The sequence below is a fragment of the Enterobacter sp. IF2SW-B1 genome (genome assembly GCF_001743375.1).
Lineage (GTDB): Bacteria > Pseudomonadota > Gammaproteobacteria > Enterobacterales > Enterobacteriaceae > Enterobacter > Enterobacter bugandensis.
Map to the genome: position 1 here is coordinate 57,672 of NZ_MJAA01000001.1, position 113,425 is coordinate 171,096.

A 113,425-nucleotide genomic window follows, 5' to 3' on the forward strand; every position below is an offset into this window, starting at 1 on the left:
GCACTCATTCTACGAACGGCATGTGCTGAAGGTGGAAAGAAGGCTTTTCAGGCAGCTCTTGGAATTGATACTGGCTGTTTTATCTGGGGCGCACTTGTTGCGCTGGGACTGGGAGCGCTGCTGGCGGTGTCAGAGCTCGCTTATACCATGCTGAAAATTTGTGGTGCGACTTACCTTTGCTGGCTGGGTTTGCAACTGCTGAGGCGGTCACGTTCATCTTTCAATCACGGCGATGGCGTTAATCCTTCAGCGGGGAACTGGTTTATAAAAGGAATGCTGGGAAATGTACTCAATCCTAAAATGGGTATTTTCTATGTCTCTTTTTTACCTCAATTCATACCTGCCGGACATTCCCCCTTTGTATGGACTTTTATACTTGTCAGCATTCATGTCGCAATAGGGACAATGTGGTCAGTCACGCTCATTTTATCCACGCACTTTGCATCAGCCATACTGAAGAAAAGCAGTGTTGTCAGGGGAATGGACAGAGCTACAGGAGGATTGTTTTTGTGCTTTGCGGCTAAACTTGCACTCAGCACAAGATAACCTGATTAACGCTAACACAGCTCAGAACGTCCGCTGTGGTCACATAACTGACGTTATGAACGGTGCCCTGTGAAGCTTTTGAAATCAAACCGATAATACGAAGGCGGCTGTCCCGTGACACGGCGGAACATCGTGGCGAAAGATGATGCATTGTCGTATCCGAGAGTGAGTGCCACTTCATTCACCGGTTTACCTGTTATCAGCAACGTCAGTGCACTGACGACACAGGCTCGCTGTCGCCATGCAGAAAATGACATGCCGGTTTGCCGTAAGAAAAGTCGACGAAAGGTACTGGCGCTCATAAAAAGCGTACTGGCCCAGCGCTCAGCAGGGTCATGGATTGAGGGGTTGAGTAAAAACGCCTGACAAAGAGCCAGCAGAGCCGGATGTTGTGGCAGCGGAATATCGAATTCGCGAACCGGCATTTCCGCCAGTTCCAGTAACAGCAGATTTACCAGCGCACGGTCGCGTGCGCTGTCATACATCAGCGGCAAATCCACGGCATCAAGCAACAACTGACGTAACAATGGCGATACGCTGATCACCTTACAGTGTCGATACTTAATCGATCCCGTCACACATGTTGGTTCAATATATAAGCTACGCGTGGTCACACCTACAAACCGGACAGCGTGAGGGGTTTCGGGTGGGATCCATACTGCATGTTGTGGGGGAACAACCCACTCTCCGTTACAGGTTGAGACGTACATGAGACCCGTTGCGCCATACAGCAGCTGCGCGCGGCGATGTTGGTGTTGTGGCAGTATAAATCCCTGCGCATAGTCATTGCCTAACGCCACCACTTCACGATCGAGCTTATCGACATCTTCAATTTTTACGTTGCGCACACCGGTCTCCGTCTGAACGATTTACAAAGGTAATTGAGCGCTGCGCAAATGGGAAGCAGGATGCTACCGGTATAAGCTGCTCGCTCATTTTCAGGTCGGGGATATTCTCTTGAACGATATCGCAATTATTGCACTGGCAGGCTTTACTACCGGTATCACCACGGTGCTCTTTGGTTTTGGGGGCGGTTTTGTCGTGGTGCCATTTGTTTATCAACTGATGCTGCGGCAGTCTGAGCTGGCAGGAAACGCCATGCATATCGCGGTTGCTACCTCAACGGCGGTGATGATTTTTAACGCGGGCTGGGTCAGCTACCGAAACTGGCGCGCCGGCAAACTTTCAGCGCAGACATTGTTCCCATTATTATGGTTTATCGCCATCGGGGCTGTCGTGGGTTCCTGTCTAGCGGGAGTCTTCAGCGAGAATATTGTTCGCGCACTGTTCATTCTTTATATGCTGGTAACCATTGGCGATTGTTTGTTGCGCAAAGGTTTTTTTAGCTGCAGTTCCCCGCGTCGCTTGTCACTTTCTGTGGTAACGGGCGGCGGAGTGATCATCGGCATGATAGCCGCATTGCTGGGCGTGGGTGGCAGCGTGATGACAGTGCCATTATTACGGCGACACGGCTATGCGATGGGTGAATGTATTAGCGCTTCTAACCCGCTTTCTCTGCCTGTCGCGCTGTGTGGTGCCGTGACGTATGCGTTCATTGGTTGGCAAAATATTCCGGTGAGCGGATTTCTCGGTTTTATCAGCCTGAAAATTTTAGGCCTGTTGGTACTGACGGGCTGGGCTGGAATAGTTTTTAGCCGTCGGGTTATACCTGCTTTACCTGACATATGGCACGCACGAATCTATGTAATACTGCTGTGCCTGGTGCTACTGGCGATGCTGCTCCAGTAAACCCATCCATCGCGGCGACTACTGGGCTACCTGTACCAACGTCCGCTCCTGGCACAGAGCGGACATAATGAATTTCGGCTATACCCGGCAAATGGAAGGCTCTGGCGACAAAAACACTCACCTTCCCAGTGCCGCAACAATTGCCCCCTCCATTTTCTCTGGCGTCGTCATCGGTGCAAAACGCTTGAGCGGCTTACCGTCGCGTCCGATCAGAAACTTAGTAAAGTTCCACTTGATCCGCCCACCCAGCACGCCAGGCAATTCGTTTTTCAGATAACGAAAAATCGGGTGTGCTGCGGAGCCATTGACCTCAACTTTCCCGAACATGGGAAAACTGACGCCGTAGTTAATGTAACAGGTCTTTGAGATTTCATCGGCGTCGCCGGGTTCCTGCTTACCGAACTGGTTGCAGGGGAAGCCCAGCACCACTAACCCTTGTTCGGCGTATTTCTTGTATAGCGCTTCGAGACCCGCATACTGGGGCGTAAAGCCGCACTGGCTGGCGGTATTGACGACCAACACCACCTTCCCCGCATAGTCGGCCATTGAGATAAGACTGCCATCCAGGCGGGTGGCGGTAAGCTGATGAAAGCGTGTCATGCTGAAATCCTCAAAGCAGGCCGAAAAGCTGCTATGACCACCCACGCGGCGGCCTCCGTACAGAAAGTTTACATTCAAACAGGCTATTTGTGATACATTCCCGCCGCGCCAATGACCACCACACTCGCTATCAGGTATGCAGAACATCACAAAAAAAATTCGCTGGCTTCTGCTTGCTATCCCATTCCTCAGCGGTTGTGGCACGCTCTCGCAAATGTCCTCCCCGGAAGGTACCCAGGAACTCCTCACCCATGAATCGCTGGATGGCGACGTTGACAGCGTGGTGCGTCACTACATGGCGCAAAAGTCGGTTCCAGGAATGACGGTCGCGGTAATCCATAATCACGGCTCACCTCAGTTTTACACCTGGGGCGTAACCGATGCGGTCAACCGCTACCCGGTCAGGCCCGATACCCTGTTTGCGCTCGGCTCGCTCAGCAAAGGGATCACGGCGGAAGTGGTGGCCTGTCTGGTGAGTGAGGGGCAACTGAACTGGAACGACAGCCTGGCGACATTGCTACCGCCGGGAACGCCGCTAAGTAAGGATGCACAAAAAATCACCCTGCTGGAGCTGGTAACCCACACCTCCGGCCTTCCGCGCCAGAATATGGACGTTTCGATGCTAGGAAAATTCATCCGCTACTTAGGCACGGGTGATAATTTCTACGGTGAACTGGACAGCGATAATGTGCTGCGTTATCTGGCGAACTGGCGCGCGCCGAGAGATAAAACGCCGCAATACTCCAATACCGGCTACGCCCTGATTGGCTATATCCTGAAGCACAAAACCGGCGAAGATATTCAGAGTTTAGCGTCACGCTATATTTTCCGTCCGCTGCACATGGTTAACAGCAGCTTTACGCCCCAGAAGCTCAAAGGATACCCCCAGCGGGCGCTCGGCCACGCGGGCGATCAGCCAAAATTCATCCCGCGCGGGCAGCTGACGCCAGACTGGCATTTTTCCAACAACATGGTGGCGGCGGCAAGCCTGTACAGTAACGCCGAAGATCTGGCGGCCTATGCCCGCTATCACGTCTCTACGACCCACAATCCCTTGCTGGACAGCGTCTTTGACGAAGTCAGAAATACTGATATTCAACGCCCCGACGGGGTGCAGGGCATTGCCTGGACCACCGACTTTATTGGTCTGGAAAAAATCACCTATCAGGTCGGCTATATCGGCGGCTACTCCAGCTTCATCGGCTATGACAAAGAGAAAGGCAATGCGGTGGTGGTGCTGCAAAATATCTTTAACTGGAGCAACTATATTGGCATCGCGCTACTGATGGATATGGCGAAAAAAGACGGCCTTACCCCTACATCGCCGACTTCGGCCTTAAGTTCTCGTCAAACGCCAGCCGTTTCCGGTCAGGCTCAGCCTCGCGCAGCGGCTCAACCTGGTGCATAGTTAGCTTGCAGCGCTCCACCAGCACCTGATACTCCCGCGTGCCCTGCCGCTTCCACGCCATTTCCTGCTCGCTCAGCTCGCGAATCGCTTTGGCCGGGCTGCCGATAATCAAGTGGTTGGCAGGCATCTCCGCTTTCGCCTTCACGAACGCCGCCGCGCCGACGATGCTGTTTTCACCGATCACTGCCCCGTCCATCACCACCGCGTTCATACCCACCAGCGCGTTGCGGCGGATGATGCAGCCGTGCAGGATGGCGCTGTGGCCGATATGCCCCTCCTCCTCCACCACCGTGTCCTGCTCCGGGAAACCGTGCATCACGCAATTATCCTGAATGTTCGCGCCATCTTTCACCACGATACGGCCAAAATCACCGCGCAGGCTGGCATTAGGGCCAACATAAACGCCTTTACCCAGAATTACGTCGCCAATCAGCACCGCCGTTGGGTGAATATAGCTCTCGTCAGGTACCACCGGCGTCAGACCGTCAATTTGATAAACTGGCATCTTCACTCCTTATGCGCTTGTAAGACCACCAAAGCGTTGATAGTAGAGCGTGCCGGGCACGGGCAGTTCGCCCACGGAGGTTTCGCCCTTCTCGCTGACAAACGCCAGCGCCCCCGGCGCGACACGCTGATAGATATTAATGCAGAGCTGTCGGGCGCTTTGCCCCGCCCAGTGCGCGGGCAGTAACTCTTCCGGCAGCAGCGGGTCTTTCAGCACCACGCGGCGATAAAAGTGAATCAGCAGCAGCTGGATCTGGAAGCAGCGCTCCGGCGTCAGCTCCTCCGGCGCGGCTTCCTTCAGCAGCGGCAGCAGCGGGCGGAACGAGTTGATAAACGACTCGTACATCGCGTTTTGCTCGGTTAACTGCCAGCACTCTTCCACCCGCGAACGCAGCGCGGCACGGGAGAGCGCCAGCGGCGAGTGGGCTTCGAAGAAAATCACGTTTTCCGCCACGCCGGCATCGTGAAGCAGGGACTGCACGTCCGCCAGATGCTGCGACGGCGAGGCCATCAGGCTCGGTGCCAGCGTGCCAAATCCTTGCCAGATGAGCTGTTTTTTCACATCCGCGAGCGTAGTTTTATCCAGCCCTTCGGAAAGCAGCAGCAGCCATTTGCCGTCCCAGGCGGGCAGCTCTGCGCGATAAATCTTATTCTCCGCGCGACGCGTCAGCCGCAGCCCCTTATCGCTCAGGCGGTAAAAGCTGCGTCGCCCGATGCGGGAGACGTCCAGCCAGCCCTCTTTGTTGAGGCGAAACAGCGCGGTGCGCACGAAGCGCTCGCCAAATCCCATGCCTTCCAGTAAGGCGGCCAGGCTGCCGAGCCAAATCTCGCCGCCGCGGTGGGAAAGCGCGTCACCGTATAACGAGGAGATAAGCGACGTTCCGCTGACGGGAACCGAGCTGACCGCGTGCTGGATAAAGGCGTCGAGTTTATTCATGTGATTCATTCTGTTGTTATTTTTGTCCTGGATGAATCATAGCATAAGCCCCTCACCCTGGCCCTCTCCCCAAAGGGGAGAGGGCCAGGTGTTTTAACCGTTGGCCGCAACTTTACGCAGATCAAACACCCGGCAGGCTTTTCCCTCCGAGCGCGGGATGCTGCCGCAGTTCACAATCATCACGTCGGTGGAAATCCCGACCATCGACTTTATGCGGTGGCGCAGCTGGTGGCACACCTGGCAACGCTGCTCGTGCGTCAGCGTTAAGCTGCTCTCTTTCAGCTCCACCTTCACGGAAAGTGAATCAAGATGCCCACGACGGTTCACCTCCAGCTGATAGTGCGGAGAAAGGTGTTCGAACTTCACGATCTCCTCTTCCAGCTGCGACGGGAAAACGTTGACGCCGCGGATGATCAGCATATCGTCGCTGCGGCCGCCGATCCGGTCCATACGGCGCATACTGCGCGCGGTTGCCGGCAGCAGACGCGTCAGGTCGCGGGTGCGGTAGCGGATCACCGGCAGCGCCTCTTTGGTCAGCGTGGTGAACAGCAGTTCGCCCTGCTGGCCGTCATCCAGCGGCGTGCCGTCGTTCGGGTTGACGATCTCCGGGTAGAAATGATCTTCCCAGATGGTTGGGCCGTCGGCGGTTTCGATACACTCCATCGCCACGCCCGGCCCCATCACCTCGGAGAGGCCATAAATATCCAGCGCCGTAATGCCTAAGCGTTTTTCGATTTCGCGACGCATGGCCTGTGTCCACGGCTCCGCGCCGAAAACGCCCACGCGCAGGGAGCAGGTGCTGGCGTCGCCGCCCATCTGGCGCTCCAGCTCCTCAATCAGGTTGAGGCAGTAGGACGGTGTCACCATGATCATGTCCGGCTGGAAATCACGGATCAGCTGCGCCTGTTTCTCTGTCTGGCCGCCGGACATCGGGATCACCGTCGCCCCCAAACGCTCGGCACCGTAGTGCGCGCCCAGCCCGCCGGTAAACAGGCCATAGCCATAGGCCACGTGAATTTTGTCCTTCGCGCTGCCGCCCGCCGCGCGTAGGGAGCGCGCCACCAGGTTGGCCCAGTTGTCGATGTCGCCCTGCGTGTAGCCGACAACCGTCGGCTTGCCGGTGGTGCCGGATGACGCGTGAATACGCACCACCTGCTCCATCGGCACGGCAAAGGTATCAAACGGGTAGTTATCCCGCAGGTCCTGCTTGGTGGTGCACGGGAATTTGCGGATATCCGCCAGCTCGTTGAAATCGTCAGGGTGAACGCCCGCGGCGTCAAACTTGCGTTTGTACATCGGCACGTTGTTATAGGCGTGGTGCAGCGTCCATTTCAGACGCGCGGTCTGCAGCGCCTGCAGTTCGTCAAGGGAGGCCGTTTCAATCGGATCAAGCTTTGTTGTATTTGTCATTGTAGGGTACTCACATTGTTTTTATGCTCAAACACGCTCAAGGATCATGGCAATGCCCTGACCCACACCGATGCACATCGTACACAGCGCGTAGCGCCCGCCGCGTCGGTGCAGTTCATTACTCGCGGCCAGCGCCAGTCTGGCGCCGCTCATCCCCAGCGGGTGACCAATCGCTATCGCGCCACCGTTCGGGTTGACGTGCGCGGCATCATCCGGCAATCCCAGCTGACGCAGCACGCCCAGCGCCTGCGCGGCGAAAGCTTCGTTGAGCTCGATCACGTCCATCTCGTTAATGCTGAGTCCGGCGCGCTCCAGCACCTTGCGCGTGGCCGGTACCGGGCCGAGTCCCATCAGACGTGGCTCCACGCCTGCCGTCGCCATCGCCACGATCCGCGTGCGCGGGACCAGCCCCTGCGCCAGCGCCATCTGCTCGCTGGCGACGATCAGCGCCGCTGCGCCGTCGTTGACGCCGGAGGCATTTCCCGCCGTGACCACCCCGTTCCTGCGGAACGGCGTTTTTAGCCCGGCAAGCTGCTCAAGCGTGGTGTCCGCGCGGGGATGTTCATCCTCGCTGAACTCGTTGACCGCCCCTTTTTTCCCCGGCACCTGCACCGACACAATCTCCTGCGCCAGAATGCCATTCTGCTGCGCCTGCGCGGTACGCTGCTGGCTGCGCAGCGCGAACGCGTCCTGATCGGCACGGCTGATATTTAACAATTCCGCTACATTCTCTGCCGTTTCCGGCATGCTGTCAGTTCCGAATTGCTGATGCATGAGCGGATTCACAAATCGCCAGCCGATGGTGGTATCAAAGATCTCCGCCTGTCGCTGGAACGCGGCGGTGGCTTTGCCCATCACAAACGGCGCGCGGGACATGGACTCTACGCCGCCCGCAATCAGCAGGTCCCCGTCGCCCGCCTTAATGGCGCGTGCGGCAAAACCAATCGCGTCCAGCCCCGACCCGCACAGGCGGTTAATGGTGGTTCCGGACACCGTCTGCGGCAGCCCGGCCAGCAGCGACGACATACGCGCCACGTTGCGGTTATCTTCACCCGCCTGGTTCGCGCAGCCGAAGATCACGTCGTCAATCCGCTCCAGATCAAGCTGCGGATAGCGTGCCAGCAACGCGCGCAGCGGCACGGCGCCGAGATCGTCAGTCCGAACGGCGGAAAGCGCCCCGCCGTAGCGCCCCACCGGGGTTCGAACGCCATCACAAATAAATGCGTCACGCATCAGGCCTCTCCTGTCACATTGCCGCCGATGCGGTGAGATTTTCCGCGAAAAAGGGCGACGGTTTTCTGTTGCTGGTTCTGAATTTCAATGTCGTACACGCCGGTCAGCCTGCCCTGATGCTTCACCCGCGCGGTGGCGGTGAGCGTGTCCCCGGCAAAGCCCGGACGCAGAAAATCAATTGAGCAGCCGGAGGCCACCGCCGCCAGCCCCTGACTGTTGCAGGCGTAGGCAAAGGCGGTGTCTGCCAGCGAAAACAGCTGTCCGCCGTGGCAGGTTTGGTGGCCGTTGAGCATCTGCGGGGTGATGGTCATGGACACCACCGCGTAGCCGTCGTCCATATCGACAATGTCCATCCCCATCGCCTGCGCGCAGGCGTCCCGTTCGTACATGGCGCGGGCGTTGTGCCAGGCGTTATGACTCATAGCTACTCTCCAGAAGCGCGCGCTGGCGCAGCAGGGAACAGGGGCGATAGCGTTCTTCGCCGTAATGACGCTGCAGGTTCTCCAGCAGCGTCAGCAGGCGCTGCCAGCCCAGGCGCTCGCCCCAGGCGATCGGCCCGCTCGGGTAATTCACGCCCAGGCGCATGGCGGTATCGATGTCCTTCTCGCTGGCGACCCCTTTTTGCAGAGCATCCAGCGCTTCGTTGGCAATCATCGCCACCGTGCGCCAGACCAGCAGGCCGGGATAATCGGCAATCTGCACCACCCGAAGCCCCTGCTGCTGCAGGTAGCGTATGGCCTTTTGCGTCGCGGTATGCGGGTTGCTGGCGGCTGCGGCGATGATCGCGACGTCGCGCTCGATGCGGTCTACTACAACCACCGGCCCGTTGAGCCGCAGCGCCAGCGCCTGCGCGGTTTCGCCCTGCGTTTCAATCAGGTACACATCATCAATTTCCGTGACACCGTCACGTCTTTTTTCCACGCGCATCGGGCTGTAGCTGTCGTTCACGGTATCAGCCCAGCGCACCCCGGGCCTGTCGCCCTGCCAGTCATAAACGCCCTTCCCGCTTTTTTTGCCCAGCCTGCCAGCCAGTACCAGCTCCTGCTGCACCAGCGAGGGCAGAAAACGACGCTCCTGCCAGAAGGCGTTAAATACCGAGCAGGTCACCGCGAAGTTAACGTCCTGACCAATCATGTCGGTCAGCTCCAGCGGCCCCATCGGGAAGCCGCCGCCTTCGCGCAGGGCGGCGTCAATCACCTCCGGCGCGGCCACCTGCTCCTCCAGCGCGCGCCAGGCCTCGGAATAGAACGGACGCGCGACGCGGTTGACGATGAACCCCGGCGTTGACTGGCAGCGCACGGGCTGCTTACCCCAGTTCAGCGCCAGCTCGCACAGCGCGTCGGCCACTTCCGTGGAGGTCGCCAGCCCGCTCACCACCTCCACCAGCTTCATAACCGGCGCCGGGTTGAAGAAGTGCAGCCCGGCGACGCGCTCCGGATGGTGGATGTCCGCAGCAATCGCCGTGACGGAGATCGAAGAGGTATTGCTGGTCAGCACCGTCTGCGGCGGGCAGATTTCCGCCAGCTGCGAAAACAGCGCCTTTTTAACCTCCAGCCGTTCCGAGGCCGCTTCAATCACCAGTTCGGCCGCGGAGAGCGCGTCGATATCCGTGACGGGAAGCAGCCGGGCGAGGATCTGGCTCCCGGCATCGGCGGAGAGTTTTCCGCGCGTCACCCGGGAGGCCAGACGCTGGCGGATCCCCTCGATAGCGCGGGATATCGCATCGCTGGAAATATCGTAGAGCAGCACCTGATGCCCGTGGCTGGCCGCCACTTCTGCAATCCCCGCGCCCATCGTGCCGCTGCCAATCACGGCGACAGTCCGTATGTTGAGCATCTTATTTCCCCGTAAAGTTAGGCGCGCGCTTCGCGAGGAAAGCGCTGACGCCCTCGCGGTAGTCGTCGCTGCGACCGGCCAGACGCTGATAGTCGCGCTCCAGGTCAAGCTGCGCGTCGAGGGTGTTGGTTTCCGCAGCATTGATCGCCTGCTTGATCAGGCCCAGGCCGAAGGTCGGCTGCGAGGCAAAGTGCAGCGCCATCTGCTGCGCCGTGGCGGAGAGCTGGTCGTCGTCCACCACCTGCCAGATCATCCCCCACGCCTGCGCCTGCTCGGCGCTGAGTTTGTCCCCGAGCAGCGCCAGCCCCATGGCGCGGGCGCGTCCGGCCACGCGCGGCAGCAGCCAGGTGCCGCCGCAGTCCGGCACCAGGCCGAGCTTGCTAAAGGCCATCACGAAGTTGGCCGACCGGGCGGCAATCACCATGTCACAGCCGAGCGCCAGCGTAGCTCCCGCGCCAGCCGCCACCCCGTTAACCGCGCAGATGACCGGCTTCGGCAGCTTTGCCAGGCGGCGCACCAGCGGGTTGTAGAAGGTTTCGACAGACATTCCCAGATCCGGCGCCGGGCCGTTGGGGTCGACGTTACGGTCGTTCAGATCCTGACCGGCGCAGAACCCGCGTCCTGCCCCGGTGATCAGCAGGCAGCGGATGGCATCATCGCGTTCGGCCTGCTTCAGGCACTCGGCAAGCTGCTGGTGCATCACGTCGTTAAAGCTGTTCAGACGCTCCGGACGGTTCAGCGTAATGGTCATTACGCCCTGTTCTACGTGACTGAGAATAAATTCCACAATTAGCGTCCTTTAAAGTCGGGGGTGCGTTTTTGTAAGAAGGCGTCGATGCCTTCCCGGCGGTCTTCGGTGGCGGCAAGCAGCGTAAACAGCTGGCGCTCCTGCGCGAGCCCGGCCTGCAGCGGCACCTCCTGGGACTGGCGCAGCGCCTGCTTCGCCGCCTGCAGCGCCAGCGGAGAGTGGCGCGCCATCAGCGCCGCCTGCTTCAGGGCGTACTCCAGTGTCAGAGACGCCGGGAAGAGATCGCTCACCAGCCCGGCGCCCAGCGCCTGCTCTGCGGTAATGCTCTCGCCGGTCAGCACCATTTTGCTGGCAAGGGATTTACCGACGCTGCGGATAAGACGCTGGGTGCCGCCCGCGCCGGGCATGATGCCCAGCGTGATTTCCGGCAGGCCGAAACGGGCGTTATCGCCAGCAATGATCACGTCGCACAGCAGCGCCAGCTCGCAGCCTGCGCCCAGCGCGAAGCCGTTCACGGCGGCAATCAGCGGTTTGTTAAACGCGTTAATGCGCGCCCACAGCTGCGGACGGATATCGTTCAGTGTGGCGGGCAGGTCTTTCTCCGCCATTTCGTTGAGATCGGCCCCGGCGGCAAAGCAGCGCTCGCTGCCGTAAATCACGCAGACGGCGATATCGTCATCCACGGCGGCAGCCTCAAGCTGTTCCGCAAGCTGCGCCAGCAGCGCATTGTTAAGGGCATTGCGCGCCGCCGGACGGTTCAGCGTCAGCTGCAGCACGCGGTCATGACGGGTAACAATCAGCTCGCTCATGCCATCCCCTTCGCGTCAAAGTCGACAATCACGTCGGCGGTTAACGGCAGCGACTGACAGCTCAGTACATACCCGGCGGCCAGCTCGTCCGGCTCCAGGCTGTAGTTGGTTGCCATGTCCACCTTGCCGCGCAGCACTTTGCATTTGCAGGTGGCGCAGACGCCGCCCTTGCAGGCATACGGCAGATCCGCTCCCTGACGCAGGGCAGCATCAAGAATGCTTTCGTCGTCCGCCGTCAGGGTGATTTCACGGTCGCGCCCGTCCTGGCGCACGGTCACTTTTTGACCTTCCGCCTGCACGTGCACCGCGCGCTTAACGGTGATTCCGGAGGTGTTAAAGCGCTCAAGGTGAATGGATTTTTCCGGCATCCCCAGCGCTTTCAGCGTCGCTTCGGCGTCGTCCATCATCGCCGACGGGCCGCAGATAAAGGCCTCGTCGTACTGGCAGAAGTTGATCAGGGTTTTCGCCAGCGCCTGCAGCTTTTCCCCGTCGATGCGGCCAAAGAGCAGGTCGCTGTCCAGCCGCTCCTGGCTGAAGATGGAGACCAGCTGCAGCCGCTGCGGGTATTTGTCCTTCAGGTCCGCCAGCGCCTGGCGGAACATCATGCTCTGGCTGCTGCGGTTGCCGTAGATCAGGGTGAAATGGCTGTTGGATTCGATCGAAAGCGTGGCGGAGATAATCGCCAGCATCGGGGTGATCCCGGAGCCTGCGGCAATTGCCAGGTAGTGGCCTTCACGTTCAGGCTGCGGCTGGTAGCCAAACTGCCCTTGAGGAACCATCACCTCCAGCGCCATGCCCGCTTTGATCTCATCCCGGGCATAGCGGGAAAAGCGCCCACCGTCGATGGCTTTGACCGCCACGCTGATCTCACCCGACGCGGTGCTGCGGCAGATGGAGTAGCAGCGGCGCAGCTCGTCTTCGCCCAGCGTCGTTTTCAGGGTCAGGTGCTGGCCGGGGCGGAAGCGGTAGGCCTCCTGCAACGCCTGCGGCACCGCGAAGGTGATGGTTACCGCGTCGCGGGTTTCGGGTTCCACTTTTGCCACTGTTAATGAATGAAACGTTGTCATGGCAGCCTCAAATACATTTGAAATAGTCGAAGGGCTCGCGGCAGGTATTGCAGCGGTAGAGCGCTTTGCAGGCCGTCGAACCGAATTCACTGATAAGGGAGGTGTCGGTGCTGGCGCAGCGCGGGCAGCTCACCTCTGCCGGGGCGTGCGCGTGGCAGCTATGCCCCACGGGTGGGCTGATGCCGTACGCCCGAAGGCGTTCGCGCGCGTCGGCGGTCATCCAGTCGGTGGTCCAGGCGGGTTCAAGCTCGAGCACGATGTGCACGGGGGTGAAGCCGTGCGCGGTCATCGCCTCGCGGATCGCCCCCAGCAGGTGTTCCGTTGCCGGGCAGCCCGAGTAGGTTGGCGTGAAGCCAATCACCCAGCCTTCCCCCTGCGCCTTCACGCTGCGCACCATGCCTAAATCGGTGATGGTTAACACCGGCACTTCCGGATCGGGGATCTGGCTTAACAGCGCCCAGATCTGCGGAATTTGCGCAGGCGCGATGTCGACGAGGCGTTGCATAGCGTTCTCCTTTACCACTGCTGACCGGGATACGCGCGCTGGAGATACTGCATTTCCGCCAGCATCGGACCCAGATGTTCGGTATGAAGCCCCTTCTTGCCCCCGGTGCGGTACGCCACCTCTGCGGGAACCTGCAGACAGGATTCTTTCAGACCAGCAAACACTTCGCTTTCCCACGGCTGGCGCAGGGTTCGCGGATCCACCGCCACGCCGGCGTCAATCAGCTCAAGCTCGACCTCATCAGCGTCAAACAGCTCCGCCGTAAACCGCCACAGGCTGTCGATGGCCTGCTGCATTTTTTGCGCGGAGGTTTCGGTCCCGTCGCCCAGCCGCACCAGCCAGCCGCGGCTAAAGCGCAGGTGGTAGCGCGCCTCTTTGATCGCTTTGGCGGCGATGGCAGCAAGCTGGCCGTCGCTGCTCTGAGTCAGGCGTTCGTACAGCGCCACGTTCCAGGCATCCATCAGGTACTGGCGTGCAATCGTGTCGGCGAAGCTGCCGTTCGGCTGCTCCACCAGCAGGACGTTGCGGAACTGGCGCTCGTCGCGGCCAAACGCCAGCGTGTCTTCATCGCCCTGGCCTTCTAATTCCGCGGCATAGGTCAGGAAATTGCGCGCCTGCCCCAGCAGATCGAGGCCGATATTGGCGAGCGCGAGGTCGATTTCCAGCTCCGGCGCGTGGCCGCACCAGGCGCCGAGACGCTGGGAGAGCACCAGACCGTTGTCGCCCAGACGCAGGGCATAGGCAGTCACTGAGTTCATTCTTTGCCTCACATATGCTCGATGCCGTCAGGGATGGTGTAGAACGTCGGATGGCGGTAAACCTTGCTTTCCGCCGGGTCGAAGAACTCGCCGCTCTCTTCTGGCTGGGAGGCTACAATTTCACTCGCCTTCACCACCCAGATAGAACAGCCTTCGCTGCGGCGGGTGTAGGCATCACGGGCATTTTCCAGCGCCATGCGATCGTCGGCGGCATGCAGGCTGCCCACATGACGGTGGGATAACCCTTGTTTGCTGCGTACGAACACTTCGTACAGCGGCCAGTAGACATTGCTCATGGTTATTTCCTCTTATGCGGCCTGACGGGTACGTTGTTTTTCGGCGTGCGCCAGCGCGGCTTCCCGCACCCACGCCCCGTCGTCCCAGGCTTTGCGTTTCGCGGCCAGACGTTCGTGGTTACAGATGCCGCGCCCGTTAATGACCTCGTCAAACTCTTGCCAGTCGATCTCGCCGAAGCGGTAGTGACCGCTCTCTTCATCGAAACGCAGGTCCGGATCCGGCACTGTCATGCCGAGCATCTCCACCTGCGGAACCGTGTTGTCGACAAAGCGCTGGCGCAGCTCGTCGTTGCCGAAGCGTTTGATTTTCCAGGCCAGGCTGCGGGCGCTGTTCGGCGAGTTGTCGTCGTTCGGCCCGAACATCATCAGCGCCGGCCACCAGAAGCGGTTGATGGCGTCCTGCAGCATCTGACGCTGGGCCTCACTGCCCTGCGCCAGCACCATGCAGGCTTCAAAACCCTGACGCTGGTGGAAGCTCTCTTCTTTACAGATTTTCACCATCGCCCGTGCATACGGGCCGTAGGAGGTTCGGCACAGCGCCACTTGGTTGACGATGGCCGCGCCGTCCACCAGCCAGCCGATCACGCCGATATCGGCCCAGCTCAGGGTCGGATAGTTGAAGATGGAGGAGTATTTCATCTTGCCGTCGAGCATCTTCTGGTAGATGTCTTCCCGCGCGCAGCACAGCGTTTCCGCCGCGCTGTAGAGGTAAAGCCCGTGTCCGGCTTCGTCCTGCACTTTCGCCAGCAGGATCGCTTTTCGGCGCAGCGTCGGCGCGCGGGCTATCCAGTTCCCTTCCGGGAGCATGCCGACAATTTCGGAGTGCGCGTGCTGACCAATCTGGCGGATCAGCGTTTTACGGTAGGCTTCCGGCATCCAGTCCTGAGGCTCAATCGCCGTCTCCTGCGCTATGCGCTGCTCAAACCGTTGTTCTTGCGTCACGTCATCACCTTTATGATTCGTTAGTTTTCAAATTAAAGCGAAATGTTGAATCACTTTGTTTTTAAAAGTTACACAAAGGTTAAATATAACCCCAAGAATTGTTTCCCGTTTTTGTGATACTGCTCGCAAGGCTTTTACGCCAGGCCTTTTGCAAAGCGCCATTACGCGACGCGATTCGTCCAGCCAGATCACAACGTTAACAATTCATTAAAAACACAGCTTGATTTTTATGATTCGCGATCAAACTATTAATAGTGAAATCACGAAACATTTGGAGATAAGCGATGCAGCAGTTAGCCAGCTTCTTGTCCGGTACCTGGCAGTCTGGCCGGGGCCGCGAACGCGCGATTCATCACGCCATCAGCGGCGAAGCACTCTGGGAAGTGACCAGCGAAGGGCTGGACATGGCGGCCGCCCGTCGCTATGCCATTGAGCATGGGGGCGAGGCATTGCGCGCCATGACCTTTATTGAACGTGCCGCCATGCTGAAAGCGGTGGCGAAACACCTGCTCGGCGAAAAAGAGGCGTTTTATGCCCTGTCCGCCCAGACGGGCGCGACGAAGGCGGACAGCTGGGTCGATATTGAAGGCGGCATCGGCACCCTCTTCACTTACGCCAGCCTGGGCAGCCGTGAGCTGCCGGACGACACGCTGTGGCCGGAAGATGAGCTAATCCCCCTGTCGAAAGAAGGCGGCTTTGCGGCGCGCCACGTTCTGACCTCGAAATCCGGCGTAGCGGTACACATCAACGCCTTCAACTTCCCCTGCTGGGGAATGCTGGAAAAACTCGCGCCGACCTGGCTTGCCGGGATGCCCGCCATCATCAAGCCCGCCACCGCTACCGCGCAGGTGACGCAGGCGATGGTCAAATCCATCGTGGACAGCGGACTGGTGCCGGACGGCGCCATCAGCCTGATTTGCGGCGGCGCGGGCGATCTGCTCGACCAGCTCGACAGCCAGGACGTGGTGACCTTTACCGGCTCCGCCAGCACCGGGCAAAGCCTGCGCGTGCACCCGAATATTGTGGCGAATTCGATTCCGTTCACCATGGAAGCCGACTCCCTGAACTGCTGCGTGTTGGGTGAAGACGTCACGCCGGAGCAGCCGGAGTTTGCCCTGTTCATTCGGGAGGTGGTCCGCGAAATGACCGCCAAGGCCGGGCAGAAATGTACCGCCATTCGCCGGATTATCGTCCCGCAAAGCCAGGTTGATGCCGTCAGCCAGGCGCTGATTGCCCGTCTGGAAAAGGTGGTGATGGGCGACCCGGCGCAGGAAGGGGTGAAGATGGGAGCGCTGGTCAACGCTGAACAGCGCGCAGACGTGCAGGAGAAAGTGGATCGGCTGGTCGCCGCAGGCTGCCAGATCCGTCTGGGCGGCAAAGCGGATTTGCAGGCCGCGGGGGCGTTCTTCCCGCCGACCCTGCTGTTCTGCCCGCAGCCGGATGAAACCCCGGCGGTGCACGATACTGAAGCCTTCGGCCCGGTCGCCACCCTGATGCCGTATCGCAGTGCAGAGCACGCCATGCAGCTTGCCCGCGCGGGCGGCGGCAGCCTGGCGGGGACGCTTGTCACCGCAGATCTGAACATTGCCCGCCAATTTATTGCCGGCGCGGCATGCGCCCACGGGCGTATTCAGATCCTTAACGAAGAATCATCAAAAGAGTCTACCGGCCACGGCTCCCCGCTTCCTCAGCTAATGCACGGCGGCCCTGGCCGCGCGGGCGGCGGCGAAGAGCTGGGCGGCCTGCGCGCGGTGAAACACTACCTGCAGCGCACAGCGATTCAGGGCAGCCCGACGATGCTGGCCGCCATCGGCAAGCAGTGGGTGCGTGGCGCAGCGGTGCAGGAAGATCGCGTCCATCCGTTCCGTAAATACTTTGAGGAACTGCAGCCGGGCGACAGCCTGCTGACGCCGCGCCGCACGCTGACGGAGGCGGACATCGTCAATTTTGCCTGCCTGAGCGGGGATCACTTTTATGCCCATATGGATAAGATCGGAGCGGCAGAGTCGATCTTTGGCGAGCGCGTGGTTCACGGCTACTTCCTGATCTCCGCCGCGGCGGGACTGTTCGTTGATGCAGGCGTCGGGCCGGTGATTGCCAACTACGGCATGGAAAACCTGCGCTTTATCGAGCCGGTCAAGCCGGGCGACACCATCCAGGTGCGTCTGACCTGCAAGCGCAAAACGCTGAAGAAACAGCGTACCGCCGAGGAAAAACCGACCGGCGTGGTGGAATGGGCGGTAGAGATTTTCAACCAGCACCAGCAGGCCGTGGCGCTCTACTCCATTCTGACGCTGGTGGCGCGCCAGCGTGGTGATTTCAGCTAACGTTCGCCCTCATCCTGCCCCTCTCCCCAACGGGGAGAGGAGATTGCTCTGCACGACCTGTGATTTATCTCAGCGCCTTTTTTAACCTGGCAAGACCAACAAATAACCTGGCAGATGCAGGCAAACGCTTTTCTCAGGCGCCTGTCAGGATAAGGCTGTCACAACACAATAAACCCTAAAAACACAACAAAATGAGGTCTACGATGGGAAGCAATTCTTCTTTTTCTGCCCGTAGAACGGCACTGGCCATGGCCGTTGCGCTCTGTTGCGCCTGGCAATCCCCTGCTTTCGCCCACGGCAGCGAGGCGCATATGGTCCCGATGGACAAAACACTGCAGGATTTTGGCGCGGACGTTCAGTGGGATGATTACGCACAGATGTTCACCATTGCGAAAGACGGCGCCTTCGTGAAGGTCAAACCGGGCGCAAAGACGGCCATCGTCAACGGTCACCCCCTCAAGCTTGAAGTGCCGGTAGTGATGAAGGACAAAAAAGCCTTTATCTCAGAGACCTTCATCAACGATGTTTTCCAGTCTGGTCTTGACCAGACCTTCCAGGTTGAAAAACGTCCTCACCCGCTAAACGCGCTGACGGCGGACGAAATTAAGCAGGCTGTCGGGATTGTGAAAGCCTCTGCGGATTTTAAACCCAATACCCGCTTTACCCAGATCGCCCTTGCGGAACCAGAGAAAGCCAAAGTGTGGGACTTTGTGCTCAACGGTACGGCAGTGGACGCCCCTCGCCAGGCAAAGATCGTCATGCTCGACGGCAAGCACGTTATCGAAAGCGTAGTGGACCTGAAGGATAAAAAAATCCTGCGCTGGGAGCCGGTGAAGGACGCGCACGGCATGGTGCTGCTGGATGATTTCACCGCGGTTCAGCAGATCATTAACGAGAGCCCGGAGTTTGCCGAGGTGCTTAAAAAACACGGCATCGCCGACCCGAAAAAAGTGATCACCACGCCGCTTACCGTCGGCTACTTCGACGGTAAAGACGGCCTGAAGCAGGAAGACCGCCTGCTTAAGGTGGTGAGCTATCTGGACGTCGGCGACGGCAACTACTGGGCGCACCCGATCGAGAACCTCGTGGCCGTGGTCGATCTTGAGCAGAAAAAAATTCAGAAGATTGAAGAAGGTGCCGTTGTGCCGGTTCCGATGACGCCACGCCCCTATGACGGCCGCGACCGTGTCGAGACACCGAAAAAGCCGCTCGACATCATTGAGCCGGAAGGCAAGAACTACACCATTACCGGCGACATGGTGCACTGGCAGAACTGGGATTTCCACCTGAGCCTGGATTCCCGCGTCGGCCCGATGATTTCGACCGTCACTTACAACGACAACGGGAAAAAGCGTCAGGTGATGTATCAGGGATCGCTCGGCGGCATGATTGTCCCGTACGGCGATCCGGACGTGGGCTGGTACTTCAAGGCCTATCTCGACTCCGGCGACTACGGCATGGGCACCCTGACCTCGCCGCTGGTGCGCGGTAAAGACGTGCCGTCCAACGCCGTGATGCTCAACGAAACCATCCCGGACTACACCGGCACGCCGATGGAGATCCCGCGCGCGATCGCCATTTTCGAACGCTACGCGGGGCCAGAATATAAACATCAGGAGATGGGCAAGCCGAACGTCAGCGCCGAACGCCGCGAGCTGGTGGTGCGCTGGGTGAGTACCGTGGGCAACTACGATTACATCTTCGACTGGGTGTTCCACGAAAACGGCACCATCGGCATTGACGCCGGTGCAACGGGTATCGAGGCGGTGAAAGGCGTGCAGGCGAAAACCATGCATGACGCCACCGCCAAAGACGACACAAAGTACGGCACGCTGATCGATCATAATATCGTGGGCACCACGCACCAGCACATCTATAACTTCCGTCTTGATATGGACCTGGACGGCATCAACAACAAGCTGGTGGCGATGGATCCGGAGGTGAAGCCGAATACCGCCGGCGGCCCGCGCACCAGCACCATGCAGGTGAACCAGTATGACATTGATACCGAACAGCAGGCGGCGCAGAAGTTTGACCCGGGCACCATCCGACTGCTGAGCAACACCAGCAAGGAGAACCGCATGGGCAACCCGGTCTCGTACCAGATTATCCCTTACGCGGGCGGTACCCATCCGGTGGCGACAGGCGCGAAATTTGCGCCGGACGAGTGGATCTACCATCGTCTGAGCTTTATGGATAAACAGCTGTGGGTGACGCGTTACCACCCGGACGAGCTGTATCCGGAAGGGAAATTCCCTAACCGCTCCATCCACGATACGGGTCTGGGCCAGTACAGCAAGGATAACGAGTCGCTCAACGACCAGGACGACGTGGTGTGGATGACCACCGGTACCACCCACGTCGCACGCGCGGAAGAGTGGCCGATCATGCCGACGGAATGGGTGCATACCCTGCTTAAACCGTGGAACTTCTTCGATGAGACGCCAACGCTCGGGAAGAAAAAAGACGAAAAATAACCACCCGCCGGGCAATTGCCCGGTTTTTTTTGCCCTGGCGTTTGATGATCGTCCTGGCTTGCTTATAGTTACTGATATATCACCTGCATGATTTTTCCCCCGGACGGGAAAGGGCTTTATGGAAAAAAGAAAAAAACCGACGCTGGAACGAGCAACCTGGCCGACGCGCCACGCCATGGTCATGCACGGGCTGGCGATGAACCTGCCCTGGCTGGCTTTCGTCAACATCAGCTTCGCCGTGATGATTCTGCTGCGCCATGTTCTGCTTAACGCCAGCGATCCCCTTTATCCCCACTTGCCGCATATGATGAAAATGGTCGACGCTTCGATGCTCGGCATTATTATCCTCTCGGCTGCACTGATCCTTATGGGCTGGCGGCGCATCGCCGGTATCAGCGTAGTGCTGTGTATCTGTAGTGCTATCTGGTCGATATCATGCTTCTGGTTTATCACCGATTTACTGCTGCCCCACGTCTGGCCGCTGTGCGTTATTTTATTACTCGCAGGGTTAACGGCCCTCTACTTTTACCCTGTGGGGTTGCTCGCCTTCGTGCTCCCGCTCTGGATAACCTTGCCGATTGCAAGCTGGGTACTGAATGATGGCCTTAATCTTCACTTCGTTATCATCTGGAGCGTCTTTTCGCTGATCCTGATCTGCGGGCGATTCATCCTCTTAAGCTGGTTTGACGAGGCCTGGCGACGTAACCAGCAAAACCAGCTGCTGATCTCACGACTGGATGCGCTGGCGCATCAGGATCCGTTAACCACAACCGCCAACCGCCGGAAGATGGAGGTGGTGCTGGAGAACGCGGTTGAGCAGAAGAAACCGTTCTCGCTGATTATGCTGGATATTGACTATTTCAAACGCTACAACGACACCTACGGTCACCAGGCGGGTGACGAATGTCTGACGCGGGTGGCGCGGGTGCTGAAGCAGTCGGTGCGCACACCTGAGGATGTGGTGTCACGCTACGGTGGCGAAGAGTTTCTGGTGATTCTGTTTAATTGCCCTGAAGCCATCGCGGAAAAGGTCGCCCTGCGTATTAAGGACGGCCTGCGCGCGGAGTCCATACCGCACGGCTCCTCAACCGTCAGTGACCACGTCACCGTGAGCATGGGCATTGCGAGCATGGCGGAGGGATTAGCCGGCACCGAGATCATTGCCCGCGCCGACGCGGCGCTGTACCGGGCGAAAGAGGCCGGGCGGGATCGGGTATGCCGCTGAGAACGACGGCTATTCCTTATGCCGCTCGGCGATCCACTTACGGTATTGCCCGGGCGACATTCCTGTCACGCCAGAGAATGCGCGTCTGAATGCCGTATCGTCAGCGTAACCGCAAGCCTCGGCAATCTGCCCTATCACGTTTCCCGGCTGCTCCAGGAGCCGCATCGCCTTTTCAATACGCATGCGCGTCAAAAAGTTTTTAGGGCTTTCATTCATCTCTTCCGCCATTTTTCGATGCAGGGTACGGGTGGTCATATTCAGCGCCCGCGCAAGCTGCTCCACGGTAATCGCCGGATTTTCATACCGGACGATGTGCTCCGCTTTCATAATCATCGGGTGTACTGAGTTTAAAAAACCAGCCGGCGCGTAAACCTGCTGAGACAACGGCTGGCTGTCAGCCACGGCCATATCGGCCGTCAGGCGCGCCAGCTTCTGCCCCGCGTGCAGACGAATGATGTGCAGCGCCACGTCAACCCACGAGAGCGGGCCTCCGGAAGTGATAATCCGCGCGTCCTGCACCAGCGCCTTCCCCCAGACCGGTTTGCTGAGTGGATAACGCTGGCGGAAAGTGTGGTAAAGCCACCAGGTCGTCGTGCATGTCCGGCCATTTAGCACCCCCGCTTCGGCGAGAACCAGCCCGCCGGCACAGGCTCCCGCCAGCAACGCCCCCTGACTATGCTGGCCCCGCAGCCATTCGCCAGCCTCGTGGACCGCCGCTGGCGAGACTGGGCGCTTTTGCTCGTCAAGCTTCATCCCGCTGACAATCACGAGATCGAAGGTTCCGCCGGTTGTAAAACTCCCGTCGGCGTCAATCAGCCGGCCCTGTGCGTCCGGAACCGGCGTCCCCTCCGCGGTGATGATGGCCGCTTCAAAAGGAGAAATGCCCTCGCCGTCCGGCTGCTGGGCAATCACCTCGTTGGCCAGCCAGAACATATCGCAGAGCCCAGCCACGGCGGATTTCATGCTGCCGGGTAACGCTAAAATGCCAATTTTCATGATTCAGGTCTGAGCAGAATGTCTGATTTCGTATGATAACCGTCATTTCGGACACTACAAGCGTCATTACACCTCTCGTTACACTGTGCCTCACCGTCCCTCAGGAAATTACGTCACACCTATGAAACCGACACGCTTGCCCGTTCTTCTTACTTTGCTGTGCCTGGCCGCATCGCAGCCAGTGCAGGCGCGGATTAATAACATCATCCTCGTGCACGGAGCCTTTACCGATGGTTCCGTCTGGCAGGCGGTAATCGGCCGCTTGCAGTCCCGGGGCTACCACGTCACGGCAGTTCAGAACCCCCTGACTTCGCTGGCAGATGACGTCGCCGCCACGGAGCGCGTCATCGATCGCCAACAAGGGGATGTCGTCCTTGTCGGGCACTCTTGGGCCGGCGCGGCGATCGCCCAAGCGGGCAATAACCCGAAGGTGAAGAAGCTGGTTTTCCTTTCCGCCCTTGCCCCCGATAGCGGAGAATCGGTCGCCTCTCTTCTGACCCGTCTTAACGCGCCGATGGCGGACATGCGCCCGGATAAGCAGGGATTCATCTGGCTGGACGATCCCGTGGCTTATCAGCGCGTTATGGCCAATGACCTGCCTCTCAGACGCGTAAAAGTACTTACGGCGACCCAGCAGCCTATCGCGGCGAGCGCCTTTAGCGAGAAGATTGAGCACGCCGCCTGGCGTGAAAAACCCTCATGGTATTTGCTGACCGAAGACGATCGCGCCCTCTCTCCCGGCGTCCAGCAGCAGCTTGCCGGTGCCATGAACGCCACCGTCATGCGGATAAAGAGTAGCCATATGTCGATGATTTCCCACCCGGACGCCGTCAGCCAGCTTATCGAACAAGCAACCCAGCCCAACGTAAAGGAAACCAAAAAATGAAGATCCTGCATATAGATTCAAGCATTAACGGCGAGTTCTCACTTTCACGTCAGCTGACGGCAGAGGTGGTCCGCCAGCTCGCGTCAGACAAGGTGGTCTATCGCGACGTCGTTAAGGCGCCCGTTGCCCATCTCACCGGCGCCGTTGCCGCCGGCTTCCGGACGCTGCGGATAGCCACGGACGCGACGGCGCAAGACGTCCGCGAACGCCAGCTGTCCGGGGAGCTGGTGAACGAATTTCTCGACAGCGACATTATCGTAATAGGCGCGCCTATGTATAACTTCTCCGTTTCAACGCAGCTTAAAGCCTGGTTAGATCGGCTGGCCCAGCCGGGAAAAACATTCAGCTATACCCCAACGGGCCCGGTGGGACATGCGACCGGCAAGAGGATTATCGTCGTTTCTACTCGCGGCGGGATCTATCACGGTACGCCAATCGCAGACATGGATTTTCAGGAGCGATACCTGCAGAAGTTTTTTGGCTTTCTGGGCATCGACAGAGTGGAATTCGTGCGTGCTGAAGGGGCGACGCGCGGTGAGGAGATCCGCGCTAAAGGCGTTGCGCAGGCGTTTGACGCAATTCCGTCCGTCATCGCCGCCTCGCTGAAATAGTCATCGGGTGAAAGCATGCCGGGTAAGCGTGGCCGCCACCCGGCTTTTTTTAGTACCGCACGCAAACCGACTTGGTTTCGCACCAGCCGTCCAGCCAGTCCGGGCCAAAATCACGTCCTGTACCGGACTGCTTCATCCCGCCGAACGGCAGGTTGGCGTCAATCAGCGTATGGCTGTTCACCCACACGGTGCCCGCCTGCAGCCGATCGGTGTACTCCAGCGCCTTGCTGATATTCTGCGTCCAGACGCTGGCCGTCAGGCCATATTCGGTGTCGTTTGCCAGCTGGAGCGCCTCTTCTCCGTCGGATACTCGCACCAGGTTGACCACCGGACCAAACACCTCTTCTCGGGTTAACCGCAGCGCGGCATCCGGGTTCACCACCAGCGTAGGCGACACGTAATAGCCTTTGCCCTCCGGGCCGCGATTACCGACGATCAGCTCCGCGTTGCGCGACGTCGCTTCGTCGAGGAAGGTCTGCACCTTATCGCAGTGGGCGCGCGACACCAGCGGGTTGATAAACGCCTCCGGCGACATGCCCGGCCCGACGCTCAGGGATTTCACCGCCTGTTCGAACCCGCTCACCAGCGTGTCAAACAGCGGCGCTTCAATGTAGATGCGTGAGCTCGCCGCGCACACCTGCCCCTGGTTCAGGAAGCTGCCGGTCATTAATCCTTCTATCACCCATGCGGGGTCCGCATCCTTGAGTACAATTGCCGGGTTTTTCCCGCCCAGCTCCAGGGTCACTCCGGTTAGCGTGTCCGCCGCCGCACGGGCAATCTGCTTACCCGTTGCCGTTGAGCCGGTAAAGCTCACCTTCGCAATATGCGGGTGCGAGGTCAGCGCTGCGCCACACACCGCGCCGCTGCCGGTTACTACGTTGAACACCCCGTCCGGGATGCCCGCTTCGCTGGCCAGCTCCGCCACGCGCAGCATGGTCAGCGGCGTGGTTTCAGACGGCTTAATGACAATTGAGCAGCCCGCGGCCAGCGCAGGCATCACTTTCCACATCCCGATCATCAGCGGGAAGTTCCAGGGCACAATCCCGGCCACCACACCAACCGGCTCCTTACGCGTCCACGCCTGGTAGCGCGCACCCTGCGGCAGCGGGATGGAAAGATCGAGGGTTTTGCCCGCAATTTTGGTGGTCAGCCCGGCGGTATAGCGCATCCAGTTGAGGGTGCAGCCCACTTCAAAAGCCCGGGAGATGTTAATTGATTTGCCCTGCTCCAGCGTTTCAAGCTGGGCCAGCTCCTCGCCGTGCTGTTCGACCAGATCGGCGAAATGGAGCAGGATCCGCTCGCGCTCCGCCGGTAATTTTCCGGCCCAGCTGCGGGCGACAAACGCGCGCCAGCCGGACATAACGGCCCGGTCAACGTCATCGACGCTGGCATCGGCGGTCGAGGCAATCACCTCGCCCGTGGCCGGGTTGTAGACGTTCAGCCGTTTTTCGCTGTCCGACGCGGCCTGACGCCCTTCAATCCACAGGCCGTGGTGTCGGTCTAAAAACTGCTGCACGGCAGGCAGAATAGCCACCGGTGATTCAGACATAGGATACTCCTTCGTTATTCTTCGCAGGGTGTTCATCCAGTCTAAGAGGGGTTTTGCATTCTCGCTTTTGTCTCTGTGACATTCGCTTTGCCACCTGTGACAGGTGCCGCAAATCGCGATAATCGCCGCTTATATAGCTGTTACCGGTGAGTGTTCTTTCCTATAGTCAGCCTCATAGCTCTGACAAAATGCAACACAAATGCAACAATGCGAAAACGTTGACGGTGCAGCGAGAGAAACGATGGCGTGTGCAAGCGAGCAGGAACAGTATCAGCAGTGGCTGGCGCAGATTAACCAGGTTTGCGGGCGTTTTAACGCCCAGCCCACCGAAGGCAAATTCTTCGGCGAGCTGGAAACCAGCTATGCGCGCAGCCTGAAGCTCAGTACCGTCACCGCCGGCGGCGTCAACCTGTTCCGCTCCCGACGGGAGATCGCACAGAGTAATGATGCCTGGTTCTACACCGTGTTCCAGCTTGAAGGCAGCGCGCAAATTGAGCAGGACGAGCGTCGCGCGGTGCTCAGAACCGGGGATATCACGCTGATTGACGCCTCTCGTCCCTGCTCGATCAACTGGCTGGAAAAGTCCCGCCAGATTTCGCTGCTGGTTCCCCGTCAGATTATCGAGCAGCAGTGCCGCTTTCAGGAGGTAAGCTGCGCGCTCGCCCTTTCCCGCAACTTACCCACGGTCCAGCTGAGCCATCGCCTGCTGATGGAAAGTATGAACAACCGCGACCTGAGTGACCGGGAGAGTGAAGCGGCGCTTGAGGCGATGGTCTGCCTGCTGCGCCCTGCGTTCCAGCAGCGCGACGTGATTCAGCCGCGCAAGGAGCGCCAGTTCCAGCACGTTGTGGCGCTGATTGACAACCATATTCAGTCTGAATCGCTGCGTCCGGAATGGATTGCCGCCGAGAGCGGAATGTCCGTACGCAGCCTCTACCGCATGTTTGCCGAGAAGGGGCTGGTGGTAGCGCAGTACATTAAAAACCGTCGTCTGGATCTCTGCGCGCAGGAATTGCAGTCAACCGGCGACGATGAAAAGCTGGCGGGCATTGGCTACAGCTGGGGATTCACCGACCATAGCCACTTTTCAACGGCCTTTAAGCAGCGTTTTGGCGTCTCGCCGGGTGAATACCGCAAGCGCTACCGCTAGCTATTTTTTCAGCCACTTACCGTTAATGCCCTTCACGTACTCGCCCGGCTGCGCGCGGGCCACCAGCTTTTGCCCCGCCATTTTCGCCACTTCATCAACCGGCAAATTATTGCTGTCGGCCAGCTTCTGATAGCTCTCCGTGCGCGCTGCGTTAATGCGATTCACCAGCTCCAGCGTTTCGGCATCCTGTTGGATCGGAGCAAGATAGCCGCTCAGGGTTTCCCCCACGCGCCCCTGCGCGCGGGCATCGTTTAAGGTCAGCGCAGCCGCCTGCACGTTTATACTCAGGGCCAGTAAAATCAACGCTAATCGTTTCATGGCATCCTCAGAACAGATCGCTGCGCGATTTCAGCAGGGCTTCAACGTCTTTATCGACCTTGATGTGGATCTCGTGTTCGATTTTGACATTCATATTGATGGTAATCGGCTCCTTTGGCGCAGCGACTTCAATGCGCGGCGTACAGCCGGTCAGTAGCGCGGCAACGGTGAGCGCACCAGCCATCTTTTTCATTGTTGTTCCTCACTTTCCTTGCCAGTCGAACTGCGGAGACCGGGAATCGCCGCGTGTTGCTCAAACCAGGTTTGCAGGTTGTCGCCAAAACGCAGGCTGCGCCACAGGGTAAAGACATTCTCGCCATGGGTGTAGTTCAGATTGACGGAGCTGCTTTTGCCGTCCACGCGGCTGGTCCCCTTGATGGTCGCCTGCATGGTTAATTCACCCAGGTTATCTAAATTGATTCTCGTCCACGACTGCGAAATTTCCATGTAGCGGAGCCAGTTAATCGCTGCGCCCGCGACCATATTATCCTTCACGATGGCGTCTGCCGTATCTTTGTCGATGCGCAGCGTCATTGGCCCCGGGTTGGTCAGCCAGCCATCTTTAATGATCCATTTTTCATTGTCCAGCCAGAACGGCAGCGCCCCGCTCACCGGGCCCGACAGGGTAAACTGCTTCGGGTTGACGGCGCTGATCAGCTCGCTTGAGGAGATATTGTCCACGCGCAGCAGGGCCGGATCGTGCTGCGGCATCCGAAGTTGCTGCATGGTGATCTTCCCGCCGAGCGTTTCTACCTTAACGTTGGTGAGCAGCAGCGGGTTGTCCTCCGTCCAGGGGTAATTCCCCTGCAGGTCCGCGGTAATGTTGCGCGCGGTCACCAGGTTTTCCACTTCGCCAATGCGCAACGTGACCGGGCCGCGCGTGCCCAGGGACCAGGTCCCCTCGCTGAAGCGGAACGGCAGCACAAAATCGACGCCGTTGATCTGGTTGTCCGGCATCCAGGCGCTGCCGGATTTCAGCACGCCGTGTCCGCCCGCCTCAAAGCCCTGATCGGGGGCCGCCGAGAAGGCAACCTGCGCATAGAGTTCTCCATCACGCAGCGTCATTTTCCAGTCCGGCGGGACCAGCGGCTGGAAGACGGTGAGCGACTGTTTCGGCCACCAGGCCTGCCCGCGAAGGCGCACGCCATCCCAGCGTCCATTCACCTGTACCGGGCCGATGTTGTCCGCATGGAGGTCGCCCTTAAACTGAAAAACAGTCGGGTCGGTACCGTCGACGCTGAAGGTCAGGACCGAGGGCGGCAATACGCTGCCGCCGGAGAACCGGGTTTGCCCGGCATTCAGCGACAGCGCGCCGCTGAATGCGGGTTTTTCGGCATCGCGCAGCCAGCGTACAGGCCGATCCAGCACCAGACGCGGCTTGCTGACCTCCATGGTGCCGTACTGGAGCTTGTCAAAACCGGTGGAGAGCGCCGTTAGCTCAATAAGGTTGTCGCGCCACTCGCCTTTCCCGGCGACATCCCAGCGGGCATGCATCGGCGTAAAGCCGCCTTTTCCCCAGTAGCGCCACTGCCACAGGCCGTTATCAGGTAAAAAGTCGTTGGCCTGACCGTCCAGGTGGAGTTCAAAACCGCCCATCTCGTTTTCATGGGCACGCAGAATAGCCTGCAGACGCCCGTCCACGCCCTTCTGGGTGAGCTTCACGCCCGCCAGCGGCCAGCGGATTTCATCGATATCGAGTGAGTCAATAATGCGCCCGCGCGAGCGGAGCAGCGCGCCGGGCTCAAAAGCAAGCTGCGGTTCATACAGGCTGCCGGTCAGTGTGGCGGGCAATTTGGCGTAAAGAATGAGATCGTTTTGCTTCGCCTCGCCGCTCAGATGCAGCGGCATGTTGCTGTTTTCCATGCTGAGCCTGCCGGGCCCAATGTTCAGTACCGCGTTACCTTTACCCGCATCGCCTTGCGTCAACACGTTCAGTCGTCCGGTCAGGGTGGCTTTCTCCAGCCCCTGCTGCCAGTTGTCGGCACGAAGGGACACCCGCCCGCTCAGCGGCATACCCGAAAGATCCCAGTTCCAGCGCCCGTCGCTGATGTTCAGCTGTTCCGCCGTGATCTGCCACGGCAGATCGAGAAGCGGATCGGGGTTATCCCGCGCCATCACCACCAGCTGTCCCTGATTGTCTTCCCAGTCGAGATCGGCATCGACCAGAGACGTTAACTGTGGCACGTTAAAGGTCGCGACCGCATGGCCTTTCACCGGCACGCCGTCCGGCACCAGCGGCAAAGTGAACTCGCCCACCAGCTTAATCGGCTGCGCCTGGTCAGGGAGCTGAACATCGAACTGGCTGACCGAGAGCGTCTGGCCGCGAAGCGTGCCTTTGATGCTGACCTGTTCGCCTCGGTAAGCGATCTCCTGGCTGGAGGGCGTCAGTGACGCATTGAGCTCGCCCTGCCACTGCTGCCAGGGCGAGAGCGTCAGACGGTGAATGGTGAGCCAGGTATTGGGCAACACAGCCTGCCATTGTGCCAGCGTTTTGGGGGCGACCGTTGAGGGCGCAGACTGGGGAATTTTGCTCAGGCAGACGGTGTTAAGATCCAGCGCGCCGATATCCAGTTTCCAGCGGCTAGGATGTGACAGCGTCACGTTATCGATGCGGGCAATTTCGCAGTCTTCCACCAGATAGCGAAGATCGGGGATCACCAGCGCGTGGCGAGTCAGTTTTGGGCTTTCTTCGAAAGCAATGCGCGTTCCGACGGGGAGCCAGATCCCGGCGAGCGTCGGCACCCACTGGGCGAGCGTCATCAGCAGCGTCAGCGGCACCAAAATCAACAGCAGTAAAACCGCAATGGCGGCTTTGTATTTACCCTTCATGGGCAGTTAATGTCCTGATTTTTCGAAAGAATTAAGCCGGCAATGCCGAATATTGTCGCATGTTTAGCCAGTCAGTTGTAGAGAATGCCATTTTTAAGGATAGATGCTCTAGAATAATTGATAGAACTTATTGAATTCAATAATATTTTAGAAATTGTAAGATAATTTTAATCATGCTAACGTGAATGCAAAATCACTGGAGAAAGTCTTATGAAACTCGCGGTATATAGCACAAAGCAGTACGACAAAAAGTATCTGCAACATGTTAACGAAGCTTACGGGTTTGAGCTTGAATTTTTCGACTTTCTGCTGTCCGAAAAAACCGCCAAAACGGCGCACGGCTGTGAAGGCGTCTGCATTTTTGTTAACGATGACGGCAGTCGTCCGGTGCTGGAAGAGTTGAAAAAGCAGGGAGTGAAGTATATCGCCCTGCGCTGCGCCGGCTTCAACAACGTGGATCTCGACGCGGCAAAAGAGCTGGGTCTGAAGGTGGTTCGCGTCCCGGCGTACTCCCCGGAAGCGGTAGCAGAACATGCGATTGGCATGATGATGTCGCTCAACCGTCGTATTCACCGCGCTTATCAGCGCACCCGTGACGCCAACTTCTCGCTGGAAGGGCTGACCGGCTTTACCATGTACGGCAAAACCGCGGGCGTGATCGGCACCGGTAAAATTGGCGTGGCTGCCCTGCGCATTCTGAAAGGCTTCGGCATGCGTCTGCTGGCATTCGATCCGTACCCAAGCGCCGCAGCGTTGGATCTGGGCGTGGAGTACGTCGACCTGCCGACGCTGTTCTCGCAGTCCGACGTGATCTCCTTGCACTGCCCGCTGACGCCGGAAAACTACCACCTGCTTAACCAGGCGGCGTTTGACCAGATGAAAGACGGCGTGATGATCATCAACACCAGCCGCGGCGGTCTGGTTGACTCTCAGGCTGCTATCGAAGCGCTGAAAACCCAGAAAATTGGCGCGCTGGGGATGGACGTGTATGAGAACGAGCGCGATCTGTTCTTTGAAGACAAGTCCAACGATGTGATCCAGGACGACGTGTTCCGCCGTCTGTCTGCCTGCCATAACGTCCTGTTTACCGGCCACCAGGCGTTTTTGACTGCCGAAGCGCTGATCAGCATTTCGGAAACCACGCTGGGGAATCTTCAGCAGTTAGAAAAGGGTGAACCGTGCCCTAACGAACTGGCTTAAATGCTACGCCGGGTGGGGCTAAGCTTCATCCGGCGCGTTTGTTTCCCAGCTTCGGTGAGCAACGCGCCACCAGAGCAGGACGGCGGCCAGCGCAATCGCGCTCAGGACACTGAATGCCGTCGCAAACGAGTAATGACCGGCGATCGTGCCGGTTAACGCCGGGCTCATGGCTGCCCCCACTCCCTGCATCAGCATCACCACACTCTGCCCGGCATTTACGTGCCCGCTTCCGCGCAGCAGCACCACAATAAACGACGGTACGACGACACCCAGGATCCCGGCGGCGAGACCGTCGAGAATTTGTACCGGGATCATCATTAACGGTGCGTCGGTCGATGCCGCCAGCGCCGCGCGCACCGGCATAACCAGCAGCGCCAGCATAATCAAGCGCCAGTAGCCGTAGCGTTCTATTCGGCCTGCAACCCAGATGGCAACGGGGATCATCACCGCCTGCGAGATGATGACGGTGCCTGCCGCGTACAGGCCAGGATTGATCGAGGCGGGTGCCGCGGCCACCCTCATGCTCAGCATCGGCAGCAGTGCGGCATTCGCAAGGTGGAACAGCAGCAGCGTCAGCCCGGTCACAAACAGCGCCCGGTTTTTAATCAGCACCGCGAAGCCGGGGACAGGAACGCTACCTGAGGATGAAAGCCCTCGCGCCGCATCGTTATCAATGTCCCCGTTGCGGATGGCAAGCAGCGCGCAGAGCGTCAGCAGCGTCGTGCAGGTCATCAGCAGGAAAATCCCCCCGACGCCCCAGTACCAGGCAATGCCGCCTGCTACCACTGCGGTGACAAAATTACCGCCGTGATTGAACGCCTCATTTTTGCCCATCTGCGCGCTGAACCCGCGCTGGCCGGTCAGGCCCAGCGTAATCCCGGCGATGAGCGGCCCGACAAACGCCGCGCAGATGCCGGTGACCATTTGTGAGACGGCAACAACGCTGGTCTGCTGGCTAAACCAGAGCAGCAGCGTGCTCAGGGTGATCAAAGTGCAGAGCAGCGCCAGCACGGCGCGTTTGTTCCGCGAAGTGTCAGTAATTACCCCCGCCGGGAGCGTAGCCAGCAATCCCGCCAGCCCACCGGCAGTCATCAGGATGCCGATATCATCGGGGCTCCAGTGGCGTTCTGTCAGAAAGATACCGAGAAAAGGGCCAAGGCCATCACGGACATCCGCAATGAAAAAACTTGTCAGGCATAACGCCCGCAGCGAACGAAGAGACATACTTCCTGCCTGTAAATTATCCGGCTCGCGTTTCGCGATGACCCGCGTCCAGACGCTCGTACAATAAAGTTTAAAATGTAGCGTAGCGCTGCTTATTGAAAATCAGATGACGGCCCAAAAGACCGGATTAGCCAGGGAGGCTACGCGTCACACCAGCCTCCGACGAGCTGTAGCAAAATGTGAATAGCCGCCGGGAACATCAACAGGAAGAGTAAAACTGTCACCACAGCAATCGCCATCAGAAACTCCTTTTAAATTTTCGTTTTACGAAATCGTAGTCAGTATTTTTAATTTGTCACTGACGCTCGGCTAATTTCTTCATTATTCACGGGGACGCCCCTTTTTATTAGCGCCCCCGTTGCTGGTTTGATTAAAATTCGCGTTTAAAACGCCGGAGCTTTACCTTTTGATTATGCTTTTGCTGCTCAAATAGCAAAGTTTTCCGTCATCTGCTTCAGTGCCCTGGACTGCTCGGTCAGCGACTGCGATGCCGCTGCGGACTGCTCAACGAGCGCCGCATTACCCTGCGTCACGGCATCCATCTGGGTGACAGCAGCGCTGATTTGCATGATGCCCTGCATTTGCTCAACCGAGGCCATTGAAAGACTGTCCATAGTTTCAGCAAGCGTAGCCACGTTGCTCGCAGCCCGCAAAATCGTCTCTGCCGTTCTGGATGCCACCGACACACCGTTATCGACATCCTCAACGGCATGCTCAATCAGCGCCCCAATTTCTTTGGACGCCGTTGCGCTGCGCTGAGCGAGATTTCTGACTTCCGTCGCCACCACGGCGAAGCCACGACCATGCTCACCGGCACGTGCAGCCTCGACCGCCGCATTCAGCGCCAGAATATTAGTCTGGAAAGCAATCCCTTCTATAACGCTGGTGATTTCCTTTATCTTCAGGGCGTTAGCCGAGATATTCTGCATCGTTTCGCTCATTTCGCCCACGGCAGACTCACCTTCACGTGCCAGTGCTTCCGTCTTTCTTGCTGACGTTGCCGTATGCTCCGCGACCTCGGTATTGTTCCGAACGGTCATCGTCAGCTGTTCCATGCTGGCGGCAGTCTGCTGCAACGCCGCCGCCTGCTCCTCGGTACGAGACGATAACTCCATATTGCCCTGCTCGATCTCACCGGCAGCCAGATCCACCGACGTCGCGGCCTCTTTGATTTCAGTGACAAGGGTTTTCAACTGGGTCTGCATGTTGTCCAGAGCCGCAAGCAGCGTGCCGGTTTCATCCATCCGGGTAATACGTATGGTTGAGGTGAGATCGCCGGCGGCAATGGTGTTCGCCGTATTCACGGCCTGCTTTAGCGGTCGGAGAATACTGCGCGACAGCAAAATGCCCGTCAGCAGCGCGGTGACAACCGCCGCAATCATTCCCAGGATTATCATCATGCGCGTACGGAAGCGTTCTTCAGCCAGTCGGGTTTGACGTTCAGCCATAATGCGGTACTCGTCGTTCAGCGCTTGCTGAATAACGCCCCGCATGGCGTCCATTTGCTCTTTTCCGGTATTACGCTCCAGGCTACTGATGAACGCATCCATATCTTCGCCCCCGCGGGATACACTCTCTCTTCGCTGGATTAACGGCAGCGCAAATGATCTTTTCCATTCTTCTTCAAGCCTGGAGAGGGTGGTTAATTTTTGCTGCTGCGACGGGTTATCACGCGTAAGCCCTGCAATTTCGTCAACTTTGCTTTTAAACCTCTCATCCCCTTGCGTGAAGGGTTGAAGAACGTCCTGATTACCGGTGAGCGCAAAACCGCGAATGCCGGTTTCCATGTTGATCAGGTTTTCGGTTACGGAGCGAAGGTTATCGACCACTTTATAGCTATGAACGTTGAGCTTGCTGACGGCAGTCACTCTGTCAAAGCTCAAATAGAGCAGCCCGCAGACGACGGACATTAAAACCACAATTGCGCCAAATGCTATGGTAAGCCGGGTGCCGATGTTGAGATTTTTAAACATGACTCTTCCTTAATAATTAGCATAGGTTCATCTTCTGAAGATGAATTTTAATAACGGCTTATTTTTTGTGGTTAATGGAAATGGGTTTCCACCACGACCACACCCATGCTAATCGGCAGAGAAAATTAATACTTTAGACTGGGATAAAAATATTATAATCATCTTTTTGCGATGATTCTTATATGCAATAAACGGCCATGCTTCAGTCAGCATAAATAATTAAATAAACTTGCGAGCATTATAAATTTGAGATTGGTAAAAGCGCCTAAATTTAAGCACATTTAATATAAATATATATCAAACCGTTAACAAATGTAAATTTTAGCTCTTTTTTTGACCATTTTCGGGCTTTCAGACCTTAAAAAAAAACCGGGCGCGGGGCCCGGTTATCTTCTTAGCTAAAAGTGACTTTATGCGCTCAACCCGCGATTCTCCAGCATCGGTTCAATCTTCGGATCGTGTCCGCGCCAGTTTCGATAAAGTTCGGCTAAATCAGCGCTGTTGCCGCGAGACAAAATCGCCTCACGGAATTTCTGCCCGTTTTCACGCGTCAATCCACCCTGTTCGACAAACCACTGATAGCCATCGTCCGCCAGCATTTGCGTCCACAGGTAGGCGTAGTACCCCGCCGCGTAGCCGCCGCCAAAAATATGGGCAAAGTAGCTGCTGCGGTAGCGCGGCGGTACAGCGGGCAGATCCAGCCCCTCTTTTTTCAACGCCGCGGCTTCGAATTCTTCAACGCTCGACACGGCCTCGCTGATGCCGTGCCAGTTCATGTCCAGCAGCGCCGCACTCAGCAGCTCCGTCATGTCATAACCCTTGTTGAAATGGGTCGCGTTGAGCATGCTTTCCCGCAGCGCGTCCGGCATGGGGTCACCGGTTTCGTAATGACGGGCATAGTGGCTAAACACCTGAGGATGGCTGGCCCAGTACTCATTGATTTGCGACGGGAATTCAACGGAATCACGCGGCGTATTGGTACCGGACAGCGTGGCGAAGCGCTGGCTGGCAAACAGACCGTGCAGGGTATGGCCAAACTCGTGGAACAGGGTTATCACGTCATCCCAGGAGAGAAGCGCGACGCCGCCGTTACCCGGCTTTTGGTAGTTGCAGACGTTGTAGATCACCGGGTGGGCAGCAAGCTCAAAGGACTGCTCGATGAAATTGCCCATCCAGGCCCCGCCCTGCTTGGAATCGCGGGCGAAGAAGTCGCCGTAAAACAGCGCCATGCCCTCACCGGTGTGGTCAAAAATTTCCCATACGCGGACGTCAGGGTGATAAACCGGAATGTCGAAACGCTCCACAAAACGAATGCCAAACAGCTGGCTGGCCGCCCAGAATACACCGTCCTGCAATACGGTATTGAGCGCAAAATAGGGTCGAATCTGCGATTCATCGAGGGCGTATTTCGCCTGGCGTACGCGCTCGGCATAAAAGGCCCAGTCCCAGGCCTGCACGCTGAAGCCACCCTGCTCGTCGTCGATGACCTTCTGAATATCGGCCTGCTCGCGTTCCGCGCGGGCGCGGGCGGCAGGCACAATGCCGCGCATAAATTCCAGCGCGGCGGCCGGGGTTTTCGCCATCTGGTCGGCGATGCTCCAGCTGGCGTAATCCTCAAAGCCGAGCAGACGGGCCTGGCGCGCCCGCAGCGCCGTAAGGCGCAGGATCAGCGTGCGGGTGTCGTTTTCATCCCATTTCTGGGTGCGCGTCCAGCCGGCGTTGAACAGGTTTTCGCGCGTCTGCCGATTGCGCAGCGCGGCTAGCGCAGGCTGCTGTGTCGTATTCAGGAGCGGGATCAGCCAGCGGTCGTTAAGCCCTTTTTCCGCGGCGGCCTGCGCCGCGGCGGCAATCTCTTCGGCGCTAAGGCCTTCAAGCTGGTGCGCGTAATCCACCACCAGCCCGCCCGCGTTGTTAGCGGCCAGCAGGCGCTGGTTAAACTGGCTGGTCAGGGACGCGGCCTCGGTATTCAGCGCCTTCAGCTCGGCTTTTTCCGCTTCATTCAGGCGCGCGCCGGCCAGAATAAAGCGCTGGTACGTCTCCTCGACCAGCCGACGGGATTCGGCATCCAGCGCGGCGCGGTCCTGCCAGACGCTCTCGACGCGGGCGAAAAGGGTGTCGTTCAGCCAGATGTCGTTCGCCAGCGCGGCAAGTTCGGTGGAGAGCTGCTCCTCCAGTTCCTGCAGGTACGCATTGGTGTGCGCGGAGGTCATGGCGAAGAAAACGCTGCTGACGCGCGCAAGCATGACGCCGCTTTTCTCCAGCGCCAGCACGGTGTTAGTGAAGTCTGGCGCAGCGGTGTGAGAGACTATCGCCTCTATGTCCGCCCGCTTCTGGCGAAGCGCTTCATCGAAGGCCGGACGATAATGCTCGTCTTTGATGGTATCAAAATGGGGAGCCTGGTAAGGCAGCAGGCTGATGTAAAAAAAGGGGTTGGTGGCCGTCATCTTTCACTCCTCCGAACGAATATCTTCCCAGAGTAGGCCAGGCCGCCATCGCCTGCAACGCCGTCATACAAATGTTGCCTTAACGCACCCTCTGCGGGCGTGCTATGTTAGTACCACACAAAAAGCGTTGAGGAACAGTGAGATGATTATTTTAGTTACCGGGGCAACGGCAGGTTTTGGTGAAAGCATCACGCGTCGCTTCGTCGCCAACGGGCATAAGGTGATTGCAACGGGCCGTCGTCAGGAGCGCCTGCAGGAGCTGAAGGACGATTTAGGTGACAGCATCCTGACCGCGCAGCTGGACGTGCGTAACCGTGCGGCCATTGAAGAGATGATTGCCAGCCTGCCGGCAGAGTGGCGCGCCATCGACGTGCTGGTCAACAACGCCGGTCTGGCGCTGGGCATGGAGCCTGCCCACAAAGCCAGCGCTGAAGACTGGGAAAACATGATCGACACCAACAACAAAGGGCTGGTCTACATGACCCGCGCGGTGCTGCCGGGCATGGTCGAGCGCAACCGCGGCCACATTATCAACATCGGTTCTACCGCCGGGAGCTGGCCTTACGCGGGCGGTAATGTCTACGGCGCGACCAAAGCGTTTGTGCGCCAGTTCAGCCTGAACCTGCGCACCGACCTGCACGGCACCGCCATTCGCGTCACCGATATTGAGCCGGGGCTGGTAGGCGGCACCGAATTCTCCAACGTGCGCTTCAAGGGTGATGACGCGAAAGCGGATAAAACCTACGAAAACGCCAACGCCCTGACGCCGGAAGACGTCACCGAAACGGTCTGGTGGGTCGCGACGCTGCCAAAACACGTCAACATCAATACCGTGGAAATGATGCCGGTCAGCCAGAGTTTTGCCGGACTTAGCGTCCATCGTGGCTAAATAAGCCCTTCCCGGCCCGCGGGCCGGGTCTGTTTCGGGTCATAAAAGAATGGTAGTATGTACGGGCTAACTCTCTGAGAAATGACAACTCATGGCCGCTGAATCGCAACTCAATCCCACCCAGCCCGTAAACCAGCAAATCTATCGCATTTTGCGACGTGATATTGTCCATTGCCTGATCCCACCGGGAACGCCGCTTTCTGAAAAAGAGGTCTCCGTGCGTTTTGACGTGTCCCGTCAGCCGGTGCGTGAAGCGTTTATTAAGCTTGCGGAGAACGGCCTGATTCAGATCCGCCCGCAGCGCGGCAGCTACGTGAACAAAATTTCACTCTCACAGGTGCGCAACGGCTGTTTCGTACGCCAGGCAATTGAATGCGCGGTGGTGCGCCGTGCCGCGACGCTAATTAATGACAACCAGTGTTACCTGCTGGAGCAAAACCTGCATCAGCAGCGCATTGCGATTGACCGTAAACAGCTCAACGATTTCTTCCAGCTTGATGATGAGTTTCACCAGAAGCTGGCGCAAATTGCAGACTGCCAGCTGGCCTGGGATACCATTGAGAACATCAAGGCCACCATTGACCGGGTGCGCTACATGAGCCTCGATCACGTCTCCCCGCCGGAAATGCTGCTCCGCCAGCATCACGATATTTTCAGCGCGCTGGAAAAACGCGACCCGGACGGCGTGGAAAAAGCGATGACCCTGCATCTGCAGGAGATAGGCGAATCCGTGCAGCTTATTCGTCAGGAAAATAGCGAGTGGTTTAGCGAAGAGTGATATTTGCCGCCCTTTTCGCGGGCGGCACCGTAATTAGCGAACGACTAACACCGGAATTGTGGCGTAGCGCAGAATAGATTCCGCATTTGACCCCAGCAGATGGGTGGTGATGCCCGGATTTTTTGACCCGATGACAATCACGTCATATTCCCCTTCTTTGCTCAGCTTGATAATTTCATCGCGGACGCTGCCAAAACGAACCAGAGTGTGAATATTCTCCGGGGAGATATCGAACAGTCGTTTTAACTCGTTCATTTTCTTCCCGGATTCTACGCTCATATACTCTTCAAACTTTTTAATGTCGGCGTTGAATCCGCGCAGCAGAGACCGGCTGCTGGCAGGCAGAATATTGACCAGGGTAATCGACGCGCCCTCGGCCTTTGCGAGGTTAGCCGCGTGGCGAACCGCTTTGTCGCTTAAATCCATTTCAAACACGTCAACAGGCATCAAAATCTTCTTATACATAAGCCTGACTCCTTATTCCGATGAAGGGTTATTTCCTGCAACCAGAATGGCATCGGGAATATAAACCAATCCTCAACGCTTCCCCGTAGAAACTATCAATAAGTGAAAATAACGGTCTGCTTTGTAAATTGCCGTCGTGAAGCGTCAACGCCCCATGTAATAAAGAAAAAAGTGTGAGTTTGATCAAAAACAAAAACATGACTGGCAGACAGGCGTATTTATAGTGCCCCGTGAACGGCAAAACCTGAAATAGCGCCGTAACGGAAAGTTTAGAGAGGAGAAAATACCATGATGACATACGACCGTAACCGCAATGCAATCACCACCGGCAGCCGCGTCATGATTAGCGGCACCGGCAAAACAGGCGTGATTAAGGCGATCCACAGCGACGGGCTGGATGCCGCGCAGGTGCGCCGTGGCAAAACGGTGGAAGTGGAAGGATGCGAAGGTAAGTTCGAACCAATTGAACTGATTCGTCTGGGTATGCACTAAATTGTGCGCCAACATGCCGCCGCGAACGGCGGCATGTGTTGAATTACAGGTGCGACACGTACTCCGCCACCGTGGTCTTTGCCCCCTTCTGCAGCAGCGTCTGATACGCGCTCATCACGGCATCTGTGAAGGCTTTTTCTCGCGGCAACTCTTTCCCAAAAATGGCCTCAATGCCGAGCAGCGCGTTAACCCGGTTTTCCCCTTCGGCACTTCCCTTCACCGCCGCCTGAATCACCGCCAGCTGCGGATCGCTCACGTCGATGGCGTTCCCCTGCTCGTCCACACCGCCGACATAGCGCATCCACCCAGCCACGCCCAGCGCCAGCAGTGGGAAAGGCGTCTGGTGCACCAGGTGCCAGCGCGCAGGATCCAGCATCCGCTGCGGAAGCTTCTGGCTGCCGTCCATCGCAATTTGCCAGGTACGGTGGCGCAGGGCCGGGTTACTGTAACGGGCGATCAGCAGGTCAGCGTAGCGTTCTAAATCGACGCCCTTCACTTTCAGGGTCGGCGCCTGCTCGTTAAGCATCAGCGCGTGCGCGGCGACGCGATAGTGTTCGTCTTCCATACACTCATTGATGTGCTGATAACCGGCCAGATAGCCCAGGTAGGCCAGGAAAGAGTGGCTGCCGTTGAGCATGCGTAGCTTCATCTCTTCAAACGGGATCACGTCTGAAACCAGTTCGGCTCCGGCTTTTTCCCATTCCGGACGCCCGGCCACAAAGTTATCCTCGATAACCCACTGGCGGAACGGCTCGCAGGCCACCGCCGCCGGATCGCGTACGCCGGTCAGCTGCGCGATTTTATCCAGCGTATCGGGTGTGACCGCCGGTACGATGCGGTCCACCATGGTTGACGGGAAGGTAACGTTAGCCTCGATCCAGTCCGCCAGCTCGCCGTCTACCGCCCGGGCGTACGCGCAGGTTACGTTGCGCATCACGTGACCGTTCTCCGGCATGTTGTCGCATGACATCACGCTAAACGCGGGCAGCCCCGCCGCTTTACGGCGCGCCAGCGCTTCCACCACCACGCCCGGCGCGGATTTCGGCTGATGCGGGTTTTGCAGGTCGGCAACGATGAAAGGATGATCGAGCATCAGTTGCCCGGTTGCCGGAGAGTGGCAGTAGCCTTTTTCGGTGATGGTCAGCGAGACAATCGCCACCTGCGGTTCACACATTGCCGCCAGCACGCTTTCCAGCCCGTCGACCTGCGCGTGCAGGGCCTTTTTGACTACGCCAACCACGCGGGACGTCCAGCCATCGGCAGACATTTCCGCTACGGTGTAGAGGTTATCCTGCGCCTTCAGGTCGGCAATCTGCTGCTCGCCGCCAATCAGGTTAACCTCACAGTACCCCCAATCGCTGCCGTGTTCAGCCGCGAGGATGTCCGCATACACCGCCTGATGCGCGCGGTGAAATGCGCCGAAGCCTAAATGTACAATGCGTGCTTTAAGGCTGTCGCGATCGTACTGAGGCAGCGTCGCGTTGGCCTGTAATAAGGTGTTTTCCATGATTAAGACTCGCTAATTAGAAAGCTGTGGATCGCTGCCGCCCCCAGTCCAGAGCGGCAGCGCCTGCTGACTACACCAACTAGAATGGTAGTCTGGGTAAAAAATTACTGCCATCAACCATACTGATACTGCCGTTTGAGTTTTTGATTTATATTAACTTTTGCTCAGGTGGTGTGACATAAACAAAAAGTTGTGTGATAAGTCACGAAAGATATAAACCGCTAGCGTCGCGTGGAAACCGCGCCGTAACCCACGCGCTCTTTCGGCGCGGCCTCGGCGGCATCTTCAGCCGCGCTGAGGTCGCGGTCGCGGACTTCCGGCATCAGGAACGCCGAAACCAGCCCAATCACGGAATAGGCCACCAGCATGGCTACAATCGGCCACCAGGAACCCGTCATATTGCAGAAGATCCCCGCCAGTACCGGGCCAAAGCCCACCGCCACCAGACCGCCCGCCTCCTTGGAGATAGCCATACGGGTAAAGCGATTTCGCGAGCCAAACATCTCCGCCATGGTGATATTTTCCAGCGCAAACAGCCCCAGCACGGCGAAATTATGGATAACGATGATCGAGAGCATGATTGTCCCCGGCGCATAGCTCTTATCGACGATAATCGACAGCATCGGGTACGCCAGAATAATGGCGGAGATATTGAGGATAATGTACGGCAGCCTGCGCCCCACTTTGTCGGAAAGCCAGCCCAGCAGCGGGATGGAGATAAACCCGAGAATAGAACTTATCATCAGCGCGTCGGTGGGAATCGCTTTATCGAACAGCAGCGTCTGGACCAGATAACCCGCGAGGAAGGTCTGGATCAGCCCCGAGTTGCCCGCCTGACCGAAACGCAGGCCGGTCGCCAGCCAGAAGGATTTACTTTTCACCATTGAACCCAGCGAGGTGTCCGGCTGCACGGTTTCTGCATCGTTTACTTTCTCAAAGACCGGGCTCTCCTTGAGGTTCATTCGCAGCCAGATGGCAAAGATCATCACCACGACGCTGGCAAGGAACGGCACGCGCCAGCCCCAGGCGAGCAGCTGTTCACGATCGAGGGCGAAGAACATAATGGCCCAGATCGCCGTGGCGCTCAGCGTCCCGCAGTTAGTCCCCATCGCCACCAGCGAGGAGATGATGCCGCGTTTCCCTTTCGGGGCGTACTCCGCCAGCATGGTCCCGGCCCCGGAGATCTCCGCCCCGGCGCCCAGCCCCTGAATGATACGCAGCGTCACCAGCAGTACGGGCGCAAAAATGCCGATCTGCGCGTAGGTCGGCAGCACGCCAATCAGCGTGGTGCAGATCCCCATCATGGTGATGGTGATAAACAGCACCTTTTTACGACCAATGCTGTCGCCCATTCTGCCGAAGATAAATGCGCCGACGATACGCGCGATGTAGCCCGCGCCGTAGGTTCCCATCGCCAGAATCAGCGCCATCGCGGCCGACTGTTCCGGGAAGAAGATTTCATGAAATACCAGCGCCGCCCCCAGCGAGTAGAGCTGGAAATCCATAAACTCCAGCGCGGTGCCCAGCCAGCCGGAGACGGCGGCTTTCACCAGATCTGAGGTGGTTCTTTGAGGTTGTGCTTGCGTCATAATGGCTATCTCTAAAGGTAAGATGCGTACCACTGAGAGCCCGTCTTCGCGGGCTCTTAACCGCGTGTAGGGTTATTGCCCGAACGTCAGTAAAACCTTGCAGCACTGCCGCTGGTCTTTTTCAAACAGTTCGATGGCGTCTGTTACATGGTGATAGTCAAAGGTATGGGTGATCAGTTTTTCCGGATCGATCAGCCCTTTTTCAAGCCAGTCGATGACGACCGGGAATTTGTTGGCATTGAGGCGCGAGGAGAAGATCGCCAGCTCTTTACCGGTAATCCCCTGCTGGACTATCTGGCTCGGCTCGCTGGAGAAGCCCATCAGCACGATGCGCGCCGCCGGGGAAGCCAGGGTGACCGCCTCCTGCAAAATCGACGGATGACAGGCGGCATCAATAATCAGCGTCGGCTTGATGCCTTTTTCGTCCAGCGCGGCTTGCAGCGACTTTTCGCCGTTATTAAAGACCCAGTCCGCGCCGCTGCGCTGGGCCATGGCCAGACGCTCATTGATTCTGTCGACGACGATTACCTGCTTCACGTTGTAGACGCCCTTCAGCGCCTGTACGGTGACCAGTCCCATCGGCCCTGCGCCGTAGATCAGCGCAACGTCCTGTTCGGTAGGGTTAGCCTGCCCCGTCACGTTGGCGGCAATGGTGAAAGGTTCAACCATCACGGCGTGTTTATCCGGGATCGCATCCGGGATGCGCCAGGCATTTTTAGCGGGCACGGCGGCATATTCGCTGAATCCGCCGTCGCGGTGGACGCCCAGCACCACCAGCGAGGTGCAGACGTTAGGCTTGCCGACGGAGCACGGGTAGCAGTGCCCGCAGCTGATCACCGGATCCACCGAAACGCGCTCCCCTAACCGGGACGGTTCTACGCCCTCGCCCACGGCGTCGATCGTGCCAAAAATCTCGTGGCCAATCACGCGCGGATATTTTGCAAACGGATTATGCCCGCGGTAGATGTGGCTGTCTGACCCGCAGATCCCGGCCAGCTTGATTTTGACGCGGACTTCCCCTGCGCCTGGCTCCGGGCGCGGACGCTCTTCAATCACCAGATGGTTCGGCTGTTGAATCACTACGCTTTTCATCGTTTGCTCCTCGGTTACCAGTTCCACAGCGTGCCGTCTTCGAGACGGGCCACCGGCAGATAGGCCGGATCGTACGGGTATTTCGCCGCCAGCTTTTCATTAAACTCAATGCCCAGCCCCGGCTTCTCGCCCGGGTGCATATAGCCATTATCAAAGCGCCAGCTGTGCGGGAAGACTTCCAGCATCTGTTCGGAGTATCCCATATATTCCTGCACGCCGAAGTTCGGCACCCACAGGTCGAAATGCAGCGCGGCCGCGTGGCAGATCGGCGACAGATCGGACGGGCCGTGCGATCCGGTACGCACCTGATAGAGCGACGCGAAGTCCGCGATGCGGCGCATCCCGGTGATCCCCCCCGCATGGGTAATAGTGGTGCGGATATAGTCGATAAGCTGCTCTTCGATAAGCTGCTTGCAGTCCCAGATGCTGTTGAACACCTCGCCCACCGCAATTGGCGTGACGGTATGCTGGCGGATCAGGCGGAAGCACTCCTGGTTTTCCGCAGGCGTTGGGTCTTCCATCCAGAACATGCGGAACGCTTCGATACTCTTGCCGAAGCGCGCCGCTTCGATGGGCGTCAGGCGGTGGTGCATGTCGTGCAGGAGATGCTCATTGAAGCCAAATTTACTGCGCACCGCGTCAAACAGTTTTGGCGTGAAATCGAGGTATTTCTCGGTGGACCAAAGCTGCTCTTCCGGCCAGTCGCCTTTGGTGGCGGGCTCGTAGGCCAACCCCTTCCCTTTAGCCATGCCGTAGGTGGTTTTCATGCCCGGCACGCCGCACTGGACGCGGATCGCCTTAAAGCCCATCTCCTTATGGCGGGCGTAATCTTCCAGCACGTCGTCAATGGTGTGCCCGGTGGTGTGGCAGTAGACCATTACGCCCTCACGGGATGCGCCGCCCAGCAGCTGGTAGAGCGGCATATTGGCCGCTTTGGCTTTGATGTCCCAGAGCGCCATATCCACGGCGGAGATGGCCGACATGGTGACCGGCCCGCGGCGCCAGTAGGCGCCCTTATAGAAGAATTGCCAGATATCTTCGATACGGTGCGCGTCGCGGCCAATCAGCTGCGGGCAGAGGTGATCTTTCAGGTAGGAAGCAACGGAGAGTTCACGCCCGTTCAGCGTGGCATCACCGAGGCCAACGATCCCTTCATCGGTAGTGATTTTAAGGGTGACAAAGTTCCGCCCCGGGCAGGTAACAAACACGTCAGCCGCGACAATCTTCATAATTCCTTTCCTTACATCGTTCGCTGTGATGACGGAAATTTACCCACTCACACAACTACCATACAAGTATGATGATCATAAAATCGGCTAACGATCACAAAAACGGTCGCCTGCTCGTCCCCCTAAAACCCATCATTTTGTGCCTGTTTCACTTCAGGTGACGATTCATTTAGGCAGCGTACCTGAAGATATCTTCTACTTTTCCATACCCGTGTCGCGGGTATGCCGTTATTGCTCTTTGGTGTAGAATCTGAACGGGGAAACTTGCTCATCTGCACCCATTTAAAAGGAAACGCTATGACTACATTAAGCAAACGCCTTTGTCTGACAGCCCTGCTGGCGCTGTCATCGTTCGCCTTTGCCGCCTCTGCGACAGCGGAAACCAGCAAGCTCATAATTGAGTCTGGTGACAGCGCGCAAAGCCGCCAGAACGCCGCGATGGACAAAGAACAATGGAATGACACCCGCAGCCTTCGTCAGAAGGTCAACAAACGTGCTGAAAAAGAGTGGGACAAAGAAGATGTCGCCTTTGACGCACGCGATAAGTGTCAGCAAAGTGCGAACGTCAATGCCTACTGGGAGCCGAACACCCTGCGCTGCCTGGATCGCCGCACTGGTCGTACGGTAGCCCCATAATGTCGGCGCCCTGTGACGTAAAACTCCGGCCGCTGGAGCGTGAAGACCTGCGCTTTGTCCACCAGCTCGACAATAACGCCAGCGTGATGCGCTACTGGTTCGAAGAGCCGTACGAGGCCTTTGTCGAGCTGTCGGATCTTTACGACAAGCACATTCACGATCAGAGCGAGCGTCGTTTTGTGGTGGAGTGTGAAGGCGACAAAGCCGGGCTGGTGGAGCTGGTTGAGATCAACCACGTTCACCGCCGGGCGGAATTCCAGATCATTATTTCGCCGGAGCACCAGGGGAAAGGCCTGGCCTCCCGGGCGGCGAAGCTGGCGATGGATTACGGATTCAACGTCCTGAATCTCTACAAGCTTTATCTGATCGTGGACAAAGAGAACGAAAAAGCGATCCATATCTACCGCAAGCTGGGCTTTATGGTAGAAGGCGAGCTGATTCATGAGTTCTTTATCAACGGTGAATACCGGAATACCATCCGCATGTGCATTTTCCAGCATCAGCATCTGGCCGGTCACAAGCCGTCAGGTGCCAGCCTGCTGAAACCAACCGCGCAGTAGCCTGCGCGGTTTCATTCTCAGTAATACTCAATCGTGTTTTTGATGGTGTACTTGCGCTCAACGGCGGGTTTGACGCTGTCGTCCGTGATCGTCAGATCGCAGCTCACCGGGTTATTGTGGCGATCGTAGTCGCAGCTCTGCGTCACGTTGCCCAGCGGCTTATCGTTTAACAGGCTCACGGCCGAGTAATCCATTCTTTTGCGCAGATCCTTAGACGGCGTCGACTGTACCGATAAATGCTGATCCCCGGAGACGGTGGTTTTGCCCAGCGGGTAGCCATCCGCATCGTAGCGGTACTTCACCTCCATCTCTTTACCATGTGCGGCCACCACAAAGCCGTTGTCGTCGGTATCCCACGTCACCCCGGCTGACGGCAGTTCGGCCAGCTGGCATTTGCCCTGCAGCTTCACCTTACGCTGCTGGGTTTCTGCATCGATGTAGTAGTTGGCATCCAGCACCAGCGCTACGCCCGTGTTAGCCTCCAGGTCGTGCAGCTCCAGCGTATCGAAACACCCTTCCGCCGACACGGTGCCGGTGACCCGTTTGGATACTTCACCCTTCTCGTTGAACAGCGTCTGGGTAAAATCCTTGACCGGGCCGCGAAGAGGGTCGAAATCGAATTCGTTCGAAAAACTCGCCATCTCGGGCGTAAACGACAGCGGCGCGGAGTTGTTATCACACCCTGCGAGAGTAGCTGCCAGGAGCGTTATCGCTGCATATTTCTTCACATTCTTTACCAATACAGAGAGATTATTCCCAATCATATTAGCAAATACAGTTGTTTACACGAAGCCTGCTAAAATTAATCTCTACACAGAGAAAAGGAGCTACAGATGAAACGGTTACCCTGGATTACCGCCCTGCTGTTAATGAGTGCCTCAACGGCCGCGCTGGCGGCACCGGACTCCTGCGAGCGCGTGAAAAGCGACATTCAGCAGAAGATCATCAACAACGGCGTGCCGGAGTCAGGTTTTACGCTGAACATTGTGCCGAACGATCAGGCTGACCAGCCGGACGCTCAGGTGGTGGGCCACTGTGCCAACGACACCTTTAAAATTTTGTACACCCGTACGGGCAGCGGGGCGGCGGCCGGCAATCAGGATAATGCACCGGCTGAACCTCAGTAAATCACCGTCAATCCCCTTTGATTTGACAAGGATTAATATTTAATACCTCCAAATAAGTAACACTCACCCCATCATTAGCCCGGTTATCGTTTCGGGAAAAATAATATGTAATCACAATGGTGGGGTGAGCCATGTCCGATATCGAACATCACGGCGGGATTAGCCGTCGAACACTCGTGAAATCTACAGCGATAGGTTCTCTGGCGCTTGCCGCTGGCGGAATTTCGTTGCCTTTTGGACTGAAAAGCGCCGCAGCCGCGGTACAAAATGCAATGAAACCGGCAGAAGATAAAGTGGTCTGGGGCGCTTGTTCGGTCAACTGCGGCAGCCGCTGTGCGCTGCGTCTGCACGTCCGCGATGACGAAGTGTACTGGGTCGAAACGGATAACACCGGTGAGGATATCTACGGCAATCACCAGGTCCGGGCCTGCCTGCGCGGGCGCTCCATTCGCCGCCGCATCAACCACCCTGACCGTCTGAACTACCCGATGAAACGCGTCGGTAAGCGGGGTGAAGGCAAGTTCGAGCGCATCAGCTGGGACGAAGCGCTGAACGCCATCACCGCCAGCCTGAAAGACGTGGTCAGCAAGTACGGCAACGAAGCGGTGTATATTAATTACTCCTCCGGGATTGTCGGCGGCAATATCACCCGCTCCTCCCCTTACGCTTCGCTGGTGGCGCGCCTGATGAACTGCTACGGCGGTTTCCTGAGCCACTACGGCACCTACAGCACGGCGCAAATCGCCTGCGCGATGCCTTATACCTACGGCAGCAACGACGGCAACAGCACCTCGGATATCGAAAATACCAAACTGGTGGTCATGTTCGGCAATAACCCGGCGGAAACGCGCATGAGCGGCGGCGGGATTACTTACTATCTGGAGCAGGCCCGCGAGCGTTCTAACGCACGCATGATTGTCATCGACCCGCGCTACACCGATACGGCAGCCGGACGCGAAGACGAGTGGATCCCGATCCGTCCGGGTACCGATGCCGCCCTGGTGGCGGGGATTGCCTGGGTATTGATCGACGAAAACCTGGTGGACCAGCCGTTCCTGGACAAATACTGCGTTGGCTACGACGAAAAAACGCTGCCGGAAGGTGCCCCCGCGAATGGTCACTATAAAGCGTACATTCTCGGCCAGGGTGAGGACAACACGGCGAAAACGCCGGAGTGGGCCTCGCGCATCACCGGCATTCCTGCAGAACGCATCATTAAACTGGCCCGCGAGATTGGATCCGCGAAGCCGGCCTATATCTGCCAGGGCTGGGGACCACAGCGTCAGGCGAACGGTGAACTGACCTCCCGCGCCATCGCGATGCTGCCGATTCTGACCGGCAACGTGGGGATCAACGGCGGCAACAGCGGTGCCCGTGAGTCGACCTACACCATCACTATCGAACGTATGCCGCTGCCGGAAAACCCGGTCAAAACGCAAATTTCCTGCTTCAGCTGGACGGACGCCATCGCCCGTGGCCCGGAAATGACCGCTCTGCGCGACGGGGTGCGCGGTAAAGATAAGCTGGACGTACCGATTAAGTTCATCTGGAACTACGCGGGCAACACCATTATTAACCAGCACTCCGATATCAATAAAACCCACGATATTCTGCAGGACGAAAGCAAGTGCGAAACCATCGTGGTGATCGACAACTTTATGACCTCATCGGCGAAATACGCCGATATCCTGCTGCCAGATTTAATGACCGTCGAGCAGGAAGACATTATCCCTAACGATTACGCCGGGAACATGGGTTACCTGATTTTTCTCCAGCCCGTGACCGCGCCGAAGTTTGAGCGCAAGCCTATCTACTGGATCATGAGCGAAGTGGCGAAACGCCTCGGACCGGATATCCATCAGAAATTTACCGAAGGGCGAACGCAGGAAGAGTGGCTGCAGTATCTGTATGCCAAAATGCTCGCAAAAGATCCCACACTGCCGTCCTATGACGAGCTGAAAAAAATGGGCATCTATAAGCGCAAAGATCCGAACGGACACTTTGTGGCCTATAAAAAATTCCGCGAGAACCCGGAAGCCAACCCGCTTAAAACGCCCTCAGGCAAGATTGAAATTTATTCCAGCAAGCTGGCGGATATTGCGGCGACCTGGGAGCTGGCAAAAGATGAGACCATCAGCCCGCTGCCCGTCTATGCATCCACCTTTGACGGCTGGGATGCGCCCGAGCGCGCGCAGTTCCCGCTGCAGCTGTTTGGCTTCCATTTTAAAGCCCGCACCCACTCGAGCTACGGTAACGTCGACGTGCTGCAAGCGGCCTGCCGCCAGGAGGTCTGGCTGAATCCCGTTGATGCCGCGAAACGTGGCATTAAAAACGGCGATACGGTGCGCGTCTTTAACGATCGCGGTGAGGTGAGAATAGAAGCGAAAGTCACGCCGCGCATCATGCCAGGCGTAAGCGCCATGGGCCAGGGAGCCTGGCACGATGCCAATATGAATGGCGATCGTATCGACCACGGCTCGTGTATCAACACCCTGACCACGCACCGCCCGTCACCGCTGGCAAAAGGCAACCCGCAGCACACCAATCTGGTGCAGATTGAGAAGGTGTAAGGGGTGAATTCTATGACCCTGGTTTATGCTTTGGTCTGTATTAATGGTTAATCACGTCGCGCGGACATAACCGCGCGAGAAAGGAAGGTTTAATGAAAGACGTCTCACACCGTGACTCGTTCGCGTTCAGCGCCCGCGTACTGGGCGCGCTGTTTTACTTCGCCCCAGACAGCGAGCAGACAGCCCCGCTGGTGCAGGCACTTACCGCTGGCGAATGGATAGAGGACTGGCCCCTGCCGCCGGAAACGCTGCTGCCCGTTGCCGAAACCTTTGCTTCATCTTCCGATGAGCCGCTGATGGATGCCTGGCAACGGCTGTTTATTGGTCCTTATGCCCTGCCCGCTCCGCCGTGGGGTTCCGTCTGGCTGGACCGTGAATCCGTGCTGTTTGGCGATTCAACCCTCGCGCTGCGCCAGTGGATGCGGGAAAACAATATCGCGTTTCAGATGCAGCAAAATGAACCGGAAGATCATTTCGGCACCCTGCTGCTGCTGGCGGCATGGCTGGCCGAGAATGGCCGCGAGTCGGAGTGCGTTCGGCTTCTGGCGTGGCATCTGCTGCCGTGGAGCACCCGCTTTCTGTCGGTGTTTGTCGACAACGCCGGGCATCCGTTCTATATCGCGCTCGGCAGGCTTGCGCAGCTGACGCTGGCGGACTGGCGATCGGCGTTGGTTGTTCCGGTTGCGGAAAAGACGTTGTACCGCTAAGGGATATGGCTTGCTCGCGGGTGGCGAGCAAGCCTTTAACCAGGGTTTGGTTGTGCATCACCACCTGATTCACTCACACTTTCTTTGCTTTGAATGAACCGGAGTGCCAAATAGAGGTCTGGCGCCAGAATCATGTCATCATCATTCATCGTTGGCCGACTTTCTTTAAACCAACGTGTTAATTCCGTTTTCCTGCCCGCAAGGATTAACATAATCTGTCGGGCTTTCAGGTCACGCTTTAACTCATTAATGGTTGCCAGGACACTGATATCTGAATAGGTGAAGCAGGCCACGGCATCAATAACCACCCATTTAGGTTGTACTGCTGCACCATCAACCAGGTTCAATACCCGACGTTTAAAATAAGCCACATTAAAATAGGTCAACGGTGAGTTAAATCGATACATCAGCACGCCCGGGACCATTTTAATATCGGTTGTATTCCCTAATGAGTGGATCATTCCATTTTCGTCAGTCCCCAGTAAGTGCTCAGAGGGACGAAATACCGTACGCAGGAACTGTAACAGGCCAAGCAACACCGCAAGGCCGATCCCCTGGATTACACCGATGATTAAAACACAGCCAAACGTAAAGAAGGCCAGGCGAAATGCCTGTTTATTTCTTCGCCTCAGGTTCCATAACCCACGTAAATCAATTAATGACCACGATGCATACATTAGAACAATACCTAATGCAGATACCGGAATAAATTGTAATGGCTGCGTGAAAAATACCACCACTAAACCTATCAGTAAGGCCGCGACTATGGAAACCAGCTGACTTTTCCCCCCAACGGAATCATTAACCGCGGTCCGGGAATCGGCTCCACTGATGGCAAATCCCTGAGATAGCCCAGACATAATGTTCGCAATACCCAGTGCCCGGAACTCTGCATCAGCATTAATTTCATAGCCATTTTTCGCGGCGAAACTGCGAGCGGTCAGCATCAGACTGACAAAACTCACTAAAGCCAGGTTCAGCGCCGGGATCACTAATTCTCGCATCGGACCGGGCTGGAACGCACCCCAGTTAACGACGGGTAAACCAGGCTGGAAGCCATCCCCCCCAATCGTGGCAATACCATACTGTTGCGCAGATGTTCCCCATACCAGTATCGTTGTTATCACAATGGCAATCAGAGGTGCTGGCCAGTTGCTGCGATACGTTTTGATAACCATTAAAATAATTAACGTTAAAAGTGATATCCCTATTGTTAATACATGGCTGTCTAAAAGTCGGCCTGGCAAGGCCAGTATTTTCTCAATAACCTGTGCTTCATCGAGCTTGATCCCCAAAACCTTGCCTAATTGCCCGACAATAATCGTCACGGCTACGCCATTAAGCAACCCTGTAAGAATGGGATGAGAAAGGAGATCGGCAAGTGCACCCAGATGAAATTTACTGGCAAGCAGGCACCACCCGCCCATCATCAACGTCATGACGATCGTCAGTTGCCAGTGCAGTTCAGGATTGCCTGCAGAAAGAGGAAACACGACGGCTGCAATCACGGCGCAGGTCGTTGCATCAGGGCCAACAATAAGCTGACGTGAAGAACCAAACAGTGCATAAGCTATCATCGGTAAAACGCAGGAATAGAGCCCCACTATTGCCCCAACACCCGCCAATTCAGCATAAGCAATAGCAACGGGTAGCGCTACAGCCGCAACGGATAATCCAGCTTTAACATCATGTTTTAGCCAGCTTTTATCGTAGGCTAACAAATTTTGTAACCCTGGCATGTACTTTAACAATAATTTTCCGAGCACTTTATTCTCCGGACAGGGATTATAGCCACGTAATATTGGCACACTTCTCAGTGAGGTTATGGTTTCCAAATGCTCCGGAGTCAGGTCGATGCCTCTCAGTTCTTAATAAAACGTCAGTCAACTCATTATTCTGACTGTTGTTAAACATCATTTAAAAACTACCGCCCCATCATCTTTCCGGGGCGGCTCAAATTCGTCGCTATTGCGCGCTCATATTTATAAGCAACCTTCAATCAGAAACTGTACGTCACCTTCAGGCTTCCCGTTGGCGACGTTTTACGTTGCACGATCGGGCTATCACCCGCATCCCCCGTCAGCTGCGTTACGCCCGCGGAGGTGAGAACGCTCCAGCGCGAGGTGAGCCTGTAGGTCCAGTCAAGGTTCATCGACCAGGCGTAAATTCCCGCTCCGGCGTCATGTCGGGCAAACCCCGATGCGGTGGACTGGGCAGCATTAACCCCATAGTACGTTTGCATGTACTTGCCGGAACCCCAGCTGCCCGTCAGCCCCAGCGTCACCGCATTTTTCGACGATGTGTAGAGCGGGCTGGAAATGCCGAAATGCACTGCCTCACCGTTGTCTCTCTCAGAAACCGGGATCTCAGCCCGCAGCTGCAGATTGAGCCAGTCGGTCACCTTATACCCCAGACCCGGCACCACGATAGCGGAACCTTTGATATCGCCCATCCCCCGCAGGTAGTCGCTGCCGGAGCTGATCGAATCACTGCTCACGTCTTTATCTTTACGGCCTGTTCGATAGCTCACTGCGGCGTTGTAATCCAGGTTGCCAATGTTGTTTCCGTAACCGATACCCCGCGTAGTGCTGATAAAGAAACCATTTGCCATGGAATAATCTACTACCTGAGCTGCCGAGACCCGGCTTTTATCCGAACCCGAGTAGCGTGGCGCGACGTCCACGCCTCCCCCCAGGGTTAAGACATTGCCCTGTTTCTGCTCTGCCGCCAGTACCGGGGTTGCCAGTAACGCCAGAATAACGCCCGGCACGATGTTTTTCAGTCTGCGGCTCGGAAGTAAATAGGGGAAAGTATGACGCAGTTCGATGTTACTCATTGAAGAAGTCCTTTGGATTCAAATGATTGCAATGCCAGCGGTTTACACGCCAGAGCACTCATTCTGAATACTCACCCTGAGGTTCTTATGAGCCGAAAATGAAGAAACGCTGAAGCGCGTGCGGGCGCTGTCAACCGGACGGATTTCCTGCTACCGTTTTTTTCTTAAGTTGTTCTTCATTCACTGTTGATACAGTTACCAATGTGAAAATCTTACTAATCGAAGACGACCTGGATCTCGGCAATGGCGTACGTATCGCCCTCTCAGATCAAGGATTTGATGTCATATGGGTTCGCCGTAAAGAGGATGCGCTGCATCAGCTTGAGGTCGGCGTGCCGGAACTTATTCTGCTCGACCTGGGGCTGCCCGACGGCGACGGCATGAGCCTGATGACGCGTTTGCGCCAGCAGCTTAAGGGGATCCCCGTCATCATCCTGACGGCGCGAGGCACCCTGCAGGATCGCCTGTGCGGGCTGGATGCTGGCGCAGACGACTATCTTGTCAAACCCTTCGTTCTCGCCGAACTGCTGGCGCGAGTCAGAGCCCTTGCGCGACGCAGCTACGGTTTTGAAAATGAAGCGATAGAAATCAGGAGCTTATCGCTTCATATCCCGACGCGTCGCGTAACGGTGAACGCGCGTCACGTTGAGTTGACGGCCAGTGAATATGCGCTGCTTGAAACGTTGATGCTGCGCGCTGACCGGGTGATCACGCGGCGGTTCCTGGAAGAGAGGATATTTGGCGCGAAGGAAAATCTCAGCAATGCCCTCGACGTGCATATGGGGAATTTGCGGCGAAAAATTGGTGACGGCTATGTACGAACGGTGCGGGGCGTCGGGTATGTCATTGATACCGTCGCTATCCAGAAGGTGACAGATTAATGCGAAATGTCTGGCACCAACTGAGGCGCCCAACGCTGGTACGGCGAATTATCATCGCCCAGATGCTGCTGCTTACCCTGCTGTGGTGTCTTTTTTTAACCTTTATTTTATTGGAAGACCTGCGTAGCCCTCCGATACTCACGGGAAGTAAAACTTACGAAACCATTTTTACTCTGGTTGATCTCAGTGACGAGCGCCCGCAGGATCGTAATGATGCCCTGGAAGCATTCAGCAAAGCGTTGCGGGAAGGCTATGGCGGCGGTGAAGATCCGGAGCTGTCGATTAACCTGATCGTTCGCAAAAACAACGAGGTTATTTTCTCTTCTGATGGTGCACCTACGGGGGTAAAAAACACAAGACTGGGCGAAATGCAGCGCGTTCAGAGTGAAGGTCACGCCTGGACGAGCCGCACGCTTAAATCCCCCCACTCCGACGTGGAGGTTACCCTTTTCACCCCTGCCGGAAGCTGGAACTTCTTTATCTACCTGAACTCGCGGGGCTACTACATTATGCCGCTGCTGGTATGCATTCCTTTTCTTCTGTTTCCTGCGTGGCTGTCAATCCGCATTGCGATGCGCCCCTGGAGCAAGGTGGTTAATGAGATCTCATCACGTTCGCCTGACGATCTCTCCCCTTTAAAGGCCGTTCCCGGGCATAAGGAACTCCGCCAGATGGTGGACGCGATTAATGACTTTCTTGCCAGAGTGCGGGAAAGCGCTGAACGCGAACGGGTATTCATTGCGGACGCCGCGCACGAGCTGCGTACGCCGCTGGCCGCGATGCGCATCAACGTGGAGGCGCTGCAGTCCTGGGTGAGCAGCGAGAGCCAGCGGCAGCTGCTCGCAGGGATTGTGCGCAGCAATAGCCGGGCGGCCCGTCTTGTCAACCAGCTGCTGCTGATGATGCACAGTGAAGCGCGCATTGACACCGCGATGGAGCCCGTGCCGCTAACCTCGCTCATACAAGAGCGGATGGCTGCGCTGGAGCCGCTAGCGTCCGGGCGCAAGATTGAGCTGGAATTCTTCGCTGAGGATGAGATTTGGATCGCTGGCGTCAGGGAGCGTCTGATGTCGCTTATAGACAATCTCATTGAAAACGCCGTGAAGTACAGTCCTGAGGGCGGGCGGATTCAGGTAGAGGTACGCTCAGCAGATAAATCAGCCCAGCTACGCGTCTCCGATCGGGGGCCGGGTATCCCGGTTGAATTGCGCGAGCGCGTATTCGACCGGTTTTTCCGCGATCCCAATCAGCTGCAAAGCGGGAGCGGACTGGGGCTTGCCATTGTCAAAGCCGTTGCACAGCAGCACGGCAGCAGCGTAAACCTGAGTACTTCCGCAGAAGGTGGCCTCCTGGTGACGGTTGACTTCCCGAACCGCACGTATAGCTAAACCGGAACAGGGTGTTTGATCGCAAATGCCGCAGATTGCTTCAAAAAAATTACCGTATTTGTTATATTGTTGTTTATTGCTTATTCACCTCTGCGGTGCCAAAAAGAACAAGATTCACCGCAACCCAGGAAAGAGAAATGTTAGATTACCGCTTCCCGACAGCTTTGCAGATGGTTCTCAGCGTAGCGATGGCGGAGCAACTAGGTGAACGTTCGACGAGTGCGATTCTGGCCTACGGCCTGGAAGCCAACCCGAGCTTTATCCGCAAATTGATGGTTCCACTCACGCGTGACGGCATTATCGTCTCAACGCTTGGCCGCAACGGCTCAATTCATCTTGGACGTCCGCCGGAAGAGATTACCCTGCGCGATATCTACCTTTCAGTCACCGAAGATAAAAAACTCTGGGCGTCGCGCCCGGACGTGCCGGCCCGCTGCGTGGTCAGCGCGAACGCCTGCTGGTACTTCAAATCTATTTCCGAAGAAGCAGAGCAGGCCTCGCTCGCGGTATTAGCGCGCCACACCGTTGCAAGCGCGCTGGACGAGGTCAAGAAAGCCGATACCAGCGGGTGCGATCCTTTACCTGAACTGATTGCCCAGTACAAAAAAGCCCAGTAATTTACGCAAAAAAAAACCGCCCTCATAATGAGTGCGGTTTTTTGTTATCTGCGATATCCCTACGCAGGCAGAACCTCTCTTTCCACTTTGCCGCGCGTCACGAACTTACGCAGCGTCACGTAAAAGACCGGCGTCAGGAACAGACCAAACAGCGTCACGCCCAGCATCCCGGAGAAGACCGTAATCCCGGTGACGCCGCGCACTTCTGCGCCCGCGCCGTGGCCGAGGATCAGCGGAATGGTCCCGGCGATAAAGGCGATGGATGTCATCACAATCGGACGTAAACGCAGGCGGCACGCTTCCAGCGCTGCTTCCATGATGCCTTTACCCTGAATTTCCAGCTCGCGGGCAAACTCCACGATAAGAATCGCGTTTTTACAGGCCAGTCCCATCAGCACCACCAGCCCCACCTGCACGAAGACGTTGTTATCGCCTCCGGTCAGCCAGACGCCAAACAGCGCGGAAAGCATGGTCATCGGAACGATGAGGATCACCGCCAGCGGCAGCGTCCAGCTCTCATACAGCGCCGCCAGCACCAGGAACGCCAGCAGTACCGCGACCGGGAAGACGATCAGCGCCGTATTGCCCTGCGTGGCCTGCTGGAAGCTCAGATCCGTCCATTCAATGTTCATTCCGTTCGGCAGGATCTGCTTAGACATCGCGTCCAGCTGCGTCATCGCCTGCGCGGACGAGAGTACGCGCGGGTCGGCATCGCCAATCAGATCCGCCGCCGGGTAGCCATTATAGCGGATCACCGGATCCGGTCCGTAGGTGGTCGTGATTTTCACCATACTGCCAATCGGCACCATTTCGCCCTGGCTATTCCGGGTGCGTAAATTCGCAATATCTTCCACGCTGTCGCGGAACTGCCCGTCTGCCTGCGCCATCACGCGCCAGGTGCGCCCGAACTGGTTGAAGTCGTTCACGTACGACGAGCCCAGATAGGTTTGCAGCGTACCGAACAGATCGGTCAGCGACACGCCCTGCGCTTTCGCCTTATCGCGGTCAACCTGCACGTCGAGCTGCGGAACGTTAGCCTGATAGGTTGAGATCGGGAAGTGCATTCTCGGCGTCTGCATAATCGCACCGGACATAGTGTTCACCGCGTTTTGCAGCGCGCCATAGCCCAGACCCGCGCGATCCTGAATATACAGCGAGTAGCCTGACCCCTGACCTAGCCCCAGAATCGGCGGCGGCAGAATGGAGAAACCAAAGCCCTGCTGGATTTGCGCGATTTTCGCGTTGATCTCCGCGTTAATTTCCGCCGCAGAGTGCTTGCGCTGGTCAAACGGCTTCAGGCCAAAAAACACCGTCCCGGTATTCGGCGTGTTGGTAAACTGCAGCGCGTTCAGCCCCGGGAAAGCCACCGCGTAGTCTACGCCTTCGGTATTCATGCCGATTTCGCTCATTTTGCGGATCACCGCGTCGGTGCGCGCCAGCGACGAGCCTTCCGGCATCTTCACGCCGCCAATCAGGTAGAGCTTATCCTGTGTCGGAATAAACCCGCCGGGTACCGCTTTAAACATGACGCCCGCGGCACACAGCAGCAGCAGATACACCACAAACACCGCGCCGCGTCGGCCAAGCGTTTTGCCCACCAGCCCCTGATAGCCGTTAGAGCTACGATGGAAAAAGCGGTTAAACGGACGGAAAATCCAGCCGAACAGGCGATCGATAAGCCGGGTCGGGAAGTCTTTCGGCGCGCCGTGCGGTTTTAACAGCAGCGCGGCCAGCGCCGGAGAGAGCGTTAGCGAGTTGATGGCGGAGATCACCGTGGAAATCGCTATCGTCACCGCAAACTGCTTGTAGAACTGACCGGTTACGCCGGAGAGGAACGCCATCGGCACGAACACCGCGCACAGCACCAGCGCAATTGCGATAATGGGCCCGGAAACTTCACGCATCGCCTGATGCGCCGCCGCAAGCGGCGCAAGCCCCTCTTCAATGTTTCGCTCGACGTTTTCCACCACCACGATGGCATCGTCCACCACGATACCAATCGCCAGCACCAGCCCGAATAAACTCAGGGTGTTAAGCGAAAAGCCCAGCAGATAGAGAATGCTGAACGTCCCCACCACCGACACCGGCACCGCGATCAGCGGAATGATCGACGCGCGCCAGGTTTGCAGGAACAGGATCACCACCAGTACAACCAGCACCACCGCTTCCAGCAGGGTTTGCACCACCGCACGGATGGAGTCGCGCACGAAAACCGTCGGATCGTAAGGTGCCGCCCACTTCATATCTTCCGGGAAACGGGTGGACAGCTCGTCCATTTTGGCGCGCACCGCGTTTGACAAATCGATGGCGTTCGCTCCCGGTGACTGGAAGATACCAATCCCGACCGCGTCTTTATTGTTAAGCTGGGAACGCAGCGCATAGCTGCCGGAACCCATCTCGATACGCGCCACGTCGCGCAGTCGGACGACCGAACCGTCCTCCGACGTTTTCAGGACAATATTGCCAAACTCTTCTTCCGTATGCAGACGGCCCTGGGCGTTAATGGAGATCAGGAAATCGCTCTCTTTCGGCAGCGGCTCGGCGCCAAGCTGCCCGGCGGAGACCTGCACGTTCTGCTCCTGCATTGCCGTGACCACGTCCGAGGCGGTCAGCCCGCGGGCCGCGACCTTGTTCGGATCCAGCCAGATGCGCATCGCGTATTCACCGGAGCCGAAAATCTGAATCTGGCCGACGCCGGGCAGACGCGCCAGCTCGTCCTTCACCTTCAGCGTGGCGTAGTTGCGCATGTACAGTGAATCGTACTTACCGTTGGGCGAGAACAGATGCACCACCAGCGTCAGCGTTGGCGACTGCTTCTGCGTCGTGATGCCCAGGCGCCGCACGTCTTCCGGCAGACGCGCCTCGGCCTGCGCTACGCGGTTTTGCACCTGCACCTGCGCCTGATCCGGATCGGTACCCGGACGGAACGTGACGGTAGTAACCAGCACGCCGTCCGAGCCGGCAACGGATTTCATGTACATCATGTTCTCGACGCCGTTGATCGCCTCTTCCAGCGGCGTCGCCACGGTCTCGGCAATCACTTTCGGGTTGGCGCCCGGATACTCCGCGCGCACCTGCACGCTTGGCGGTACGACGTCAGGATATTCACTCACCGGCAGAAGCGGGATGGCGATTAATCCTGTGATAAAAATCAGAATCGACAGTACGGCAGCGAAAATCGGCCTGTCGATGAAAAAGCGGGAAAAGTCCATGGGAAGGATTCTCAGGTCAAGTGATCAGTTGAGGGCGGTGCTGGCGGTCATGGCGACGGTTTTCGCGTTCACCGGCATACCCGGCATGAACACTTTCTGTAGACCGTCAACGATGACCTTATCGCCAGGTTTCAGCCCCTGCTGCACGATGCGTAAACCGTCGGCCAGACGCCCCGGCGTAATATCGCGACGCTGCGCTTTGCCCTCTTTATCCACGATATAGACATACTTGCGATCCTGGTCAGTCAGTACCGCTTTGTCGTCAATAAGCATGGCCTGGAATTCCGCGCTGCCCGGCAGGCGCACGCGGGCAAAGAGTCCCGGCGTGAACTGACGCTGCGCGTTATCCAGCAGCGCGCGCATGCGGATCGTACCGGTACTCGGCGTGAGCTGATTATCAAGGAAATCCACTTTGCCCTGATGGGGGTAGCCCTCCTCGCCGGCAAGGCCGATCTCAACCGGTAGCGCCGTATGGTGGCTGGACGCCCCCTGCCCGTTGCGGGCGAGATTTTGATAGTGAAGATAGGTTGACTCATCCACGTCAAAGTAGACGTAAACCGTCTTCTGCGAGACCAGGGTGGTGAGCACGCTGGCGCTGTCGCCCGCGGAGACCAGATTGCCGCTGGTGATTAACGCCCGGCTGGCGCGGCCATCGATAGGAGCCGTCACTTTGGTGAAGTCGAGATTCAGCTGCGCGGCGTCTACCGCAGCCTGGGCCGCGCGAATATCGGCCTGCGCCTGAATGGCGGCCGAACGGCGCTGCTCCCACTCTTCACGGGATACCAGGTTGGTATTGATGAGTTTATCGGTACGGTTAGCCTCGCTTCGCGCCAGACTGGCCTGCGTTTTGGCTCTCTCCAGCGTCGCCTGCGCCTGCTCCAGCGCGGCGCGATAGGTTCGGTCATCAATCGTGAACAGCACCTCACCCTTTTTCACCTCCTGGCCGTCGGTGAAATTCACTTTGTCGATGTAGCCAGAGACACGGGGACGAAGCTGCACGCTTTCCACGGCTTCAATCCGGCCGTTAAAGCTATCCCACTGGCTAATGGATTTCACAACCACGTCTGCAGCATTAACGGCGGGCGCGGGCGGCGCGGCATTTTGCGCGACGCTGTCATCACATCCGACGAGCAGCACGGAGAGCATCATCGCTCCCAGCGCATTCAGATGATAGTTTCCCCAGGTTTTTTGCAGGCTCATTATTTTTATTCCGGTAATTGTAGCCGCCGGGCAAGACGCAGCGGGAGGTGCCGCGCCACTTCCTTTGTCCGGGCTGGCTTAAGGCCATTTGTGTCGTTCATCGCCACAAAACTGTAACAGTTTCGAATACACTATCGCGGCGATTGTAGGAATGCGCCTAACTAAGTGCAAGAATAATTGTTGCACTTTATGTGCTATTTGAGGCGGCGATAAAAGGCCCGTTTCGGGCAAGGATTTAAATGCAACAATAAAACTTGCAATTATCGTGAAACCAGGCCACCTTAAAATGCAACAGACAAAGATACCTTTCTATCGCTGCGTGGGGGAAACCTGATGAACACTGGCGCATTTATGCATGATTTACTCGACTGGATTGATAACAACCTCGACAGTCGCCTGGACATTGAGACCGTCTCCAGGCGCTCCGGCTACTCGAAATGGCACCTCCAGCGCCTGTTTAAAGAGCATACGGGCTATCCCCTCGCCGGCTATATTCGCGCGCAAAAGCTGCAAAAATCGGTTGAGCGCTTAGCCCACAGCGATGAGCCCATCCTGAACGTGGCAATCGCGCTCGGGTTTGACTCTCAGCAGTCGTTCAACCGCAGCTTTAAGCGCCAATTCGGTCAGGCACCTGGCGCATGGCGACGCAGTATCGGCGGCCGTGAAACGCAGCCGATGCACCAGTAGCTCACTTTTTACTGCAACATCATCCCGAAGCTGTTATACTGTATATAAATACAGTATGAGAGGTGCGTGATGGCTGTTGAAATAAAATATGTTGTCGTAAGAAAAGGTGAAGAGAAAATGACATTTGCCAGTAAGAAAGAGGCTGACGCTCACGACAAGCTGCTCGATATGGCAGACGCGTTCACCGACTGGCTGTTGCAAAGCGGAATGCAGATGGATGAAACGCAGGCTGAAAATCTTGGTCTGTATCTCGCCGAGCAGAAAGAGACCGTGCAGCATATTCTGCGCACCAGCAAGCTCCCTGCTCTCGATGCCCCTGCGGCTGACAGTAAAAAAATCAGAGCGGTAAAAGCTGCCTGATTGCCACATCGTCACCGAGCCTGACGCCGCAAGCAGTATGCTGCTTGCGGCTTTTTTATTAACGTCACGCGCCGGATTGCGGCAAGGCATCAATCATCTCTTGTAATTCATTGTACAGTCTTGCCACATGGAAACCATCGCACACGGAATGATGAACCTGAACGGCAAGGGGCAATAATACTTTGCCATCTTGTTCATAGTATTTTCCAAGCGTAAACATAGGGGCAAAAAAGTTCTTCATGTGCGCAACGTTGACGTTAAAGCTGGTAAAGCTCACCCAGGGAATACCCGATATGAAAAAGATATTTTCCCGGGATTCTTCTTTAGGCCAATAAGAAAAATTATTACCGTAGCGCGAAATGTCTTCAGCATAGGTCTTCTGGAAGTGCTGAATATTGCCATCATAATGGCTCCATAATGATGAAAAGGTCTCTGTTTCATTATGGAAAATGGTATAATTTGGATGAGCTTCATTCCATATAATAAGCTCATTGTCTCTCATGGCCATACGGAACTCCGGATGACTGTTGACGATTTTCGAAATGAGAAAAATAATAGTCGGGTAAAATTTCCAGCCGACCGCTTTGATATGTTTTAACAGCGCAGTAATATCGATTAAAACCGTCTGGTTAAACGTCGACTGAGCGAACCCCTGAAAAATCTCAAAATGTTCCTTCCTTGCCCAACGAGATAAGTCAACGGACGTATATTCAGGGGTTATTTTTTCCATTTCTAAGCCTTTAATGAGCAAGCATATCTCTGATGTTAGCCTAAATTTTTTCCATGCATTAAGCAAGCAGGCGCCTCTGGAGAAAACGGCGCGGAATAACCGCCATTACGCCCCTGAAGACGTAACGTTTCCGCTTAAAACGCGCTGACCTGCCCGTACAGCGCACTCCTCACTCAATATTATCCCTCCCTCTTCGCGCAAAGGGTGTATTGTTTTTAAATGATTAATCCCCCTGAAGAGAAACGGCGTCATGATTAACATCCTCGGTAAAACCACCTCCATCAACGTTCGTAAAGTGCTCTGGACCTGTGAAGAAGCGGGCATCCCTTACCTGCAGGAAGACTACGGCAGCGGTTTTGCCTCAACAGAAACGGATGACTTCCGCGCGCTGAACCCCAACGCCATGGTGCCGGTGCTGATGGACGACGATTTCGTGCTGTGGGAGTCCAACGCCATCTGCCGCTATCTGGCGCGCAAGGCCGGACGTCACGATCTGCTGCCTGCAGAGCCGCAGGCCTGCGCCAACGTTGAGCGCTGGATGGACTGGCAGGCAACTGAATTCAATAACGCCTGGCGCTATGTCTTCCCGGCGCTGGGACGAAAAAACCCGGACTTTAACGACCCTGCGCGCATTGCGGCGGGAATAAAAGAGTGGAACCACTGCATCACCATTCTGGAAAACCAACTGCAGCGCACCGGGGCCTTTGCGGCGGGCGAGACGTTTACCCTTGCGGACGTGGTGCTTGGGCTGTCAGTGAATCGCTGGAAGATGACGCCGTTTGACAAGCCCGACGTGCCGGCGATTGAGGCCTGGTATGAGCGCCTCAACCAGCGCCCGGCGTTTTTGCGTCACGGTAATAACGGCATGATATAAATTATTTACGCCCACACCTTGAGTAAGGATATTTTATTTAATTACTAAACCCTGATTAGCGTCAGAGGGAATAATAATTAAGCCATATCCTGGACAGCCCGTTGCACCGCTTTGCTAGCCTGACTATTCAGGCAAAGCTCAACCCGGAGGTATTCTTGCTGATTAGACTCAAGAAAGAACGAACGCATAAGGAGGATCGTCGGCTTGCCCTTTGGCTGGCGACCTCGGCAGGTTTGCTTAACGCCATCGCCCTTGGGGCATTTGGCTTTTTCCCCTCTCACATGACCGGCAATACCTCACAATTATCCAGCGAAGTCTCCTCCACCGATCTGAGCGATATGATTTTCTTTGGCTCGATTATTCTCTCTTTTGTCACCGGCGCCATCCTTGCTCGTCTTATTGTACTCTGGGGCATTATCCACAATATCAGGCTGGTTTTTTGCCAAATCCTTTTCGTCGAGGGGGTACTATTGACCGGCATCTCTCTCTACGAGATGTATTTCCACGCCCTCACGAGCAACCGCGAGATTATTATTTTTCTGTGCGGCCTGATGGGCATTCATAATTCAACCTCCACGCAGCTCTCCGGAGGGCGGGTGAGATCGACGCACATTACCGGCACGCTAACGGATGCAGGCATATCACTGGCCTCCGTGCTGGTGGCGATGCTTCGCAGGGATTACTCGAAGGATACCGCGGCACAAAAAAGTCAGCTGAAAACTCACTTAACCACCATTTTCTCGTTTATGAGCGGAGGGATTGCTGGGCTGCTGTTGTTCAGATGGATTGGGTTTAACGCCATGCTGGCGCTTGGGCTGCTGCTCGCGATTGTTGCCATTTTTTCTATCATTAGCATCTCGGTTCGCGTTCGCCGGGTTCGTGCCTCTATCTAAATAACGAACGACTCTCGGCGTAAGGGCGCCCTTTAATATGTGACACTGTCACTATTGAAAATTCGCTTTAGGACTATTCTGCCCGACACGCAACCAGCCCTTACGCCATAAGGCTTTAATTAAGGTTGTCACTAATTTCATAGGGTTACTGATTTTCCCCCTTCGCTGGAACCCTTCCCAAACGCTTGCTATAGGTCAATTACCCCTGCCGAAACATGGCATAACAACAGGCAACCGGTGGTTGCTATAACGCATGCGCACAGGGAGACACACCGCAATGCACCCATTACTCAAACGCTCGCTGCTATTTGTCGGCGCCATTCTCGTGGTCCTCGCCCTCCTCGTCTGGGGAATCGGGCTTGAGACAATCAAGGCGCGTCAGGTTGACCTGGTCTACCTCGGGCAACAGCACATGATTCTGGTTTTCTCGTCGATGTTTTTTGCCCTGCTGGTGGGCATTCCGGCCGGTATTCTGCTGAGCCGTCCGGCCGCGCGGGGCGTCGCCGAATACGTGATGCAAATCTTCAATGTCGGCAACACCCTGCCGCCGCTGGCCGTGCTGGCGCTGGCGATGGTGGTGATTGGTATCGGCGATACGCCCGCCATCATCGCCCTGTTCCTCGCCTCGCTGCTGCCGATTGTGCGCAATACCTACGCCGGGCTGTGCTCCGTCCCGTCGTCGCTGCTGGAAGCGGCAAACGGGATTGGGATGACCAAATGGCAGCGCCTGCGCCAGGTTGAGCTGCCCAACGCCTGGCCGGTTATGCTCTCGGGGATCCGCATCGCTACCGCCATTAACGTCGGTACCGCGCCGCTGGCGTTCCTGATTGGCGCCAGCAGCTACGGCGAGCTGATTTTCCCGGGCATTTACCTGAACGATTTCCCGACCCTGATCCTCGGCGCGGCGGCCACCGCCCTGTTCGCCCTGATCCTCGACACCCTGCTGGCGGCGCTGGGTCGCGTGATGAGTCCCCATCTCGCTCGATAACAATAACAAGGAGCTTTTATGAGACTGATATCCAGCCTGGCGGCGCTGTGTGCCGCGGCGCTGTTCACCGGCCAGGCGATGGCGGCCCCGCTGATTCTGGCGACCAAGAGCTTTACCGAGCAGCACATTCTCTCGGCGATGACCGTACAGTACCTGCAAAAGAAAGGTTTCCAGGTTCAGCCAAAAACCAATATCGCCACGGTGATCTCCCGCAACGCGATGATCAACAAGCAGATTGATATGACCTGGGAGTACACCGGCACGTCGCTGATCATCTTCAACCACATCAACAAGCGCATGTCACCGCAGGAGTCCTGGGAGACGGTGAAGCGCCTGGATGCGAAGCACGGTCTGGTGTGGCTCAAACCCGCCGATATGAACAACACCTATGCCTTCGCCATGCAGCGCAAGCGCGCCGAGGCGGAGCATATCAACACCATGTCGGAGATGGTGGCGAAAATTGAACAGGTTCGCAAAACCAACCCGGACAAAAACTGGCTGCTGGGCTTAGACCTTGAATTTGCCGGGCGCAGCGACGGCATGAAGCCGCTGCAGGAGGCCTATAAGATGGATCTGGACCGTCCGCAAATCCGCCAGATGGACCCGGGTCTGGTCTATAACGCCGTGCGCGACGGCTTCGTCGACGCCGGGCTGGTTTATACCACCGACGGGCGCGTGAAGGGCTTTGATCTCAAAGTGCTGGAAGATGATAAAGGCTTCTTCCCGAGCTACGCGGTCACCCCGGTGGTGCGCAAGGACACCCTGGAGGCCAATCCCGGTCTGGAAGAGGCGCTCAATACCCTCTCGGCCCAGCTCAACAACGACGTTATCACCGAGCTGAACAAGAAGGTGGATATTGACCATCAGTCACCGCAGCAGGTCGCCCGCGATTTCCTGCGTAGCAAACAGCTGCTGTAGGAGGCGCTATGGATACCGTTCACTACATTCTGGACAACTGGGACTATCTGTTAACCCTGACGCTGCAGCATCTGTGGCTGGTGGCGCTGGCCGTGGGCTTAGCGATTATCATCGGCGTCCCGCTGGGCATTTTGATTGTGCGCCACAAGTGGCTGGCGACGCCGGTGCTGGGGATTGCCACCATCGTGTTGACCATCCCGTCCATTGCCCTGTTTGGCCTGATGATCCCGCTGTTTTCGCTGATCGGTCAGGGGATTGGCGCCCTGCCCGCAATCACGGCGGTGTTTCTCTACTCGCTGCTGCCGATCGTGCGTAACACCCACACGGCGCTCGACAGCCTGCCGCCGGGCCTGCGCGAAGCCGGACGCGGCATCGGCATGACCTTCTGGCAGCGTCTGCGCTGGGTGGAAATTCCGATGGCTCTGCCGGTGATTTTCGGCGGGATCCGCACCGCCGTGGTGATGAACATCGGCGTGATGGCGATTGCCGCCGTGATTGGCGCGGGCGGACTTGGCCTGCTGCTGCTTAACGGCATCGGCGGAAGCGATATTCGTATGTTGATTGCGGGCGCGCTGATGATCTGTCTTTTAGCGATTGTGCTCGACTGGCTGCTGCACCGTCTGCAGGTGGTTCTGACTCCAAAGGGGATTCGATAATGATAAAACTGGAAAACCTCACCAAACAATTTTCACAGAAGCACGGCCAGACCTTTAAGGCCGTCGATAACGTCAACCTGAACGTGCCCGAAGGGGAAATGTGCGTCCTGCTCGGCCCGTCTGGCTGCGGAAAGACCACCACCCTGAAGATGACTAACCGACTTATCACGCCCAGCAGCGGGACGATCCTGATCAACGGCGAAGACACCAGCGGGATGGACACCGTCACCCTGCGCCGCAACATTGGCTATGTGATCCAGCAGATTGGCCTGTTCCCGAACATGACCATTGAAGAGAACATCACCGTCGTGCCGCGCATGCTGGGCTGGGATAAAGCGCGCTGCAAAGCCCGCGCCGAAGAGCTGATGGATATGGTGGCAATGGATCCGCACAAGTTCCTCCACCGTTATCCGCGCGAGATGTCCGGCGGCCAGCAGCAGCGTATTGGCGTTATTCGCGCCCTGGCGGCGGATCCTCCGGTACTGCTGATGGATGAACCGTTCGGCGCGGTGGACCCGATCAACCGTGAGGTGATCCAGAACCAGTTCCTCGAGATGCAGCGCAAGCTGAAAAAAACCGTCATGCTGGTGAGCCACGATATCGACGAAGCCCTTAAGCTCGGGGACCGCATCGCGGTCTTCCGTCAGGGGAAAATCGTCCAGTGCGCCAGCCCGGATGAACTGCTGGCGAAACCGGCGAACGAGTTTGTCGGCTCGTTTGTCGGTCAGGATCGCACGCTGAAGCGCCTGCTGCTGGTCTCCGCCGGCGACGTCACCGACCAGCAGCCGACCATTACGGTACGCGGTTCGACTCCGCTCCCGGAAGCCTTTGCAACCATGGATGATAACGATATTCGCGCGATTACCGTGGTTGACGAGCACGGCAAGCCGCTGGGCTTTGTGAAGCGTCGCGAAGCGCGTAACGCCAGCGGGACCTGCGCCGACATCCTGCATCCGTTCCGCATGACCGGCAAAGCCGAAGACAACCTGCGCGTGGTGCTGTCACGCCTGTATGAGAGCAACACCAGCTGGATGCCGATCGTGGATGAGGACGGGCGCTACAACGGCGAGATTTCGCAGGATTATATTGCCGAATACCTGAGCTCAGGGCGTACGCGCCGGGCGCTGAATATTCATAGTGAGAGCTGAGAATTATATTTACTTAGTTTTTGGATACAGCGTAGAAAAGCCCCTTCACGGGGCTTGTGTTTGGCTTATGTTGGGTTTACCAGCGAATTTCAGAAGTGAGAATAAATGCTACTGCTTTCACCATTTCGTCAAGATCGTAATTAATCTGCATTGTGATTGGCGTATGAAAATCTTCAACGGTGTATTTTTCAACCCACCCGAAAGAACGATTCATTATCATTCTTGGGGTAACCAAGCCTTCGGGCTCACCAAATGACTGATGAATCCATGCGCGAGACATGTTCTGCTGCAACGGTGTAGGGAGTTCATTCGGGAAGACCCATCCCTTTACGTCATCACGCTGAATAGACAACGTAATTTCTTTCAGTATTCTCCCTTCTCGAATAAAGGCTAAAAAAACGCCTTCGTTCACCATTGGTAAAAGTAACACGGGGTCGCCTGCAGCCCCTTTAGGGTCAGTTTTGTACGTGATTACTTCATTATCAACTAACTCTTTATAGCTCCTGCCAAGATTACGGATCAGTACTTCTACATTTACAGTCATTCGTATAACCCCGCATTACGATTCAATTCGTGAATTTTAGCCCTTGCAGCTTCAATCTGACTTTCCGTTGCACCATGCTTTTTTAATGCTGGCTTTATTGCACGTGAGCACAAAAAAGCCCCTCCCGGGGCTTGATGCTCAAGATTCTTTAAAGCCAGGTTTACCATTGGCTTTACGCCACTGCTTGACCTCTTGCACAATTCCTTCCGGACTATCATCTCGGTCTTCTCGGGGGTAGAAGATAAGATCGGAGCCGTCAGGATGTTCTGTAAGCCTTTTAAATTCCAAGATATTTTTTATATCTTCAGATTCAGAAGTAGTAGATACATCAAATATCTTTCTGACGAAATCTAAAAACTCACTTTCCGTGTAGTCGCTAATAGTTTTCAAATCACATACCTCTATGAATATCTATATGACGTTTTGGAGTAACAATCCCCATATTGTCCACATTGTAAACTTCACCACCTTCACCGATCGGCTTAATGTGATGAATCTCATATTTTATTTTTCCGCCAACCTGTTCACTTTCTCGCGGTGAAGGGGCTTTTCCTGCTCTTATATTACCTGCGTTTCCCCGTTTAAATTGTCCTGATAATTCAGGATCCCGTGCCACCTCCTGCCAGAAAGCCCCTCTGAAGCGGTCATAATTGGTAAATGACCTTCCACGCAGTCTGTCAGCTATCTGCTCTGGAATTGGAGAACCATCCCCCTTATCAGCATCTGACAGCCATACGCCACTTACTTTTTTCCCTTTGCCCGTGACTTGTCCGGGATTGTGCCTCAGATAAATATAAATCGGCGGCAGGTCAGGGAACGGCAGGATCAGAATGTAATCCGCGAAACGTTTTTCCTCCGGTGCCGGGCTGGTGGTCGCCGTTATGCCGGTGTTATCCGGCAGCGGGTCCACTATCACCGGGTTCGGCAACACTGGCCGCGTCTGGTTGCCGGTATTCCACGGTTTTTCTTCACCTGTCCGATCAGGCGTCCAGACGATGGTGACGCGCGGTTCTTCCTCCGTGGTGAAGGTGTACGCCTGAGCGCTGCTGTCATACTCCATTTTTCTGACGCGAACACTGTCCCGGCCGGGTGGCGTGTGCCAGCCACGCGGGACCGCGTTCCCGCTGCTGTCGTTCTCCCACGTATAGCGCACCCGGCTCGGGGCTTCACGCATCTGCTCCAGGCGCATACGGTCGATAAAATCCTGTTCGCCGTCGTTCAGCCTGCCGGGCATCATTCCCACCAGCAGCCCGGCCACGGATGCACCCGCTCCGGCGGTGGCTGTCTCACCCAGCCCGGCGGCACCACGTACCGCCCAGGTGCCGTAGGTCAGTGCCCTGCCGCTTATCAGCTCCAGCAGGCTTGCGCCTGCCGTGGCCGTCTGCGCGCGTGCAGCTGCAACTGCAGCAGCAACGGCGGCCTGATAATCCATCTCCTCATGGTTGCCGTTCCACCAGCGATACAGGGCGCTGCGCTTTTTCGGTTTGGGGATATCGTCTGGCTTTTTCTTTTTTGCGGTCCGGGCGTGCTGCGGGGTGTCTGAATCGGTTGCCGGGTCGCTGGCGGGCATGGCCTGAAAAAAAGCCATATCAGCAAAATTGGTATGTGGCTCGCGCTGGTCACCGGCATCATTACACCCCTCACCGCGCAGGCAGGATTTTGCGAATATCCGGTTGCGTTCCCTTTCTTCCTCTCTGCGTTTTTCTTCGGCTTCCTTTTCTGCTGCCAGTCTGGCGGTGTGTTCTTCCCTGGCAACCTCAACCGGGTCACGTCCCCGTCCCAGCCACTGACCTGCCGGAGCAATCACCCGGTTCGAACCCGGAGGGCAATCACAGTGTACTTTTGAACCGTGAACGGCTGCGGGCACCCCGTGAAATGTCACGCGTTCTTCGCCTGATACAATGACGCCCTGTTTCTCGCATTTGGCACAGGGAGTGGTTTTATCACCTACCCTGAGTATTCTGCGGCCAAATTCGGTGCTGTCCGTTATAGACGCAATACACCTGGCACCGGTAGTCGTTTTATCATTCTCAAGCGCCTGCCCCCGACCATAATTATCGGTACGGTAACCCATGCATTACGCTCCGGTAATTAGTGAGTTCGTTACTCATAAAGAATTTCCTTTTCCTTCATGTAAATAAAAAAGCAATTTTACTATGAATACGAGTTCACCAAATTTATTCAGCACTTTTGGTTAATATTTAATAATCAAATAAATGACAAAGAAAAATAAATAATATATATAGAACACCTTATAAAAGCTCATTTGCATACTGGTTGAGTTGCAACCACAATAGGACATCGTCCCCGTTTATTCGCGACCCATGCAACGTCTTCATACGTACCCCGACATCCGCGCGATGTTTCGCCGACTGCTGATTGCCACCGTCACCGGCGTGCTGGCCGCGCTGGCCGTTGCGGTGTTCCGCCACAGCATGTACCTGCTGGAGTGGCTGCTTCTGAGCAACGATAGCGGCAGCCTGGTGAATGCCGCCGCGTCGCTCTCGCCCTGGCGGCGCGCGCTGACGCCCGCGCTGGGCGGGCTGGCTGCCGGGCTGTTGCTATGGGGATGGCAACGGTTGACCGCCCAGCGGCCTCATGCCCCTACCGATTATATGGAAGCGCTGGAGACCGGCGACGGTCAGTTTGATTACGGCGCCAGCCTGGTGAAGTCCCTTGCCTCACTGCTGGTCGTGGCCAGCGGAAGCGCCATCGGGCGCGAAGGGGCCATGATCCTGCTTGCCGCCCTCGCCGCCTCCTTTTTTGCCCGGCGCTTTACGCCCAAATCGGAATGGAAGCTTTGGATCGCCTGTGGCGCCGCCGCCGGGATGGCCAGCGCCTACCATGCTCCGTTAGCGGGAAGCCTGTTCATTGCAGAGATTCTGTTTGGCACGCTGATGCTGGCCTCGCTCGGCCCCGTGGTGATTGCGGCGGTGGTGGCGCTTCTTACGACGCAACTCCTGGCACCGAATGCCGGTACGCTCTACGAGGTCCATCTGAGCGGCATTCTCACCGCGGCAGATTATGCCCTGCTGGTCGCGATGGGGCTGCTGGCAGGTCTCTGCGGACCGCTGCTGATGTGGCTGATGGCGTTCAGCCACGGGCTGTTCCTGCGCCTCAGGCTTTCGCCGCCGTGGCAGCTGGCGCTCGGCGGCTTGATTGTTGGACTGCTTTCTCTTTTGACGCCGAAGGTTTGGGGAAACGGCTACAGCGTGGTTCAGGCTTTTCTGCTCGCCCCGCCGCTGCTGTCGGTGATTGCTGGCGTGTTCATCTGTAAATTGCTGGCGGTGCTGGCAAGCAGCGGTTCGGGTGCGCCGGGCGGGGTATTTACGCCTACGCTGTTTGTCGGTATGGCTACGGGGATGCTGTTCGCGCAGCTTTTCGCGCTGTGGCTGCCGGGTTCTGAGACGGCCATGTTGCTGGGGCTGACCGGGATGGCAACGCTGCTCGCTGCGACCACGCATGCGCCGATTATGTCGGCGCTGATGGTCTGTGAAATGACCGGGCAGTATTTTTTACTGCCCGGTTTACTGGTCGCCTGCGTGATAGCGTCCGTACTGTCGCGGACGTTACGCCACGACTCGATCTACGGTCAACACGCCACCGAGGGCAGAGAGATCGATGTACTGCGCTAGCTCGCGCTGCTCGGCGCGAGGCAGATAAGGCAGCTCGCCCACCAGCGGGCCAGGCAGTTTGGTGCTCAGTACGTCGATGATCTCCGCGTAGTGCGCGAGGCCTGGATTAATACGGTTTGCCACCCAGCCAGCCAGCGGCAGGCCGTCATTAGCAATCGCCTGCGCCGTCAGCAACGCGTGGTTGATACACCCTTCCTGGATCCCCACCACCATCACTACCGGCAGCTGCTCCTGCACGACCCATTCAGACAGCGGGCGTAAATCATTCATCAGGCTGCGCCAGCCGCCCGTTCCTTCGACGACTACGTGATCGACCTGCTCACTCAGGTTCGCCAGCCCGTCGGATAACAGGGAATAATTGATCGGGCCGCTGTGCGCCACGCTGCTTTCATCTTCGCTTAACGCAATAGGATTGACCGCGTGATAAGGCAGTTCCAGCGACGAGACGCTTTGCAGCACCAGGGCGTCTTTATTTCGCAATCCCTCTGGCGTCTCTTTACTCCCTTTTGCGACCGGTTTGTACCCAGCGACGCGTTTACCGCTTGCTGTCAGAGCCTGCAGCAATGCGCGGGATACAACGGTCTTGCCGACAGAGGTATCTGTACCAGTAACAAAGAAACGCTTAAGCATGACTCACTCCACCTCTTGGGTATGCTTCGAAAATATCAACCAGGTAAATAATTCAGTGGAGGAAGTCTACGGGATGCGTGCGCTACCCGGCTTGAGATAGCGCAATTTTTCTTACATCTGCGGAAAAGAGTTAACCCTGTAACAGGCGGATAAGCAGCGAGCCGTTGTACATGGCATCTTTGACCAGCGCCGCGCCGGCCATCGTGCCCTGGTTGGAAAACTGGGTACTTTCTACCGCAATATTTCTGCTGTAGGCAGGAAGCGACTGCTGCTGAATACAGGCCGTAATCGCCGGAAAAAGGATCTCCGCCGCCTGGCTGAGCGGTGAGCCGATCAGGATTTTTTGCGGATTGAAGAGGTTCACCATAATCGCCAGAATGCGGCCTACGTTACTACCCACCCCGGTAATAATGTCCTTCGCCAGCAGATCCCCCTGACGCGCGGCGGCGCAAAGGGAATCCACCGTTAAGGGTTGGCCGTGAAGCGAGGAGCTCATGGACTGACTGAGCCTCACCTGCGCCAGTTCTAGCACGCTTTCCACGCTGGCGATCGTCTCCAGACAGCCATGGTTCCCGCAGTAGCAGCGTTTACCGTACGGGTCGACCTGGGTATGACCAATTTCCACCAGGCTGCTGCTCCCGGCGTGGAGAAGCCGTCCGTCGGTGATCACCCCCGCCCCGACGTTATGGTCGATAACCACCTGAATGACATCCCGCGCACCGCGCGACGCGCCGAACAGCGCTTCCGCCATCGTCCAGGCGCTAATGTCGTGCTGAATATAGACCGGCACGCCGGTATGGTTTTCCAGCACTTCGCCCAGCGGCATCTCTTTAACATCGTCGTAAAACGGCATGCGGTGAACAATACCATTTTCGGTATCAATAATGCCGGGCATGGTGATGGCAATCGCCGTTAAGCGTTCAAGCCGCTGCTGATGGCGAATAAAGAAGCGATCGATATGGGAGACAATCGCATCGAGAAGCGGTTCCTCGGCGTTGAGCGGCAGCTCAAGCCGGTCTTCCACCACCAGCTTGCTGCTCAGATCGCGCAGCGCAAGGAAGATCTCTCCGCGGCTGATGCGCAGCGAGAGGTAGTGCCAGGCTTCCGTCTCGACCACCAGGCCGACCGCCGGACGACCACGGCTGCCCGGCTCCTGAATTTCCGTCTCCTGGACCAGGTGCGCTTCCAGCATTTCGCGGACAATTTTGGTGATACTGGCAGGTGCCAGCTGTGCCAGGCGCGACAGATCGATACGCGAAACCGGACCAAGCTGATCAATCAGGCGATACACCGCGCCAGCGTTGGTCTGCTTAATCTGATCAATATGCCCTGGCTGACTATCAGCAACCACCTCGTACTCCCTTATTTTCGAGCTTCGAAATAAACTGTTGGCTATGGTGAAGCACTTCCATGGGTGTCGTCAAATATTTACTTAGCCTTGTGATTTACCGCACATTTTTACCCGTTTTCCAGGGAAATATCAGACCGCGGAAGCCTGGATTAACCGCTGTTTGAAGCGCTGGGCAGCATGACTCTGTTCGCGATGTTTTGACCACACCAGCCACATCTCCGAAACGGCATCCTCCTCGGCGATAGCAACCCAGCGCATCTCGCGTAGCTGTACCCGCTTAAAGGAGGCCGGGAGTATCGACACACCCAGCCCGGCGGCGACCAGGCCGATAATGGTCATCGCCTCTCCCACTTCCTGGGTAATGACCGGCGCCAGATCGTAGCGGCGCATCAGCCCCAGAATATCGTCATACAGCCCCGTCCCGACCTGCGGGTCAAAAAAGACAAACGGCTCTTTTGCCAGCTCCGCCAGCGAAACCGCCGGACGCGACGCCAGCGGGTGATCGTTCGGGATCATGGCCATCAGCGGTTCGCGCAGGATAACCTCCCATGCCAGCGTGTCCGGCAGCTGGGTATTACGCATCAGCCCCAGATCGAGCGCACCTTCGTTAAGCGGCGCAATCTGCTCGCGGGTATTAATTTCGCGCGTCTGAATATGCACGTCCGGAAAATGACGGCGGAATGACGAAAGCGTCTGCGAGACGGCGCTGATAAACGGCGCGGACGAGGTAAACCCGATGCGCAGTTCTCCGGCCTCCCCGAGATACAGCCGTTCCGCCCGGGCAGCGGCGTCGTCGACCATGCTCAGAATTTGTCGGCTGTCGATCAGAAACTGCTTACCCGCTGCCGTCAGGCTCACGCTGCGGTTGGTGCGGGCCAGAAGACGCGCCCCGACCTGCTGTTCGAGGATTTGAATCTGCTGGCTTAAAGGCGGCTGAGAAATGTTCAGCCGTGCCGCCGCGCGGCCAAAATGCAGTTCCTCAGCGACGGCGACAAAGTAGCGAAGATGACGCAGCTCGATATTCATATTTTTAAAGTATCATTTGAGATTATTAATATATTAGACAGAATATTTACATTTTCCTACCCTGAAGGCGTGGTCATACCCGTCACCAGAAATCACGGGGATGTTTAAGCAAGGAAACTGTGTGAGTCGTACATCTACCATTGATATCGAGCCGGCCAGAGATATTAATGATTTGCCTGTAGCATCGCAGCCGGTTCAGTTCATCAAACGTGGTACCCCCCAGTTTATGCGCGTCACGCTGGCGCTCTTTTCCGCCGGTCTGGCAACGTTTGCCCTGCTCTACTGCGTTCAGCCGATCCTGCCCGTTCTCTCCCACGAGTTTGGCGTATCGCCTGCCAGCAGCAGCGTTTCGCTTTCCATTTCAACCGGGATGCTGGCAATTGGCCTGCTTTTTACCGGCCCGCTCTCCGACGCCATTGGCCGTAAACAGGTGATGGTAACCGCCCTGATGCTGGCCTCGGTCTGTACGTTACTCTCGACCATGATGACCAGCTGGCACGGCATTTTGATGATGCGCGCGCTGATCGGGCTCTCGCTCAGCGGCGTGGCGGCAGTCGGGATGACCTATCTCAGCGAGGAGATCCACCCGAGCTTCGTTGCCTTTTCGATGGGGCTGTACATCAGCGGGAACTCGATTGGCGGCATGAGCGGGCGTCTGCTGAGCGGGGTATTCACGGACTTCTTTAGCTGGCGCATTGCGCTGGCGGTGATCGGGTGTTTTGCGCTGGCATCGGCCCTGATGTTCTGGAAAATCCTGCCAGAATCGCGCCATTTTCGCCCGACGTCTCTGCGTCCGAAAACGCTGTTTATCAACTTCCGCCTTCACTGGCGTGACAAAGGTTTACCGCGACTGTTTCTGATGGGATTCCTGCTGATGGGTTCCTTCGTGACGCTGTTTAACTATATTGGCTACCGCCTGATGCTCTCGCCGTGGCATCTGAATCAGGCCGTTGTGGGTTTGCTTTCCGTGGCCTATCTCACCGGTACGTGGAGTTCGCCGAAAGCCGGGGCGATGACGGCACGCTTTGGCCGCGGGCCGGTGATGCTGGTGTTTACCGCGGTGATGCTGCTCGGCCTGCTGCTGACGCTCTTCTCCTCCCTGTGGCTTATCTTTGCCGGGATGCTGCTCTTCTCCGCAGGGTTCTTCGCCGCTCACTCCGTCGCCAGCAGCTGGATTGGCCCGCGCGCGCGTCGCGCCAAAGGCCAGGCATCGTCGCTGTATCTGTTTAGCTATTATCTGGGCTCAAGCATCGCCGGGACGCTGGGCGGCGTGTTCTGGCATAACTACGGCTGGAACGGCGTGGGCGGATTTATCGCGCTGATGCTCTGTGCCGCACTGCTGGTGGGCGCAAGCCTTCATAAACGCCTGAGATAATCATCCTGCGGGCTGATGCCCGATCCAGATAAACGGCACCAGCTTACTGGTGCCGTTTCACGTTCAGGAATCCCAGGCCTGCTCTATCTTACCGGCTTCAAACTGCGGAGGCGGTTTTCGGAAGCGGCGCGTGAGCCAGGTCAGGTAAAGGACACCCAGTGCCGCCCAGATGAGGCCAAGCGTCAGGGACGTCGCTTCGAGGTTGATCCACAGCACGCCGACCGTTGCGGCACCAATGAGTGGCAGCAGGAAATAGTGGAGCCGATCTTTCCACGTTTTGTTCAGCCCCTTACGCCGCCAGAAATGGTTGTACACCGAGAGGTTAACAAACGTAAACGCCACCAGCGCGCCAAAGTTGATCAGCGCCGTCGCGGTCACCAGATCAAAGTACAGGGCCGACAGCGCCACTATCCCTACCATAATCACGTTCAGGGCCGGAGTGCGCCACTTCGGATGCACGTAGCCAAACACCCGCTCCGGAAACACGTTGTCACGCCCCATCACATACAGTAAGCGAGAGACGCTGGCGTGCGAGGCCAGGCCTGAAGCGAGCGTATTCACAAACGTGGTACACAGAAACACCGACTGGAAGAGCTTGCCGCCCACGTACAGCGCAATTTCCGGCAGCGCGGCGTCCGGGTTCTTGAAGCGCGCGATCGTCGGGAAAAAGAGCTGCATGAAAAACGAGGCAACAATAAATATCAGCCCGCCATACAGTGCGGTCAGGAAAATGGCTTTGGGGATCACCCGCGCCGCGTTTGGCGTCTCTTCCGACAGCGTGGTGACCGCGTCAAAGCCGAGGAAAGAGAAGCAGACGATAGTCGCGCCGGTAATGATAGGAAGCAGGTGCGCGTTCTCGCTGATAAACGGCTGGAGCGACCAGACGGTGCCGACCCCCTCACCCTTGTGCAGGCCATGCACTACGAGTATGACAAACACCACCATGATGGCGACCTGCACCAGCACAAACAGGGTGTTAAAGTTGGCGACCAGGTTAACGCTTTTCAGGTTCGCCAGCGTCAGGATCGTCACAAACCCCACCACCCAGACCCAGGGCGGGACTTCAGGGAACAACGCGGAAAGGTAGATCTTCGCCAGCAGCACGTTGATCATCGGCAGGAAGAGATAGTCCAGCAGCGATGACCAGCCGACCATAAAGCCTAAGTGGGGGCCGATCGATTTCTGCGTGTAGGTATACGCAGAGCCCGCTTCCGGGAACTGTCGTACCAGTTTGCCGTAGCTGATGGCGGTAAACATGACGCCCGCCAGCGCCAGCAGATACGAGGCGGGCACGTGGCCATTGCTGATACCGGACACAATGCCGAAGGTATCAAACACGGTCATGGGAGTGAGGTAAGCCAGCCCCATCATGACCACCTGCCAGAGCTTGAGGGAACTGCGCAGCCGGGTTCTTCCGGCCATGCGCGGCGAATCAAGAGACGTGTTAGTCGCCATAAACCATCCCCCCCATGCTTACCGTGGTTTGCAATCGCGCTGACCGTAACGCAAACCTGCTTAGCAAAGGGGGAAGTTGTAAAGAACATACGCGATCGTACCAGCGCAGCGTCTCTCGCTCGCACTCACAGCAGGCGCCTGACTGGCCCCCTTCGCCCTGCGGATAGTTGAACATCTGCATCATTTCCTACCTCGTCACACAGTGTCGTTAAGAAAGTCCCTGTGCCGCCTGCGCTCCATAACGCGACTCCCGGGAGATAGCTGGCGTGCCAGCGAACGTTTCGGCCAGGCTCCGCGCAGGCCGTTTGGTGATACGTATGCGATGAAACAAAGCGGCCCCTTACCGGGGCACGTCATCAGGCGTTTTTCAGCATCCACTCAATTTCTGTTTCGGTAATCAGGCGTTCAAACTGCAGTAATTCATCATTTTTGCAGGCGTGATAGACGTGGCAGAAACGTTCGCCCAGCCGCTCGCGAAGATGATCGTTTTGCATGAATTCCCACAGCGCATCGCTCTGACGAATCGGGAACGGCAGTCCGTCCTGCTCCAGGCCATTGCCTTCCACTTCTTCCTGCAGGGGTAAATCGTTATCCAGCCCGTGTAGAATGCCGGCAAAAATCGCCGCCATCACCAGATACGGATTCGCGTCTGCTCCCGCCACCCGGTACTCGACCCGATGGTTATGGCGATCGCCGCAGGGGATACGCAGGGCAACGGTGCGATTATTGTGTCCCCATGACGCCTGCGTCGGCACGTACATTCCCGGCTGGAAGCGGCGGTAGGAGTTGACGTTCGGCGCCAGCAGCGCCATGGACGCAGGCATCAGATCGATCATCCCGGCCAGCGCGCGTTTCAGCAGCGCGGAATCCTCGCCGCTGGCGTCTGCGAGCACGTTTTCGCCTCGGTTGTTTTGCATGCTGATGTGAATATGCATCCCGCTGCCTGCATGCTCTTCATACGGCTTTGCCATAAACGTGGCGTGCATCTTATGTTTTTCCGCCATCTGCCTGACGAGACGTTTTAGCGCCAGCGCATCATCGCAGGCGTCGAGCACGTTTTCCGTATGATGCAGGTTAATTTCAAACTGGCCCGGGGAGGCCTCAGCCACGGCCCCGTCGGCGGGGATCAGCTGCAGCTGCGCCAGTTCGTCAATGTCGTTCAGCACGTCAGCAAAGTGGTTCAGGTTATCAACCGAGTAGACCTGACTCTGCGTGTTACGTACGTCGGTGCCCGGCGCGCAGGGTGGCTGCAGATAGCCGTCGGCATCGCGCTTACGGTCAAGTAAATAGAACTCCAGCTCTACCGCTACCACGGGGAACAGACCGCGCTGGCGCAGCTGCTGCCAGAGTCGGTTGAGTACGTTCCGCGGCTCAACGTCAAAGGGAGCGCCATCTTCATCAACCATGGTGAGCTGCACCTGACCAATGTATTCCGGGTCAGCGGCGGACGGTGTCAGGGTGCCCGGTACCGGCACGCAGATACAGTCCGGCTCGCCGAGCTCCTGCCCCAGGCCCGCCTCTTCCACGACGTTACCCAGAATGTCCATGGCGAAAACCGATGCCGGGAAATAGCAGCCTTTTTCAAGCTTGCTCAGTCCGGCAACCGGGATGCGCTTGCCGCGAAAACAGCCGTTCAGGTCGGTCAGAAGGACATCAATAAACTGGGTGTCAGGATACTTTTCTAAATAGCGCTTCACTTCCTGCGTAAAGGCGCTGCCCCGCCTCTCATCCGTGTGCTGCACAAAGTTCTCAACTTCTACGATATTGGTTTCCATGATTTACCACCGTTTTTGGGATTTGCGTTCGCTGCTCTGGACTGTCAAATATAATGTCCACCCTATCGAATCTGTATGCAAACAAATTGTTTGTCAAATGTTAAATTAAGTTTGCAAAAGGCAGATCCCGTTGCTAGATTGAGAAAATATTGAACGAAAAGGCCGTTTCACAGGCGAGAATGGCCTAAATTTAGTCCACTTTGTGAGGGCGATCATGGAAAATATAATGAACAAGCCAGTTATTGGCGTAGTGATGTGCAGAAACAGGCTTAAGGGTCATGAGACCCAGACCCTGCAAGAAAAGTACCTGAATGCCATTATTAACGCGGGGGGCTTACCGATTGCCTTACCCCATGCGCTGGCAGAGCCAGAGCTACTTACCGCTCTGCTGCCAACCCTGGACGGGATTTACCTGCCGGGCAGCCCAAGTAACGTGCAGCCGCACCTTTATGGTGAAAACGGCGATGAGCCTGACGCCGATCCCGGGCGAGATCTTCTGAGTATGGCGCTGATTGCCGCCGCGCTCGAAAGGCGCATCCCCATTTTCGCCATCTGCCGGGGGCTGCAGGAACTGGTTGTTGCGACGGGAGGGACGCTGTATCGCCGCCTGTTCGAGCAGAACGACCTGCTTGAACACCGGGAAGATCCTGAACTGCCGGTTGAGCTACAATACGCCCCTTCTCATGAGGTTCAGGTTCAGGAGGGAGGACTGCTGTCTCAATTAATACCAGGCTGTAACACATTTTGGGTAAACTCGTTACACGGGCAAGGTGCACGAACGTTAGGACCACGGCTTCGCGTGGAGGCCCGTTCGACGGACGGGCTGGTCGAAGCGGTCAGCGTTCATGACCACCCTTTTGCCCTCGGCGTGCAATGGCACCCCGAATGGAACAGCAGCGAGTACGCCCTCTCACGTATGTTGTTTGATGGTTTTATCACCGCCTGTCAAAGCCACATTGCCGAGAAGCAACGGCTTTGACCACTACCGTAAAGGAAATGCAACTATGAGCGATGACGGACTGGCGCCAGGGAAACGTCTGTCTGAGATCCGCCAGCAATTGGGTCTCTCGCAGCGGCGTGCCGCCGAACTGTCTGGGTTAACACACAGTGCCATCAGCACCATTGAGCAGGACAAAGTGAGTCCTGCCATCAGTACGCTGCAAAAGCTGCTGAAAGTCTATGGGCTGTCGCTCTCGGAATTCTTTTCGGAACCGGAAAAACCTGATGAACCGCAGGTGGTTATTAATCAGGAAGACCTTATCGAAATAGGCAGTCAGGGGGTTTCGATGAAGCTGGTTCATAACGGAAATCCGAACCGTACGCTGGCGATGATTTTTGAAACTTACCAGCCTGGAACCACGACCGGAGAGAGGATCAAACATCAGGGTGAGGAGATCGGTACGATACTGGAAGGTGAAATAGTGCTGACCATTAATGGCCAGCCTTATCACCTGGTTGCAGGGCAGAGCTATGCCATCAATACCGGCATACCGCACAGCTTCAGCAATACCTCGGCAGGCATCTGCCGCATTATCAGTGCCCACACCCCCACCACGTTCTAATTACCACTCAGTCCCGGCGTAAGCGCGCTTACGCCGGGACAAATAAAAACGATCAATGTCGGCATTCAACGGGTTAATTACCGGGATGCCCCACGGCTTCGTATTGCCTGAAACGGCCATGCCTTTATTTATCTGATTGCGAAAGAAAGGAGTGAATATGCATTTTCAGCACCTGACTTACTGGCAGGATAAAGCAAAAAACAGCGCCATTGAGACCCGGTTATTTATTAACGGTGCCTATTGTGACGCCGCCGATAATGCCACATTTGAAACCGTCAATCCCGCTACCCAACAGACGCTGGCGAACGTGGCCCGGGGCAAGCAGGCGGACGTGAACCACGCGGTTCAGGCCGCACGTGAGGTATTTGAGCGCGGCGACTGGTCACAGGCGTCTCCGGCGCAGCGCAAGGCCGTGCTGAATAAGCTCGCCGATTTGATGGAGCGCCACGGCGAAGAGCTGGCCTTACTGGAAACGCTGGACACCGGTAAACCCATCCGCCACAGCCTGCGCGACGATATTCCCGGCGCGGCTCGCGCCATTCGCTGGTACGCCGAAGCGGCGGATAAAGTCTACGGCGAAGTGGCGCCTACGGGTCCGGGCGAGCTGGCGATGATCGTGCGCGAGCCGATCGGGGTTGTCGCGGCCATCGTCCCCTGGAACTTCCCGCTGCTGCTGGCCTGCTGGAAGCTGGGCCCGGCGCTGATCGCGGGCAATAGCGTGGTATTAAAACCGTCGGAGAAATCACCGCTCACCGCCCTGCGCCTGGCCGGGCTGGCGAAAGAGGCGGGCCTGCCGGACGGCGTGCTGAATGTGATAAGCGGTTACGGCCACGAAGCGGGCCAGGCGCTGGCACTGCATCCGGAGGTCGAAGTGCTGACGTTTACCGGCTCTACCCGTACCGGCAAGCAGCTGTTGAAGGACGCGGGAGAAAGCAACATGAAGCGCGTCTGGCTGGAGGCAGGCGGCAAGAGCGCCAACATTATCTTTGCCGACTGTCCGGACATGGACAAGGCCGTGAGCGCGACCGCCGCCGGGATTTTTTACAACCAGGGGCAAGTCTGTATCGCCGGTACCCGCCTGCTGCTCGAAGACAGCATCGCCGATGATTTTCTGGCAAGGCTGAAAGCGCAGGCCCGTCACTGGCAGCCTGGCGATCCGCTCGACCCCGACAGCACGATGGGCATGCTCATCGACGCTGCGCACGCCGATACCGTCCACACGTTTATTCGCGAGGGAGCCCGGAAAGGTACGCTGCTGCTGGACGGGCGGGAACAATCATGGCCTTCCGCAGTCGGTCCCACCATTTTTGTCGACATCGACCCTGCCTCCCCGCTGTGCCGGGAAGAGATTTTCGGGCCGGTGCTGGTCATCACCCGTTTTAAAACCGAAGAGGAAGCCTTAACGCTGGCCAACGACAGTGAATACGGGCTTGGCGCGGCGGTATGGACCCGCGATCTCTCCCGCGCGCACCGCATGAGCCGCCGCCTGAAAGCCGGCTCGGTCTTCGTCAATAACTATAACGACGGTGACATGACCGTCCCCTTTGGCGGCTATAAGCAGAGCGGCAACGGTCGCGATAAGTCCCTGCACGCGCTGGAAAAATTTACCGAACTGAAAACCATCTGGATTGCCCTGGAGCCTCAATCATGACCGAACATACCACCAGCTACTACGCGGCCAGCGCGAATGCTTATGAACCTTTCCCGACGCTTAACGAGTCGATCAGCTGTGACGTGTGCGTGGTGGGCGGCGGCTATACCGGCCTCTCCTCCGCGCTACATCTCTCCGAAATGGGCTACGACGTGGTGCTCCTTGAAGGGGCGCGCATCGGCTTCGGCGCCAGCGGACGCAACGGCGGCCAGCTGGTTAACTCCTACAGCCGCGATATCGACGTGATCGAGAAAAACTACGGGCCCGATGCCGCCAAAGTGCTCGGGAGCATGATGTTTGAAGGCGGGGAAATTATTCGGGAGCGTATCCAGCGCTATCAGATCCAGTGCGACTATCGTCCCGGCGGGCTGTTTGTGGCACTAAATCATAAGCAGCTGGAGACGCTGGAGGAGCAAAAGTCCAACTGGGAACGCTACGGCAACACGCAGCTGGAGTTGCTGGACGCCAGCGCCATCCGCCGGGAAGTCGACAGCGACCGCTATACCGGTGCGCTGCTGGACCGCAGCGGGGGGCACATTCATCCGCTGAACCTGGCGATCGGCGAAGCGGACGCCATTCGCCTGAACGGTGGGCGTGTATATGAACAGTCTCCGGTGACCGCCATTCAGCACACCAGCCCGGCAGTAGTAAGCACGCAGCATGGCCAGGTCACGGCCCGCTACGTGATCGTCGCCGGGAATGCCTATCTGGGCGATAAGATAGAACCGGAGCTGGCAAAACGCAGCATGCCCTGCGGCACCCAGGTGGTGACCACCGCCCCGCTGTCGGAAGAGGTCGCCCGCACGCTGATCCCCAATAACTACTGCGTGGAAGATTGCAATTATCTGCTGGATTACTACCGCCTCACCGCCGACAACCGCCTGCTGTACGGCGGTGGCGTCGTCTATGGCGCGCGCGATCCGGACGATGTCGAGCGCCTGGTGATGCCAAAGCTGCTGAAAACCTTCCCTCAACTGGCAGGCGTCAAAATCGACTACCGCTGGACGGGCAACTTCCTGCTGACCCTGTCCCGTATGCCGCAGTTTGGCCGTCTGGATAAAAACATCTATTACATGCAGGGCTACAGCGGCCACGGCGTGACCTGCACCCATCTGGCCGGACGGCTGATCTCGGAACTGTTGCGCGGTGACGCTGAGCGCTTTGATGCGTTTGCCAATCTCCCGCACTACCCCTTCCCGGGCGGTCGCAGCCTGCGGATTCCATTCACGGCGATGGGCGCGGCGTACTACAGCCTGCGCGATCGTCTTGGCGTATGATCGTTTCGACAAAAGGGTATCTGACATGAGTAACCAGGAATTTCATCAGCGCAGACTTTCTGCCACCCCGCGCGGCGTAGGCGTAATGTGTAATTTCTTTGCCCGCACGGCGGAGAATGCCACCCTCACCGACATGGAAGGCAACGACTATATTGATTTCGCCGCCGGGATCGCGGTGCTGAATACCGGCCATCGTCATCCTGAACTGGTGGCCGCAGTGGAAAAACAGCTTCACCAGTTCACCCACACGGCCTACCAGATTGTGCCGTATGAAAGCTATGTTTCATTAGCTGAGAAACTTAACGAGCTGGCCCCGGTGCAGAGCCCGGCCAAAACGGCGTTCTTCACCACGGGCGCGGAAGCGGTGGAAAACGCCATTAAAATCGCCCGGGCCCACACCGGCAGACCGGGCGTGATTGCCTTCGGCGGAGGCTTCCACGGCCGAACCTATATGACCATGGCCTTAACCGGCAAGGTCGCGCCTTATAAGCTGGGATTTGGCCCCTTCCCGGGGTCGGTTTATCACGTGCCGTATCCCTCCGAGCTGCACGGCATCACGACGCAGGATGCCATCACGGCGATAGAACGCCTGTTCAAAGCGGATATTGAGGCGAAACAGGTGGCGGCGATTATTTTTGAACCCATTCAGGGTGAAGGCGGATTCAACGTCGCCCCGCCAGAGCTGGTGGCCGCCATCCGCCGAATCTGTGATGAGCACGGGATCGTGATGATTGCCGACGAAGTGCAGAGCGGCTTCGCCCGTACGGGTAAACTGTTTGCCATGGAACACTACGTGGACAAGCCCGACCTGATGACGATGGCGAAAAGCCTGGCAGGCGGAATGCCGCTGTCTGGCGTGGTGGGTCGCGCCGAAATCATGGACGCGCCGGCGCCCGGCGGTCTGGGGGGGACCTATGCAGGCAACCCGCTTGCGGTGGCCGCCGCGCACGCGGTGCTGAATATTATCGACAACGAGTCACTGTGCGCCCGCGCCTGCCATCTGGGGGATCGACTGAAAGCCACGCTGGAGGAGATTCAGGGCACCTTCCCTGCGCTCGTGGCGATAAGGGGAAGAGGATCGATGATTGCGGCGGAGTTTTTTGATCCCGAGAGCCGTGAGCCTTCGGCCGCCATCGCGCAGGCGATCCAGCAAAAGGCGCTCGCCCAGGGCCTGCTGTTATTGATCTGCGGCCAGTACGGCAACGTGATCCGCTTCCTTTATCCGCTGACCATTCCGGATGCCCAGTTCAACCAGGCGCTGGCTATCCTGCAGCAGGTCATGCGTGATAAGTCCTGAGTGCCCACCGAAAACCGTCACCCGGAATGCCGGGGACGGTTTCAACGGAGGAGATCGGCACAGATTTCCTCCGTGTGGGAAATGTTGGGGAATTTGGTCTGTTTCATTGTATGCTCCCTGAAACACTTCCCCGGCAAGAGGAAATAAGAATTGCAAAAAACATCAGCCTATCAGTCACTTGTGAAAACCTTCCAGCGCCTCTCCCGCTTCTCGCACCTTACCTCGATCGCCAGCTGGGACATGTTCACCATGATGCCGCCCGGCGGCAGCGCCGCGCGCGGTGAAGCGCTGGCAGAGATGAGCGTCCTGCAACATCAGATCCTGACCGATAAAAAAGTCGGCGACCTGTTAGCAGCGGCGGCAGGTGAAGATCTGAATGACGTCGAACAGGCCAACCTGCGCGAAATGACGCGACAGTATCAGCAGGCTACCCTGCTGCCGGAATCGCTGGTGGAAGCCAAATCTCTCGCGGGCAGCAGGTGCGAGCACGCCTGGCGTACGCAGCGTCCCGCGAACGACTGGCAGGGCTTTTCCGCCAACCTGAAAGAAGTGGTGAAACTCAGCCGTGAAGAAGCCCGCCTGCGCGCAGAAGCCAAAGGCTGTACGCCGTACGACGCGCTGCTGGATATTTTTGAACCGGACATGACCAGCGCGCGCCTGGACGTGCTGTTTGGTGATATGAAAACCTGGCTGCCGGACCTGCTGGCAAGCGCGGTGGAGAAACAGGCTCAGCGATCGTTCGTCCCGCCGCAGGGCCCCTTCCCGACAGCAACCCAGCGCGAACTGGGTCTGGAAGCCATGAAGATGCTCGGCTTCGATTTTAACGGCGGTCGCCTCGACGTAAGTGCGCACCCGTTCTGCGGCGGCGTACCGGAAGACGTGCGCATTACCACGCGCTATGATGAGGACGAGCTGCTCAGCGCGCTGTTTGGCGTGATCCACGAAACCGGACACGCGCGCTACGAACAAAACCTGCCGCGCGCGTGGGCAGGCCAGCCTATTGCCCTGGCCCGCTCAACCGCGATCCACGAATCCCAGAGCCTGTTCTTTGAGATGCAGCTGGGACGCAGCGAAGCCTTCCTCAAGCACCTCCTCCCTGCCGTTCACGCCCGCTTTGGCAGTCAGGCGGCGTTTAGCGAAGAGAACTTTATCGCCTGGAACCAGCGCGTGAAGCCTGGCTATATCCGCGTCGATGCCGACGAAGTGAGCTACCCGGCACACGTGGTGCTGCGCTATGAGATTGAGCGCGCGCTGATCAACGGCGAGATCGAGGTGGACGATATCCCCGCCCTGTGGGATGAGAAAATGCAGGCCTGGCTCGGGTTGTCTACCAAAGACAACTACCGCAATGGCTGCATGCAGGATATCCACTGGACCGACGGCGGGTTTGGTTACTTCCCGTCGTACACGCTGGGCGCGATGTATGCCGCGCAGCTGTTCCATGCTGCAAAGACCGCGCTTCCGGGACTGGCGTCCTCCATCGCTGAAGGGGATTTTTCCGCCCTCTTTGAGTGGCTGCGTCAGAACATCTGGCAGCACGGTAGCCGCTTTAGCACGTCGCAGTTAATCACCCAGGCGACGGGGGAAGATCTGAATATCCGCTACTTCCGCGAACACCTGACCTCACGCTACCTGTAATGATAAGGCCGGGGTTCTTCCCCGGCCTTGTACATATGGTTACACGCCGATACCAATCACTCACGGAAACCCCGAATTTACAGGGATATAGTTATTTCAACGGCCCCGCAGTGGGGTTAAATGAAAAACCAAATTCGAGGGTATGAACATGAAAAAAGTATTAGCTCTGGTTGTTGCCGCTGCTATGGGTCTGTCTTCTGCTGCGTTTGCTGCTGAAACCACTGCTGCACCAGCTGCTGCGGCGCCTGCTGCAACGACCACCGCGGCGCCAGCAAAAACCGTACATCACAAGAAACACCACAAAGCCGCTAAACCAGCTGCAGAGCAAAAAGCGCAGGCAGCTAAAAAGCACCACAAAAAAGCCGCTAAACCAGCCGTAGAGCAGAAAGCTCAGGCTGCGAAAAAGCACCACAAGAAAGCCGCTAAACCAGCCGTAGAGCAGAAAGCCCAGGCTGCGAAAAAGCATCACAAAAAAGCAGTAAAACACGAAGCTGCTAAACCAGCTGCACAGCCAGCTGCGTAAGCGTACAAGCTTAACCGTGCCCTGCGGGGCACGTTGGTAAACCGGCGCTGAACCGGAAAAGGTTCTGCGCCGTTTTTTTTATCCGGAGGGCGTATGCTGCGACGCTATCGGTTTGAGCTGATTCTTATCCTGCTTATTTTATGCGCGCTCATCGCAAGCCGCTTTTATCTTTCCTGACTGTAGCACGCTGATTTTACTCCCACTTTAGCGCCGTCCCGTCTATAGTATTTTCATAGGGTTCACTTTTAATAATCATAATTACCCCCACCAGAGTGTGATATGCGTAAATCTGTTGTGTTGTTGCTGGGAACGTTTGGCCTTTTTTCTGGATTTTCACAGGCGGATGATGGCGGTGATAACGCCATTAGCGCGAAAGAGCTAAAGACGCTTTTTTTCGGTCATGACGATCGTACTCGCGTCACCGATCCTACCCAGGCTCCCTGGGACGCTATAGGCCAACTGGAAACCGCCAGCGGCAACCTGTGTACCGCGACGTTAATCACCCCGCAATTAGCGCTGACGGCGGGCCACTGCCTGTTGACGCCACCCAACGGTAAGCCAGACAAAGCGGTTGTCTTACGATTTGTGTCGCAAAAAGGGATCTGGCGCTATGAAATCCACGGCATTGAAGGCCGGGTTGATGCTTCTCTTGGGAAGCGTCTTAAACCGGATGGAGACGGCTGGATTGTGCCGCCCGCGGCAGCCTCGTGGGATTTTGGCCTGATTATTTTGCGCTACCCGCCTTCGGGCATTACGCCGCTGCCGTTATTTGACGGCGATAAAGCGGCGCTCACCGCCGCGCTGAAAGCCGCCGACCGCAAGGTAACGCAGTCAGGCTACCCGGTCGATCATCTGGATGCGCTTTACACCCACACGGACTGTATCGTGACGGGCTGGGCGCAGACCAGCGTGCTTTCCCATCAGTGCGATACGTTGCCGGGCGACAGCGGTTCACCGCTGATGCTGAAAACCGATAACGGCTGGCAGTTGATTGGGGTTCAAAGCTCCGCCCCGGCGGCGAAAGACCGCTGGCGAGCCGATAACCGGGCCTTATCCATCACCGGTTTTCGCGATAAGCTGGAAGCGCTGGCTAAAGAGTAAGCCAGCGCGGCTGTCTGTGAATCAGGGTTACCGATTGATCAGGCGAGTTTTATCATGATCATGCCCGCCAGCAGCAAGATCAGCCCTATCCAGCCTTTATTATTTAAACGCTGCCCGAAAAGCACCCACCCCGCGGCCAGGGTGGCGGCGATACCAAAACCGCCCCACAGCGCATAGGCCACGGACAGATCGATACCTTTGACCGCCTGTGACAGGGCGCTGAACGCCCCCAGCACTGCGGCAATCGACATCAGGCCATAAACCTTACGGCGAAAACCGTCAGAGAATTTCAGCAGAACGTTCGCCAGAATTTCCAGCACGATGGCGAAGCCCAGCCAGGCCGCATGAACCCATTCAAACTGTTGCATGGTTCTGCTCCTTCTGCTGTTTTGTCGGTTTACGGGTACCTGATTTAATCAGCACGATACCCGCGACCAGCGTCGTTAACCCGGCGACCTTCATTGTTGTTAATGTTTCGTCGAATATCAGAACGCTGAACAGGGTAATCAATAAAATACCGATCCCTTCCCACAGCGCATAGGCCACACCCAGCGCAATTTTCTTCACCGCAAATGAGAGGAAAATATAGGAAAGGGATATCATCACCAGCATTAAAATAAAACCGGTATTGCCCTCGCTGACGCTTGCCCATTTCATTGACAGCGTGCCGGTAATTTCAGCGAGGATAGCCAGGGCTAATAAGATCCAGTAAAACATGTTTTTCTCCTGCTTGAGAATATAATCCATCGTGGCCCGCCGCATGCAGCAAACCAAAAAAATATGAAATTAAATCAGACAGCTAAGCGCGTAGCGCCAGCTCAGGCAGAAGAGGTGACTATAGTGCGGTGCGCCAGTGTTGCTCACCAGCAATCAGGCAGAAGGAGGTAGAAAATAGAGCAGCGTTGTTTGAAGAATAGGTCCTGAACAAATTGTCCATAAAATTACAATTATCCGCGTTGTTGCTTCTCGTCTTTGCGGATGAAAATTGTCCTCGGTAGTTGAACACGCCAAATTTGTACCATAACTGAAGATTTTACTCAAAGTCTTTTCAATTCTTTACCCATCCCGTTTGATTTTGGTTAGTTTATTGCAGGACGTTTACCCTCTATTATAAATAAAAAGCGTTTTTTGGAGTCACCATGGCTAAACCCATTATTACCCTCAACGGGTTAAAAATTGTCATCATGCTGGGCATGCTGGTGATCATACTCACGGGCGTTCGTTTTGCCGCCGACATCATTGTGCCCTTTATTCTGGCCCTGTTTGTTGCGGTGATCCTTAACCCACTGGTCCAGCGCATGACGCGGCTGCGCATCCCGCGCGTGCTGGCAATTACTCTGCTAATTAGCGTCATTATTTTCGCCATGGTGTTACTGGTTGCGTATCTGGGTACCTCGCTGAACGAACTGGCGCGAACGCTGCCGAAATACCGTTCCTCGCTGGCGATACCGCTGCTGCAGCTTGAGCCCTGGCTTCAGCGCGCGGGAATAGAAGTTTCGGTTGAGGAGCTTCTTAAATATATCGACCCTAATGCGGCCATGACCATCGTCACAGGCCTGCTGACGCAGCTTTCCAATGCCATGACCTCCATTTTCCTGCTGTTTTTAACGGTGGTGTTCATGCTGCTGGAGGTGCCACAGCTGCCCGCAAAGTTACAGCAAATCATGGTTCGTCCGGTTGAAGGAATGGGAGCTATTCAGCGCGCGCTGGACAGCGTTTCACGCTATCTGGTACTGAAAACCGTCATCAGCCTGGTCACCGGGGTGGTGGTCTGGGGAATGCTGGTGGCGCTGGACGTCCGCTTTGCGTTCGTCTGGGGGTTACTGGCATTTGCGCTCAATTACATTCCTAACATCGGCTCCGTGCTGGCGGCAATCCCCCCTATTCTTCAGGTGCTGGTGTTCAGTGGATTTTATGATGCGCTGATTCTGCTGGCCGGCTATCTGGCGATTAACCTGGTATTCGGGAATATTCTTGAACCACGAATGATGGGGCGTGGGCTGGGGCTTTCGACGCTGGTCGTCTTTTTGTCCCTGATTTTCTGGGGCTGGCTGCTCGGTCCCGTAGGCATGCTGCTCTCCGTTCCGCTGACCATCATCGTGAAGATTGGTCTGGAACAGACGGCGGGCGGGCAAAGCATCGCCGTGCTGCTGAACGATATGAGCCATCAATAGCCGTCATTCCGCCATCGACATGAGGGGCTTGCTTGCCCTTCCTCCTTCACGGTAAGCCCTGAGCGCCCTCTGCCAGTCCGTCAGAGGGTACACCGTTCCGGGGCTGTACTCACTGGCGCGCATCCGGGGCCAGATTTGATCGAACTCCGCGCGCCACGCCTCTGCGCTGAGCCCATCCAGATAGTTACGAATATGGAACCACGCCACGCGCGGCAGGGGCCGCTGCTGGCGGAAGGTCTGCCCGGAGAGCAGCCCGTAGCAGACAAATATGCCCTGCTCCGGCAGCACGCTCAGGATCGCTTCCGCCAGCGCCCCGCCGGTTGCATCGTAAACGACGTCGGCACGCGCGGCAACGGAGAGAATCCGCTGCATGTCATGCTGTGCGACAGGAACGATCCCCATCGCCGCCAGCCGTTCAGCGTGAGCGGGCGAACGATGAATACCGTACACCGCCTCTGCCCCCGCCAGACGCGCCCACTGCCCGAGCAGAATGGCGCAATCCGAACCGGCGGCCGTGAGCAGCACCCGCTTTCCCCGCGGTGGATAGTGGCTCAACATCATCTGCGCCGCCAGCGGGTTGATATAGGCCCGCGCGGCCAGGCGTGAATCGACATCGTCCGGCACGGGTATCGCATACTCTGCCGGGCAATCCGCATAGCGCTGCCAGGTGCCCTGCCCGCGCAGCGGCAGAACGCGTTTACCCGGCAGATGCGCAAAAGACGCGGGCGCCTGAATGACAACGCCGACGCCTTCATAGCCCGCGACGGCGGGCAGCGGGGTTCTGTGGCGGTAAGCGCCGGTAATGGGAATGAGATCGGACGCGTTCACCGGCGCATACAGCATTTGCACACGGAGGTGTCCCGGCGCAAGCGCGCCCGGCGGCGCGGTTTCAGGTTGCAGAACAGATTCTGGCTCGCCAAAACGGCGATACCAGAGGGCCAGATTTTCCATTACGATCTCACGGCTGACGGCGGAATACTTAATCGCGCCAGCCCATTGCCGGTGCGACATGTTTGAGAATGGACTCAATCACGTGCGCATTGTAATCCACACCGAGCTGGTTCGGTACGGTCAGTAATAACGTATCAGCCTCGGCAATCGCCTCGTCCTTCTTCAGCTGTTCAATCAGCCTGTCAGGCTCCGCGGCATAGCTGCGCCCGAAGATCGCGCGCGTTTTTTCATCAAGATACCCCACGCTATCGCTGTCGTTGCGGCTGGCGCCGAAGTACATCCGGTCGCGGTCGTCCATCAGGGCAAAAATACTGCGGCTGACCGAGACGCGTGGCTGCCGCGTATGCCCTGCCTCTTTCCACGCCTGACGGTACGCGCGGATCTGTTTTGCCTGCTGAATATGGAACGGCTCACCGGTTTCATCGTCTTTCAGGGTTGAGCTTTGCAGGTTCATTCCGAGCTTAGCGGCCCATACCGCTGTCGCATTTGAACCGGCGCCCCACCAGATACGCTCCCGCAACCCTTCAGAATACGGTTCCAGGCGCAGCAGCCCAGGCGGATTGGGGAACATCGGCTGTGGATTCGGCTTTGCAAACCCTTCGCCGCGCAGCACCTCAAGCAGCACCTCGGTATGACGGCGCGCCATATCCGATTCGTTTTCCCCTTCCTGCGGGACATAGCCGAAATGACGCCAGCCATCAATGACCTGCTCCGGGGAGCCGCGGCTGATGCCAAGCTGCAAACGGCCGCCGGAGATCAGATCTGCCGCGCCCGCATCCTCGGCCATATACATCGGGTTTTCATAGCGCATATCAATCACGCCCGTACCGATTTCAATGGTTTTCGTTTTCGCGCCTATTGCCGCCAGCAGAGGGAACGGCGAGCTAAGCTGACGGGCGAAGTGGTGCACGCGGAAATAGGCGCCGTCCGCCCCCAGCTCTTCAGCGGCCACGGCCAGGTCGATGGACTGCAGCAGCGTGTCTGCCGCCGAGCGCGTGCCGGACTGCGGAGAAGGCGTCCAGTGACCAAACGATAAAAAACCGATCTTTTTCATAACCCTGTGTCCTGATAATGCGTTGCGTTCTGTCCACTTTACGCATTACCCGGTAAGAATAAATGCCGTTTATTTAACGGAAAGCATCAAATAAATTGACGGAATAGAGGGGTTCGTCATTCCGCTCCATAATGGATATAATATCCCCCACTTTTTTCATGGCAGGTAAAACCGGCAATGGCTCTGATCCCCAAAAACTACGCGCGACTGGAAAGCGGCTATCGCGAGAAAGCATTAAAAATCTATCCCTGGGTCTGCGGACGCTGCTCGCGGGAGTTCGTCTATTCTAACCTGCGTGAATTGACGGTTCACCATATCGATCATGACCATACTAACAACCCGGAAGATGGCAGCAACTGGGAGCTGTTGTGCCTGTTTTGCCACGATCACGAGCATTCGAAATACACCGAAGCGGATCAGTACGGCACCACCGTGGTCGCCGGTGAAGACGCGCAAAAAGACGTGGGTGTCGCCACGTTTAACCCGTTTGCCGATTTAAAAGCGATGATGGATAAGAAGAAATAATCTTCTCGTCCGCTCGTGCTCCGCGATTTTAAAATGTCCAGGTGATAGCGGCGGTTGCAGACCCCTCATTGCGCCGCATCACTATTGGGCTTTCATTCGCATGGTCGCCAAGCCAGGTATAGTCCGCGCTCAGGACCGTTCCCCAGTGAGCATCGAACTGATGGCTCCAGGTCAGGCTGGTGTCGACGCCATAAAATCCCCCCGGCGCTGAATAGCGGCGATAGCCGGTGCGGCGGCTCTGCTGCTCGCTGACCCCATACCAGGTATTCAGATAACGGCTGTCGCCAAACAGAGCCGCAGACTGAAGGGCGATCGTGTCCTCGCTGTTTTGTAGGGGAATCAACGTAACGGACGCCTGATAACTTACGCCCTGGCTGTCCGTTAACGGTAGCGTCGCCTTACCCTCAACGCTTAGCCAGGACGCAGCCTGCCAGCCGACGGCCAGGCCGGTATTCAGGGTGGCATCAATGTCCCCCATCCCTTTCAGATTGTTTGCGCCCTCACGCCAGCCAGAATTTTTCTCTGCCCTCCCGAGGTCGTAACCCAGCGTATGTTCCAGGTACCAACCGCTGTCGTTTTGCAGGTCATATCCCACTCCTTTTTGTGCATCAATACAGAAAGCACCCTTGCGCCCCTGCAGCACAGGAACCACCTGCCACACCTGCTTGTCTGAGCCTGAATAACGGGGGGCATAGTGACCGCCCAGCCCGACGGTTAAAGAGCCGGAAGCGGCGTCATCATCCGCCTGCACACCTGAGGCAACGGCCATCAGAAGCGGAACGGTCATATACAGGCCTTTTTTTATCGCTATCATACTGTTCTCCATGCAGACGCTGGCGTCTGCTGATTCAGGGTCTGCCACACAATGTTGGCGCAGTATGGTTTGGCTAAATCAATGAATCGTCGGGATAGTGTTAAGAAACGGTCAAGGTGAACGGATGTTGTCCAGAAGAGTGCTGATTATTGAAGATGACGCCGATGCGGCTGGCGTGCTTGAAGCCTATTTACGTCGTGAAAATTACGATGTCACTATTACCGGAGACGGTCTTTCCGGGCTGGATATGGCGCAGCGGTGGAAACCCGACCTCATCCTGCTGGACGTGATGCTGCCCGGGCTTAACGGCACCGAAGTGCTGGCCGGACTGCGTCGTAAAAGCGATGTACCGGTGATCATGGTCACCGCCATGGGCGACACCCCCGATCGCATTGGTGCCCTGCGGTACGGTGCCGATGATTATGTTGTGAAACCCTATCATCCGGGAGAAGTCGTGGCTCGCGTACAGGCGGTGCTGCGACGCAGCAGTAAAAAAGAGACAGACGACGAGATCCTTCGCTGGCAAACGCTGGAGGTGGATGTGGCCGCCATTGTGGCGAGCGTGGATAACGGCGGCGACGCGCCCGTGATGCTCGATCTTACGCCAACGGAATTCTCGCTTCTGGCAACGCTGCTGCGCTCTCCCGCTCGCCCCTTTTCCCGTCAGTACCTGCTGGAACACTGTCTGCCGGAAAGCGAGGCGCTGGAGCGCGTGGTGGACACCCATATTTATAACCTGCGTAAAAAACTCGAAGCGGCGGGTATTTCCGGCGTGTTGATTAACGTTCGCGGCGTGGGATACAGGTTCAGACAACCATGATAAAAAACCGGCACTCCTCTCTCTGGCGCTGGATTTGCGCGCGTATCCTGGCACTGGCCATCGGCAGCGTGATCGTCATTGCCACCTGCATGTGGCTACGTTATGCGGTACAGAACTACTGGATAATGGGCAGAATGCCAGCGGCGGTCCGGCAGGAATTTCTGACGCTCAGCCAGAACCCACAGGCCGATCCGGCCCGCTTCCACAGCATTGTGGATACCTGGTGGGGGCTGAGTTATTCCACGCCATCCATCGCCTCTGCGGACTGGGTTACGGTGGCCCTGCTGGTGCTGGTGATGATCCCGTTTATTGTGGTGATGGGGTTAAAACACGCCCGACCGCTGGCGCTGCAGTTCAGCCGTCTTCGCGATGCTGCCAAAGATGTCGCCGACGGGCAGTTTGGCCGTCAGGCTGAACTGGTCAAGGATGCGCCAGCGGAAATGGTCAGCTTTGCAAACGACTTTAACTCCATGACGGGGCAACTCGCCCGCTATGAAAAAGAGCTCCGCGCCTCGCACGTCGCGATGGCGCACGAGCTGCGCTCGCCCCTGACGGCCGCCATTGGTCGTCTGCAGGGCATGTTGGACGGTGTGTTTGATGCCAGCCCGGTGCAGCTGGGAATGGTGATGAAACAGCTTCAGCATCTTAATCGCCTGACCGATGAGCTTCACCTTCTCTCGTTAGCGGATGCGGGAAATCTGGTGCTGGAAGAGCAGGCCTTTTCTCTGGATGAGCTTATTCAGGAGCGGGCGGCCTGGATCATGCCGCAGGCCGAAGCGCATCAGTTTACGATTACGCTGCGTAACCCGCGTACGTGCCCGTTCAGAGGCGATGCGTTCCGCATGGGGCAGGTATTTACTATCCTTATGGAAAATGCACTACGCTACGGGCGCGAAGGCGGCCATCTTGAGGTGGCGCTGCACTACGCCAGCGGGCATTACGCCATTGAATTTCACGATGACGGACCGGGCGTATCCCCCCAGTTCTTACCGGACATGTTTAAGCGCTTTAGCCGTGAGGAGCAGTCCCGCGCGCGGCATTCCGGCGGCAGCGGCCTCGGTTTGTCTATCGCCCGGGCGATTTGTCAGGCACATGGGGGCACGATCGAGGCCTCATTACCGGAAACGGGCGGCCTTGCTGTGCGTATTTTGTTACCCTGGCAGCCGTCCGGTAATAAAAATATCCACTCTTGATAAACCCTTGACAGAACATCGAATCTTTCTCGACGTAGCGCGCATTTAATAACGCCCTCATCTTTATGGAGCGGCGTTATGTCAGACGAATTTGTTCTCTCCCTCCGCCACTGCCTGCACCATCTGTACGGCGTGGCGCGCACTCTTCCCTGGGTAAATTTTCTCCCTCTGGTCCTGCTCGCGCTGGTGATTTTTCCGCTCACCGGCTGCGGTGACAAACAGGAAAATAAGCCTGCCCCAGTGCGTACGGTGCGCTACGTCGTCGTACGTACAGCCCAAACCCTCCCCGCGCTGGAAAGGACCGGTGAGATCCATGCCCACGATGAAACGACGCTGAGCTTTCAAACCGGGGGGCGAATACTGACGCGCAGCGTTGATATTGGCGATCGGGTTAATGCCGGACAGCTGCTGGCCACACTTGAAAATACCACCGGACAAAATCAGCTCGACAGCGCAACGGCCGACTATGAAGGGGCCACAGCCTCAGCGCAGGTTGCCGCGCTTAACGTCAGCCGAATGCAAAAGCTCATGCCGACGGGCGCAATAGCCCGCACGCAACTCGACAGCGCCCGCGCGGACTGGCTTGTCGCCCGCGCGCGATTAAAAAGCAGCGAGGCCGCGTTGCGTAACGCCCGCGAAAGCCTTGGCTGGACGCGCCTTATCGCTCCACAAACCGGCACGATCACCGAGGTGAGCACCTCTGCGGGCCAGGTTGTCAGCGCGGGACAGACGGTGCTTACGCTGGCAACCGGCGAAGCCCGCGACGTAGCGTTTGATATCGCCACGCCCGATGCGATACCGCCGCTGGATAAGGCGGAATTGCGGATTTCCCTGCTCAGCGACCCGTCGATACAGGCATCTGCCGTGCTGCGGGATATCACCCCGCAGGCCGATCCTCAGACCCGCACCTGGCGCGTCAGAGCCACCCTGATAAACCCGCCAGCGGCGATAGCGCTGGGTGCCAGCGTCATCGTCACCCTGCCCTCGACTGGCCCGCGAGGTTACGTCATTCCCGCATCGGCGCTGAGCCGAACAGGAGATAGACCGGCGGTGGTTGTGATTAACCCGCATTCGCAGGCGCAGCTGCGTGCGGTGGTGCCTGCCTGCTATACGGCCTCGTCGGTGATTATCGCCTCCGGCCTTGAGCCAGGCGACCGGGTGATTACGGCTGGCGTGAGCAAACTCCGTTCCGGAGAGCCGGTGGTACCCGGGGAGGTTCAGCCATGAACACGAAACCGGAAGCGAAATTTAACCTGTCCGCATGGGCGCTTAACCATCAGCAGATGGTCAGTTTCTTCATGCTGCTGATCGTGGCGATGGGCGTGTTCTGCTATGAAAAACTGCCGCGTAATGAAGATCCGGTTTTTACCATTAAAACGGCGGTCGTCTCCGCGCAGTGGCCGGGCGCGTCCGTAACGGACACCACCCATCTGCTGACCGATACGCTTGAAAAAAAGCTGCAGGAAACGCCCTGGCTTGATTATCTCGAAAGTGAAACCCGTGCCGGGAGCGCGGTTATCCATGTGAATCTCCGTGACAATACCCCGCCGCAAATGGTGCAGGACATCTGGTATCAGATCCGCAAAAAAATGCAGGACATCGCGCCGTCTTTACCGGAAGGCGTTCAGGGCCCGGCCGTGAACGACGAATTTGACGATACGTTCGGCACGATTTACGGCTTTATTCCCGACGGCTACACCTTACGGGAAGTGCGGGATCGCGTTGAGACAATACGTCGTGAGCTCGCCTCCTTGCCAGATATCGGCAAAACCACCCTGCTGGGCGAACAGCAGGATCAGATGGTTCTCGCCTTTTCTCCGGCCCGTCTGGCGGGTATGGGACTGGATATTCAGGCGGTCGCCGATGCGCTGCGGGCGCAAAACGCGGTTGTCCCGGCTGGCGTTATGCGTACCGGGCAGGAGAACATCGCGATCAAGGTCAGCGGGGCGCTCACGTCCGAAGAGAGTTTACGCGCCGTCACGCTGCACATTAACAATCGCTATATTCCGCTGACCGATATCGCCACCGTCACCCGGGAAGCCGCCGAGCCGCCGGCCCCCGCGTACCGGGTAAACGGCAAACCGGCCATCGGGCTGGCGGTGTCAATGGCGCCAACGGGCAACATGCTGCGTTTTGGCGCCGCGCTGAACGCCAGAATGACAGTCCTCAGCGCCGGGCTGCCGCACGGTATTGAGATGGTGAAAGTTGCCGATCAGTCGGCGGTGGTCAGTGACGCGGTAAGTGGTTTTGTCCGGGTGCTTATTGAAGCTGTTGTTATCGTGCTGGCGGTTTCATTTGTCTCGCTGGGTTTGCGGGCTGGGCTGGTGGTGGCTGCGGCCATTCCGCTGGTGCTCGCCATGACGTTTGCCGGCATGATGCTCGCCGGCATCGGGCTTCAGCGTATCTCGCTTGGGGCGCTGATCATTGCGCTGGGTCTGCTGGTGGATGACGCCATGATCGCCGTCGAAACGATGGTCTCCCGACTGGAAGCCGGGGATTCCCGTCGACATGCGGCCACCCATGCATTCAAAACGACGGCCTTCCCGATGCTCACCGGAACCCTGGTGATGATTGCCGGGTTTATTCCCGTTGGTTTTGCGGCCTCCAGCGCCGGTGAATATTGTTTTTCCCTGTTTGCGGTAGTGCTGATTGCCCTGCTCTGCTCCTGGGTAGTCGCGATCCTGTTTTCGCCGCTGACGGGCACGTGGCTGCTGCCGGAGAAGGTCAGACATCGCGCGGCAGGCCCTGGAAGGATCGCGTGCGGGTACGGGCGGCTTTTAAGGCTGGCGCTACGTCACCGGCTCGCCACCGTGCTGATTGCGCTTTCCGCGCTGGGGCTGTCCGTGTACGGCACGACGTTTATGCAGGGTGAGTTCTTCCCCGCGTCGGACCGGCCTGAGCTGCTGGTCAGCCTGACGCTTCCGGCCAACGCGTCGCAGCCCGAAACGTTAAGAGAGGTGGAAAAGCTGGAACACGCGCTGGCCGGCAACAGCAATGTCGAGCGCTACTCGACGTACGTCGGGTCAGGAGCCATCCGTTTTTACCTGCCGATGGACGTGCTGCTGGAAAATGAAAACATCGCCCAGATTGTGGTGGTGGCGAAGGATCTTCAGGCGCGGGATCGTCTGCATGGGCAGTTGAACAGGCTGCTGGCGGCGCAGTTTAGCGACATCATCACGCGCGTGTCGCCCCTGGAGCTTGGGCCGCCCGTCGGCTGGCCAATCAAATACCGTGTGAGCGGGCCTGATTATCTGCAGGTCCGGGCGCTTGCGAACCGTCTGGCCGACGCGATTGGCCAATCGCCGCTGTCGCGCGAGGTTAACCAGACGGCCGGAGAGCCGGAGAGGATCATTACTCTGAAGGTGAATCAGACGGCGGCCAGGGCGGCAGGAATATCGTCAGAAGCTCTCGCCCGCACCTTGAATACCCTCTGGTCCGGCAGCGTTGTCACCTCGGTCAGGGATAACGATCGCCTTGTCGACGTGGTACTGCGGGCCACGGACAATGAACGTCACAGCACCGCCACCCTCTCCTCGCTGACCGTTCAGGGGAATGACGGTAAAAAAATTCCGCTCAGCGCCGTCGCGACGCTGGTCTGGAGCGTGGACGATCCGGTCATCTGGCGTCGACAGCGGTTGCCTTTTATTACGGTGCAAACTGACCTCGCGCCGGGGCTGAGGGCCGAAGCGGTATCGGCGGCGCTGCGTCCGGCGATCGACACGCTGCGCGCGGAGCTGCCTGCCGGTTACAGCATAGAAGAAGGCGGCGCGGTTGCCGAATCAGATAAGGGGAACAGCTCCGTTTTTAGCGTTCTTCCGGTGACGCTTGTCATCATGTTGATGCTGCTGATGCTTCAGCTGCGCCGATATTCCCGGATGCTGCTGGCGCTTCTGATGGCCCCGTTTGGTTTACCGGGGATCGTGCTGGCTATGCTGCCCGGCGGCACGCCGATGGGATTTGTCGCGCTGCTGGGCGTCATCGCCCTGGCGGGGATGGTCGTGCGTAACGCGGTGATACTGATTAGCGAGGTAGACAGTAATCTTGCTCAGGGGATGGCAAACGATGCCGCGATTGTGGCGGCCGCGGAGCATCGGGCCAGACCCATCTGTCTGACCGCCTGCGCCGCCATTCTGGGCATGATCCCGATCTCTCATCAGGTATTCTGGGGGCCAATGGCCTATGCGATTATCGGCGGGCTGCTGGTCGCGACGCTGGTAACGCTGACCGTATTACCCGCGTCGTTTAGCCTGCTGTTACAGTGGGGGGACTCAGCGCAAAGCCGCAGAAGAAAGGTGAGCTGAGGCTCAATCGTTCCCCGGCAGATTACACAGCCGTCAGCGCAAAACGGTTCCTCAGGATCCGTGGGATCTCATCCTCCGTCAGCTGCTGCGGCTAAACTGCGCAAACGAACCCACGCCTCGCCTGCTGAATGCCATGGAACAGATTGGCGCGCGGTGTCATGAACTGGCGGGCTCCTCTCCGGTGGCGGTTTTACACTAAACTTTCCAGCCACTCGGTAAAGGCCCGCACCTTGCGGGAGAGATGGCGGTGTGGATAGAGAAGCGACAATTTACGATCCGGGGAGCGATGCTCCGGTAACACTTCAACCAGTTGGCCGCGGTCAATATAGGGCTGCAGAAAAAGATTCATCCCCTGTATTAACCCTAACCCGGCCAGGCCCGCCGCAATGTAGGCTTCGGAGTTATCCACGACTAGCTTGCCGGGCAGCGTTATTTCCGCAATGCCTTCTGGCGTAGTAAACGTCCAGGGTTGAATTTTTCTGCTGTTGTTATTAATCCAGTTGATGGCCTGATGTTTGTATAAATCATCCAGCGTTTCTGGCGTACCGTGTTTTGCCAGCCAGGCCGGGCTGGCACAGGTCGTGATTTTTATGTTCCCGATTTTGCGCGCGACATAGTCACCATCGTCCAGCTCCCCCACTCGCAGCACGCAGTCCAGGCCATCGCGTAGCATATCCCGACGGCGGTCAGAGCTGCTCAGTATGATGTCGATTTCAGGATGCTGCCGATAAAAATCCGGCAGGTTGGGTATGACCCTCAGCGCCGCAAAAGCGATGGGCATATCCACCCGCAACTGACCGTGTATTGCCCGGCCAGTGCCAAACGACTCCAGTAAATCGTCCGCCTGCGCCAGCAGGGGTTTACTTCGGCGATAAAACGCCTCGCCGTCCGGCGTCAGGCTAATCCGCCGCGTTGTTCTCTGCAGCAAACGCGTGCCGCTGTGCTGCTCCAGATGCTGTAACGCTTTGGTGACCGCCGGACGGTGGATCTGCAGATTTTCCGCCGCCTGGGTCAGGCTGCCCGACTCGACAATTTCAATGAAAACTCTAATTGATTCAAAGAGATTTAGTTGCATTGGTTGTCTCTTTTGCCGTCACAGGAATGTCAGGATTGTTACTTATTTTATAACAGTGATGAATCTTTTTGGCTATTTTTCCTAACAATCTTCCGCCCTACACTCTCCTCCATTCAAACGTGAGGAATGTTCTGCTATGAAAAATAACCGTATCTGTCAGATCCTGGGGATCGAAAAGCCTGTTATTCAGGGACCGTTATCCTGGCTTACTGATGCCCGTTTAGTGGCCGCGGTCAGCAATGCAGGAGGACTCGGCGTGCTCGGCCCCAACGCAGGGTTAACCGCCGATACCGCGGTCTCCACGCCGGAAGAAACCGCCGAAAAAATGCGGGAAGAAATTCGCAAAACCAAACGGCTGACCGAAAACCCCTTCGGCGTGAACCTGATCCCCACCGCCGTTAATGACGTCTGGACCGGGCCAATTCTTAAGGTGATAAAAGAGGAAGGCGTCAGGGCCGTGGTGTATACGGGCTATGGTGAAGGCAGCATTATTCCTGCGCTGTTCAGTGAATTAAAAGAGGCGGGTATTGCCATTATCTACCGCGACATCAATCCCACGCCGGAGAACACCCTTCTGGCTGAAAAAATGGGAGCAGACATTATCGTCGCCACCGGTTTTGACGAGGGCGGGACGCTACCCGCAACGGCGCTGGGTACCTTTTCCATCGTGCCGCTGATTGCCGATGCCGTGAAGCATGTTCCGGTGATGGCGGCGGGCGGTATTACCGATCGCCGCACCGCCAGAGCGGCGCATGCGTTAGGTGCGGAAGGCGTGTTTGCCGGTTCGGTCTTTATCAGTACCGTAGAAAGCCGCGTGCCGCAGGAGGTCAAAGAGAAAATTGTTGCCGCCAACGGCCTGGACCTGCTGCTTTTCCGCACCGTCCCTCACTACTATCGTTCTCTGCCCGGCAAGCTGGCGGAAAAACTGGCGGCGATGGATAAAGCTGGCGCAAGCAATGAAGCGCTGGGCAAGGCGATGGGAGGATTGCGGGGCCTGCGCCTGGGCATGCTGGAAAATAACACCGATGAAGGTTATATCGCGCTCGGCACGGGGATCGGGAATATCCGCAGCGTGAGAAGCGTGGTCGAGGTTGTCGATGCGTTAACGGTTGAGTAAGCCCTTAACCCTGATGCTATGGACGCTGCACAGGAGCGGCGTCCGTAAACCGTCTTCGGCTCTTTGTCACACATAGCCGCCTTTCATCTCGCTACCGGCAAATCCGCGTACCGCGTCGTATAGGCCGGTGACAGCATCTCCCGCTTCATCGCCCAGGCTTTCTCAATCCCCTGCCCGGCAAACCATATTTTCCCTTTGCCGGAATGATTTAAGCTGTCGATGGTTTCCATCAGCGCCGCGCTGTTGGCGCTCGGGCGGTTATCGTCAAACAAATTCAGCTGGGCAACGCCGCTGCTGAAAAAGTCTGCCAGCATCACCCCCGCTTTCATATAGCGATATCCGTCAAGCCAGATACGACCCAGCGCCTCCGTGGCGGCACGGATGATATCGCGCGAATCATTGGTGGGCGTCATCAGGGTGACGGAAGCCTGATTGCCGTAATAAATTTCGTTGTCGGCATGCGGGCTGGTGCGCACAAACACGCTGATAAAGCGGCAATACTGATGCTCGCCACGCAGTTTTTCCGCAGCACGTTCTGCATAGGCGCAAATGGCCTGATGCATCTCCTCGTACTGCGTAATACGGTGTCCAAACGAACGACTACAGATAATTTGCTGCTTCGTGGGAGTAAACTCTTCCAGATCGAGGCAGGGCTCACCTCGAAGCTCGCGCGCCGTGCGCTCCATTACCACGTTAAAATGTTTGCGGATGACCCAGGATGACGCTTCCGCCAGCTCCAGCGCCGTGGTTATCCCCATCGCGTTAAGCTTTTTCGTGATGCGTCGTCCTACGCCCCACACCTGCTCCACCGGAACCTTTGCCAGCAGCTTACGCTGCCGTCCACGATCCGAGAGATCGACCACGCCACCGGTGGCTGACCACCGCTTCGCCGCATAGTTGGCCAGCTTCGCCAGCGTTTTAGTCGGCGCAATCCCGACGCCCACACTTAAGCCTGTGTTTTTAAAGACCTGCGTACGCATCTGATGACCGAATGCTTCCAGCGAGATGCAGTTGCTGACACCCGAAACGTTCACAAATGCTTCATCGATGGAGTAGATCTCAATGGCCGGCGCGAGATCGGTCAGCGTCTGCATCACCCGGCTGCTGAGATCGGCATACAGCGCATAGTTGGAGCTAAAGACGTAAACCCGCGACGGATACCCCTTCTCTTTGAATTTAAAATAGGGCTCCCCCATTTTTATGCCGAACTGCTTTGCCTCCCGCGACAGCGAAATAATACAGCCGTCGTTATTGGACACCACCACGATGGGCTTACCCACCAGATCGGGGCGAAACACCCTCTCGCAGGAGGCATAGAAGCTATTCACATCAACCAGCGCGAACATGTTTATGCGTTTTGAGCGTATGAGTGACGACACCGAAGATTTGCAGCTCCTCTTCGGACTGAAAGGCGATCGGCTGATAGCGGGCATTACGCGGCAGCAGCCGCAGAACCGGGCGGGTCTGTAGCTCTTTCACCGTAAACTCGCCGCCGACCGACGCCACAACAATGTCCCCGTGCTCGGCATTTAACGAGCGGTCTACCACCAGCAGATCGCCGTCGCTAATCCCTGCGCCGATCATGGAGTCCCCGCTCACTTTGATAAAGTAGGTCGCACTGGGGTGCCTGACCGCCAGCCGGTTAAGATCGAGACGATCCTCCACATAATCCTGCGCAGGGCTTGGAAAGCCACAGGCAACACGCTCAAGATATAAAGGTAATTCAATAAGTTGCTTTGGATGATAAGAAAAGAGAGTGTCCATAAATGCCTTTCCCGCCAGATACTGTATATAAACACAGTATTACGGATTACGGCACAGGATCAAGGTCATTTCCGACAAAGACCGCAAACGCGTTGAAGTTTGAGCGGATTTAATTTAGCAATCTCTCCTGCTGGCGATCGCAGATGGGCCAACCAAAAGTCATAAAAAAGTCATTAGCCAACACTTTAAAATCACTTTATGTGAAAAAAAAATCATAAAATCACTATGCAAACACTATCAATTGACTTCGGCATCAGAATAACGCATATTTTAGGGCACGAATTATCAAGACTTTTGGAGGACGTTTTCTATGCCAGCCCGTGACTATCCCGACAAGCGAGTTGCCCGCGGTTTAGCAAAGGAGGCCGATCTCAGGATGTTGAGCGCCCGCATTGAGCCTGACCTGATGGAATACATCAGAATCACCGCCTTTGAGACGCGAAAAAGCAAGCAGGAAATTGTGGCAGAAGCGTTAGCGCTTCACAGACAGAAAAGTCAATGCGGAGTCTGAGCAGGCAAAGCCTGGAAGTGTCCTTCCGGCTTTGCCCATGCTGTGATTAACCCATCAGCGCATTCAGTTTTTCAAGTGCTTCAGGCGGCAATTGCACCTCTCCCGCCGCGAGGTTTTGCCGCAGATGCGCCACGGATGACGTGCCGGGGATCAGCAGGATGTTCGGCGACCGTTGCAGTAGCCATGCCAGCGCAACCTGCATCGCCGTTGCGCCCAGGGAATCCGCGACGGCCTGCAGGCCGGTGGACTGCAGTGGCGTGAAGCCTCCCAACGGGAAGAACGGCACATACGCAATCCCCTGCTGCGCCAGTAAATCTACCAGCGCATCGTCGCCGCGGTTCACAATGTTGTACATGTTCTGCACGCAGACGACCTGCACCATCTTCCGCGCTTCCGCCACCTGCGTGGCCGTGACGTTGCTCAGGCCAATGTGACGTACCAGCCCCTGCTGCTGTAATTCTGCGAGGGTGGAAAGCGGTTCAGCAATCGATCCTTCTGCCGGGCCGTGTGCGCTAAACATGATCCGCAGGTTCACCACGTCCAGCACATCCAGCTTCAGGTTGCGCAGGTTGTCATGCACCGCCTGGGTCAGCTCCTGCGCGGAAAAGGCCGGCAGCCAGGCCCCTTTGTCATCGCGACGGGCACCGATCTTGGTGACGAGGGTAAGATCGTCCCGGTAAGGATGAAGCGCCTCGCGGATCAGCTGGTTCGTCACATGTGGGCCGTAAAAATCGCTGGTATCGATATGATTCACACCCGCCGCCACGGCTTCGCGCAGCACGTCCAGCGCGGCCTGTTTATCCTTCGGCGGGCCAAATACGCCCGGCCCGGCAAGCTGCATTGCCCCGTAGCCCAGTCGTTTAACCGTTCGCGTTCCGAGCGCGTACGTCCCGCTTTTATCAATGCTGCTCATGTTAACCTTCCTCATAAAATGATCCGGATTTACAACAGGTTCCTGACCGAAGCCCTAAGTTAAGCGCGAGTTAAATTAAAGTTTAAATTCTATACGACGATAGTATGGGTGTACCTCTGCATCTTTTCTAACGGACGACCGCTATGCTGAAAAATCTGCACGTGATTACCGGAATTATCTTTGCCCTCACCATATTCTGTCTGCTGCAAGTTGTCACGGGAGGGTTGTTCTACTCTGCCGTCAGCAACGATCGCCATAACTTCCAGAACTCCGGCGTGCTGAATGCCCAGCAGGAAAGCCTGAGCGACAGCGTGAACACGCTGGTGAAAACGCGCGTTACCGTCACCCGCGTGGCAATCCGCTACCTGAAGAACCAGCGCGACCCGGCATCCCTTGCCGCGATTAACAAACTGCTCGGCACCGCAGGCGACTCGCTGGCTAAAGCTGAAGCCTATAACAAAGAATGGCAGAAAATGCCGCAGGTTAACGGCCAGAATGCGGCGTTAACCGACGAGATGCAGAAGTCATGGAATCAGATGCACGAGGTGATGCGTTTGTCGATTGAGTATCTGCGTGCCGACAACTACCAGGCCTATGGCGATCTGGACGCTCAGCAGGCCCAGGACGATATGGAAGCGGTTTATAACCGCTGGCGCGCCGAGAACAACACGCTGCTGAAGGCGGCAACCGAAGAGAACCAAAGCAGCTTCACGCAGATGCAGTGGACGCTGGCAGCCATTTTCCTGGCCGTTATCGCCGTGCTGGTGGTGATCTGGCAGGGTTTACAGCACCTGCTGTTAAAACCGCTCAACGCCATCATGAACCATATTCGCGCCATTGCGGGAGGCGATCTGACGCAGGATATCACCCTCTCTGGCCGCAATGAGATGGGTCAGCTGGCGGCTGGCCTGCACGAGATGCAGCAGTCGCTGGTGACGACCGTCAGCGCCGTACGCGGCAGCACCGACTCCATCTACACCGGCGCGGGTGAAATTGCCGCAGGGAGCAACGATCTCTCTGCCCGCACCGAAGAGCAGGCCTCCTCGCTCGAAGAGACAGCCGCCAGCATGGAAGAGCTGACCGCAACGGTTAAACAGAACTCCGATAACGCCCGTCAGGCGACGCTGCTGGCGAAGAATGCCTCTGAAACAGCGGCTCGCGGCGGCCACGTCGTGGATAACGTGGTGCGCACCATGAACGAAATTGCCGACAGTTCGCAGCAAATCGCTCATATTACCGGCGTGATTGACAGCATTGCGTTCCAGACCAACATTCTGGCGCTTAACGCCGCGGTGGAAGCCGCACGCGCAGGCGAGCAAGGCCGCGGGTTTGCGGTTGTCGCCGGTGAAGTTCGTACGCTGGCCAGCCGCAGCGCGCAGGCGGCGAAAGAGATCAAAGGGCTTATTGAGAACTCCGTCAGCCGGGTGAACACCGGTTCTGAGCAAGTCAGCGAAGCGGGCGCGACTATGAAGGAGATTGTCGCCGCCGTCACCCGCGTCACCGATATCATGGGCGAGATTTCGTCCGCATCGGATGAGCAGAGCCGCGGAATTGAGCAGGTGAGCCTGGCCGTGTCGCAGATGGACAGCGTGACGCAGCAAAACGCCGCGCTGGTGCAGCAGTCCGCCACGGCGGCAGCGGCGCTGGAAGATCAGTCCGAACAGCTGCGTCAGGCCGTGGCCGCGTTTCGTCTGAACGGTAAAGCAAACGCCACCGCCCCACGCCCGGCCAACGTTAAAACGCCGCAGCTGCTGCGTCCGGCAACGGCTAACGCCACCCCCGACAGTAACTGGGAAACCTTCTAAGCCTCAGGCGGGCGAAGATATCGCCCGCTAACGGCTGCGCTTGGCGTGCCGTTCCCAGTTCTCCTGCTTCGCGTCGTCGGATTTTCGCAGGGAAACATAGCAAGCCCCGCTGCCGCCGTGATGCGGCAGCGCCACGCAGAACGCCTGCACTTCCTCGAACTCGGTTAACCAGCGTGCCAGATAGCTACGCACCACATTAGGATGCGAATTTTGCTCGCGCCCTTTCCCGTGGATGATGATGAGGTTACGTAATCCGTCACGACTGGCCTGGCGAATAAAGGAATACAGCATCTGGCGGCAGCGTTCAGCGGGCTGACGCAACAGATTTAAGCTGGCCTGTCGGGAGTATTTACCCGAACGCAGCTTGTCAATAACGCCCTGCTGGACGCCTTCGCGCTGGAACGCCAGCGGCTCGTCAAGTGGCAATAGCTCAAGGAAACCCAGGGTCAGAAAGTTGTCGAGCTGTTCGGTATCGATGTCCTGGCGAGCCCGGGTATTACGGCTTTGCTGCCAGTGGATATCGGTGCAGCGTTTCAGGGGCTGGACATCCTCCATGGCGTCAAGAAAAAGGGATTTGTCGTCAGGGTTCATGGAAATCCTCCGGCTACATCTGGGCTTGTACTATACCTGCGCCAGACAGGTGTCTCAATAACCCTTAGAAGATGAGGCACGAGATAAATATTAACCCGATGAATATATATAGTCATTATAAAATGTACTTAAACCTGACTTAACTAAAACCCCAACAACAGTAAAATAGGTGATTTGCGTTAAATTTTTCTAAAATCAGTCATTCACCTTCCTTTCATTTTTCGGGAAAGGTGTTATAACTAAATTTACCTGCCTCATGGATATAATACCCAGGACTTGCGAAAGGACGCACTGCTGTGTGTACTATAGGGTCTGTCTGATGTCGGGCAGACTCTGTTTTTTTATTATGCGACATTCACCCTGAAATTATTTTTCTCGCTTCCCTTCTGAATTGCGTAATTAATGATTCGGCAAGCGGAGTTTGACGAGAATCCCGGCGCTGAATTAAATAATATGCGGCTTTTGGAAGCGACTCGGCAACCGGAAGAATGACCAGACGGTGCGCCAGCAGCGGATCACAGCCTAACTCCTGCGGAAGGATACTTAAAAAATCACTTTGCGCAACAAGGCTAATGCAGGAAGAAAAGGTTTCGCACACTACGCCAATCCGCGGTATTTGCGAGCGGTGGCTAAATAGATCTTCTAATTGTTTATAATAACTTCCCCGCGGCGTTGGCATTGTCCAGTTATAATGCAGCAGATCGTTAATGGATGTTGCCCCTGTCGCCGGATGCCCTTCCCGGCAAAATACCGCAAACGGTTTTTCGAAGAGTTTTTCAAACGTAAATTCATGGTCGTAAGGCCCCTGATAATAGGTGTTAATGGTGAAGTCCAGTTCGCCCTGGCGTAATTCATTGATCATCGACACCAGCTGCCCTTCCATAATTCGCACCTTAACCTGCGGGTGCTGGGCGTGAAAACGGGTGATGACGGCGGGCATCAGGCTGCGTGACACGCTGGCCCCCATCCCGATATTGATCTGCCCGGCCAGATCCCCCTGCCGCTGGCGAATGTCATCCTGCGCCGCACGCAGCTCTTCCAGAATCAGCCTGGCGCGCTGGTAAAACCCTTCCCCGCACTCGGTCAGCGCAACGCCTTTACTCCGGCGAACAAAAAGCTGCGCCGCCATGCCCTCCTCCAGCTCTTTGATGGATTTGGTCAGTGCCGGCTGCGAGAGATTCAGCGTCCGGCTGGCACCGCGAATGCTGCCCTGACGCGCCACTTCAACAAACGCCCGGATTTGATGAAATTTAATCTGAAATGACATAGCCCAACCGATAACCGTTGTTTATCAGAGTAAAGAAACTGTCATCTACTTTAATGGAAAGGGATGTGCGAGGGTAATTCCTGAACGGTTAAAACTGTGAAAAAACGGTTAGTGATAAGTAAAAACTATCACGACGTGAAGCAGTTCACATTTTTTAATGATGACAGGAACAGATATGGACACACTGGCGCAGTACATCCAGACATTAGCCCCCCAACTGATCGCATGGCGTCGCGATTTTCACCATTTTGCGGAATCCGGCTGGGTAGAGTTCCGTACCGCCGCAAAGGTCGCGGAAATTCTTGACTCCCTGGGCTACGAACTGGCGATGGGTCGCGACGTGATCGATGCCGAAAGCCGTATGGGGCTGCCCGATGACGCTACCCTTTCGCGAGAGTTTGCCCGTGCGCGGTCACAGGGCGCGCCTGAGAAATGGCTGGCACCGTTTGAAGGCGGATTTACCGGCATTGTGGCGACCCTGAATACCGGACGACCGGGCCCGACGCTGGCGTTTCGCGTCGACATGGATGCCCTTGATTTAAGCGAAGCGCTCGACGACAGCCATCGCCCGTTCCGCGACGGTTTTGCCTCCTGCAACGCGGGAATGATGCACGCCTGCGCGCACGACGGCCACACCACCATTGGCCTGGGGCTGGCAAAGGTGCTTAAGCAGAACGAAGCGCAGCTCAACGGTACCGTCAAGCTGATTTTCCAGCCTGCCGAAGAAGGCACCCGCGGCGCGCGCGCCATGGTCGCCGCCGGGGCGCTGGACGGCGTGGACTATTTTACCGCCATCCATATTGGTACCGGCGTCCCCGCCGGAACGGCGATCTGCGGCAGCGATAACTTTATGGCAACCACCAAGTTCGACGTGAACTTTACCGGCGTTGCCGCACACGCGGGCGGCAAACCGGAGGATGGACGTAACGCCCTGCTTGCCGCCGCGCAGGCCGCCCTAGCCCTGCACAGCATCGCCCCGCACAGCGAAGGCGCTTCCCGCGTCAACGTCGGCGTGATGCAGGCGGGTAGCGGCCGCAACGTGGTGCCCGCAAATGCACTGATTAAGGTTGAAACCCGCGGCGAAAGCGAAGCAATAAACCAGTATGTCTTTGAACGCGCGAAGGCTGTCATTACCGGCGCGGCCGCGCTCTATGGCGTGAGCGCGGAGATGCGCCTGATGGGGGCCGCCACCTCCAGCGCGCCTACGCCGGCCTGGGTTGATTACCTGCGTGAACAGGCGAGCCAGGTATCGGGAATTGTGCACGCAATCGATAAAGTGAAAGCGCCAGCAGGCTCTGAAGACGCCACGCTGATGATGGCCCGCGTGCAGCAGAACGGCGGCATGGCATCGTATATGGTGTTCGGCACGGATTTGAGCGCCGGACATCACAACGAAAAATTCGACTTCGATGAGCAGGTCATGGCTGTCGCCATTGAAACGCTGGCGCGAACTGCGCTCAATTTCCCGTGGACGCGAGGTGTGTAATGCAGGAGAACTACGCTTTTATTGCCGATGCCATCGACACGCGATGTCAGACGCTAACCGATATTGCCGACGCAATTTGGGATCATCCCGAAACCCGCTTTGAAGAGTTCTGGTCCTCCAGACGGCTCGCTGACGAGCTGGAAGCCGAGGGCTTTACGCTGACCCGCGAGGCAGGCGGTATCCCAAACGCGTTTATCGCCAGCTTCGGCAGCGGAAAACCGGTTATCGCTCTGCTGGGCGAGTACGACGCACTGGCCGGGCTAAGCCAGCAGGCGCACTGCGCGACGGCCCAATCCGCCACGCCGGGGGCGAACGGCCATGGCTGCGGGCATAACCTGCTGGGCACCGCGGCGCTTGCGGGCGCGGTGGCGGTAAAAAGCTGGCTGGAGCAGCACGGCGGCAGCGGAACGGTGCGTTTTTACGGCTGTCCCGGTGAGGAAGGCGGCTCCGGGAAAACCTTTATGGTACGTGAAGGTCTGTTTGATGACGTTGATGCCGCCGTCACCTGGCACCCGGAGGCCTTTGCCGGGATGTTTAACGTCAGCACACTCGCCAACATTCAGGCGGCCTGGCGTTTTCACGGCGTGGCGGCACATGCAGCCAACTCGCCCCATTTAGGGCGCAGCGCGCTGGACGCCGTGACGCTGATGACTACCGGCACCAACTTCCTTAACGAGCACATCATAGAGAAAGCGCGCGTCCATTACGCCATCACCGACACCGGCGGGATTTCGCCCAACGTGGTGCAGGCGCAGGCTGAAGTGCTGTACCTGATCCGCGCCCCGGAGATGGCCGACGCGCAGCAGATCTACCAACGCATCGAAAAAATTGCCCAGGGCGCGGCAATGATGACCGAAACCACCGTGGAATGCCGCTTTGATAAGGCCTGCTCCAGCTACCTGCCGAACCGCACGCTTGAGGCTGCGATGTACCGCGCGTTGCAGCACTACGGCACGCCGGAGTGGACCGATGAAGAGCGCGACTTTGCCCGCGAAATCCGCGCCACGCTGACGCCCAACGATCTGCAGAACAGCCTGAAAAACATTGCCGCCACGGGGGGAGAAGCAGGCAAAGCCTTTGCCCGCCGCCATCAGGAGACGCTGCTGGTGGATGAAGTCGCGCCCTATGCCATCACCGATAACGTGCTGGCGGGTTCAACGGACGTGGGTGACGTCAGTTGGAAAATGCCGGTCGCCCAGTGCTTCAGCCCCTGCTTTACCGTCGGCACGCCGCTGCACACCTGGCAACTGGTGGCGCAAGGACGAACCTCCATCGCCCATAAAGGCATGCTGCTGGCCGGGAAAGTGATGGGCGCAACCGCACTCAATCTGCTGCAGGATGCAGACCTGCTGAAAACATGCCGTGAAGAGTTCGAACAACAAATAGAAGAAAAACCGTACGCGTGTCCGATCCCACCGGACGTGACACCGTCACCTTTAAAATAAAAAACACAACACAACAACACAACACTCCCGAGGAACGCCCATGAGTATGTCATCCATACCTTCGCATTCCCCATCCGGTAAGCTCTATGGCTGGGTTGAAAGGATCGGCAATAAAGTGCCGCACCCTTTCCTGCTGTTTATCTATCTGATTGTGATTTTGATGGTTGCCACCGCCGTGCTATCGGCCTTTGACGTCAGCGTGCGCAGCCCGGCAGACGGCAGCCTGGTGGCGGTGAAAAACCTGCTCAGCGTTGACGGGCTGCACTGGTTTTTACCGAACGTGATCAAAAACTTCAGCGGTTTCGCTCCGCTGGGGGCCATTCTGGCGCTGGTGCTGGGCGCCGGGCTGGCTGAACGCGTGGGCTTGTTACCCGCACTGATGGTAAAAATGGCGTCCCACGTCAGCGCGCGCTACGCCAGCTACATGGTGCTGTTTATCGCCTTCTTTAGCCACATTTCATCCGATGCCGCGCTGGTAATTATGCCGCCGATGGGGGCGCTGATCTTCCTCGCCGTCGGGCGCCATCCCGTGGCGGGTCTGCTGTCGGCCATTGCGGGCGTGGGCTGCGGGTTTACCGCCAACCTGCTGATCGTCACCACCGACGTGCTGCTCTCGGGCATCAGCACGGAGGCAGCGAAAACCATTGATGCGGCCATGCACGTCAGCGTGATCGACAACTGGTACTTTATGGCAAGCTCGGTGATTGTCCTGACGATTGTCGGCGGGCTGATTACCGATAAGATCGTCGAGCCGCGTCTGGGCAAATGGGAAGGCCGTAGCGATGAAAAGCTGGAGACGCTGAGCAAAGAGCAGCGCTTCGGCCTGCGCGTGGCCGGGCTGGTCTCGCTGGCGTTTATCGCGCTGGTGGCGCTGATGGTGGTGCCGGAAAACGGCATACTGCGCGATCCGGTTAAGCATACCGTCCTGCCGTCGCCGTTTATTCAGGGCATCGTGCCGCTGATTATTCTCTTCTTCTTTGTCGTTTCGCTCGCCTACGGTATCGCTACCGGCAAAATCCGCCGTCAGGGCGATCTGCCGCAGCTGATGATCGAGCCGATGAAAGAGATGGCGGGCTTTATCGTGATGGTATTCCCGCTGGCGCAGTTTGTGGCGATGTTTAACTGGAGCAACATGGGCAAGTTTATGGCCGTGGGCCTGACCGACGCGCTGGAGGCTGCCGGATTAAGCGGCG

105 protein-coding genes (2 of these 105 only partly in view) are annotated in these 113,425 nt (G+C 57.2%); 52 read left to right on the plus strand and 53 right to left on the minus strand.

Annotated elements, in window-relative coordinates:
* On the plus strand, nt 1-546 hold the 3' portion of the coding sequence (locus A6013_RS00260; RefSeq protein ID WP_069732318.1) for a LysE family translocator. Its footprint begins 75 nt before the window's first position; only the last 546 of its 621 coding nucleotides appear in the window; its start codon lies beyond the left edge, outside the window; it ends in the stop codon at nt 544-546.
* 53 nt (nt 547-599) lie between these two features.
* Here the strand turns inward: A6013_RS00260 and A6013_RS00265 are convergent, their stop codons facing one another.
* Nucleotides 600-1,394 (minus strand): helix-turn-helix domain-containing protein, encoded by a 795-nt coding sequence (locus A6013_RS00265; protein ID WP_032674706.1) that lies wholly within the window; start codon nt 1,392-1,394, stop codon nt 600-602.
* Between the two features lie 109 nt (nt 1,395-1,503).
* Here A6013_RS00265 and A6013_RS00270 point away from each other — a divergent pair, with 109 nt between their 5' ends.
* Nucleotides 1,504-2,295 (plus strand): sulfite exporter TauE/SafE family protein, encoded by a 792-nt coding sequence (locus A6013_RS00270; protein WP_069732319.1) that lies wholly within the window; start codon nt 1,504-1,506, stop codon nt 2,293-2,295.
* 117 nt (nt 2,296-2,412) lie between these two features.
* Here the strand turns inward: A6013_RS00270 and A6013_RS00275 are convergent, their stop codons facing one another.
* Nucleotides 2,413-2,895 carry a glutathione peroxidase gene (locus A6013_RS00275; protein WP_069732320.1) on the minus strand — a complete coding sequence of 161 codons (483 nt, stop codon included), beginning with the start codon at nt 2,893-2,895 and terminating at the stop codon, nt 2,413-2,415.
* Between the two features lie 136 nt (nt 2,896-3,031).
* On the opposite strand from A6013_RS00275, the gene A6013_RS00280 reads away from it, so the two are divergent.
* Nucleotides 3,032-4,303, plus strand: a complete 1,272-nt coding sequence (locus A6013_RS00280) for a serine hydrolase (protein WP_069732321.1) — start codon at nt 3,032-3,034, stop codon at nt 4,301-4,303.
* Here the strand turns inward: A6013_RS00280 and paaY are convergent.
* The 13 genes from paaY to paaA form a co-directional block, all read right to left on the minus strand.
* Nucleotides 4,212-4,808: a phenylacetic acid degradation protein PaaY gene (gene paaY, locus A6013_RS00285; RefSeq protein ID WP_069732322.1), complete on the minus strand. Its 597-nt coding sequence runs from the start codon at nt 4,806-4,808 to the stop codon at nt 4,212-4,214. The genes A6013_RS00280 and paaY overlap by 92 nt on opposite strands.
* 9 nt (nt 4,809-4,817) lie before the next feature.
* Nucleotides 4,818-5,753: a phenylacetic acid degradation operon negative regulatory protein PaaX gene (gene paaX / locus A6013_RS00290; RefSeq protein WP_021241337.1), complete on the minus strand. Its 936-nt coding sequence runs from the start codon at nt 5,751-5,753 to the stop codon at nt 4,818-4,820.
* An 84-nt stretch (nt 5,754-5,837) separates the two neighbouring features.
* Nucleotides 5,838-7,154 (minus strand): phenylacetate--CoA ligase PaaK, encoded by a 1,317-nt coding sequence (gene paaK / locus A6013_RS00295; protein WP_041910177.1) that lies wholly within the window; start codon nt 7,152-7,154, stop codon nt 5,838-5,840.
* A 27-nt stretch (nt 7,155-7,181) separates the two neighbouring features.
* Complete coding sequence (gene pcaF, locus A6013_RS00300) at nt 7,182-8,387, minus strand: 3-oxoadipyl-CoA thiolase (RefSeq protein WP_047368479.1); 1,206 nt, start codon at nt 8,385-8,387, stop codon at nt 7,182-7,184.
* A complete protein-coding gene (gene paaI, locus A6013_RS00305; protein WP_028013034.1) occupies nt 8,387-8,809 on the minus strand; it encodes a hydroxyphenylacetyl-CoA thioesterase PaaI in 423 nt (140 codons plus the stop codon). Before paaI ends, pcaF begins: the two co-directional genes overlap by 1 nt.
* A complete protein-coding gene (gene paaH, locus A6013_RS00310) occupies nt 8,799-10,223 on the minus strand; it encodes a 3-hydroxyacyl-CoA dehydrogenase PaaH (protein ID WP_069732323.1) in 1,425 nt (474 codons plus the stop codon). Before paaH ends, paaI begins: the two co-directional genes overlap by 11 nt.
* A 1-nt stretch (nt 10,224) precedes the next feature.
* The gene (paaG, locus tag A6013_RS00315; protein WP_041910183.1) at nt 10,225-11,013 is read right to left on the minus strand and encodes a 2-(1,2-epoxy-1,2-dihydrophenyl)acetyl-CoA isomerase PaaG; all 789 of its coding nucleotides are present in this window, start codon (nt 11,011-11,013) and stop codon (nt 10,225-10,227) included.
* Nucleotides 11,013-11,780 (minus strand): 2,3-dehydroadipyl-CoA hydratase PaaF, encoded by a 768-nt coding sequence (gene paaF, locus A6013_RS00320; RefSeq protein ID WP_069732324.1) that lies wholly within the window; start codon nt 11,778-11,780, stop codon nt 11,013-11,015. The genes paaG and paaF overlap by 1 nt, the downstream gene beginning before the upstream one ends.
* Nucleotides 11,777-12,847: a 1,2-phenylacetyl-CoA epoxidase subunit PaaE gene (paaE, locus tag A6013_RS00325; protein WP_069732325.1), complete on the minus strand. Its 1,071-nt coding sequence runs from the start codon at nt 12,845-12,847 to the stop codon at nt 11,777-11,779. The genes paaF and paaE overlap by 4 nt, the downstream gene beginning before the upstream one ends.
* A 7-nt stretch (nt 12,848-12,854) precedes the next feature.
* A complete protein-coding gene (paaD, locus tag A6013_RS00330) occupies nt 12,855-13,352 on the minus strand; it encodes a 1,2-phenylacetyl-CoA epoxidase subunit PaaD (RefSeq protein ID WP_069732326.1) in 498 nt (165 codons plus the stop codon).
* Nucleotides 13,353-13,363: 11 nt separating this feature from the next.
* Nucleotides 13,364-14,110: a 1,2-phenylacetyl-CoA epoxidase subunit PaaC gene (gene paaC / locus A6013_RS00335; RefSeq protein WP_048960754.1), complete on the minus strand. Its 747-nt coding sequence runs from the start codon at nt 14,108-14,110 to the stop codon at nt 13,364-13,366.
* A gap of 8 nt (nt 14,111-14,118) precedes the next feature.
* The gene (gene paaB / locus A6013_RS00340; RefSeq protein ID WP_003857353.1) at nt 14,119-14,406 is read right to left on the minus strand and encodes a 1,2-phenylacetyl-CoA epoxidase subunit PaaB; all 288 of its coding nucleotides are present in this window, start codon (nt 14,404-14,406) and stop codon (nt 14,119-14,121) included.
* 12 nt (nt 14,407-14,418) lie between these two features.
* On the minus strand, nt 14,419-15,348 hold the full coding sequence (paaA, locus tag A6013_RS00345) for a 1,2-phenylacetyl-CoA epoxidase subunit PaaA (RefSeq protein ID WP_069732327.1): 930 nt from the start codon (nt 15,346-15,348) through the stop codon (nt 14,419-14,421).
* A 284-nt stretch (nt 15,349-15,632) separates the two neighbouring features.
* On the opposite strand from paaA, the gene paaZ reads away from it, so the two are divergent.
* The 3 genes from paaZ to A6013_RS00360 all read left to right on the plus strand — a co-directional run bounded on the left by paaZ (nt 15,633) and on the right by A6013_RS00360 (nt 21,377).
* Nucleotides 15,633-17,675 (plus strand): phenylacetic acid degradation bifunctional protein PaaZ, encoded by a 2,043-nt coding sequence (gene paaZ / locus A6013_RS00350; protein ID WP_069732328.1) that lies wholly within the window; start codon nt 15,633-15,635, stop codon nt 17,673-17,675.
* A gap of 203 nt (nt 17,676-17,878) precedes the next feature.
* Nucleotides 17,879-20,152: a primary-amine oxidase gene (tynA, locus tag A6013_RS00355; RefSeq protein ID WP_069732329.1), complete on the plus strand. Its 2,274-nt coding sequence runs from the start codon at nt 17,879-17,881 to the stop codon at nt 20,150-20,152.
* Between the two features lie 118 nt (nt 20,153-20,270).
* Complete coding sequence (locus A6013_RS00360) at nt 20,271-21,377, plus strand: GGDEF domain-containing protein (protein ID WP_069732330.1); 1,107 nt, start codon at nt 20,271-20,273, stop codon at nt 21,375-21,377.
* A gap of 9 nt (nt 21,378-21,386) precedes the next feature.
* Here A6013_RS00360 and A6013_RS00365 read toward each other — a convergent pair whose 3' ends face one another.
* Nucleotides 21,387-22,373 (minus strand): GlxA family transcriptional regulator, encoded by a 987-nt coding sequence (locus A6013_RS00365; protein ID WP_069732331.1) that lies wholly within the window; start codon nt 22,371-22,373, stop codon nt 21,387-21,389.
* A 121-nt stretch (nt 22,374-22,494) separates the two neighbouring features.
* Here A6013_RS00365 and A6013_RS00370 point away from each other — a divergent pair, with 121 nt between their 5' ends.
* The gene (locus A6013_RS00370; RefSeq protein ID WP_069732332.1) at nt 22,495-23,259 is read left to right on the plus strand and encodes an alpha/beta fold hydrolase; all 765 of its coding nucleotides are present in this window, start codon (nt 22,495-22,497) and stop codon (nt 23,257-23,259) included.
* Nucleotides 23,256-23,870 (plus strand): FMN-dependent NADH-azoreductase, encoded by a 615-nt coding sequence (locus tag A6013_RS00375; protein ID WP_069732333.1) that lies wholly within the window; start codon nt 23,256-23,258, stop codon nt 23,868-23,870. Before A6013_RS00370 ends, A6013_RS00375 begins: the two co-directional genes overlap by 4 nt.
* A gap of 49 nt (nt 23,871-23,919) precedes the next feature.
* Here the strand turns inward: A6013_RS00375 and A6013_RS00380 are convergent, their stop codons facing one another.
* Entirely contained in the window at nt 23,920-25,419 is a 1,500-nt protein-coding gene (locus tag A6013_RS00380) for an aldehyde dehydrogenase family protein (protein WP_069732334.1), read from the minus strand.
* 241 nt (nt 25,420-25,660) lie between these two features.
* Here A6013_RS00380 and feaR point away from each other — a divergent pair, with 241 nt between their 5' ends.
* Nucleotides 25,661-26,569 carry a transcriptional regulator FeaR gene (feaR, locus tag A6013_RS00385; protein ID WP_069732620.1) on the plus strand — a complete coding sequence of 303 codons (909 nt, stop codon included), beginning with the start codon at nt 25,661-25,663 and terminating at the stop codon, nt 26,567-26,569.
* On the opposite strand, the gene A6013_RS00390 is transcribed toward feaR, so the two are convergent.
* The 3 genes from A6013_RS00390 to A6013_RS00400 are packed head-to-tail and all read right to left on the minus strand — an operon-like array spanning nt 26,570 to nt 29,716.
* Nucleotides 26,570-26,887 carry a YdbL family protein gene (locus tag A6013_RS00390; RefSeq protein ID WP_028013020.1) on the minus strand — a complete coding sequence of 106 codons (318 nt, stop codon included), beginning with the start codon at nt 26,885-26,887 and terminating at the stop codon, nt 26,570-26,572. It lies immediately after the preceding gene.
* Nucleotides 26,888-26,894: 7 nt separating this feature from the next.
* Entirely contained in the window at nt 26,895-27,080 is a 186-nt protein-coding gene (locus A6013_RS00395) for a YnbE family lipoprotein (RefSeq protein WP_028013019.1), read from the minus strand.
* Complete coding sequence (locus A6013_RS00400) at nt 27,077-29,716, minus strand: YdbH family protein (RefSeq protein WP_069732335.1); 2,640 nt, start codon at nt 29,714-29,716, stop codon at nt 27,077-27,079. The genes A6013_RS00395 and A6013_RS00400 overlap by 4 nt, the downstream gene beginning before the upstream one ends.
* Nucleotides 29,717-29,926: 210 nt before the next feature.
* Here A6013_RS00400 and A6013_RS00405 point away from each other — a divergent pair, with 210 nt between their 5' ends.
* Nucleotides 29,927-30,916: a 2-hydroxyacid dehydrogenase gene (locus tag A6013_RS00405; protein WP_028013015.1), complete on the plus strand. Its 990-nt coding sequence runs from the start codon at nt 29,927-29,929 to the stop codon at nt 30,914-30,916.
* Nucleotides 30,917-30,934: 18 nt separating this feature from the next.
* Here A6013_RS00405 and A6013_RS00410 read toward each other — a convergent pair whose 3' ends face one another.
* The 3 genes from A6013_RS00410 to dcp all read right to left on the minus strand — a co-directional run bounded on the left by A6013_RS00410 (nt 30,935) and on the right by dcp (nt 36,557).
* Nucleotides 30,935-32,140, minus strand: a complete 1,206-nt coding sequence (locus A6013_RS00410; RefSeq protein ID WP_069732336.1) for an MFS transporter — start codon at nt 32,138-32,140, stop codon at nt 30,935-30,937.
* Nucleotides 32,141-32,565: 425 nt separating this feature from the next.
* Nucleotides 32,566-34,113: a methyl-accepting chemotaxis protein gene (locus A6013_RS00415; protein ID WP_069732337.1), complete on the minus strand. Its 1,548-nt coding sequence runs from the start codon at nt 34,111-34,113 to the stop codon at nt 32,566-32,568.
* A 410-nt stretch (nt 34,114-34,523) separates the two neighbouring features.
* A complete protein-coding gene (gene dcp / locus A6013_RS00420; protein WP_069732338.1) occupies nt 34,524-36,557 on the minus strand; it encodes a peptidyl-dipeptidase Dcp in 2,034 nt (677 codons plus the stop codon).
* Nucleotides 36,558-36,699: 142 nt separating this feature from the next.
* Here dcp and ydfG point away from each other — a divergent pair, with 142 nt between their 5' ends.
* Together ydfG and A6013_RS00430 are read left to right on the plus strand one after the other, a co-directional pair.
* Complete coding sequence (ydfG, locus tag A6013_RS00425; protein WP_069732339.1) at nt 36,700-37,446, plus strand: bifunctional NADP-dependent 3-hydroxy acid dehydrogenase/3-hydroxypropionate dehydrogenase YdfG; 747 nt, start codon at nt 36,700-36,702, stop codon at nt 37,444-37,446.
* Between the two features lie 91 nt (nt 37,447-37,537).
* On the plus strand, nt 37,538-38,224 hold the full coding sequence (locus tag A6013_RS00430; RefSeq protein WP_028013010.1) for a GntR family transcriptional regulator: 687 nt from the start codon (nt 37,538-37,540) through the stop codon (nt 38,222-38,224).
* Between the two features lie 33 nt (nt 38,225-38,257).
* Here A6013_RS00430 and A6013_RS00435 read toward each other — a convergent pair whose 3' ends face one another.
* On the minus strand, nt 38,258-38,689 hold the full coding sequence (locus A6013_RS00435) for a universal stress protein (RefSeq protein WP_069732340.1): 432 nt from the start codon (nt 38,687-38,689) through the stop codon (nt 38,258-38,260).
* Nucleotides 38,690-38,977: 288 nt separating this feature from the next.
* Between A6013_RS00435 and ydfZ the strand changes: the two genes are divergently transcribed.
* Nucleotides 38,978-39,181: a putative selenium delivery protein YdfZ gene (ydfZ, locus tag A6013_RS00440; RefSeq protein ID WP_028013008.1), complete on the plus strand. Its 204-nt coding sequence runs from the start codon at nt 38,978-38,980 to the stop codon at nt 39,179-39,181.
* A gap of 43 nt (nt 39,182-39,224) precedes the next feature.
* Here the strand turns inward: ydfZ and A6013_RS00445 are convergent, their stop codons facing one another.
* The 4 genes from A6013_RS00445 to manD form a co-directional block, all read right to left on the minus strand.
* Nucleotides 39,225-40,688, minus strand: coding sequence for a mannitol dehydrogenase family protein (locus A6013_RS00445; RefSeq protein WP_069732341.1), 1,464 nt, complete (start codon nt 40,686-40,688; stop codon nt 39,225-39,227).
* Nucleotides 40,689-40,909: 221 nt separating this feature from the next.
* Nucleotides 40,910-42,277, minus strand: coding sequence for an MFS transporter (locus tag A6013_RS00450; protein ID WP_028013006.1), 1,368 nt, complete (start codon nt 42,275-42,277; stop codon nt 40,910-40,912).
* 72 nt (nt 42,278-42,349) lie between these two features.
* Nucleotides 42,350-43,369: a Zn-dependent oxidoreductase gene (locus A6013_RS00455; protein ID WP_069732342.1), complete on the minus strand. Its 1,020-nt coding sequence runs from the start codon at nt 43,367-43,369 to the stop codon at nt 42,350-42,352.
* A gap of 14 nt (nt 43,370-43,383) precedes the next feature.
* A complete protein-coding gene (manD, locus tag A6013_RS00460; RefSeq protein ID WP_048958761.1) occupies nt 43,384-44,598 on the minus strand; it encodes a D-mannonate dehydratase ManD in 1,215 nt (404 codons plus the stop codon).
* Between the two features lie 297 nt (nt 44,599-44,895).
* Between manD and A6013_RS00465 the strand changes: the two genes are divergently transcribed.
* Together A6013_RS00465 and speG are read left to right on the plus strand one after the other, a co-directional pair.
* On the plus strand, nt 44,896-45,234 hold the full coding sequence (locus A6013_RS00465; RefSeq protein ID WP_008502414.1) for a DUF1283 family protein: 339 nt from the start codon (nt 44,896-44,898) through the stop codon (nt 45,232-45,234).
* A complete protein-coding gene (gene speG, locus A6013_RS00470; protein ID WP_041910220.1) occupies nt 45,234-45,794 on the plus strand; it encodes a spermidine N1-acetyltransferase in 561 nt (186 codons plus the stop codon). Before A6013_RS00465 ends, speG begins: the two co-directional genes overlap by 1 nt.
* 17 nt (nt 45,795-45,811) lie before the next feature.
* Here the strand turns inward: speG and A6013_RS00475 are convergent, their stop codons facing one another.
* Nucleotides 45,812-46,558, minus strand: coding sequence for a YnfC family lipoprotein (locus A6013_RS00475; protein ID WP_032644870.1), 747 nt, complete (start codon nt 46,556-46,558; stop codon nt 45,812-45,814).
* A 69-nt stretch (nt 46,559-46,627) separates the two neighbouring features.
* Here A6013_RS00475 and A6013_RS00480 point away from each other — a divergent pair, with 69 nt between their 5' ends.
* From A6013_RS00480 to dmsD, 3 genes are all read left to right on the plus strand, one after another.
* A complete protein-coding gene (locus A6013_RS00480; RefSeq protein WP_047368462.1) occupies nt 46,628-46,921 on the plus strand; it encodes a DUF1161 domain-containing protein in 294 nt (97 codons plus the stop codon).
* A gap of 131 nt (nt 46,922-47,052) precedes the next feature.
* Entirely contained in the window at nt 47,053-49,491 is a 2,439-nt protein-coding gene (gene ynfE / locus A6013_RS00485) for a selenate/tellurate reductase subunit YnfE (RefSeq protein WP_069732343.1), read from the plus strand.
* A 92-nt stretch (nt 49,492-49,583) separates the two neighbouring features.
* A complete protein-coding gene (gene dmsD / locus A6013_RS00490) occupies nt 49,584-50,198 on the plus strand; it encodes a Tat proofreading chaperone DmsD (RefSeq protein WP_069732344.1) in 615 nt (204 codons plus the stop codon).
* 35 nt (nt 50,199-50,233) lie between these two features.
* On the opposite strand, the gene A6013_RS00495 is transcribed toward dmsD, so the two are convergent.
* Together A6013_RS00495 and A6013_RS00500 are read right to left on the minus strand one after the other, a co-directional pair.
* The gene (locus A6013_RS00495) at nt 50,234-51,964 is read right to left on the minus strand and encodes a SulP family inorganic anion transporter (protein ID WP_045631623.1); all 1,731 of its coding nucleotides are present in this window, start codon (nt 51,962-51,964) and stop codon (nt 50,234-50,236) included.
* 233 nt (nt 51,965-52,197) lie between these two features.
* Nucleotides 52,198-53,034, minus strand: coding sequence for a MipA/OmpV family protein (locus A6013_RS00500; protein WP_069732345.1), 837 nt, complete (start codon nt 53,032-53,034; stop codon nt 52,198-52,200).
* Nucleotides 53,035-53,237: 203 nt separating this feature from the next.
* On the opposite strand from A6013_RS00500, the gene A6013_RS00505 reads away from it, so the two are divergent.
* The 3 genes from A6013_RS00505 (at nt 53,238) to A6013_RS00515 (ending at nt 55,920) form a co-directional block, all read left to right on the plus strand.
* Nucleotides 53,238-53,915, plus strand: a complete 678-nt coding sequence (locus A6013_RS00505; RefSeq protein WP_028012995.1) for a response regulator — start codon at nt 53,238-53,240, stop codon at nt 53,913-53,915.
* Nucleotides 53,915-55,303 (plus strand): HAMP domain-containing sensor histidine kinase, encoded by a 1,389-nt coding sequence (locus A6013_RS00510; RefSeq protein ID WP_069732346.1) that lies wholly within the window; start codon nt 53,915-53,917, stop codon nt 55,301-55,303. The genes A6013_RS00505 and A6013_RS00510 overlap by 1 nt, the downstream gene beginning before the upstream one ends.
* 137 nt (nt 55,304-55,440) lie before the next feature.
* A complete protein-coding gene (locus tag A6013_RS00515) occupies nt 55,441-55,920 on the plus strand; it encodes an Rrf2 family transcriptional regulator (protein ID WP_028012993.1) in 480 nt (159 codons plus the stop codon).
* A 59-nt stretch (nt 55,921-55,979) separates the two neighbouring features.
* On the opposite strand, the gene oqxB is transcribed toward A6013_RS00515, so the two are convergent.
* Nucleotides 55,980-59,132 (minus strand): multidrug efflux RND transporter permease subunit OqxB, encoded by a 3,153-nt coding sequence (gene oqxB, locus A6013_RS00520; RefSeq protein WP_069732347.1) that lies wholly within the window; start codon nt 59,130-59,132, stop codon nt 55,980-55,982.
* 24 nt (nt 59,133-59,156) lie between these two features.
* Nucleotides 59,157-60,332 carry an efflux RND transporter periplasmic adaptor subunit gene (locus tag A6013_RS00525; RefSeq protein WP_028012991.1) on the minus strand — a complete coding sequence of 392 codons (1,176 nt, stop codon included), beginning with the start codon at nt 60,330-60,332 and terminating at the stop codon, nt 59,157-59,159.
* 333 nt (nt 60,333-60,665) lie between these two features.
* On the opposite strand from A6013_RS00525, the gene A6013_RS00530 reads away from it, so the two are divergent.
* Together A6013_RS00530 and A6013_RS00535 are read left to right on the plus strand one after the other, a co-directional pair.
* Nucleotides 60,666-61,019 carry a helix-turn-helix domain-containing protein gene (locus tag A6013_RS00530; protein ID WP_028012990.1) on the plus strand — a complete coding sequence of 118 codons (354 nt, stop codon included), beginning with the start codon at nt 60,666-60,668 and terminating at the stop codon, nt 61,017-61,019.
* 69 nt (nt 61,020-61,088) lie between these two features.
* Complete coding sequence (locus A6013_RS00535; protein WP_028012989.1) at nt 61,089-61,379, plus strand: YebG family protein; 291 nt, start codon at nt 61,089-61,091, stop codon at nt 61,377-61,379.
* 64 nt (nt 61,380-61,443) lie between these two features.
* Here the strand turns inward: A6013_RS00535 and catA are convergent, their stop codons facing one another.
* Nucleotides 61,444-62,109: a type A chloramphenicol O-acetyltransferase gene (gene catA / locus A6013_RS00540; RefSeq protein WP_069732348.1), complete on the minus strand. Its 666-nt coding sequence runs from the start codon at nt 62,107-62,109 to the stop codon at nt 61,444-61,446.
* 250 nt (nt 62,110-62,359) lie between these two features.
* Here catA and A6013_RS00545 point away from each other — a divergent pair, with 250 nt between their 5' ends.
* The 6 genes from A6013_RS00545 to osmV all read left to right on the plus strand — a co-directional run bounded on the left by A6013_RS00545 (nt 62,360) and on the right by osmV (nt 67,586).
* On the plus strand, nt 62,360-62,983 hold the full coding sequence (locus A6013_RS00545) for a glutathione S-transferase family protein (protein ID WP_069732349.1): 624 nt from the start codon (nt 62,360-62,362) through the stop codon (nt 62,981-62,983).
* Nucleotides 62,984-63,138: 155 nt separating this feature from the next.
* Entirely contained in the window at nt 63,139-63,876 is a 738-nt protein-coding gene (locus tag A6013_RS00550) for a YoaK family protein (RefSeq protein WP_041912015.1), read from the plus strand.
* Between the two features lie 277 nt (nt 63,877-64,153).
* Nucleotides 64,154-64,864, plus strand: a complete 711-nt coding sequence (gene osmY, locus A6013_RS00555; protein ID WP_045261451.1) for an osmoprotectant ABC transporter permease OsmY — start codon at nt 64,154-64,156, stop codon at nt 64,862-64,864.
* Nucleotides 64,865-64,882: 18 nt separating this feature from the next.
* A complete protein-coding gene (gene osmX / locus A6013_RS00560) occupies nt 64,883-65,782 on the plus strand; it encodes an osmoprotectant ABC transporter substrate-binding protein OsmX (RefSeq protein WP_041910236.1) in 900 nt (299 codons plus the stop codon).
* Between the two features lie 8 nt (nt 65,783-65,790).
* Entirely contained in the window at nt 65,791-66,438 is a 648-nt protein-coding gene (osmW, locus tag A6013_RS00565; protein ID WP_028012983.1) for an osmoprotectant ABC transporter permease OsmW, read from the plus strand.
* On the plus strand, nt 66,438-67,586 hold the full coding sequence (gene osmV, locus A6013_RS00570) for an osmoprotectant ABC transporter ATP-binding protein OsmV (protein ID WP_069732350.1): 1,149 nt from the start codon (nt 66,438-66,440) through the stop codon (nt 67,584-67,586). Before osmW ends, osmV begins: the two co-directional genes overlap by 1 nt.
* A gap of 76 nt (nt 67,587-67,662) precedes the next feature.
* On the opposite strand, the gene A6013_RS00575 is transcribed toward osmV, so the two are convergent.
* The 3 genes from A6013_RS00575 to A6013_RS00585 all read right to left on the minus strand — a co-directional run bounded on the left by A6013_RS00575 (nt 67,663) and on the right by A6013_RS00585 (nt 70,204).
* On the minus strand, nt 67,663-68,130 hold the full coding sequence (locus A6013_RS00575) for a DUF6392 family protein (protein ID WP_069732351.1): 468 nt from the start codon (nt 68,128-68,130) through the stop codon (nt 67,663-67,665).
* A gap of 138 nt (nt 68,131-68,268) precedes the next feature.
* Nucleotides 68,269-68,520 (minus strand): bacteriocin immunity protein, encoded by a 252-nt coding sequence (locus tag A6013_RS00580; RefSeq protein WP_069732352.1) that lies wholly within the window; start codon nt 68,518-68,520, stop codon nt 68,269-68,271.
* Nucleotide 68,521: 1 nt separating this feature from the next.
* Nucleotides 68,522-70,204 (minus strand): S-type pyocin domain-containing protein, encoded by a 1,683-nt coding sequence (locus A6013_RS00585; RefSeq protein WP_069732353.1) that lies wholly within the window; start codon nt 70,202-70,204, stop codon nt 68,522-68,524.
* A 250-nt stretch (nt 70,205-70,454) separates the two neighbouring features.
* Between A6013_RS00585 and clcB the strand changes: the two genes are divergently transcribed.
* Nucleotides 70,455-71,765: a voltage-gated ClC-type chloride channel ClcB gene (clcB, locus tag A6013_RS00590; protein WP_069732354.1), complete on the plus strand. Its 1,311-nt coding sequence runs from the start codon at nt 70,455-70,457 to the stop codon at nt 71,763-71,765.
* On the opposite strand, the gene bioD is transcribed toward clcB, so the two are convergent.
* From bioD to A6013_RS00605, 3 genes are all read right to left on the minus strand, one after another.
* The gene (gene bioD / locus A6013_RS00595; RefSeq protein ID WP_028012980.1) at nt 71,700-72,395 is read right to left on the minus strand and encodes a dethiobiotin synthase; all 696 of its coding nucleotides are present in this window, start codon (nt 72,393-72,395) and stop codon (nt 71,700-71,702) included. The genes clcB and bioD overlap by 66 nt on opposite strands.
* A 130-nt stretch (nt 72,396-72,525) precedes the next feature.
* The gene (mlc, locus tag A6013_RS00600; RefSeq protein ID WP_069732355.1) at nt 72,526-73,746 is read right to left on the minus strand and encodes a sugar metabolism global transcriptional regulator Mlc; all 1,221 of its coding nucleotides are present in this window, start codon (nt 73,744-73,746) and stop codon (nt 72,526-72,528) included.
* A 129-nt stretch (nt 73,747-73,875) separates the two neighbouring features.
* Nucleotides 73,876-74,772 carry a LysR family transcriptional regulator gene (locus tag A6013_RS00605; protein WP_028012978.1) on the minus strand — a complete coding sequence of 299 codons (897 nt, stop codon included), beginning with the start codon at nt 74,770-74,772 and terminating at the stop codon, nt 73,876-73,878.
* A 121-nt stretch (nt 74,773-74,893) separates the two neighbouring features.
* On the opposite strand from A6013_RS00605, the gene A6013_RS00610 reads away from it, so the two are divergent.
* Entirely contained in the window at nt 74,894-76,147 is a 1,254-nt protein-coding gene (locus tag A6013_RS00610) for an MFS transporter (RefSeq protein ID WP_028012977.1), read from the plus strand.
* Between the two features lie 63 nt (nt 76,148-76,210).
* Here A6013_RS00610 and A6013_RS00615 read toward each other — a convergent pair whose 3' ends face one another.
* Nucleotides 76,211-77,602 (minus strand): APC family permease, encoded by a 1,392-nt coding sequence (locus A6013_RS00615; protein WP_063153918.1) that lies wholly within the window; start codon nt 77,600-77,602, stop codon nt 76,211-76,213.
* A 356-nt stretch (nt 77,603-77,958) separates the two neighbouring features.
* The gene (locus A6013_RS00625; protein ID WP_024909135.1) at nt 77,959-79,377 is read right to left on the minus strand and encodes a glutamine synthetase family protein; all 1,419 of its coding nucleotides are present in this window, start codon (nt 79,375-79,377) and stop codon (nt 77,959-77,961) included.
* Nucleotides 79,378-79,591: 214 nt separating this feature from the next.
* Here A6013_RS00625 and puuD point away from each other — a divergent pair, with 214 nt between their 5' ends.
* The 9 genes from puuD to A6013_RS00665 all read left to right on the plus strand — a co-directional run bounded on the left by puuD (nt 79,592) and on the right by A6013_RS00665 (nt 88,426).
* A complete protein-coding gene (puuD, locus tag A6013_RS00630) occupies nt 79,592-80,356 on the plus strand; it encodes a gamma-glutamyl-gamma-aminobutyrate hydrolase (protein ID WP_028012974.1) in 765 nt (254 codons plus the stop codon).
* 25 nt (nt 80,357-80,381) lie between these two features.
* A complete protein-coding gene (puuR, locus tag A6013_RS00635; RefSeq protein ID WP_013096835.1) occupies nt 80,382-80,939 on the plus strand; it encodes an HTH-type transcriptional regulator PuuR in 558 nt (185 codons plus the stop codon).
* 157 nt (nt 80,940-81,096) lie between these two features.
* On the plus strand, nt 81,097-82,590 hold the full coding sequence (puuC, locus tag A6013_RS00640; RefSeq protein ID WP_069732356.1) for an aldehyde dehydrogenase PuuC: 1,494 nt from the start codon (nt 81,097-81,099) through the stop codon (nt 82,588-82,590).
* Nucleotides 82,587-83,867 carry an FAD-binding oxidoreductase gene (locus A6013_RS00645; RefSeq protein ID WP_069732357.1) on the plus strand — a complete coding sequence of 427 codons (1,281 nt, stop codon included), beginning with the start codon at nt 82,587-82,589 and terminating at the stop codon, nt 83,865-83,867. Before puuC ends, A6013_RS00645 begins: the two co-directional genes overlap by 4 nt.
* Nucleotides 83,868-83,892: 25 nt before the next feature.
* Entirely contained in the window at nt 83,893-85,164 is a 1,272-nt protein-coding gene (puuE, locus tag A6013_RS00650) for a 4-aminobutyrate transaminase (protein ID WP_069732358.1), read from the plus strand.
* A gap of 150 nt (nt 85,165-85,314) precedes the next feature.
* Entirely contained in the window at nt 85,315-86,802 is a 1,488-nt protein-coding gene (locus A6013_RS00655; protein WP_069732359.1) for a carboxypeptidase M32, read from the plus strand.
* Between the two features lie 148 nt (nt 86,803-86,950).
* Nucleotides 86,951-87,325: an acid resistance repetitive basic protein Asr gene (gene asr, locus A6013_RS00660; RefSeq protein WP_032642591.1), complete on the plus strand. Its 375-nt coding sequence runs from the start codon at nt 86,951-86,953 to the stop codon at nt 87,323-87,325.
* Nucleotides 87,326-87,418: 93 nt separating this feature from the next.
* Entirely contained in the window at nt 87,419-87,502 is an 84-nt protein-coding gene (locus A6013_RS27850) for a hypothetical protein (RefSeq protein WP_023617729.1), read from the plus strand.
* Between the two features lie 102 nt (nt 87,503-87,604).
* A complete protein-coding gene (locus A6013_RS00665) occupies nt 87,605-88,426 on the plus strand; it encodes a serine protease (protein ID WP_069732360.1) in 822 nt (273 codons plus the stop codon).
* A 38-nt stretch (nt 88,427-88,464) separates the two neighbouring features.
* On the opposite strand, the gene mdtI is transcribed toward A6013_RS00665, so the two are convergent.
* Both mdtI and mdtJ read right to left on the minus strand, forming a co-directional pair.
* Entirely contained in the window at nt 88,465-88,794 is a 330-nt protein-coding gene (mdtI, locus tag A6013_RS00670) for a multidrug/spermidine efflux SMR transporter subunit MdtI (RefSeq protein ID WP_028012966.1), read from the minus strand.
* Nucleotides 88,781-89,143 (minus strand): multidrug/spermidine efflux SMR transporter subunit MdtJ, encoded by a 363-nt coding sequence (gene mdtJ / locus A6013_RS00675; protein WP_028012965.1) that lies wholly within the window; start codon nt 89,141-89,143, stop codon nt 88,781-88,783. The genes mdtI and mdtJ overlap by 14 nt, the downstream gene beginning before the upstream one ends.
* A gap of 422 nt (nt 89,144-89,565) precedes the next feature.
* On the opposite strand from mdtJ, the gene A6013_RS00680 reads away from it, so the two are divergent.
* On the plus strand, nt 89,566-90,600 hold the full coding sequence (locus A6013_RS00680; RefSeq protein WP_069732361.1) for an AI-2E family transporter: 1,035 nt from the start codon (nt 89,566-89,568) through the stop codon (nt 90,598-90,600).
* Nucleotides 90,601-90,603: 3 nt separating this feature from the next.
* On the opposite strand, the gene A6013_RS00685 is transcribed toward A6013_RS00680, so the two are convergent.
* Nucleotides 90,604-91,551, minus strand: a complete 948-nt coding sequence (locus tag A6013_RS00685) for a zinc-dependent alcohol dehydrogenase family protein (RefSeq protein ID WP_069732362.1) — start codon at nt 91,549-91,551, stop codon at nt 90,604-90,606.
* A 28-nt stretch (nt 91,552-91,579) separates the two neighbouring features.
* Nucleotides 91,580-92,605: an LLM class flavin-dependent oxidoreductase gene (locus A6013_RS00690; protein WP_047368444.1), complete on the minus strand. Its 1,026-nt coding sequence runs from the start codon at nt 92,603-92,605 to the stop codon at nt 91,580-91,582.
* Nucleotides 92,606-92,782: 177 nt separating this feature from the next.
* On the opposite strand from A6013_RS00690, the gene yajD reads away from it, so the two are divergent.
* Nucleotides 92,783-93,130 (plus strand): HNH nuclease YajD, encoded by a 348-nt coding sequence (gene yajD, locus A6013_RS00695; protein ID WP_003857471.1) that lies wholly within the window; start codon nt 92,783-92,785, stop codon nt 93,128-93,130.
* Nucleotides 93,131-93,158: 28 nt separating this feature from the next.
* Here yajD and A6013_RS00700 read toward each other — a convergent pair whose 3' ends face one another.
* A complete protein-coding gene (locus tag A6013_RS00700; RefSeq protein WP_069732363.1) occupies nt 93,159-93,944 on the minus strand; it encodes a MipA/OmpV family protein in 786 nt (261 codons plus the stop codon).
* 124 nt (nt 93,945-94,068) lie between these two features.
* Between A6013_RS00700 and A6013_RS00705 the strand changes: the two genes are divergently transcribed.
* The 4 genes from A6013_RS00705 (at nt 94,069) to A6013_RS00720 (ending at nt 100,258) form a co-directional block, all read left to right on the plus strand.
* Entirely contained in the window at nt 94,069-94,764 is a 696-nt protein-coding gene (locus tag A6013_RS00705) for a response regulator (RefSeq protein ID WP_028012960.1), read from the plus strand.
* Nucleotides 94,761-95,957: a cell wall metabolism sensor histidine kinase WalK gene (locus A6013_RS00710; protein ID WP_069732364.1), complete on the plus strand. Its 1,197-nt coding sequence runs from the start codon at nt 94,761-94,763 to the stop codon at nt 95,955-95,957. Before A6013_RS00705 ends, A6013_RS00710 begins: the two co-directional genes overlap by 4 nt.
* Before the next feature lie 78 nt (nt 95,958-96,035).
* Complete coding sequence (locus tag A6013_RS00715; RefSeq protein ID WP_069732365.1) at nt 96,036-97,184, plus strand: efflux RND transporter periplasmic adaptor subunit; 1,149 nt, start codon at nt 96,036-96,038, stop codon at nt 97,182-97,184.
* The gene (locus A6013_RS00720) at nt 97,181-100,258 is read left to right on the plus strand and encodes an efflux RND transporter permease subunit (RefSeq protein WP_069732366.1); all 3,078 of its coding nucleotides are present in this window, start codon (nt 97,181-97,183) and stop codon (nt 100,256-100,258) included. Before A6013_RS00715 ends, A6013_RS00720 begins: the two co-directional genes overlap by 4 nt.
* Nucleotides 100,259-100,448: 190 nt before the next feature.
* On the opposite strand, the gene A6013_RS00725 is transcribed toward A6013_RS00720, so the two are convergent.
* Nucleotides 100,449-101,333 carry a LysR family transcriptional regulator gene (locus tag A6013_RS00725; protein ID WP_045261464.1) on the minus strand — a complete coding sequence of 295 codons (885 nt, stop codon included), beginning with the start codon at nt 101,331-101,333 and terminating at the stop codon, nt 100,449-100,451.
* A 136-nt stretch (nt 101,334-101,469) separates the two neighbouring features.
* Here A6013_RS00725 and A6013_RS00730 point away from each other — a divergent pair, with 136 nt between their 5' ends.
* On the plus strand, nt 101,470-102,450 hold the full coding sequence (locus A6013_RS00730; protein ID WP_069732367.1) for a nitronate monooxygenase family protein: 981 nt from the start codon (nt 101,470-101,472) through the stop codon (nt 102,448-102,450).
* Nucleotides 102,451-102,533: 83 nt separating this feature from the next.
* Here A6013_RS00730 and umuC read toward each other — a convergent pair whose 3' ends face one another.
* Both umuC and umuD read right to left on the minus strand, forming a co-directional pair.
* On the minus strand, nt 102,534-103,796 hold the full coding sequence (gene umuC / locus A6013_RS00735) for a translesion error-prone DNA polymerase V subunit UmuC (RefSeq protein ID WP_069732368.1): 1,263 nt from the start codon (nt 103,794-103,796) through the stop codon (nt 102,534-102,536).
* Complete coding sequence (gene umuD / locus A6013_RS00740) at nt 103,780-104,214, minus strand: translesion error-prone DNA polymerase V autoproteolytic subunit (protein ID WP_028012955.1); 435 nt, start codon at nt 104,212-104,214, stop codon at nt 103,780-103,782. Before umuD ends, umuC begins: the two co-directional genes overlap by 17 nt.
* A 310-nt stretch (nt 104,215-104,524) precedes the next feature.
* Between umuD and A6013_RS00745 the strand changes: the two genes are divergently transcribed.
* Complete coding sequence (locus A6013_RS00745) at nt 104,525-104,725, plus strand: hypothetical protein (protein WP_028012954.1); 201 nt, start codon at nt 104,525-104,527, stop codon at nt 104,723-104,725.
* Nucleotides 104,726-104,771: 46 nt separating this feature from the next.
* Here A6013_RS00745 and A6013_RS00750 read toward each other — a convergent pair whose 3' ends face one another.
* Complete coding sequence (locus tag A6013_RS00750; protein ID WP_028012953.1) at nt 104,772-105,638, minus strand: aldo/keto reductase family oxidoreductase; 867 nt, start codon at nt 105,636-105,638, stop codon at nt 104,772-104,774.
* A 143-nt stretch (nt 105,639-105,781) separates the two neighbouring features.
* Between A6013_RS00750 and A6013_RS00755 the strand changes: the two genes are divergently transcribed.
* On the plus strand, nt 105,782-107,443 hold the full coding sequence (locus A6013_RS00755) for a methyl-accepting chemotaxis protein (RefSeq protein WP_028012952.1): 1,662 nt from the start codon (nt 105,782-105,784) through the stop codon (nt 107,441-107,443).
* Nucleotides 107,444-107,470: 27 nt separating this feature from the next.
* Here A6013_RS00755 and smrA read toward each other — a convergent pair whose 3' ends face one another.
* Together smrA and A6013_RS00765 are read right to left on the minus strand one after the other, a co-directional pair.
* Complete coding sequence (gene smrA / locus A6013_RS00760) at nt 107,471-108,034, minus strand: DNA endonuclease SmrA (protein ID WP_045630204.1); 564 nt, start codon at nt 108,032-108,034, stop codon at nt 107,471-107,473.
* A 355-nt stretch (nt 108,035-108,389) separates the two neighbouring features.
* The gene (locus tag A6013_RS00765; RefSeq protein ID WP_045261470.1) at nt 108,390-109,301 is read right to left on the minus strand and encodes a LysR family transcriptional regulator; all 912 of its coding nucleotides are present in this window, start codon (nt 109,299-109,301) and stop codon (nt 108,390-108,392) included.
* 175 nt (nt 109,302-109,476) lie between these two features.
* On the opposite strand from A6013_RS00765, the gene A6013_RS00770 reads away from it, so the two are divergent.
* The 3 genes in view from A6013_RS00770 to abgT are tightly spaced (at most 40 nt apart) and all read left to right on the plus strand, a layout consistent with a single transcriptional unit that may run on beyond the window.
* The gene (locus A6013_RS00770) at nt 109,477-110,787 is read left to right on the plus strand and encodes a M20 family metallo-hydrolase (protein ID WP_048956312.1); all 1,311 of its coding nucleotides are present in this window, start codon (nt 109,477-109,479) and stop codon (nt 110,785-110,787) included.
* Nucleotides 110,787-112,232: a M20 family metallopeptidase gene (locus A6013_RS00775; protein ID WP_069732369.1), complete on the plus strand. Its 1,446-nt coding sequence runs from the start codon at nt 110,787-110,789 to the stop codon at nt 112,230-112,232. The genes A6013_RS00770 and A6013_RS00775 overlap by 1 nt, the downstream gene beginning before the upstream one ends.
* Before the next feature lie 40 nt (nt 112,233-112,272).
* Nucleotides 112,273-113,425, plus strand: partial view of a p-aminobenzoyl-glutamate transporter gene (gene abgT, locus A6013_RS00780; RefSeq protein ID WP_045261473.1) — the 5' portion only. 374 nt of this gene lie beyond the right edge of the window; the window shows 1,153 of its 1,527 coding nt (coding positions 1-1,153); its start codon is at nt 112,273-112,275; the stop codon falls past the right edge of the window.

What these genes read in the sequence shown, in the direction of transcription:
- mdtJ (WP_028012965.1), bottom strand. Translation starts at nt 89,143, where the DNA reads ATGTTTTACTGGATCTTATTAGCCCTGGCTATCCTCGCTGAAATTACC.
- A6013_RS00380 (WP_069732334.1), bottom strand. Translation starts at nt 25,419, where the DNA reads ATGTCTGAATCACCGGTGGCTATTCTGCCTGCCGTGCAGCAGTTTTTA.
- A6013_RS00765 (WP_045261470.1), bottom strand. Translation starts at nt 109,301, where the DNA reads ATGTCATTTCAGATTAAATTTCATCAAATCCGGGCGTTTGTTGAAGTG.
- osmV (WP_069732350.1), top strand. Translation starts at nt 66,438, where the DNA reads ATGATAAAACTGGAAAACCTCACCAAACAATTTTCACAGAAGCACGGC.
- A6013_RS00430 (WP_028013010.1), top strand. Translation starts at nt 37,538, where the DNA reads ATGGCCGCTGAATCGCAACTCAATCCCACCCAGCCCGTAAACCAGCAA.
- paaK (WP_041910177.1), bottom strand. Translation starts at nt 7,154, where the DNA reads ATGACAAATACAACAAAGCTTGATCCGATTGAAACGGCCTCCCTTGAC.
- A6013_RS00680 (WP_069732361.1), top strand. Translation starts at nt 89,566, where the DNA reads ATGGCTAAACCCATTATTACCCTCAACGGGTTAAAAATTGTCATCATG.
- A6013_RS00605 (WP_028012978.1), bottom strand. Translation starts at nt 74,772, where the DNA reads ATGAATATCGAGCTGCGTCATCTTCGCTACTTTGTCGCCGTCGCTGAG.
- osmW (WP_028012983.1), top strand. Translation starts at nt 65,791, where the DNA reads ATGGATACCGTTCACTACATTCTGGACAACTGGGACTATCTGTTAACC.
- A6013_RS00500 (WP_069732345.1), bottom strand. Translation starts at nt 53,034, where the DNA reads ATGAGTAACATCGAACTGCGTCATACTTTCCCCTATTTACTTCCGAGC.
- A6013_RS00665 (WP_069732360.1), top strand. Translation starts at nt 87,605, where the DNA reads ATGCGTAAATCTGTTGTGTTGTTGCTGGGAACGTTTGGCCTTTTTTCT.
- paaH (WP_069732323.1), bottom strand. Translation starts at nt 10,223, where the DNA reads ATGCTCAACATACGGACTGTCGCCGTGATTGGCAGCGGCACGATGGGC.
- paaC (WP_048960754.1), bottom strand. Translation starts at nt 14,110, where the DNA reads ATGAACTCAGTGACTGCCTATGCCCTGCGTCTGGGCGACAACGGTCTG.
- mdtI (WP_028012966.1), bottom strand. Translation starts at nt 88,794, where the DNA reads ATGCAACAGTTTGAATGGGTTCATGCGGCCTGGCTGGGCTTCGCCATC.
- A6013_RS00720 (WP_069732366.1), top strand. Translation starts at nt 97,181, where the DNA reads ATGAACACGAAACCGGAAGCGAAATTTAACCTGTCCGCATGGGCGCTT.
- bioD (WP_028012980.1), bottom strand. Translation starts at nt 72,395, where the DNA reads ATGCTTAAGCGTTTCTTTGTTACTGGTACAGATACCTCTGTCGGCAAG.
- A6013_RS00375 (WP_069732333.1), top strand. Translation starts at nt 23,256, where the DNA reads ATGAAGATCCTGCATATAGATTCAAGCATTAACGGCGAGTTCTCACTT.
- dcp (WP_069732338.1), bottom strand. Translation starts at nt 36,557, where the DNA reads ATGACGGCCACCAACCCCTTTTTTTACATCAGCCTGCTGCCTTACCAG.
- paaX (WP_021241337.1), bottom strand. Translation starts at nt 5,753, where the DNA reads ATGAATCACATGAATAAACTCGACGCCTTTATCCAGCACGCGGTCAGC.
- A6013_RS00280 (WP_069732321.1), top strand. Translation starts at nt 3,032, where the DNA reads ATGCAGAACATCACAAAAAAAATTCGCTGGCTTCTGCTTGCTATCCCA.
- A6013_RS00615 (WP_063153918.1), bottom strand. Translation starts at nt 77,602, where the DNA reads ATGGCGACTAACACGTCTCTTGATTCGCCGCGCATGGCCGGAAGAACC.
- A6013_RS27850 (WP_023617729.1), top strand. Translation starts at nt 87,419, where the DNA reads ATGCTGCGACGCTATCGGTTTGAGCTGATTCTTATCCTGCTTATTTTA.
- osmY (WP_045261451.1), top strand. Translation starts at nt 64,154, where the DNA reads ATGCACCCATTACTCAAACGCTCGCTGCTATTTGTCGGCGCCATTCTC.
- catA (WP_069732348.1), bottom strand. Translation starts at nt 62,109, where the DNA reads ATGGAAAAAATAACCCCTGAATATACGTCCGTTGACTTATCTCGTTGG.
- A6013_RS00370 (WP_069732332.1), top strand. Translation starts at nt 22,495, where the DNA reads ATGAAACCGACACGCTTGCCCGTTCTTCTTACTTTGCTGTGCCTGGCC.
- A6013_RS00700 (WP_069732363.1), bottom strand. Translation starts at nt 93,944, where the DNA reads ATGATAGCGATAAAAAAAGGCCTGTATATGACCGTTCCGCTTCTGATG.
- A6013_RS00405 (WP_028013015.1), top strand. Translation starts at nt 29,927, where the DNA reads ATGAAACTCGCGGTATATAGCACAAAGCAGTACGACAAAAAGTATCTG.
- oqxB (WP_069732347.1), bottom strand. Translation starts at nt 59,132, where the DNA reads ATGGACTTTTCCCGCTTTTTCATCGACAGGCCGATTTTCGCTGCCGTA.
- A6013_RS00715 (WP_069732365.1), top strand. Translation starts at nt 96,036, where the DNA reads ATGTCAGACGAATTTGTTCTCTCCCTCCGCCACTGCCTGCACCATCTG.
- ydfZ (WP_028013008.1), top strand. Translation starts at nt 38,978, where the DNA reads ATGATGACATACGACCGTAACCGCAATGCAATCACCACCGGCAGCCGC.
- yajD (WP_003857471.1), top strand. Translation starts at nt 92,783, where the DNA reads ATGGCTCTGATCCCCAAAAACTACGCGCGACTGGAAAGCGGCTATCGC.
- A6013_RS00395 (WP_028013019.1), bottom strand. Translation starts at nt 27,080, where the DNA reads ATGAAAAAGATGGCTGGTGCGCTCACCGTTGCCGCGCTACTGACCGGC.
- umuD (WP_028012955.1), bottom strand. Translation starts at nt 104,214, where the DNA reads ATGGACACTCTCTTTTCTTATCATCCAAAGCAACTTATTGAATTACCT.
- A6013_RS00480 (WP_047368462.1), top strand. Translation starts at nt 46,628, where the DNA reads ATGAAACGGTTACCCTGGATTACCGCCCTGCTGTTAATGAGTGCCTCA.
- paaB (WP_003857353.1), bottom strand. Translation starts at nt 14,406, where the DNA reads ATGAGCAATGTCTACTGGCCGCTGTACGAAGTGTTCGTACGCAGCAAA.
- A6013_RS00275 (WP_069732320.1), bottom strand. Translation starts at nt 2,895, where the DNA reads ATGACACGCTTTCATCAGCTTACCGCCACCCGCCTGGATGGCAGTCTT.
- A6013_RS00585 (WP_069732353.1), bottom strand. Translation starts at nt 70,204, where the DNA reads ATGGGTTACCGTACCGATAATTATGGTCGGGGGCAGGCGCTTGAGAAT.
- paaI (WP_028013034.1), bottom strand. Translation starts at nt 8,809, where the DNA reads ATGAGTCATAACGCCTGGCACAACGCCCGCGCCATGTACGAACGGGAC.
- smrA (WP_045630204.1), bottom strand. Translation starts at nt 108,034, where the DNA reads ATGAACCCTGACGACAAATCCCTTTTTCTTGACGCCATGGAGGATGTC.
- puuC (WP_069732356.1), top strand. Translation starts at nt 81,097, where the DNA reads ATGCATTTTCAGCACCTGACTTACTGGCAGGATAAAGCAAAAAACAGC.
- A6013_RS00770 (WP_048956312.1), top strand. Translation starts at nt 109,477, where the DNA reads ATGGACACACTGGCGCAGTACATCCAGACATTAGCCCCCCAACTGATC.
- paaD (WP_069732326.1), bottom strand. Translation starts at nt 13,352, where the DNA reads ATGCAACGCCTCGTCGACATCGCGCCTGCGCAAATTCCGCAGATCTGG.
- A6013_RS00725 (WP_045261464.1), bottom strand. Translation starts at nt 101,333, where the DNA reads ATGCAACTAAATCTCTTTGAATCAATTAGAGTTTTCATTGAAATTGTC.
- A6013_RS00450 (WP_028013006.1), bottom strand. Translation starts at nt 42,277, where the DNA reads ATGACGCAAGCACAACCTCAAAGAACCACCTCAGATCTGGTGAAAGCC.
- A6013_RS00710 (WP_069732364.1), top strand. Translation starts at nt 94,761, where the DNA reads ATGATAAAAAACCGGCACTCCTCTCTCTGGCGCTGGATTTGCGCGCGT.
- A6013_RS00455 (WP_069732342.1), bottom strand. Translation starts at nt 43,369, where the DNA reads ATGAAAAGCGTAGTGATTCAACAGCCGAACCATCTGGTGATTGAAGAG.
- paaE (WP_069732325.1), bottom strand. Translation starts at nt 12,847, where the DNA reads ATGACAACGTTTCATTCATTAACAGTGGCAAAAGTGGAACCCGAAACC.
- puuD (WP_028012974.1), top strand. Translation starts at nt 79,592, where the DNA reads ATGGAAAATATAATGAACAAGCCAGTTATTGGCGTAGTGATGTGCAGA.
- A6013_RS00415 (WP_069732337.1), bottom strand. Translation starts at nt 34,113, where the DNA reads ATGTTTAAAAATCTCAACATCGGCACCCGGCTTACCATAGCATTTGGC.
- A6013_RS00465 (WP_008502414.1), top strand. Translation starts at nt 44,896, where the DNA reads ATGACTACATTAAGCAAACGCCTTTGTCTGACAGCCCTGCTGGCGCTG.
- A6013_RS00745 (WP_028012954.1), top strand. Translation starts at nt 104,525, where the DNA reads ATGCCAGCCCGTGACTATCCCGACAAGCGAGTTGCCCGCGGTTTAGCA.
- A6013_RS00730 (WP_069732367.1), top strand. Translation starts at nt 101,470, where the DNA reads ATGAAAAATAACCGTATCTGTCAGATCCTGGGGATCGAAAAGCCTGTT.
- A6013_RS00575 (WP_069732351.1), bottom strand. Translation starts at nt 68,130, where the DNA reads ATGACTGTAAATGTAGAAGTACTGATCCGTAATCTTGGCAGGAGCTAT.
- A6013_RS00750 (WP_028012953.1), bottom strand. Translation starts at nt 105,638, where the DNA reads ATGAGCAGCATTGATAAAAGCGGGACGTACGCGCTCGGAACGCGAACG.
- A6013_RS00510 (WP_069732346.1), top strand. Translation starts at nt 53,915, where the DNA reads ATGCGAAATGTCTGGCACCAACTGAGGCGCCCAACGCTGGTACGGCGA.
- feaR (WP_069732620.1), top strand. Translation starts at nt 25,661, where the DNA reads ATGGCGTGTGCAAGCGAGCAGGAACAGTATCAGCAGTGGCTGGCGCAG.
- paaF (WP_069732324.1), bottom strand. Translation starts at nt 11,780, where the DNA reads ATGAGCGAGCTGATTGTTACCCGTCATGACCGCGTGCTGCAGCTGACG.
- A6013_RS00755 (WP_028012952.1), top strand. Translation starts at nt 105,782, where the DNA reads ATGCTGAAAAATCTGCACGTGATTACCGGAATTATCTTTGCCCTCACC.
- A6013_RS00515 (WP_028012993.1), top strand. Translation starts at nt 55,441, where the DNA reads ATGTTAGATTACCGCTTCCCGACAGCTTTGCAGATGGTTCTCAGCGTA.
- A6013_RS00645 (WP_069732357.1), top strand. Translation starts at nt 82,587, where the DNA reads ATGACCGAACATACCACCAGCTACTACGCGGCCAGCGCGAATGCTTAT.
- A6013_RS00535 (WP_028012989.1), top strand. Translation starts at nt 61,089, where the DNA reads ATGGCTGTTGAAATAAAATATGTTGTCGTAAGAAAAGGTGAAGAGAAA.
- A6013_RS00435 (WP_069732340.1), bottom strand. Translation starts at nt 38,689, where the DNA reads ATGTATAAGAAGATTTTGATGCCTGTTGACGTGTTTGAAATGGATTTA.
- A6013_RS00690 (WP_047368444.1), bottom strand. Translation starts at nt 92,605, where the DNA reads ATGAAAAAGATCGGTTTTTTATCGTTTGGTCACTGGACGCCTTCTCCG.
- clcB (WP_069732354.1), top strand. Translation starts at nt 70,455, where the DNA reads ATGCAACGTCTTCATACGTACCCCGACATCCGCGCGATGTTTCGCCGA.
- A6013_RS00445 (WP_069732341.1), bottom strand. Translation starts at nt 40,688, where the DNA reads ATGGAAAACACCTTATTACAGGCCAACGCGACGCTGCCTCAGTACGAT.
- osmX (WP_041910236.1), top strand. Translation starts at nt 64,883, where the DNA reads ATGAGACTGATATCCAGCCTGGCGGCGCTGTGTGCCGCGGCGCTGTTC.
- A6013_RS00390 (WP_028013020.1), bottom strand. Translation starts at nt 26,887, where the DNA reads ATGAAACGATTAGCGTTGATTTTACTGGCCCTGAGTATAAACGTGCAG.
- paaZ (WP_069732328.1), top strand. Translation starts at nt 15,633, where the DNA reads ATGCAGCAGTTAGCCAGCTTCTTGTCCGGTACCTGGCAGTCTGGCCGG.
- ydfG (WP_069732339.1), top strand. Translation starts at nt 36,700, where the DNA reads ATGATTATTTTAGTTACCGGGGCAACGGCAGGTTTTGGTGAAAGCATC.
- A6013_RS00475 (WP_032644870.1), bottom strand. Translation starts at nt 46,558, where the DNA reads ATGATTGGGAATAATCTCTCTGTATTGGTAAAGAATGTGAAGAAATAT.
- A6013_RS00400 (WP_069732335.1), bottom strand. Translation starts at nt 29,716, where the DNA reads ATGAAGGGTAAATACAAAGCCGCCATTGCGGTTTTACTGCTGTTGATT.
- A6013_RS00410 (WP_069732336.1), bottom strand. Translation starts at nt 32,140, where the DNA reads ATGTCTCTTCGTTCGCTGCGGGCGTTATGCCTGACAAGTTTTTTCATT.
- A6013_RS00530 (WP_028012990.1), top strand. Translation starts at nt 60,666, where the DNA reads ATGAACACTGGCGCATTTATGCATGATTTACTCGACTGGATTGATAAC.
- ynfE (WP_069732343.1), top strand. Translation starts at nt 47,053, where the DNA reads ATGTCCGATATCGAACATCACGGCGGGATTAGCCGTCGAACACTCGTG.
- asr (WP_032642591.1), top strand. Translation starts at nt 86,951, where the DNA reads ATGAAAAAAGTATTAGCTCTGGTTGTTGCCGCTGCTATGGGTCTGTCT.
- A6013_RS00545 (WP_069732349.1), top strand. Translation starts at nt 62,360, where the DNA reads ATGATTAACATCCTCGGTAAAACCACCTCCATCAACGTTCGTAAAGTG.
- A6013_RS00775 (WP_069732369.1), top strand. Translation starts at nt 110,787, where the DNA reads ATGCAGGAGAACTACGCTTTTATTGCCGATGCCATCGACACGCGATGT.
- puuR (WP_013096835.1), top strand. Translation starts at nt 80,382, where the DNA reads ATGAGCGATGACGGACTGGCGCCAGGGAAACGTCTGTCTGAGATCCGC.
- umuC (WP_069732368.1), bottom strand. Translation starts at nt 103,796, where the DNA reads ATGTTCGCGCTGGTTGATGTGAATAGCTTCTATGCCTCCTGCGAGAGG.
- speG (WP_041910220.1), top strand. Translation starts at nt 45,234, where the DNA reads ATGTCGGCGCCCTGTGACGTAAAACTCCGGCCGCTGGAGCGTGAAGAC.
- tynA (WP_069732329.1), top strand. Translation starts at nt 17,879, where the DNA reads ATGGGAAGCAATTCTTCTTTTTCTGCCCGTAGAACGGCACTGGCCATG.
- A6013_RS00685 (WP_069732362.1), bottom strand. Translation starts at nt 91,551, where the DNA reads ATGGAAAATCTGGCCCTCTGGTATCGCCGTTTTGGCGAGCCAGAATCT.
- A6013_RS00705 (WP_028012960.1), top strand. Translation starts at nt 94,069, where the DNA reads ATGTTGTCCAGAAGAGTGCTGATTATTGAAGATGACGCCGATGCGGCT.
- A6013_RS00525 (WP_028012991.1), bottom strand. Translation starts at nt 60,332, where the DNA reads ATGAGCCTGCAAAAAACCTGGGGAAACTATCATCTGAATGCGCTGGGA.
- paaY (WP_069732322.1), bottom strand. Translation starts at nt 4,808, where the DNA reads ATGCCAGTTTATCAAATTGACGGTCTGACGCCGGTGGTACCTGACGAG.
- A6013_RS00625 (WP_024909135.1), bottom strand. Translation starts at nt 79,377, where the DNA reads ATGGAAACCAATATCGTAGAAGTTGAGAACTTTGTGCAGCACACGGAT.
- dmsD (WP_069732344.1), top strand. Translation starts at nt 49,584, where the DNA reads ATGAAAGACGTCTCACACCGTGACTCGTTCGCGTTCAGCGCCCGCGTA.
- manD (WP_048958761.1), bottom strand. Translation starts at nt 44,598, where the DNA reads ATGAAGATTGTCGCGGCTGACGTGTTTGTTACCTGCCCGGGGCGGAAC.
- A6013_RS00365 (WP_069732331.1), bottom strand. Translation starts at nt 22,373, where the DNA reads ATGAAAATTGGCATTTTAGCGTTACCCGGCAGCATGAAATCCGCCGTG.
- pcaF (WP_047368479.1), bottom strand. Translation starts at nt 8,387, where the DNA reads ATGCGTGACGCATTTATTTGTGATGGCGTTCGAACCCCGGTGGGGCGC.
- A6013_RS00360 (WP_069732330.1), top strand. Translation starts at nt 20,271, where the DNA reads ATGGAAAAAAGAAAAAAACCGACGCTGGAACGAGCAACCTGGCCGACG.
- puuE (WP_069732358.1), top strand. Translation starts at nt 83,893, where the DNA reads ATGAGTAACCAGGAATTTCATCAGCGCAGACTTTCTGCCACCCCGCGC.